Annotated in this window: 71 protein-coding genes, 4 tRNA genes and 1 riboswitch; of the genes, 44 read left to right on the forward strand and 31 right to left on the reverse strand. The window is 67.4% G+C overall.

Annotation, left to right across the window (positions count from 1 at the left end):
• Nucleotides 1-19: 19 nt before the first annotated feature.
• The 4 genes from ACE3P2_RS18200 to ACE3P2_RS18215 all read right to left on the reverse strand — a co-directional run bounded on the left by ACE3P2_RS18200 (nt 20) and on the right by ACE3P2_RS18215 (nt 3,151).
• On the reverse strand, nt 20-490 hold the full coding sequence (locus ACE3P2_RS18200) for an SCP2 domain-containing protein (protein WP_374267089.1): 471 nt from the start codon (nt 488-490) through the stop codon (nt 20-22).
• 15 nt (nt 491-505) lie between these two features.
• Entirely contained in the window at nt 506-1,411 is a 906-nt protein-coding gene (locus ACE3P2_RS18205; RefSeq protein WP_374267091.1) for a U32 family peptidase, read from the reverse strand.
• A gap of 46 nt (nt 1,412-1,457) precedes the next feature.
• Entirely contained in the window at nt 1,458-2,471 is a 1,014-nt protein-coding gene (locus ACE3P2_RS18210; RefSeq protein ID WP_374267093.1) for a peptidase U32 family protein, read from the reverse strand.
• Between the two features lie 101 nt (nt 2,472-2,572).
• Nucleotides 2,573-3,151, reverse strand: a complete 579-nt coding sequence (locus ACE3P2_RS18215; RefSeq protein WP_374267096.1) for a YajG family lipoprotein — start codon at nt 3,149-3,151, stop codon at nt 2,573-2,575.
• 171 nt (nt 3,152-3,322) lie between these two features.
• Between ACE3P2_RS18215 and ACE3P2_RS18220 the strand changes: the two genes are divergently transcribed.
• Together ACE3P2_RS18220 and ACE3P2_RS18225 are read left to right on the forward strand one after the other, a co-directional pair.
• Entirely contained in the window at nt 3,323-4,825 is a 1,503-nt protein-coding gene (locus ACE3P2_RS18220) for a sodium:solute symporter family protein (protein WP_374267098.1), read from the forward strand.
• A gap of 25 nt (nt 4,826-4,850) precedes the next feature.
• Nucleotides 4,851-5,459: an LON peptidase substrate-binding domain-containing protein gene (locus ACE3P2_RS18225; RefSeq protein WP_374267099.1), complete on the forward strand. Its 609-nt coding sequence runs from the start codon at nt 4,851-4,853 to the stop codon at nt 5,457-5,459.
• A gap of 8 nt (nt 5,460-5,467) precedes the next feature.
• Here ACE3P2_RS18225 and ACE3P2_RS18230 read toward each other — a convergent pair whose 3' ends face one another.
• A complete protein-coding gene (locus ACE3P2_RS18230; protein WP_374267101.1) occupies nt 5,468-6,361 on the reverse strand; it encodes a beta-1,6-N-acetylglucosaminyltransferase in 894 nt (297 codons plus the stop codon).
• Nucleotides 6,362-6,474: 113 nt separating this feature from the next.
• Between ACE3P2_RS18230 and ACE3P2_RS18235 the strand changes: the two genes are divergently transcribed.
• The 16 genes from ACE3P2_RS18235 to ACE3P2_RS18310 all read left to right on the forward strand — a co-directional run bounded on the left by ACE3P2_RS18235 (nt 6,475) and on the right by ACE3P2_RS18310 (nt 22,921).
• Nucleotides 6,475-7,569, forward strand: coding sequence for a VanZ family protein (locus ACE3P2_RS18235; protein WP_374267103.1), 1,095 nt, complete (start codon nt 6,475-6,477; stop codon nt 7,567-7,569).
• Between the two features lie 80 nt (nt 7,570-7,649).
• Nucleotides 7,650-7,958, forward strand: a complete 309-nt coding sequence (locus ACE3P2_RS18240; RefSeq protein ID WP_374267105.1) for a ferredoxin — start codon at nt 7,650-7,652, stop codon at nt 7,956-7,958.
• 2 nt (nt 7,959-7,960) lie between these two features.
• Entirely contained in the window at nt 7,961-8,599 is a 639-nt protein-coding gene (locus ACE3P2_RS18245) for an alpha/beta hydrolase (RefSeq protein WP_374267107.1), read from the forward strand.
• Between the two features lie 58 nt (nt 8,600-8,657).
• Nucleotides 8,658-9,266 carry a glutathione S-transferase gene (locus ACE3P2_RS18250; RefSeq protein WP_374267109.1) on the forward strand — a complete coding sequence of 203 codons (609 nt, stop codon included), beginning with the start codon at nt 8,658-8,660 and terminating at the stop codon, nt 9,264-9,266.
• On the forward strand, nt 9,266-10,198 hold the full coding sequence (locus ACE3P2_RS18255) for an ATP-binding cassette domain-containing protein (RefSeq protein WP_374267111.1): 933 nt from the start codon (nt 9,266-9,268) through the stop codon (nt 10,196-10,198). Before ACE3P2_RS18250 ends, ACE3P2_RS18255 begins: the two co-directional genes overlap by 1 nt.
• A 57-nt stretch (nt 10,199-10,255) precedes the next feature.
• Nucleotides 10,256-11,038 carry an ABC transporter permease gene (locus ACE3P2_RS18260; RefSeq protein ID WP_374267113.1) on the forward strand — a complete coding sequence of 261 codons (783 nt, stop codon included), beginning with the start codon at nt 10,256-10,258 and terminating at the stop codon, nt 11,036-11,038.
• A 349-nt stretch (nt 11,039-11,387) separates the two neighbouring features.
• The gene (gene cutA, locus ACE3P2_RS18265) at nt 11,388-11,717 is read left to right on the forward strand and encodes a divalent-cation tolerance protein CutA (protein WP_374267224.1); all 330 of its coding nucleotides are present in this window, start codon (nt 11,388-11,390) and stop codon (nt 11,715-11,717) included.
• 58 nt (nt 11,718-11,775) lie between these two features.
• The gene (locus ACE3P2_RS18270; protein WP_374267115.1) at nt 11,776-13,584 is read left to right on the forward strand and encodes a protein-disulfide reductase DsbD; all 1,809 of its coding nucleotides are present in this window, start codon (nt 11,776-11,778) and stop codon (nt 13,582-13,584) included.
• Between the two features lie 136 nt (nt 13,585-13,720).
• On the forward strand, nt 13,721-15,199 hold the full coding sequence (locus ACE3P2_RS18275) for a metallophosphoesterase (protein ID WP_374267116.1): 1,479 nt from the start codon (nt 13,721-13,723) through the stop codon (nt 15,197-15,199).
• Nucleotides 15,200-15,202: 3 nt separating this feature from the next.
• Nucleotides 15,203-17,212 (forward strand): CHAT domain-containing protein, encoded by a 2,010-nt coding sequence (locus ACE3P2_RS18280; protein WP_374267119.1) that lies wholly within the window; start codon nt 15,203-15,205, stop codon nt 17,210-17,212.
• A 30-nt stretch (nt 17,213-17,242) separates the two neighbouring features.
• Nucleotides 17,243-17,349: riboswitch (S-adenosyl-L-homocysteine riboswitch) on the forward strand.
• Between the two features lie 140 nt (nt 17,350-17,489).
• On the forward strand, nt 17,490-18,902 hold the full coding sequence (gene ahcY / locus ACE3P2_RS18285; RefSeq protein ID WP_374267120.1) for an adenosylhomocysteinase: 1,413 nt from the start codon (nt 17,490-17,492) through the stop codon (nt 18,900-18,902).
• A 105-nt stretch (nt 18,903-19,007) separates the two neighbouring features.
• A complete protein-coding gene (metF, locus tag ACE3P2_RS18290; RefSeq protein ID WP_374267122.1) occupies nt 19,008-19,853 on the forward strand; it encodes a methylenetetrahydrofolate reductase [NAD(P)H] in 846 nt (281 codons plus the stop codon).
• A 209-nt stretch (nt 19,854-20,062) separates the two neighbouring features.
• On the forward strand, nt 20,063-20,341 hold the full coding sequence (locus ACE3P2_RS18295) for a DnaJ domain-containing protein (protein ID WP_374244630.1): 279 nt from the start codon (nt 20,063-20,065) through the stop codon (nt 20,339-20,341).
• Nucleotides 20,338-20,850, forward strand: coding sequence for a hypothetical protein (locus ACE3P2_RS18300; protein WP_374267124.1), 513 nt, complete (start codon nt 20,338-20,340; stop codon nt 20,848-20,850). Before ACE3P2_RS18295 ends, ACE3P2_RS18300 begins: the two co-directional genes overlap by 4 nt.
• Nucleotides 20,851-20,869: 19 nt before the next feature.
• Nucleotides 20,870-21,637 (forward strand): hypothetical protein, encoded by a 768-nt coding sequence (locus tag ACE3P2_RS18305; protein WP_153161809.1) that lies wholly within the window; start codon nt 20,870-20,872, stop codon nt 21,635-21,637.
• Between the two features lie 57 nt (nt 21,638-21,694).
• Nucleotides 21,695-22,921 (forward strand): hypothetical protein, encoded by a 1,227-nt coding sequence (locus ACE3P2_RS18310; RefSeq protein ID WP_374267127.1) that lies wholly within the window; start codon nt 21,695-21,697, stop codon nt 22,919-22,921.
• A gap of 93 nt (nt 22,922-23,014) precedes the next feature.
• On the opposite strand, the gene ACE3P2_RS18315 is transcribed toward ACE3P2_RS18310, so the two are convergent.
• The 4 genes from ACE3P2_RS18315 to ACE3P2_RS18330 all read right to left on the reverse strand — a co-directional run bounded on the left by ACE3P2_RS18315 (nt 23,015) and on the right by ACE3P2_RS18330 (nt 28,980).
• On the reverse strand, nt 23,015-24,091 hold the full coding sequence (locus ACE3P2_RS18315; protein ID WP_374267129.1) for a hypothetical protein: 1,077 nt from the start codon (nt 24,089-24,091) through the stop codon (nt 23,015-23,017).
• 12 nt (nt 24,092-24,103) lie between these two features.
• On the reverse strand, nt 24,104-25,846 hold the full coding sequence (locus tag ACE3P2_RS18320) for a hypothetical protein (RefSeq protein WP_374267131.1): 1,743 nt from the start codon (nt 25,844-25,846) through the stop codon (nt 24,104-24,106).
• Nucleotides 25,843-27,066 carry an N-6 DNA methylase gene (locus ACE3P2_RS18325; RefSeq protein WP_374267133.1) on the reverse strand — a complete coding sequence of 408 codons (1,224 nt, stop codon included), beginning with the start codon at nt 27,064-27,066 and terminating at the stop codon, nt 25,843-25,845. Before ACE3P2_RS18325 ends, ACE3P2_RS18320 begins: the two co-directional genes overlap by 4 nt.
• A gap of 678 nt (nt 27,067-27,744) precedes the next feature.
• Entirely contained in the window at nt 27,745-28,980 is a 1,236-nt protein-coding gene (locus ACE3P2_RS18330) for a restriction endonuclease PLD domain-containing protein (RefSeq protein WP_374267135.1), read from the reverse strand.
• A 690-nt stretch (nt 28,981-29,670) separates the two neighbouring features.
• On the opposite strand from ACE3P2_RS18330, the gene ACE3P2_RS18335 reads away from it, so the two are divergent.
• The 5 genes from ACE3P2_RS18335 to ACE3P2_RS18355 all read left to right on the forward strand — a co-directional run bounded on the left by ACE3P2_RS18335 (nt 29,671) and on the right by ACE3P2_RS18355 (nt 30,668).
• On the forward strand, nt 29,671-30,042 hold the full coding sequence (locus tag ACE3P2_RS18335) for a hypothetical protein (RefSeq protein ID WP_374267137.1): 372 nt from the start codon (nt 29,671-29,673) through the stop codon (nt 30,040-30,042).
• A gap of 228 nt (nt 30,043-30,270) precedes the next feature.
• Nucleotides 30,271-30,355: transfer RNA gene (locus tag ACE3P2_RS18340), tRNA-Leu, on the forward strand.
• A 51-nt stretch (nt 30,356-30,406) separates the two neighbouring features.
• Nucleotides 30,407-30,483: transfer RNA gene (locus ACE3P2_RS18345), tRNA-Asp, on the forward strand.
• A 23-nt stretch (nt 30,484-30,506) separates the two neighbouring features.
• Nucleotides 30,507-30,582: transfer RNA gene (locus tag ACE3P2_RS18350), tRNA-Gly, on the forward strand.
• Between the two features lie 9 nt (nt 30,583-30,591).
• Nucleotides 30,592-30,668 (forward strand) — tRNA-Val (locus ACE3P2_RS18355).
• A 128-nt stretch (nt 30,669-30,796) separates the two neighbouring features.
• Here the strand turns inward: ACE3P2_RS18355 and ACE3P2_RS18360 are convergent.
• The gene (locus tag ACE3P2_RS18360; RefSeq protein ID WP_374267139.1) at nt 30,797-32,800 is read right to left on the reverse strand and encodes a UvrD-helicase domain-containing protein; all 2,004 of its coding nucleotides are present in this window, start codon (nt 32,798-32,800) and stop codon (nt 30,797-30,799) included.
• 73 nt (nt 32,801-32,873) lie between these two features.
• Nucleotides 32,874-33,968, reverse strand: a complete 1,095-nt coding sequence (locus ACE3P2_RS18365) for an FUSC family protein (RefSeq protein WP_374267141.1) — start codon at nt 33,966-33,968, stop codon at nt 32,874-32,876.
• Between the two features lie 138 nt (nt 33,969-34,106).
• On the opposite strand from ACE3P2_RS18365, the gene ACE3P2_RS18370 reads away from it, so the two are divergent.
• The 9 genes from ACE3P2_RS18370 (at nt 34,107) to ACE3P2_RS18410 (ending at nt 41,753) form a co-directional block, all read left to right on the forward strand.
• Entirely contained in the window at nt 34,107-35,054 is a 948-nt protein-coding gene (locus ACE3P2_RS18370; RefSeq protein WP_374267143.1) for a homoserine kinase, read from the forward strand.
• Between the two features lie 117 nt (nt 35,055-35,171).
• On the forward strand, nt 35,172-35,972 hold the full coding sequence (locus ACE3P2_RS18375) for a BPSS1780 family membrane protein (RefSeq protein WP_374267145.1): 801 nt from the start codon (nt 35,172-35,174) through the stop codon (nt 35,970-35,972).
• Between the two features lie 4 nt (nt 35,973-35,976).
• A complete protein-coding gene (locus tag ACE3P2_RS18380; protein ID WP_374267147.1) occupies nt 35,977-36,744 on the forward strand; it encodes a BPSS1780 family membrane protein in 768 nt (255 codons plus the stop codon).
• Nucleotides 36,734-37,393, forward strand: a complete 660-nt coding sequence (nadD, locus tag ACE3P2_RS18385) for a nicotinate-nucleotide adenylyltransferase (RefSeq protein WP_374267149.1) — start codon at nt 36,734-36,736, stop codon at nt 37,391-37,393. The genes ACE3P2_RS18380 and nadD overlap by 11 nt, the downstream gene beginning before the upstream one ends.
• 4 nt (nt 37,394-37,397) lie before the next feature.
• Entirely contained in the window at nt 37,398-37,757 is a 360-nt protein-coding gene (gene rsfS / locus ACE3P2_RS18390) for a ribosome silencing factor (protein ID WP_374267151.1), read from the forward strand.
• Between the two features lie 9 nt (nt 37,758-37,766).
• A complete protein-coding gene (gene rlmH, locus ACE3P2_RS18395; RefSeq protein WP_374267153.1) occupies nt 37,767-38,237 on the forward strand; it encodes a 23S rRNA (pseudouridine(1915)-N(3))-methyltransferase RlmH in 471 nt (156 codons plus the stop codon).
• Nucleotides 38,238-38,364: 127 nt separating this feature from the next.
• The gene (locus tag ACE3P2_RS18400; RefSeq protein ID WP_374267155.1) at nt 38,365-38,964 is read left to right on the forward strand and encodes a nucleoside triphosphate pyrophosphatase; all 600 of its coding nucleotides are present in this window, start codon (nt 38,365-38,367) and stop codon (nt 38,962-38,964) included.
• A gap of 169 nt (nt 38,965-39,133) precedes the next feature.
• Complete coding sequence (rng, locus tag ACE3P2_RS18405) at nt 39,134-40,588, forward strand: ribonuclease G (protein ID WP_374267157.1); 1,455 nt, start codon at nt 39,134-39,136, stop codon at nt 40,586-40,588.
• Between the two features lie 181 nt (nt 40,589-40,769).
• The gene (locus ACE3P2_RS18410; RefSeq protein WP_374267159.1) at nt 40,770-41,753 is read left to right on the forward strand and encodes a ComEA family DNA-binding protein; all 984 of its coding nucleotides are present in this window, start codon (nt 40,770-40,772) and stop codon (nt 41,751-41,753) included.
• A gap of 90 nt (nt 41,754-41,843) precedes the next feature.
• On the opposite strand, the gene ACE3P2_RS18415 is transcribed toward ACE3P2_RS18410, so the two are convergent.
• The 6 genes from ACE3P2_RS18415 to ACE3P2_RS18440 form a co-directional block, all read right to left on the reverse strand.
• Nucleotides 41,844-42,374, reverse strand: a complete 531-nt coding sequence (locus ACE3P2_RS18415; RefSeq protein WP_374267161.1) for a M48 family metallopeptidase — start codon at nt 42,372-42,374, stop codon at nt 41,844-41,846.
• 77 nt (nt 42,375-42,451) lie between these two features.
• Nucleotides 42,452-43,180: a PhnD/SsuA/transferrin family substrate-binding protein gene (locus ACE3P2_RS18420; protein ID WP_374267163.1), complete on the reverse strand. Its 729-nt coding sequence runs from the start codon at nt 43,178-43,180 to the stop codon at nt 42,452-42,454.
• Nucleotides 43,181-43,406: 226 nt separating this feature from the next.
• Nucleotides 43,407-44,405 carry a phospholipase A gene (locus ACE3P2_RS18425; protein WP_374267165.1) on the reverse strand — a complete coding sequence of 333 codons (999 nt, stop codon included), beginning with the start codon at nt 44,403-44,405 and terminating at the stop codon, nt 43,407-43,409.
• Nucleotides 44,406-44,437: 32 nt separating this feature from the next.
• Entirely contained in the window at nt 44,438-50,038 is a 5,601-nt protein-coding gene (gene uvrA / locus ACE3P2_RS18430) for an excinuclease ABC subunit UvrA (RefSeq protein WP_374267167.1), read from the reverse strand.
• A gap of 66 nt (nt 50,039-50,104) precedes the next feature.
• On the reverse strand, nt 50,105-52,108 hold the full coding sequence (locus ACE3P2_RS18435; protein ID WP_374267169.1) for a DUF1631 family protein: 2,004 nt from the start codon (nt 52,106-52,108) through the stop codon (nt 50,105-50,107).
• 55 nt (nt 52,109-52,163) lie between these two features.
• On the reverse strand, nt 52,164-52,676 hold the full coding sequence (locus tag ACE3P2_RS18440; RefSeq protein WP_374267171.1) for a hypothetical protein: 513 nt from the start codon (nt 52,674-52,676) through the stop codon (nt 52,164-52,166).
• A gap of 168 nt (nt 52,677-52,844) precedes the next feature.
• Here ACE3P2_RS18440 and ACE3P2_RS18445 point away from each other — a divergent pair, with 168 nt between their 5' ends.
• Nucleotides 52,845-53,711 (forward strand): HDOD domain-containing protein, encoded by an 867-nt coding sequence (locus ACE3P2_RS18445; RefSeq protein ID WP_374267173.1) that lies wholly within the window; start codon nt 52,845-52,847, stop codon nt 53,709-53,711.
• Nucleotides 53,712-53,784: 73 nt separating this feature from the next.
• Here ACE3P2_RS18445 and ACE3P2_RS18450 read toward each other — a convergent pair whose 3' ends face one another.
• The 4 genes from ACE3P2_RS18450 to ACE3P2_RS18465 form a co-directional block, all read right to left on the reverse strand.
• Complete coding sequence (locus ACE3P2_RS18450) at nt 53,785-56,307, reverse strand: DNA topoisomerase III (RefSeq protein ID WP_374267175.1); 2,523 nt, start codon at nt 56,305-56,307, stop codon at nt 53,785-53,787.
• Between the two features lie 82 nt (nt 56,308-56,389).
• Nucleotides 56,390-56,866 (reverse strand): DUF494 family protein, encoded by a 477-nt coding sequence (locus tag ACE3P2_RS18455; protein ID WP_374267177.1) that lies wholly within the window; start codon nt 56,864-56,866, stop codon nt 56,390-56,392.
• A 26-nt stretch (nt 56,867-56,892) separates the two neighbouring features.
• Complete coding sequence (gene dprA, locus ACE3P2_RS18460; RefSeq protein ID WP_374267179.1) at nt 56,893-57,981, reverse strand: DNA-processing protein DprA; 1,089 nt, start codon at nt 57,979-57,981, stop codon at nt 56,893-56,895.
• A gap of 140 nt (nt 57,982-58,121) precedes the next feature.
• Nucleotides 58,122-59,246: a LysM peptidoglycan-binding domain-containing protein gene (locus ACE3P2_RS18465; RefSeq protein WP_374267181.1), complete on the reverse strand. Its 1,125-nt coding sequence runs from the start codon at nt 59,244-59,246 to the stop codon at nt 58,122-58,124.
• Between the two features lie 169 nt (nt 59,247-59,415).
• Between ACE3P2_RS18465 and def the strand changes: the two genes are divergently transcribed.
• The 3 genes from def (at nt 59,416) to htpX (ending at nt 61,779) form a co-directional block, all read left to right on the forward strand.
• Nucleotides 59,416-59,919: a peptide deformylase gene (gene def, locus ACE3P2_RS18470; RefSeq protein WP_374267183.1), complete on the forward strand. Its 504-nt coding sequence runs from the start codon at nt 59,416-59,418 to the stop codon at nt 59,917-59,919.
• Nucleotides 59,919-60,839: a methionyl-tRNA formyltransferase gene (fmt, locus tag ACE3P2_RS18475; protein WP_374267185.1), complete on the forward strand. Its 921-nt coding sequence runs from the start codon at nt 59,919-59,921 to the stop codon at nt 60,837-60,839. The genes def and fmt overlap by 1 nt, the downstream gene beginning before the upstream one ends.
• 85 nt (nt 60,840-60,924) lie before the next feature.
• On the forward strand, nt 60,925-61,779 hold the full coding sequence (htpX, locus tag ACE3P2_RS18480) for a zinc metalloprotease HtpX (RefSeq protein ID WP_374267187.1): 855 nt from the start codon (nt 60,925-60,927) through the stop codon (nt 61,777-61,779).
• A gap of 62 nt (nt 61,780-61,841) precedes the next feature.
• Here htpX and ACE3P2_RS18485 read toward each other — a convergent pair whose 3' ends face one another.
• Together ACE3P2_RS18485 and ACE3P2_RS18490 are read right to left on the reverse strand one after the other, a co-directional pair.
• On the reverse strand, nt 61,842-63,248 hold the full coding sequence (locus tag ACE3P2_RS18485) for a bacteriohemerythrin (RefSeq protein WP_374267189.1): 1,407 nt from the start codon (nt 63,246-63,248) through the stop codon (nt 61,842-61,844).
• Entirely contained in the window at nt 63,245-67,528 is a 4,284-nt protein-coding gene (locus ACE3P2_RS18490; RefSeq protein WP_374267191.1) for a PAS domain S-box protein, read from the reverse strand. Before ACE3P2_RS18490 ends, ACE3P2_RS18485 begins: the two co-directional genes overlap by 4 nt.
• 259 nt (nt 67,529-67,787) lie before the next feature.
• On the opposite strand from ACE3P2_RS18490, the gene mnmG reads away from it, so the two are divergent.
• Genes mnmG through ACE3P2_RS18510 form a run of 4 tightly spaced genes read left to right on the forward strand, consistent with a single transcriptional unit; the run spans nt 67,788 to nt 71,967 of the window.
• Nucleotides 67,788-69,692 carry a tRNA uridine-5-carboxymethylaminomethyl(34) synthesis enzyme MnmG gene (gene mnmG, locus ACE3P2_RS18495; RefSeq protein WP_374267193.1) on the forward strand — a complete coding sequence of 635 codons (1,905 nt, stop codon included), beginning with the start codon at nt 67,788-67,790 and terminating at the stop codon, nt 69,690-69,692.
• Nucleotides 69,689-70,318 (forward strand): 16S rRNA (guanine(527)-N(7))-methyltransferase RsmG, encoded by a 630-nt coding sequence (rsmG, locus tag ACE3P2_RS18500; RefSeq protein WP_374267195.1) that lies wholly within the window; start codon nt 69,689-69,691, stop codon nt 70,316-70,318. Before mnmG ends, rsmG begins: the two co-directional genes overlap by 4 nt.
• 3 nt (nt 70,319-70,321) lie before the next feature.
• Nucleotides 70,322-71,092, forward strand: coding sequence for a ParA family protein (locus ACE3P2_RS18505; RefSeq protein WP_374267197.1), 771 nt, complete (start codon nt 70,322-70,324; stop codon nt 71,090-71,092).
• A gap of 8 nt (nt 71,093-71,100) precedes the next feature.
• Nucleotides 71,101-71,967: a ParB/RepB/Spo0J family partition protein gene (locus tag ACE3P2_RS18510; RefSeq protein WP_374267199.1), complete on the forward strand. Its 867-nt coding sequence runs from the start codon at nt 71,101-71,103 to the stop codon at nt 71,965-71,967.
• 213 nt (nt 71,968-72,180) lie between these two features.
• On the opposite strand, the gene ACE3P2_RS18515 is transcribed toward ACE3P2_RS18510, so the two are convergent.
• The 7 genes from ACE3P2_RS18515 to ACE3P2_RS18545 all read right to left on the reverse strand — a co-directional run bounded on the left by ACE3P2_RS18515 (nt 72,181) and on the right by ACE3P2_RS18545 (nt 79,214).
• Nucleotides 72,181-72,396 carry a hypothetical protein gene (locus tag ACE3P2_RS18515; RefSeq protein ID WP_374267201.1) on the reverse strand — a complete coding sequence of 72 codons (216 nt, stop codon included), beginning with the start codon at nt 72,394-72,396 and terminating at the stop codon, nt 72,181-72,183.
• 103 nt (nt 72,397-72,499) lie between these two features.
• The gene (locus ACE3P2_RS18520) at nt 72,500-73,531 is read right to left on the reverse strand and encodes a septal ring lytic transglycosylase RlpA family protein (RefSeq protein WP_374267203.1); all 1,032 of its coding nucleotides are present in this window, start codon (nt 73,529-73,531) and stop codon (nt 72,500-72,502) included.
• Nucleotides 73,532-73,565: 34 nt separating this feature from the next.
• Nucleotides 73,566-74,708 carry a rod shape-determining protein RodA gene (rodA, locus tag ACE3P2_RS18525; protein WP_374267205.1) on the reverse strand — a complete coding sequence of 381 codons (1,143 nt, stop codon included), beginning with the start codon at nt 74,706-74,708 and terminating at the stop codon, nt 73,566-73,568.
• Entirely contained in the window at nt 74,701-76,605 is a 1,905-nt protein-coding gene (gene mrdA / locus ACE3P2_RS18530; protein ID WP_374267207.1) for a penicillin-binding protein 2, read from the reverse strand. Before mrdA ends, rodA begins: the two co-directional genes overlap by 8 nt.
• 6 nt (nt 76,606-76,611) lie before the next feature.
• A complete protein-coding gene (gene mreD, locus ACE3P2_RS18535; protein ID WP_374267209.1) occupies nt 76,612-77,133 on the reverse strand; it encodes a rod shape-determining protein MreD in 522 nt (173 codons plus the stop codon).
• Nucleotides 77,134-77,136: 3 nt separating this feature from the next.
• Entirely contained in the window at nt 77,137-78,054 is a 918-nt protein-coding gene (gene mreC, locus ACE3P2_RS18540; RefSeq protein ID WP_374267211.1) for a rod shape-determining protein MreC, read from the reverse strand.
• A gap of 116 nt (nt 78,055-78,170) precedes the next feature.
• The gene (locus tag ACE3P2_RS18545; protein WP_141352592.1) at nt 78,171-79,214 is read right to left on the reverse strand and encodes a rod shape-determining protein; all 1,044 of its coding nucleotides are present in this window, start codon (nt 79,212-79,214) and stop codon (nt 78,171-78,173) included.
• 108 nt (nt 79,215-79,322) lie between these two features.
• On the opposite strand from ACE3P2_RS18545, the gene gatC reads away from it, so the two are divergent.
• Genes gatC through gatB form a run of 4 tightly spaced genes read left to right on the forward strand, consistent with a single transcriptional unit; the run spans nt 79,323 to nt 83,186 of the window.
• The gene (gatC, locus tag ACE3P2_RS18550) at nt 79,323-79,610 is read left to right on the forward strand and encodes an Asp-tRNA(Asn)/Glu-tRNA(Gln) amidotransferase subunit GatC (RefSeq protein ID WP_374267214.1); all 288 of its coding nucleotides are present in this window, start codon (nt 79,323-79,325) and stop codon (nt 79,608-79,610) included.
• A 60-nt stretch (nt 79,611-79,670) separates the two neighbouring features.
• The gene (gene gatA, locus ACE3P2_RS18555) at nt 79,671-81,122 is read left to right on the forward strand and encodes an Asp-tRNA(Asn)/Glu-tRNA(Gln) amidotransferase subunit GatA (protein WP_374267216.1); all 1,452 of its coding nucleotides are present in this window, start codon (nt 79,671-79,673) and stop codon (nt 81,120-81,122) included.
• Nucleotides 81,123-81,142: 20 nt separating this feature from the next.
• Entirely contained in the window at nt 81,143-81,631 is a 489-nt protein-coding gene (locus tag ACE3P2_RS18560) for a hypothetical protein (protein ID WP_374267218.1), read from the forward strand.
• A gap of 25 nt (nt 81,632-81,656) precedes the next feature.
• Nucleotides 81,657-83,186 carry an Asp-tRNA(Asn)/Glu-tRNA(Gln) amidotransferase subunit GatB gene (gene gatB, locus ACE3P2_RS18565; protein WP_374267220.1) on the forward strand — a complete coding sequence of 510 codons (1,530 nt, stop codon included), beginning with the start codon at nt 81,657-81,659 and terminating at the stop codon, nt 83,184-83,186.
• 72 nt (nt 83,187-83,258) lie between these two features.
• Here gatB and ACE3P2_RS18570 read toward each other — a convergent pair.
• The coding region (locus ACE3P2_RS18570) for a hypothetical protein (RefSeq protein ID WP_374267222.1) at nt 83,259-83,643 on the reverse strand (385 nt) is incomplete at its 5' end.

Here is an 83,643-nt window from a genome sequence, read left to right on the forward strand (position 1 = left end):
CGGGGCGGCGGCGTGCGACTCAGAGCCCGCGGGCGAACAGCGCCGACGCGCCTGGCAGCCGCAGGGCCGCCAGACGCGCCAGCAGCGCGTCCCAATCCACCGCGTCGAGGGTGTTCTTGACCAGCAGGCCCAGGTCGGTCTCGCCTTCCATCAGCAGGCGCCGGCTGAAGAACAGGGTGTCCGGATCCGCCTCGCGCAGCGCCAGCGCCAGGTAGTCGCGGGTGGTGGCGGAGATCGTCAGGTCTGGCGCCTGACCGTCGAACAGCGGCCGGAAGCCCCGCGGGCCGAAGGTGAAGCGCAGCGCCAGCCCCGCATCGGTGACCTTGAGCAGCAGGCGCTTGCCGGTGAGCGGCTCGAGGGCGTCGCGGGGCAGCAGGCGGTCGAGGGTCAGGTTGAGGCCGGTGACGAGGGCGAGCGTCGGCGGCAGCTGCGGCAGCCGGGCGCCGACGCGGGCGAAGGGCCCAGGCAGGGTGAAGGCGGGGATTTTCATGGTGAGCCTCGGGGTTCAGGCGGAGACGAATTGCTCGACGCCCGGACGGCCGTGCCAGAAGCCGTTGCACGGCGCCTCGGGTAGCAGCGGGAGCGCTTCGCGCAGGGCATCGAGGGCCGGTACGCGGCCATCGAGGGCATGGCGGAAAAGGCGCAGGACATCGCCGGTGTGCTCGCCCTGGGGGCTGATGCGCAGGATGTGAATGCCGTCGGCGACCACCGCCGGCAGGTCGCCGAGCAGGGTGTGGACCTGGGCCGACTGGGTCTGGATGCCGTTGAGGGTGAGGAAAGGCGCGCCTTCGCGGGTTTTCAGCGGGATGCCGTCGGCGAACTGCAGGCAGCGGAACTCGCAGGTGTCCTTCTGCAGGTTGAAGTGGCGGGCGGTGAAGCAGCGCGCCGAGTAGGCCAGCGGCAGGCGGCCGTGGGCGAAGATCTCGGTCTCCATGGCACGGCCGAGGCCGCGGCGCAGGTCGGCGATCTGCTGGCGGCCGATCTCGGGCGGGGCGACCCAGCGGGTGGCGCCCAGGTCGGCGAACATGCCGAGGGTGACGGGATTGAAGATGTTGAGCGTCGGCCCGGCGATCCAGTCGGCCACCGGAGCGTCGCCGCCGGTGAGCAGGTGCACCGCGCCCATGTCGTTGGCCTCGACGCGGAAGCGCCCGTTGGCGACGATGCGACGCAGGGTCTTCAGGTCGGATTCGGATTCGACCAGCACCTGGCTCGACAGCACGACTTCCTTGCCGGCGCCGGCCAGCGTCTCGGCGATCTCCAGCCAGTCGGACAGGCGCAGTTCGTGGCGGCGAGAGCAGACCGTCTCGCCGAGGTAGACGATGTCCACCGGCGCGTCGGCCATGTCGGCGTAAAACGCCAGGGTGGACTGGCGGGGCCAGTAGTAGAGCAGCGGGCCGAGGGCGAGTTTCATGGGCGGGTCTCGAGAGGGCGGAGGCCGTCGGGGGCGGGCCGGACGGTCACTTCCAGGGGCGGTAGTAGGCGCCGAGGGTGTGGCTCTGACCTTCGGACACCTTGTTGAGAGCATTCATCCAGCCGGGATCGACGCGAAAATCCGGCGTCTGAGCGAGCAGGCGGTCGATGGCGGCGCGCCACACCTGGGTGACTTGCGCCACGTAGGCGGGACTGCGTTGACGGCCTTCGATCTTGATGGCGCGCACCCCGACGCGGGCGAGCTCGGGCAGCAGCTCGAGGGTGTTGAGGCTGGTGGGCTCCTCGATGGCGTAATAGGTTTCGCCGTTGACGTCGAAACGCCCCTTGCACAGCGTCGGGTAGCCGGCGCGCTCGCCGTCGGCGAAGCGGTCGATCAGGATGCCGCCCAGGCGCGTCTCCATGCCCTTCGGGGTCTGCGCCCAGCGCACGTGGGCGCCCGGCGAGCAGGCGCCGTTGCAGTTGGGGGATTCGCCGGTGGCGTAAGCCGACAGGGCGCAGCGCCCCTCGACCATCACGCACAGGCCGCCGAAACCGAACACTTCGATCTCCACCGGCGTGTTCGCGATGACCTGCTCCACCTGCGCCAGCGACAGCACCCGCGGCAGCACCGCGCGGGCGATGCCGAAATGGCGGTGATAGAAGTTGATGGCATCGTAGCTGGTGGCCGAGCCCTGGACCGACAGGTGCAGGCGCAGCTCGGGATGCACGCGACGGGCGTAGTCCATCAGGCCGGGGTCGGCGAGGATCACCGCGTCGATGCCGAAGGCGGCGGCGCGATCCACCGCGGTGGTCCAACGCTGCCAGTTGTCGGTCTGCGGGTAGGTGTTCAGGGCCAGCAGCACCTTGCGGCCGCGGTCGTGGGCATAGCGCACGCCTTCGCCGAGGGCCTTGTCGTCGAAGTTGAGCCCGGTGAAGTTGCGGGCGTTGGTGGCGTCCTTGAAGCCGAGGTAGACGCAGTCGGCGCCGTGATCGACGGCGGTCTTGAGGGCGGGCAGGCTGCCGGCGGGGCAGACCAGTTCGATTTGGCGCGCGGAGGTCATGGGCGGTCGGGGGCAGGAATGACGCGGCCGGACTATAGGCGCGCGGCAGCCCTGCCACCTTGACCGCGGTCAACGGGGTTTCGGGTGGGCCGTCACGCCGCTCAGATGCGCAGGGCGGCGCGCAGCTCCGGGTCGTCGAGGGCCTTGTCGACCACCTCGCGCAGCACCCGCTCGAGGAGCAGGCGCAGATCCTCGGTGGAAGCGAAGACCCCCGTATCCAGGGCCAGCGCCGACCCTTCGACGCGATCGACGGCATAGGCGCGGGCGAAGACCTGCCGGCCGTCGGGTCCGCTCACGGCCAGGTCGACGACCACGTTGGCCTCGCGGCGCACAACCTGGTCGCAATACAACTTGCGCACGACGCCGCCGAGCTGCGCGCCGCCCCCCTCCGTCCGCACGCCGCGGGCGCGCAGTCCGTCGGCGAAGGCGGCCTGCACCAGCTCGACGGCCGGCCGCGTGGATTCGAGGGTCTTCAGGTGGTTGCCGAAACCGCCACGGATCACGCCGAGCCAGTTTGGTTTCTCGTCGCGGGCATCGACGAAGGTCGCCACGGCGACCGGTTGGGCGGTGGCGGCGGCGCGGCTGAGCTGGGCCGGCGGCGCGTAGCCGAGTCCGCCGGTGGTGGTGCCGCAGGCCGACAAGGCACCTGCCAGCATGAGCGCGATCAGGATGCGTTTCATCTTGGTTCTCCCTTTGAGACCCGCCGCGCCGGAGGGCGCCGCGGATGCACATGTAATTGTCCTCCCGTTTCGCGCCGGGCGCGCTCCCCGGACGGGCGCCCGCGACCTCCGCAGGGGCGGTGCCGCACCCTATAATCCGCGGATTCGCCAACGCTTTTTCCGCTTTAGCCCATGCTTTTCTGGTTCGTCATCGCCTACTGGCTGATCTCGGTGGCCATCGGCCTCGTCGCCGCCACGCGGGTCCACAACACCAAGGACTTTGCGGTGGCCGGACGGCACCTGCCGTTCTACATGGTCACGGCCACCGTGTTCGCCACCTGGTTCGGCTCCGAGACCGTGCTCGGTGTGCCGGCCACCTTCCTCAACGAAGGCCTGCACGGCGTGGTGGCCGACCCCTTCGGTTCGTCGATGTGCCTGATCCTGGTCGGCCTCTTCTTCGCCGCACCGCTGTACCGCATGAACCTGCTGACCATCGGCGATTTCTACAAGAAGCGCTACGGGCGCGGCGTCGAGGTGCTCACCACGATCGCCATCGTGATCTCCTACCTGGGCTGGGTGGGGGCGCAGATCTCGGCGCTGGGACTGGTGTTCAACGTGGTGTCGGGCGGCGAGATCAGCAAGACGATGGGCATGTGGATCGGCTCCGGCACCATCCTCATCTACACCCTGTTCGGCGGCATGTGGGCGGTGGCGGTCACCGACTTCCTGCAGATGATCATCATCGTGATCGGCATGCTGTGGATCGGCGGCGAGGTGAGCGGCATGGCCGGCGGCGTGGGCGCGGTGGTGGGCCACGCGATGGAGTCCGGCAAGTTCAACATGCTGCCGCCGCCGGATGCGAAGGAGGTGATCGCCTTCATCGCCGCGGCGATCACCATGATGCTCGGCTCCATCCCGCAGCAGGACGTCTTCCAGCGGGTGCAGTCGGCCAAGTCCGAGAAGATCGCGGTGTGGGGTTCGGTGCTGGGCGGCAGCCTGTATTTCCTGTTCGCCTTCGTGCCGATGTTCCTGGCCTACTCGGCGACGCTGATCGACCCGGCGATGGTCGCCCGCCTCATCAGCAGCGACTCGCAGATGATCCTGCCGGAGCTGGTGCTCACCCGCGCGCCGCTGTTCGCCCAGGTGATGTTCTTCGGCGCGCTGCTGTCGGCGATCAAGAGCTGCGCCTCGGCCACCCTGCTGGCGCCGTCGGTCACCTTCACCGAGAACATCCTCAAGCCCGCCCTGCCGCACCTCACCGACAAGAAGCTGCTGTTCTGGATGCGCGTCGTCACACTGATCTTCACCGTGCTGGTCACGCTGTACGCGATGTTCTCCAAGGCGACGATCTTCAAGATGGTCGAGAACGCCTATCAGATCACCCTCGTCGCCGCCTTCATCCCGCTGCTGTGCGGGCTGTACTGGCGGCGCGCCACCAATCAGGGCGCGCTGGCGGCGATCTTCTGCGGCATCGCGGTGTGGCTGGGCGTGCACCTGGCGGGCGGCGACGATCCCTTCGTACCGGCCCAGCTCGCCGGGCTGATCGCCAGCGCCGCGGGCATGATCGTCGGCTCCCTCGCCCGCCAGCTGCTGCCCCACGACATCCACGTCCACGACCGCCTGCGCCGCGGCCACCACGCCGCCGACGCCCACGGCGTGGCCCACGAGGGCATCGGCGCGATCCACCACCACTGACCCCGCCGCCCACCGAGGACACGCCATGACCGACGCCGCCCCCCGCCAGCCGGACGAGATTCCGCTGTTCCCGCTGGGCACCGTGCTGTTTCCCGACAGCGCCCTGCAGCTCAAGCTGTTCGAGGCGCGCTACCTCGACATGGCGGCGCGCTGCCTGCGCGGCGACACGCCTTTCGGGGTCTGCCTGATCCGCGACGGCGGCGAGGTCGGCGCGCCCGCCGTACCCCACGAAACCGGCACCCTGGCGCGGATCGTCGACTGGGACATGACGCAGCCCGGGCTGCTCTTCATCACCGCCCGCGGCGGCGCACGCTTTCGCATCGCCACCCGCACCGTCCAGTCCGACGGGCTGCAGACCGCCCGCGTCGAATGGCTCGCCGAACCGGCGCCGCAGCCGGTGCCGCCGGCGCTCGCCGGGCTGCTGCCGCTGCTGCGGGCGATCGTCGCCGACGCCGGCGAAGCGGTCTTTCCGCTACCGCACCGCTTCGACGACGCCACCTGGGTCGGCTACCGCCTCGCCGAAGTGCTGCCGATCCCGCCCGAGGCCCGCCTGCGCCTGCTGGCCCTCGACGACACCGTGTCGCGGCTCGAAATCCTCCACACCTACCTGCGCCAGCACAAGCTGCTGGATTGAACGATCGTTCAAATCGCGCCAACGAAGGCGTCGAGCCGATCGAGCACCGGGTCGTCGGGATCGAACTTGCGCGCGAAGTGGGCGCCCGAGCGGGTCATCGCATCGAAATCCGCCTCGCCGAGGGTGCGCGGATGGGGCGTCTGCTCGGGCCAGTCGATGTAACGCAGCGGATCGTCGGCCAGACGCAGGTCCGGCGCGTTGCCGAGGATGGTCTGGATGTACGACTCGTCGGGGCAGATCAGGCGGTAGCGCTCCTGGCGCCGGTAATGGGCCGCCAGCGCCGGGTTGTCGCGGTGGAAACACAGCAGATGGGCCGCCGCCCGCCGGTTGGCGGTGAACCACTGGCTGCCGAAATAACACCGGAAACGCGCCGAGAACGGCGTCAGGAGTTGCGTCAGGAGCGGATGCGAGAGCGTGAAAAAGCGCCCGGGCGCGCCGTTTCGCGCCATGCCCGGCAGGTGGAAGCGGAAGGTGCGGTAGCGCCGGAAATTGAGCCGCCCGGAGGCCAGCTTGCGCGCCGCGTAGCTCACCTCGCGACGCTCGATGTAGGCGTCGAAAGGGCTCGCCGCCAGCTCGGCGAGGATCGCCGCGGCGGGCTTGACCGGGTAGTCGGCGCCGCTCAGCAGCACGAACCAGTCGGGCGCGTCGGGCCGCGCGTAGAGCGCCTCGATGCCGCGCAGGGTGGCATCGACGATCGAAAAGCGCCCCCAGCCGGTCGTCTCGTGGGGGCGCACGACCGTAAAATTTGTGCCGAAGCCCTCGCCCGGCAGGTCACATTTCGAAAAATCGTGGTGACAGACGATGGGCGGCGCGTCGAACATGCGGTCGAGGGTGCCGACCAGGCGACGGATCTGCGGAACGTTGGCGTGGGTCAGCAGGACGAAACCAATGGGGGCGGACATGGACGAAGCAAGGCACGGTGGGCGAAAGGCCCCGTTAGGATACACCCCGACCCTCCGCCAGACCCCCGCCGACCCGCTAGAATCGATGCCCATTGCGCCCGCCCGACGGCCCCATGCCTGACTTCCAACGCCGCAGCTCCCCTCTCGCCGCCTGGTTCGCCGCCGCCATCGGCGTGCTGATCGTCTACGCCTGCCTGCACCCCTTCACCGGCTGGCGCGACACCGGCCTGCCCGTCTTCGACTACCTGCGCCAGCCCTGGCCGCGCTACTACACCCTCACCGACCTCACCGTGAACGTGCTCGGCATCGTGCCGTTCAGCTTCGCCCTGGTGGCGGCGATGCCGTCGCGGCTGTCGCGCGGCGGCGCGGTGCTGGCGGCGATCCTCACCACCCTGATGCTCAGCCTCAGCGTCGAGACGCTGCAGAACTTCCTGCCCAGCCGCGTGCCGTCCAACCTCGACGTGGGCTGCAACACCCTGGGCGGCATCCTCGGCGCGCTGGCCGGCGGACGCTGGAGCGGCCGCCTGTTCGACCCCCGCAGCGGCCTCACCCGCTGGCGCAAGCGGCGCATCGTGCCGGGCCACGTCGGCGAGATCGGGCTGGTGGTGCTGGGCCTGTGGCTGCTCACCCTGCTCACGCCCGAAAGCCTGCTGTTCGCCACCGGCGACCTGCGCCGCCTGTTCGATCTGCCGACGCCGCTGCAATTCAACCCGACCCGCTTCGTCAAGGTCGAAGCCGCCATCGCCGCCAGCCAGCTGGTGGCGGTGGGGCTCACCGCGCGCTGCATCATGCGCGACTTCACGCCCTGGCCGATCGTGCTGCTGGTGCTCCTCGGGCTGGGCGCCAAGACGCTCGCCTCGGCCACCTTCTTCGCCCCCGGCGACCCGCTCCACTGGGCCACCCCGGGCGGCCAGATCGGGCTCGGCGCCGGTGCCGCGCTGCTCGGCCTGTGCCTGCTGCTGCCCGCGCGCAGCCACGCCATGCTGGCCGGCATGGCGCTGCTGGTGGGCACCGCGCTGGTCAATCTCGCCCCCGAGAACCCCTTCCTGCCCAGCGACGCGGCCTTGATCCGGCAGGGCAACTTCCTCAACTTCCACGGACTCACCCAGCTCACCGCCAGCCTGTGGCCATTCATCGCCTTCGCCTACCTGGGCCTGCTCGGCGCCAGCAGCGCCCGCGAGCCCCACCCGCCGCTACGTGGCCGATGACGCATCACCCGCCCACGCGGCGGAACGATTGACCGATAATCGTGGTCATTTCCCGAACCGATCCCGGAGAAGCGCCCCCGATGAGTTACTTCCAGCACCACGTATTCTTCTGCTGCAACCAGCGCGCCGAGGGCGAAACCTGCTGCGCCAACCACGACAGCGTCGCCCTCCAGACCTATGCCAAGGAACGCATCGCCGCCCTCGGGCTCAACGGCAAGGGCCAGATCCGCGTGAACAAGGCCGGCTGCCTGGGCCGCTGCGACGACGGCCCGGTGCTGGTCGTCTACCCCGAGGAAACCTGGTACACCTTCGTCGACAAGGCCGACATCGACGAGATCATCAGCGAGCACCTGCAGCACGGCCGCGTCGTCGAGCGCCTGAAGGTCTGACCATGCCCGCCACCGAAACCGCCCTCATCAACGGCCCCGACGGTGCCATCGAGCTCATCATCGACACGCCCGACACGGTGCGCGGCATCGCCCTGGTGTGCCACCCGCACCCGCTGTTCCACGGCACCAACACCAACAAGGTCGCCCATACCCTGGCGCGGGTCTTCCGCGACCTGGGCTACGCGGCCTTGCGCCCCAACTTCCGCGGCGTCGGCAAGAGCGTCGGCAGCCACGACAACGGCGACGCCGAGACCGAGGACATGCTCGCCGTCATCAGCTGGGCGCAGAGCCGCTGGGGCGGCCTGCCGCTGGCCCTGGGCGGTTTCTCCTTCGGCGCCTTCGTGCAGACCCGCGTCGCCGCGCGGCTGGCCGACAGCGTCACGCCCGCCGGACGCATCGTGCTGGTCGGTACCGCCGCCGGCACCGTCACCGGCGCACGCAGCTACACCACCGAGCCGGTGCCCGACGACACCCTCGTCATCCACGGCGAGGTGGACGAGACCGTCGCGCTGGCCAACGTGATGGCATGGGCCGCGCCGCAGGAACTCCCGGTCGTCGTCGTGCCCGGCGCCGACCACTTCTTCCACGGCAAGCTGCACGTGATCCGCCGGATCATCGAACGCGCCTGGAAGCCGCTCTGAACCACCCCGCTCCCCAACCCCGGCCTGCCCGCCAGGCCGCCACGCCGAGGTCCCACCGATGAAGCTCGTCGCCTCACTCACCAGCCCCTACGCCCGCAAGATCCGCGTCGCCCTCGCCGAGAAGGGCCTGCCCTTCACCCTCGAGGTGGACATCCCGTGGCTGCCCGAAACCCAGGTGCCGGCCTACAACCCGCTGGGCAAGGTGCCCGCGCTGGTCGGCGACGACGGTGAGGTGTGGTACGACTCGCCGGTGATCGCGCTGTATCTCGAAACCCTCGGCGGCACCCCGTTGCTGCCGGCCGAGCGCGTCGCCAGCCTGCCGGTGCGCCAGACCGAAGCGCTCGCCGACGGCATTTCCGACGCCGCCATCGCCGCCTTCCTCGAAAGCCGGCGCCCCCCCGAGCAGCAGGACGCCGCCGGCATCGAACGCCAGCTCGCCAAGATCCACCGCGGCCTCGCCGCGCTGGAAGAACGCCTGGTGCAGCGCAAGGGCTTCGGCAACGCCGCCCTCAACATCGCCGACATCGCCGTCGGCTGCACCCTCGGCTACCTGGACTTCCGCTTCGGACACCTCCACTGGCGCAGCACCCACCCCAAGCTCGCCGCCTGGGCCGCCGAGCTGATGGCCCGGCCGTCCTTCGTCGACACCACCCCGCCGCCCGCCTGATGCCCCTCGAGATCGCCGGCCTCGTCAAGCGCTTCGGCAGCGGCGCCGACGCCCGCGAAGTGGTGCGCGGCATCGACCTGCGCCTGCGGCCGGGCGAATGCTTCGCCCTGCTCGGCCCCAACGGCGCCGGCAAGACCACCACCCTGCGCTGCGCGCTGGGCCTCACCGGAGCCAGCGGCGGGCGCATCACCCTATGCGGCGAGCCGGTGCCCGAGCGCGCCCGCGAGGCCCGCGCGCGGGTCGGCGTGGTGCCGCAGCTCGACAGCCTCGACCCCGACTTCACCTGCGCCGAGAACCTGCTCATCTTCGCCGGCTACTTCGGCATCCCGGAGCGCGAGATCCGCCCGCGCATCCCCGAGCTGCTCGCCTTCGCCGGCCTCGAGGGCAAGGACAACGCGCGCATCCAGTCGCTCTCCGGCGGCATGAAGCGGCGCCTCACCCTGGCCCGGGCGCTGGTGAACAAGCCCGAACTGCTGATCCTCGACGAGCCCACCACCGGCCTCGACCCGCAAGCCCGCCACCTCATCTGGGAGCGCCTGCGCCGGCTCACCGCCGAGGGCACGACGATCCTCCTCACCACCCACTTCATGGACGAGGCCGAACGCCTCGCCCACCGGCTGGCGATCCTCGACGCCGGGCGCATCCTCACCGAGGGCAGCCCGCGCGAGGTCATCGCCGGCCACATCGAGCCCCAGGTCGTCGAAGTGTTCGGCGACTGGGACGGGCGCGGCGCCGCCGCCTGGGCCACCGCCCATGCCGGCCCCCTGAGCAGACGCTGCGAGATCAGCGGCGAGACCGCCTTCTGCTACACCGACGACGCCGGCCCGCTGCTCGCCCATCTGGCCCAGCAGCCGGGCCTGCGCACCCTGCACCGCCCCGCCAACCTCGAGGACGTGTTCCTCAAGCTCACCGGGCGCGAACTGCGCGACTGATCCCCCTGATTCCCATGACCCCGTCCATCCCGCCGCTGCCCCCGGAGGCCTGACCCGATGGCCGCACTGTTCGCCCCGCCCCGCCTGTCGCCACGCCTGTTTGCCGTGTGGCGGCGCAACTTCCTGGTCTGGAAGAAGCTCGCCCTGCCCTCCATCGTCGGCAACCTGGCCGATCCGGTGATCTACATGCTCGGCCTCGGTTACGGCCTCGGCATGCTGGTGCCCGAGGTCGAGGGCGTCTCCTACATCGCCTTCCTGGCCGGCGGCACCCTGTGCTACTCCACGATGAACGCCGCCACCTTCGAAGCGCTGTACTCCGGCTTCTCGCGGATGCACGTGCAGAAAACCTGGGAAGCCATCATGAACGCCCCGGTGGCGCTGGACGACATCGTCGCCGCCGAGCTGGTGTGGGCCGCCAGCAAGGCCACCCTGGCCGGCACCGCGATCCTCGCGGTGATCGCCCTGTTCGGCTTCACCGCCTCGCCGCTGGCGCTGGCGGCGATCCCGGTGGTGTTCCTCACCGGGCTGTGCTTCGCCGCCCTCGGCCTCATCATGACCGCGCTGGCGCCCAGCTACGACTTCTTCATGTATTACTTCACCCTGTTCGTCACCCCCATGACGATGCTCTCCGGCGTGTTCTTCCCCCAGAGCCAGCTCCCCGACGCGGTGCGCGGCGTGGCCGACCAGTTACCCCTCGCCCACGCCGTGGCGGTGGTGCGGCCGCTGCTGCTCGGCCAGATGCCGGCCCAGCCCGGCCTGCACCTGGCGGTGCTGGCGCTCGTCACCCTTGCGGCCTTCTGGCTCGCCCTTGCCCTGACCCGCCGACGCCTGCTGAAGTAAGCCGATTCGCGCCAGCCGCCGCCCGCGCGGCGCCCGTCAAAGCGTGGGCGCAGATCGCCCAGCGAAAACTTGGACGTGTTCAAATCCGACTTGCGATTTTTCAAGTCAAACTTGCGCCCCTGCACCTTAAAGATGCATGAATCCAGCCCGGACTTGCGATGTTCCAGGTCCGACATGGAAAAAAACCAACCCAAACTTGCAAGGCCGCAAATCGGAGCTCGAAGCGCGCAAGTCAGACTTGGACGCACGCAAATCCCCCTTGAAAACGTCCAGATAAAACTTGCGACCGTCCAAGTTCCGGTTCGGTTGTACCCTCTCGCCCACGCACACCGTCGCCGCCCCCATCGCCATGCCCGACACCTTGCTCGTCCTCACCAACCTGCCCGACGCCGAGGCCGCCGGGCGCATCGCGCGGCTCCTGATCGAACGCCGCCTCGCCGCCTGCGTGAACATCCTCGCCCCCTGCACCTCGGTGTACCGCTGGAACGGCGCCGTCGAGACCGCCGCCGAGGTGCCGCTGCTCATCAAGACCTGCGCCGACCGCTACCCGGCGCTACAGGCCGCGCTGGCCGAAGCCCACCCCTACGAACTTCCCGAGATCGTCGCGGTCCCTCTGCACGACGGCCTGCCCGCGTATCGGGCGTGGGTCGCCGCCGAAACCCGCGAGGCTCAGCCCTGACCCCTCTTCTTGATCCAGGCGCTGGCGCATCCCGCGCCCGCCCGCCAAGCTCCCGGCCATGAACCGCATCTTCCGCACCCTGCTCTTCTTTCTCGCCAGCCTGCTCGTCAGCCTCGGCGCCCTCGCCGGCGACGAGCCGCTGCCCGTCGAACAAGCCTTCCGCGCCAGCGCCCGCGCGGTGGACGATCACACCGTCGAAGTCCGCTTCGAGATCGCCGACGGCTACTACCTCTATCGCCACCGCTTCAAGTTCGAGGCCGACGGCATCGCCTTTGGCGAGCCGTCGCTGCCCGCCGGCAAGCCCAAGAAGGACGACGCCTTCGGCGAGGTCGAGATCTACCGCAAGGCGCTGGTCTTCGCGCTGCCCGTCACGGCCGGCAAGCCGCCCTTCACGCTCAACTTGGTGAGCCAGGGCTGCGCCGACATCGGCATCTGCTACCCGCCCCAGACCCACACCCTGCCCATCGCCCTGACCAGCGGCACGGGTGGCGAAAGCCTGCTCGCCCGCGCCCTCGGCAAGGGCGACGCGCCGGCGGCCACGCCCGCTCCCGCCAGCAGCGCCGACGCGCAGGACGAGTCCGGCCGCATCGCCGGCCTGCTGGCCGGCGGCGGCCTGCTGGCAACCCTCGCCAGCTTCTTCGGTTTCGGCCTGCTGCTGGCCTTCACCCCCTGCGTGTTCCCGATGATCCCGATCCTCTCCGGCATCATCGTCGGCCACGGCCACGGCATCACCAAGGGCCGCGCCTTCAGCCTGTCGCTGCTCTACGTGCTGGGGATGGCGGTCACCTACGCCGCCGCCGGCGTCGCCGCGGGGCTGTCGGGCACGCTGCTGTCGGCCGCGCTGCAGAACCCCTGGGTGCTCGGCAGCTTCGCGCTGGTGTTCGTCGCCCTCGCCCTGTCGATGTTCGGCTTCTACGAGTTCCAGCTCCCCACCGCGCTGCAGAGCCGCCTCTCCGACACCGCCAACCACCAGAAGGGCGGCTCGCCCGGCGGCGTGATCGCCATGGGCGCCCTGTCGGCGCTGATCGTCGGCCCGTGCGTCGCCGCGCCGCTGGCCGGCGCGCTGCTCTACATCGCCAGGACCGGCGACGCCGCGCTCGGCGGCCTCGCGCTGTTCTTCATGGCGCTCGGGATGGGCGCGCCGCTGATCGTCGTCGGCGTGCTGGCGCGCAGCGCCCTGCCCAAGGCCGGCCCGTGGATGGAAAACGTCAAGCGCGCCTTCGGCGTGGTGCTGCTGGCGGTGGCCGTGTGGCTGGTGTCGCCGGTGCTGCCCGGCGTCGCGACGATGTTCGCGTGGGCGGCGATCCTCGTCGTGTCGGCGATCTACCTCCACGCCCTCGATCCACTGCCCGCCCACGCCAGCGGCTGGCAGCGCTTCTGGAAAGGCTGGGGCGTGCTCGCCCTGCTGGCCGGCGCGGCACTGTTCGTCGGCGCCCTCGCCGGCTCCCGCGATCCGCTGCAGCCCCTCGCGATCCTGCGCGCCCAGGCCGCCGGCGCCCCACTGGCCGAGACGAAATTCCAGCGCGTGCGCTCGGTGGCCGAACTCGACCAGGTGCTGAAGACCGCCAGCCGCCCGGTGATGCTCGATTTTTATGCCGACTGGTGCATCTCCTGCAAGGAGATGGAGCGCTTCACCTTCGCCGACCCGGCGGTGGCCCGTCGCCTGGCCGGCTTCCAGCTGATCCAGGCCGACGTCACCGCCAACGACGACGACGACAAGGCGCTGCTCAAGCGCTTCAAGCTGTTCGGCCCGCCGGGCATCATCTTCTTCGACGCCACGGGCAACGAACGCCCCCAGCTTCGCGTGGTCGGCTTCCAGGAAGCCGAGATCTTCGCCAAGGCCCTCGACGCCGCGCTCACCCCCTGAGCCCCCGCGGCGGCGTGTCCCCGCTGGCCTTCCCGCGATAGCGGGCCTATGCTTGAGCGATGAACACCGATTCGCCGCGCCGCGGGGCACATCGCCCCCGAGCGGCGCGCCGGTCACCGAGGGGACACGCCAAACCATGCCGAACCTGCCCGATTTCGACGACCTGTACGTCATTTCCGACCTGCACATGGGCGGCGAGCCGGATTTCCAGATCCTCCGCGAAACCGCCCGGCTGGCCGGCTTCATCCGCCGCCTCGCCACCCAGACGCCGGAGCGCCGCCTGGCCCTGGTCCTCAATGGCGACGTGATCGACACCCTGGCCGAGGACGACACGGTGAAAGGCTACGTGGCGATGCTCGACGCGCCGGAAGTCGTCGCCGGTATCATCAGGCGCCCGGCCTTCGCGCCGGTGTGGGACGCCCTCACCGAGTTCGTGAAGGGCAAAAAACGCACCCTCGTGATCGTCATCGGCAACCACGACGTGGAACTCTCGCTGCCCGCCGTTCAGCGGATGCTCGTCGAGCGCCTCACCGGCGGCAAGGCCGAGGCCCGCGCCCGCATCGAGTTTTCGACCACCGGCGCCGGCTATCCGTGCACCGTCGGCAACGAGCGGGTGTTCTGCACCCACGGCAACGAGGTCGACGTCTGGAACTACAACCTCTACGAGGATCTGGCCCGCCTCGGACGACGGCTCAACGTCGGCCAGCAGCTCAACGAATGGCACCCCAACCCGGGCACGCGGATGGTCAAGGACGTGATGAACGCGGTGAAACGCCGCTACGCCTGGATCGACCTGCTCAAGCCCGAAAAGCCCGCGGCGCTGGGCGGCATCCTGCTCACCCTCGACCCCGGCCAGGCCCGCAAGCTCACCCAGCTGGTCTCGGTGGTGCCCACGCCCCTCGACACCGCCGCCCGCGACAACCGGCTCGGCGCCGGCCCCGCGGCCAGCGCCGGCGGGACGCCCCTCGACCAGCTGCTCGGCCCCAACCTGCGCGAGATCTGCAGCCGTAACGCCGCCGCCCGCCGCTCGCCGCGGGCCGACGACATGCTGCTGGCCGCCGAATACGCGCTCGGCGACGGCCTCGGGGCCGGCAGCGCCGACGAAGCCACCCTGGGCGGCTGGCAGTACGCCTGGGATCGCCTGACCGGCTGGATCACCGGCGTGCCCAAGGAAGAAGCCCTGCGCCGGGCGCTGCTCGACTGGCTGCACGACGACAAGACCTTCGACACCGCCGTACACGACGACACCAGCCGCGACATCCTCAAGTCGGTCGGCGCCGACTTCCGCTTCGTCGTCACCGGCCACACCCACCTCGCCCGCAACATCGACCTGGGCGGTGGCCGCCGCTACCTCAACGCCGGCACCTGGATCCGCCTGATCCGGCTCACCCCGGCGCTGCTCGGCGACCCGGCCGCGTTCAAGCAGGTCTACGCGGTGTTCGAGAATGGCCGGATGAGCGCCCTCGACGCCGCCGAGATCGGCGGCAAGAAACTGGTCCTCGACCGCACCACCGCCGTGCGCATCGCCAGCGAAGACGGCACCACCCGCGGCACGCTCATCGACGTGAAGGGGAACGGCAGCGGCCCCGACCTCGAATTCCAGCCGGAGGCCTGAACCATGCGCACCACCCACGACATCCGCAACGTCAAGCTCGAGTTCCTGCGCCCCGGGCCGGCCCACAACCAGCTCCTGTCGCCGCTCACCCCCTACGTCGCGGTGTGCGGCGACGACGGCTCGGTGACGGTCAACATGCCCTTCGAGCACCGCGAACTGCTCGTCCGCCTGCGCCGCCTGCGCTACGAGAACGGCGTCGACCCGGCCCAGGACATCCAGCGCCAGGCCGAGGTGCGCAGCATGGGCGAGGAGATCGGCAAGATCATCGGCCAGGTGCCCTCGCTGCTGTCGGCCCTTTGCGGCGCCGGCAACGAGCTGGTGCACCTGCGCCTGGTGCTGTCGCCCTCCGAGCTGGGCATGGTGCCCTTCGAGATGGCGATCTCGCCCAACGCCTTTCCCGGCTCCGGCACCGCCCTGTTCCTGCAGCCCTGCGCGCCAATCACCGTCACCCGCGAGGTGCGCCGCAGCACCCCGCTCAAGGTCGAGTGGAACCGCCGGCCGCGCATCCTGTTCGCCTTCGCCTCGCCGCCGGGCTATGCCCCGGTACCGGCGCAGGATCACCTCAACGCCCTGCGCCGGGCCATCGAGCCCTGGGTGGACATCGTCGACCCCGATCAGCCCGAGCAGCGCCTCGACAAGGTGCGGGCCCACCTCACCGTGCTCCCCGACGCCACCCTCGAGGCCATCCGCCAGGCCTGCGCCGAGACCGACTACACCCACGTCCACATCCTCGCCCACGGCGACGCCTACCAGGACGCCGGCGACAACCGCTTCGGCGTCGCCCTCGCCGGCACCCTCGACCCCACCCGGGCCGACATCGTGGACGGCACCCGCCTCGCCATCGCCCTCACCGCCGCCCGCAGCAACGGCGCCACCCCGGCGGTGCCCACCTTCGTGTCGCTGGCCACCTGCGACTCCGGCAACATCGAGTCGGTGCTCACCCCCGGCGGCAGCATCGCGCACGCCCTGCACATGGCCGGCATCCCGTGGGTCGTCGCATCGCAGTTCCCGCTGTGGATGCGCGCCTCCACGATGGCCACCGAAATCCTCTACGGCGGCATCCTCACCGGCAACGATCCGCGCCGCGTGCTCTTCGACCTGCGCCAGCGCCTGCGCGCCAACGCGCCCAGCACCCACGACTGGGCGAGCATCGTCGCCTACGCCAGCGTGCCCTGGGGTTTCCAGGACGACGTGCAGCGCTTCCGCTACCAGCAGACCAAGCGCCGCGCCGAGGTCCAGTTCGCCCGCATCGACAGCTTCGTCAAGCGCCTCGACGAACGCAGCGTCGCCGGCCTCAGCGCCGACGTCGCCGCCGAGATCCGCCTGCGCGAAGCCAACATCCGCCAGATCATCGCCGGCTGGCAGAAGGAAGCCCTGACCTCCGACTGCGCCGCCACCGCCAGCGAACTGCTGGGCATGGGCGGCGCGCTGGAAAAACGCATCGCCCTCAACCGGCTGATCCTCTCCGGCGCCAACCGCTCCGGCGACGACCTCGTCGTGGTGCGCGAAGCCTTCGCCCGCTCCCGCGACGCCTATCGCACCGCCGTACGCCGCAATCCCAACAGCCACTGGGCGCTCACCCAGTACCTCAGCCTCGAGGCCATCCGCGACGACGACGCCGGCGAGGCCCGGACGCGCCGTCTCGCCGCGCTCGCCCCGTGGTGGACCGCCGCCATGCAGATCGCCGGCTGGCAGTACGACGCCACCGGCGACGGCCATCCGCAGGATCGCATCTGGGCGATCGGCACCCAGCTCGAACTGCTCGCCCTCGGCCGGCTGTTCGCGCCGCCCGCGCCCGACTGCGCGGCCGGCGTGGTCGAACAGGCCCGCGGCCTCGCCGCCGAACTGGTGCGCCTGGTGAGCGCCGGCACCGACAGCTTCCCCCTCGACTCGACGGTCCGCCAGTTCGGCCGCTACCGGCGCTTCTGGCGCAACGCCGTCTGGGACGACCTGATCGAGGCGATCCTCGAAGCCCTCGGCCAGCCGCCCGCCCCCGCACAGGCCGCTCAATAACCCGGCGCAAAAACCGATATAATCGCGACTCGCTTCGAGGAGCGCTGCAAGATCGCCCGGCGCAAGGCCGGGCCATCCCAGGCTCGATGTCAGTGGCGGCGGCCCGTCCGCACCACCTGCAACCGCGCTCACCCGTCCATGCTCTGTTTGCAAACCCGTGCCGGGCACGGGGAGACGCGGTGAGCCGTTGTCCACAGCCACCCGCAGTACCGCCGCCGCAGGATGCCGTCCTGCTCGGCGCGCTCTCCCTTCCCGGCCACACGTTCGAGGAAAACTCATGAACACTGTGGCTGAAAAGTTCACCGATTACGTCATCGCCGATCTCTCCCTGGCCGACTGGGGCCGCAAGGAGATCAAGATCGCCGAAACCGAGATGCCGGGTCTGATGGCGATCCGCGACGAGTTCGCCGCCGCCCAGCCCCTCAAGGGCGCGCGCATCACCGGCTCGCTGCACATGACCATCCAGACCGCCGTGCTGATCGAGACGCTCACCGCCCTCGGCGCTGAAGTGCGCTGGGCGTCGTGCAACATCTTCAGCACCCAGGATCACGCTGCCGCCGCCATCGCCGCCCAGGGCATCCCGGTGTTCGCCGTCAAGGGCGAGACGCTGGTGGATTACTGGGACTACACCCACCGCATCTTCGATTGGGCCGACGGTGGCTACTCCAACATGATCCTCGACGACGGCGGCGACGCGACCCTGCTGCTGCACCTGGGCGCCAAGGCCGAGAAGGATCTCTCGGTCATCGCCAAGCCCTCGTCCGAAGAAGAGACCATCCTCTTCGCCGCCATCAAGGCCAAGCTGGCCACCGACCCGACCTGGTATTCCACCCGCCTCGCCCAGATCAAGGGCGTGACCGAGGAGACCACCACCGGCGTGCATCGCCTCTACCAGATGCACCAGCGCGGCGACCTCAAGTTCCCGGCGATCAACGTCAATGACTCGGTCACCAAGTCCAAGTTCGACAACCTCTACGGCTGCCGCGAATCGCTGGTGGACGGCATCAAGCGCGCCACCGACGTGATGGTCGCCGGCAAGGTTGCCGTGGTGTGCGGCTACGGCGACGTGGGCAAGGGCTCGGCCCAGGCCCTGCGCGCGCTCTCCGCCCAGGTGTGGATCACCGAGATCGACCCGATCTGCGCCCTGCAGGCCGCGATGGAAGGCTACCGCGTGGTCACCATGGAATACGCCGCCGACAAGGCCGACATCTTCGTCACCACCACCGGCAACTTCCACGTCATCACCCACGACCACATGGCCGCCATGAAGGACCAGGCCATCGTCTGCAACATCGGCCACTTCGACAACGAGATCGACGTCGCCTCCATCGAGAAGTACCAGTGGGAAGAGATCAAGCCCCAGGTCGATCACGTGATCTTCCCGGACGGCAAGCGCATCATCCTGCTCGCCAAGGGCCGCCTGGTTAACCTCGGCTGCGGCACCGGCCATCCGTCCTACGTGATGTCCAGCTCCTTCGCCAACCAGACCATCGCCCAGATCGAGCTCTACACCCGCACCGCCGACTACCCGGTGGGCGTCTACACCCTGCCCAAGCACCTGGACGAGAAGGTCGCGCGCCTGCAGCTCAAGAAGCTCAACGCCCAGCTCACCGTGCTCACCGACGAGCAGGCCGCCTACATCGGCGTGTCGAAGGAAGGCCCGTACAAGGCCGAGCACTATCGCTACTAAGAAGCCGGGATGAGTCAGGAGGGAGGAGCAAGGAGCGCGCTCCGCTCCTCCCCCCGCACATCACGGAACCCGCGGCGCCCCGGGCGCCGCACGTACGGAGCAGTCATGACCACGCCTCACTCCTCCCAGCACCTCTCCATCGAATTTTTCCCCCCGCAAACGGCCGAAGGCGCCGACAAGCTGCGCACCGTGCGCCAGAAGCTTGCGGTGCTCAAGCCCGAGTTCTTCTCGGTCACCTTCGGTGCGGGCGGCACCACGCAGGATCGCACCTTCGAGGCCGTCTTCGAGATCCAGCAGGAAGGCCACCAGGCCGCGCCGCACCTGTCGTGCATCGGCTCGACCCGCGAGCACATCCGCGAGATCCTGCAGCGCTACCAGGCCGCCGGCATCCGCCGCATCGTGGCCCTGCGCGGCGACCTGCCCTCGGGCGTGGGCTTTGCCGGCGAACTCCGCTACGCCAACGAGCTGGTGGAATTCATCCGTGCCGAAACCGGCGACCACTTCCACATCGAAGTCGCCGCCTACCCCGAGTACCACCCCCAGGCCCGCACGCCCCAGGACGACATCCTCGCCTTCAAGCGCAAGGTCGAGGCCGGTGCCGATTCGGCGATCACCCAGTACTTCTACAACGTGGATGCCTACCTGCACTTCCGCGACGAATGTGCCGCGCTGGGCGTCAATGTGCCCATCGTGCCGGGCATCATGCCCATCGTGTCCTTCTCCAAGCTGGCCCGCTTCTCGGATGCCTGCGGCGCCGAGATCCCCCGCTGGATGCGCCGCAAGTTCGAAGCCTTCGGCGACGACAGCGACAGCATCAAGGCCTTCGGGCTGGATGTGGTGAGCGAGCTGTGCGAGAAGCTCCTCGCCGCCGGCGCGCCGGGGCTGCACTTCTACAGCATGAACCAGTCCGCCGCCACGCTGGCCATCTGCCAGCGCCTGGGCATTGCCTGAGATGAACGCCCCCCGATGCGCCTTCGGCGTGGAGGGCCGGCTTAGTACAGCCGACCCGTTCGGCAGGCATGGCGCAGTGCGCCATGAAATCCCTGCCTCACCCCCCCACTGGGGGGCGGGCCGGCAGCTTCGGAGCGGCCGTGCGCGGCCGGCCCCTGGGCCGTGCCTCGCCTTTCAAGTATCACAGTCCTGCGGAACGGAGAACTGACATGCGCGACCCCTACGAAGTCCTCGGCGTTGCACCCACCGCCCCCGACGAGGCCATCAAGACGGCCTACCGCAAGGCGGCGCGCCTGTACCACCCGGACCGCAACCCTGATCCCAACGCCGCGGCCCGCTTCCGCGACATCCAGTCCGCCTACGAACTCCTCGCCGATCCGGCAAAGCGGCGCGACTACGATCTGCTGCGCCAGCGCAACCTCATCGACGACCCCCAGCAGGAAGCCACCTTCCTCTGGAACGCCTACATTGAAAAGGTGATTGCTTGACCTCGTTTTACTTCGAAGACATTTTCGAGCGCTACGCCAGCGAAATCGACGACCTGCGCTCCGACTCGGAAGGGCGCGACGTCCTCAAGCGCCGCCTGCGCGACAAGCACAAGGAATTCCCCTTCCTGCTGTCGATGATCGACACCGCCCCCGAGATGGTCGCCCCGGCCTTCCACGGCGCCTTCAAGTTCCGCAGCCAATCCCTCGTCTATGGCGCCGCCCACAGCGAGCCCGGCGAAGACGACTTCCCGAGCTGGAGCGAACTCGCCCGCACCCTGGAGATCGCCGACTGGGCAAGGCCGCTCATCGACCAATGCCTCAAGCAGGATGGCGGCGACAGCTTCCTCGTCACCACCGCCGTGCTGGAGCACATGCTCGGCAGCGGCCTTGCCGTGCGCGCCGCGCCCGAATCCAGCCGCGACCATGACGAGGACGACGACGCCGAGGATCTCTCCGAAGCCGGCGACGAGTGGATGTCCGAACAAGGCTTCGACGCCGTCGAACGATAAGCACGCAGGAAAGCCCCGAATGAACGCCCTTGTCATCAAACAGACCCACGCCCTGATCCAGGCCGGCGAGATCGCCGAGGCCGAATCCGCCCTGGCCGTCATCGCCGAACAGGAAGGCGACCACGCCCTCGTCGAAGTGCTCGACGAGATGGCGCCCAAGGATGTCCTCGCGGTGATGCGCGAGTACGACACCAGCAAGGAATCCATCATCAACATGGTGGTGAGCCCCGAGCAGTTCGTCGCCGCCATCATGCTCGAGCGCCAGTACGGCGAGCCCCTCGAAAAGTACGTCCCGCGCCTGCGCAACACCATGAACGCGGTGATGCACCGCAGCAGCGGCAGTTGCGCCGAAGTGCTCGAATGCCTAGCCGAGCACGACGAAGGCGTGCGCCTGCTGGCCGACTACTTCACCGACCACTACGACTCGCTGCTCGCCCTCGCCTACCACGGCGTGTTCGAGGTCGAGGTGGATCTGGAGCGCGCCTTCACGCCCAAGTCCGCCATCGGCTTCGATTCCGAGCGCATCGACGAGCTCGACCAGGGCCTCGAGATCGGCGACGCCATCGAGATGGTCAAGGCCCGCGTCTCCCGCACCGAAGTGGCCGACGGCGACTGGATGGAGACCGCCTGGCTGCTGCGCCACGAGTTCTCCGACACCTTCGAGCTGCTCGTCATCGAGATCCAGGATCGCATCGCCCGCGCCAGCGAAGCCGCCCGCCTGCCGGTGGCCGACACCGAGCCCGGCGTGCCCAAGCTGGACGACGAGGACGAAGAATCCGCCATCTGATCCACCCAACCGCCTGACCCGCGCGTGGCCTGCCGGCCGCGCGCGCCCGAGCCCGCCATGTCCAACGCCCAAGCCCTCACGACCGTCGACAGCAGCCCCTACTTCGAGCGCGTGCTGCGCCACGCCCTGAAGGAAAACCTCATCGACGCCGCCCGCCTCGACGGCATCCGTCGCGAAGGCGCCAAGGGCATCGTGCAGCTCGCCAGCTTCTTCAGCACCGCCAACCTGCGCCCCGAGCTCGAAGCCGCCCGCGGCCGGCTCGTCACCCTGGTCGGCCTCGCCCTCGAAGCCGAATCCGGCGGCAAGCTCGACGCCGCCGCGCGGCTGCTGCGCGACAAGACCCTGCTCGCCCTCTCCAAGGCCGGCGCCGACCGCCTGCGCCGGCTCCACGCCCTGCCCACCGAGCGCCTGCTCGGCGCCCCCGAAATCCTGCGCGAGAGCGAAAAGGAATTCCTCGCCCGCAACACCTTCGAGCCCGGCATCACCTATTCCCGCTATCTCGCCGAACACGGCGCCCGCGAACGCAACCAGCAGTTCATCGACGCCGCCTACTGGCTCGCCGGCAAGTTTGGCGTCGCCCGCGACGACGCCCAGGAATGGCACGTGTTCTGCGAATCGGTCATCAACAGCGCCCTGCTCGTGCTGTTTGCCGAAAAGAAGCCCGGCGGCTTCTTCAGCGTGGACCGCTTCCTCAAGCTCGCCGAAGCCGCCACCAAAAAGCGCGGCACCACTTTTGGCGTGCTGGAAAGCTGGCTCGAAGACGCCACCCCCGCCATCCGCCGCGTCATCGAAAAGGAATGCACCCGCTTCACCGCCGAAGTGCTGCCCCTGCTACGCGAACACCCCGCCACCGAGATCTACCGCAACCAGGACCGCTTCTCCGGCCTGTTCTTCTTCGACAGCCACTCCATCGGCGAGATCACCCACCACGACAAAGCCCGCGCCGCCGAATGGCAACGCATCATGGGCACCCAGGGCGAACACCCCGACGTGCAATGCGGCGTGCTCCTGATGGTCGCCACCGGCCTCGAACCCACCCGCAGCCTGCGCAAGAAAGACGCCCTCGCCATCTGGGACAACTTCCGGGACACCGGCTTCAACCAGCCCGCCATCACCCGCTTCATCGACAACGTCGTCCCGTTTGAATACCAGTCCGACATCCGCCGCCTGTGGGATGAAGACCTGGGGCCGGAGGCCAGCCAGCAGCTGGATGGGGATGATGAGACGCGGGTGCTGGGGTATCTGCAGGAGACGTGCAGGACGGGGTGGAAGAAAAAGGGGTGAGGGGCGTCTGGGGGAAGGGCTGGTGATCGGCCTTGCTGCCATTGGGGTAGGTCGCCGCCAACGTCAGCAACGTGACGGTCAGCAGACTTGCTCTTAGACCCCAAAAAAGGCCCTCACCTTAGCGAGGAGTCCTGTCTTGGTTAAAGTCGGCGACGGACTCGGGTTAGGAGCAGGTGGAACACTAGGCGCTGCTGAAGCGCCAGCAGATTGTGCTGGCGCGACTCTCTGTTGGGCCCGTTGTTGAGCTGTCCTCTGCATCGCTTTCGCCCTTTCAGCCAGCGTATCCTGAATCCAAATCAGGAATGCGTCATAACTATCTCTTAGGCTCGGAGATGGCGGGTTCACCGCAGTCACGGCAAAAAGGGAGTGGTACCGAGCGAAACGCTCTTTATCCTGAGCGAAATCTAGTGCCCACTTTGCATCGTACTGATGCTCTGATTTATCCAGCGTGTTCAAACTGCTCCGGGAAAATGTGCGCTCCAGAACATCTCGATAAATGTATGCGTTCAGCGAAAGCACGAATTTTTGCAGAATGGAGCTAATGTCTTCCAGCATATCGATAGTGAGCGAAAGCGGCTTCTCAATCTGTGGGGAGCCCTTTGGAAGACCGAGCTTGTGAGCATTACTCGCTCCGAGTAACCCGAAGCGATGTACACAGCAGTGCCTCAGCTGGCAAATATCACTGTACTTATCAAAGACAGGCTTCAACTCCTTTGGAAAATTTCCATTTCCCATTCCCGTAATGCCGCAGAACTCTTTAAGGGTAAAAGACACCGTCGCGGCATTACTGAAAGAGATAGACTCTAGCAATGCTTCGGGAAGCAAGTCCCTTGCATGATGTGAAGCAGCGAAATATGAAAGCTCTTTGGGCGATGCAAGAAACTCGGTATGTTCGTCAACAAGCACGAGCCCCCGGACTACCCCACGGAGATAGCTTTCTACTGCCGATACATGCCCAAGTAAAAGTACGGCGCCGAGCTCTGGGTTGAATGCCTCCCTGAACGGGCTATTCGCGTAGATTACTGAAAGCCGGTTTGAATTTTCGATAAATCGGTCAATAGGCGAAATAGAAGTCGATATCGCCGTCGAGGGGAAAAGCAACGTAGCATCAAGTGATTCCGTCAGCGCCTCCGACGGTGTTATGTTGAAAACAAATGGTTCGAGTTTCAAGGCCATACGGGATTAAGAAAGAAATTCGTCGACGTATGCTTCAATGCTTTGATGTATTTGCGTAGCCCGCACCGGCCCCACTCGATAGATTCGCCTTAGCTCAGTACCGGGGTCTCTTAAAGACATAAAGTCTCCAACTGTTGATACGTCCGAGAACTCCTCGTGAAGCTTTCTACGTTGCCAACTAGTTAGAGTTGGAATAGACGAAAGCCGAATGTTCATACAGCTTTCGAAGGCGGATGCGTCCGTAAGCTTCGAACCACAATTATGGCAGTGTTTTGCCGACTCAGAAATACGCGCCGCTTGGCAGTTTTGACACGGTGGTAGGTCAAGCTTAAGATGGGAAATAACATCAGCACCCAGTAGAGTCGAAACCGACCTTCTCAAGGGATGCTTTGGACTTGGCAGGAGAATTCCCTCAACAATTTTTGATGGAGAGAAGCCTCGACTGCTATCTGAAAACGCTCGGTCTCTAATTAACGCCCCTAGATGAGGAATGAATCGCTCATAGGTGCGCGCCTTTCCGTGCGAGACCGGGGTGGCAAAGCCAAATAAAAGCCCTGCCTCCACTAAGAGCGAAAACATCCGCTCTACGTAGGCATTTCTCTCAGCACTCTCTTGGACACCAATGAGAAGTTGTTTTTCCCCGGCCTGAACGAGCTTGTTGTTTTCCTCAACCAGCTCAGCACACATCTTGTTGAACAAGACTTGGCCAGTAGTTATTAGGGTGCCGAGCTTAGGAGACTTTTGAATCAAGGAAACATACTCCGCCTCCTTATTTCTCATGAATTTTTCAATCGTCGCGTTGAATCGGCTTTGATTTGTTCCCTCATCAGCTGACTTTGCGAAATCACGGAGAAGGGTTAGATATGCGCGAGGTATCCCGAATGCGGCATATTTAAATACCTCACGAATATCGGGCGGAACCACCCCATATTCCTTCATCCGCTTAGTCCCAATCGACTCCATCAACTGAGCGTAATTAGGATGTTCGACTGAAATCCATGCTGAAACCTCATCAGCCTCGTGGGCAACATGGAAACGCGGCCCATATTCAGTAGTGCCTGGATAAACAGAGGCCTTTGGCGAAATTCTCGAAGATTTTATAGCCCGGAAGAAGTCAAAGAAGTTTGGCAGATATTCCGGAGCCAACGTCAGCGCAGCATCATCCAGCAGTACAACTGTACGCGACCTGTGCAGTGCAGTAGCTATCCGGTCAATTGCTTGTTTGAGTTGAACAAGGGATAAGGAATCAAAAATTTCCTGATGGTCGATTTGCAATGCTCCGCCACGCTCCAACCTTGCGACGATAGCTATCAAATCCTCTTTGAGGTATTCAACCCACAGGTCATCTACTTCTTTTGGCGTCTCGCGCTTCTGATGCTCCTCTATTGCCTCATATAGACCAAGATAGCAAAGCGCAAGTATCCAACCATGAAAGATATCTAAAGCGTTACTTTTCGTTCTCAGTAACGGCTCAAGATGCAAATACTTATTGAACGACAGATAAACAACCAGAGGCTGGGTAACATCATTGGCACTTTTTACCCAAGCAAACCGCATTAGGTGGGTCTTTCCACACCCTCTTGGTCCAACTATTAATTTGGCGGCATGAACCAATAATTCATTGACAATAGTGCGAGCGGGACCATCTATCGAGGTATTGGTCTCGATGACGTCTACGGGCAACTGGTCAGCGCGCACCTCAAGTGCAAGCGAGTCCTCATAAGCATCAAACTGGTCTGGTGTACTCATTTGGATTTAAAGAGAATGTTCCGAAGAGCATCTATCGTCAGGAATTTCGCCCCGACCCCATGACTGGAAAAACTTAAAGCCTCACGGCCTGGACTACTCTTCAAATACGCGAACACGGAATCTCGATGTTCTGGCGCTACTCTCAATATGAAGATGCAGTCCGATACGGCAACAGTGCCCGACTTGACTATACAGACTTTCTCTTCAAAGTTTCGCCCCACGCGACCTACCAGGATGTCGCCAGGCTTTGCAAGATTGAATTGACCTTGCTTTGCCAATGCAGAAGGCATGCAGAACTTTCGGCTTACTACATCTACGGCAGGACCCAAGTCCGTCGTATGAAGAACAGGAAAGTCACACTTCGTTCTCTGAGATGAGGAAAAGCTTCCACGAGACAAGGAGATAGTTACATCACCAATACGGGTCTGCTTTGTTCTTTTATTGCCCATGCCGCGTGCGAGGAACGAGTAATCGAGTCGCCCAGTTGCTTGCTCGCGCCGGATTTTCAACTCGGGAGATAACACCCCCGACTCATCTAAGCGTTGGACAAGAATTTCATCTGGACCCTCACCTGACTTACTCATCACAAGAATATGAGCCTTTGCCTCAGTCTTCCTAAAAATTCCTCTAGGAAGCTCAATGACGCGCTCAATACAATGCTCTGTTGCCAAGGCATTCCGCAGACCAGCGAATCGCTCACCGGCGATAACCCCGTCTGGAACTATCAAACCTAGACGGCCGTGTTTCCTGAGGAACCTCAAGTTCTGAGCGATGAATAGAATTTCTGCCGGCATGTCCGCCAGCTTAGGCAGCACATGACTCAACCCGGCATCTTCCAAGATGCTCGCAAAACCTTTTCGCCACTGGTGGCGAATATACGGAGGATTGCAAATCGCTAGGTCAGCACAGCCCAGATTAAGCCCAAGTTCCTTTTCGATGGCTGAACTAAGCGCATCACCCACATGATGTCTAAATGAACTCCCAAGCAGCTTAGGCAACGATGCGCTCCGAGCGTTTTCATCTATATCGACCGTGTAGTAAGTAGCATCCTGCCATATCTTGGCGGCAGCAGCTGTGAGCACGCCATCACCGGCGCCCAAATCGAGCACAGACTCTGGAGAGATAGCCCCCATTGAGCTCACCAGAATAGCGCCAACATAGCTATTGGTGTAATAGCGTCCCAAGATGTCAGACGTTATTGAGGAGCGCTGTACTTGCATTCAGTATATTCTATTAGGATATTCTTCGACACTTTAAAATTCTGATTCAATGCGTTGCCATCGCGCGGCAATTACAGCCTATTAATGTTTCAACACGGTCTCTTTCGAGAAAAATCCAATTTTTTCTTATTGATAATTGGCGCCTTTATTAGAAGGCGGTTCTTTTAACCTCTTACAGCTAAGACTTGTTAGTTGCCACGCGCCTTGCGAATAGCCTAGAAAAAACCCGCCTCGAACATCGTACGACCGCACTGGTTGATGATTTTGCCATGGCCACATTCCTTCAAATCACGCCCACCGAGTTGGTCCGTCGACACTGCCATCTGTAAGGCTACCCTTCTGGTTTTGAAGGCTAGCACAGTGCCATTATGCTTGGCCCACAAAGGAGCAAATGATAGCGAAGAACTACAGGCAGATGTGCGCTACGTAGTTGATATGGCGCAGGGAAAACCCATTGGCCGGTTTGGCCGAACAACGGTCCATAGTGAAAGACTTTGGTCGGAGGAATCGACGGTCACACTGATACGCTAGATTTGCGTCAGTCGGCCAGATGCAGTTTCAAAATGGGCAGCTTAGCGTGGATTGAGGGCGCATGACAGGCTCCAGGCGTGGAGAGTAGAACGAAGGCCCAGTGCCCTTCGCTGCCGAGGAAGGGCGGCAAAGGGCGACCCGACCGCATCAATCCCAGTAGGCGTAGTTAAATACTGCATCCACCTCCGAGAGGTCGCGCAGTCCGAGGCCAGCACGCACCGCTTCAGCACAATCACAGAACTCCTGATAGACCTGCGGAGTGACGGTTGCTTTCATGGGGCGAGACGGGAATTGGGTGTATCGGGCCATCAGGATGCCCGATACCGAGTTCTGGTTCATCACGGCAAAGCGGGAGCTGTCGTAACTATGCAGAATCTCGGACATGATGTTCGGGCCGACATGACTGGCCTTGGCGAAATGTAGGAGCAGCACACCATAGGCATCCGCCGCGCTAGCGCTAGATCCCAGCGTTCTGTGCAGGTCCATCAGAGCATTCTGAAAGGTGGCGTAACTCTGCGCCACTGTTACCCGCCGCCGGTGCAGACTTCCCGAATGCCAGGCGTGGCCCGGGTTGGACACCAACTCCTCGTATAGGTCGAGGAACGTGTTTGCCGTCAGTTTGGGGGTCGTGCGGATGGTATCAAGAATCCGGCGCGCGACAGGCAGTGAGGCGGCGCGCTTAGCCACCTGAACGTCGAAGTTGCTGTCAGTTTCGTCCGCCTTCATCAAGTCGAGGATGGCAGCGAGGTCGTCCAGGTAGGGTAGCGGCCCCGCTGGCGGGAGTTCGGCACAGGCGCGCTCCGCCCGCACTTGCGCCGCCCGGCGGTGAAGTGAATAGATGCGATGCTTCCGGGCGTACTCTGCCAGTGCTTCGTCCGTTGCCTTCTCGATTTCGCCGGATTCTAGCCAACTGAGAAATTCGTTGTCGAGATCTGAAACAAGCTTGCAGTTGGTGTGCTCGTAGAAGAGGGATGCTTCAATATTGTCGGCCAGCCCGCCCTGAGTCAGATTCGCGGAGCCCACAAATACGCGACAGATCTCGTCCGGGTATTGAAAGGCGTAAATTTTCGGATGGAAGGTGAGCTTGCTACCGCTCCCACTGATGTAAAGCTCAACGTGCCGAGGATTGTTCTCGGCCAGCTCTTTCAAAGCGTAGAGCGTGTCCGGTTCGGTGTGGAAGAAGTCGAGCCCCAGTACGAAGCGAGCAGTCAGCGTACCAGCTTCGACTGCCGCGACCATAGAGTCCCAGAAATAGCCGAGCCCGTTCCAGTTGGCGAAGGCTACGTAGCAGTCGAACCGTTTGGCTTCGTTAAACAGGTTATCCAGGCGAGTGGAATGGTTTGTGCGCTCTTGCAAGTTGCTGACAAGTTGGATAGCAAGCATTGCGTGGTACTCCAGAAGACGGGAAGTTGACAACCAGCAAGATTGAAAAGTATTACTTTGGAGAAGAATATCGCAATTATGACTTTTGGGTCTTATTTCTTAGGGTTGGCTCCTGGCGATTGGCTATCTAGAAAGCTGCCGCTTGAGCTTGAGTACGTCGAGCGATAGATGACTGTCCCAAAGCTGCCGCTCCTATCTAAGCGCGCAGACGGCAGCAAAGACCGATCACCGGCCCACGCTCATTCCCCTACCGCGCCAAGCCTTCCCGCGACTACCTGCACCGCTCCGCGTCCAACACACAAAACCGTCGAATCACTCTGCACCAATCCGACCAACTCACCTCTGGGCCAGCATCTCCCCGCCCCCATCGCCCTCACGATAGTCTCCACCCTTGATCTACGCCTACCCATCAAGGGTAAAGACTATCGGATAAGCCATCTACGCGCCTAGATCGTTCATCTATCGCCGTAGATCAGTCATCTAGCGGCGTAGATGACTCATGGGCGCGCTCCCATCGATCATCTAGCGTCGCCCATCGACGATCTATGCCGCTCCGTCATCGATCTAGCGCGCTCCGGCGCAGCGTAGACCACTCTATTCGGGTAAATTGTTGACATCATCATAGTCGTTCCACCATGATCTTCCCCGCTTTCATCCACCTTTCATCACAAGAACCGAGGAGACGAATTCATGGGATCCAACCGCAAGAACCGTATGCCGGCCGATCAGGTGCAGGCCAACATCGACGCCTATCTGGCGCTCAAGGCGATGCCCGGGTACAAGCCTTACAACCCCGCTTTCTCGCTGGAGGCGATCACCGCGGCCGTTGAACTGCTGCGTACCGCCGAGGTGAACGATCTGCACGCCGAGCACGCGCGGCTGGCGGCACGGGATGCCATCGTCGCGGCGCAGTGGGCGCTGCAGGACATTGTTGTCGGCGCCAAGGAGCAGGTCCGCGCGATCTACGGGCCCGATTCCGACGAGATGGTGCAGGTGGGCCTCAAGAAGAAGTCCGAGAAGAAGGCCCGCAGCCGTACCAGCAAGCCTGCCGCGGTCGCCTGACGATCCGGGCGGTCTTCATGGCCTTGCAACGGTCGCACCGGTCGTCCATGGGTTGTGGTTGAGGTGCTGGTGATCGTTTAGCGTGGGGATGGGCGACTGAAGTCGCCCCTGCACAGACCTTTGAATAAGCGCTGCGGAGGCGGGGGATCGCGGGTGCTCCACACTTTTTTTCAAGAGGGGCTAGCGCACCCGCCAATCCTTCGTTATTATTCGCGCCCTTCACCGCCTGCCCAGGTGGCGGAATTGGTAGACGCACTAGTTTCAGGTACTAGCGGGTAACTCCGTGGAGGTTCGAGTCCTCTCCTGGGCACCAAGGTCAGTGAAGATCATCCCGATGCCGGTTCCGGCGTCTGGAAGCGAATGCGGAGTGGTAGTTCAGTTGGTTAGAATACCGGCCTGTCACGCCGGGGGTCGCGGGTTCGAGTCCCGTCCACTCCGCCACGCATCACAAAGTTGTTCTTAGAGCGGCAGTAGCTCAGTTGGTAGAGCGATACCTTGCCAAGGTATAGGTCGAGAGTTCGAGACTCTTCTGCCGCTCCATTCCCTCCAGCGTCCTTAGCTCAGTTGGTTAGAGCGCCACGTTGACATCGTGGAGGTCGGCGGTTCGACTCCGTCAGGACGCACCAGGCGCTGCCTGCTCCCGTCGTTTTCCCCTGTTTGTTTCCGCCCCCAGGCCGTCTGGCGCCCGGGCGATGGCGCGCGTCCGGCGTTCGCGCTCGTCCGCCCCGCCGCGATGGTGCGCGCGGGTGGCGGTTCAGCCGATCGTTCCCGGCTTGTTGCCGAGCATGGCGCGCAGGTTGGCGATGCGGGCGCGGGCGTCTTCCTTGCTCACCGGTTCGGCGGACTTGCGGTCGCTGCGGCGGATGCCCTCTTCGCCCATTTCGTCGATGAAGCGCGAGGGGTCGCAGGTGCGCACGTCGCGGCCGGCCTTGCGGCGTTCGCAGTAGCTGATCGACAGGCTGCGCTGGGCGCGGGTGATGCCCACGTACATCAGACGGCGTTCTTCCTCGATCTTGTCTTCGTCGATGGCGCTTTGGTGGGGCAGCAGCCCTTCCTCGACGCCGACGAGAAAGACGTGCTTGAACTCCAGCCCCTTGGAGGCGTGCAGGGTGGCGAGCTGGACCTGGTCGAGTTCTTCGTCGTCCTTGTCGAGCATGGTGATGAGGCTGATGGTCTGGATCATGTCCATCAGCGTCTTGCCGTCGTCCTCGCCCTTGCGGGCGAGCCAGCCGGTGAAGTCGCCGACGTTGCTCCATTTGGTTTCGGCTTCGCGGGGTTCGCAGCTTTCGTACAGCCAGGCTTCGTAGCCGATGGCCTTGAGCAGGTCGTTGATGACCGGCCCGGCGGGTTCGCGGGGGGCGCGGTGGGCGATGCGGTTGATGAAGTGGCAGAACTCGCGCAGCCCGTCGAGCTGGCGCGCCGCCACGTGCTCGGCCACGCCTTCCTCGAAGACGGCGGTGAACAGGCTGATGTTGCGGTTGCTGGCGTAGCGGCCGAGGGCTTCGATGGTGGCGGGGCCGATGCCCCGGCGCGGCACGGTGATCGAGCGGATGAAGGCGAGGTCGTCGTCCTCGTTGGCGATCAGGCGCAGGTAGGAACAGAGGTCCTTGATCTCGGCGTTCTCGAAGAAGCTGCGTCCGCCGGAGATGGCGTAGGGAATCTTGTGGTTGCGTAGCTGCTGCTCGAAGAGGCGGGCCTGGTGGTTGCCCCGGTAGAGGATGGCGTAGTCCTTGAAGTGGGTGCGGTGCTCGAACTTGTGGGCGGAGAGCTTCATGACCACCGATTCGGCCTCGTGTTCGGGGGTCTGGCAGGCGACCACCGTCACCGGCTCGCCGGCGCCGTGTTCGGACCACAGCTTCTTGTCGAAGAGCTTTTCGTTGTTGGCGATCACCGTGTTGGCGGCGTGCAGGATGCGCGTGGTGGAGCGGTAGTTCTGCTCGAGCTTGATGACCTTGAGGTTGGGGTAATCCACCGGCAGCTGGCGCAGGTTCTCGATGTCGGCGCCGCGCCAGGCGTAGATGGCCTGGTCGTCGTCGCCCACCGCGGTGAAGGCGCCGCGCACGCCGGTGAGCAGCTTGAGCAGGCGGTACTGGGCGCGGTTGGTGTCCTGGTATTCGTCCACCAGCAGGTAGCGCAGCTTGTTCTGCCAGCGCTCGCGCACCTCGGGGTGTTCGTCGAAGAGTTTGACCGGCAGGCGGATCAGGTCGTCGAAATCGACGCCCTGGTAGGCGCGCAGGGTCTTGTCGTATTCCTGGTAGAGCAGCGCGGCGGCGGACGAGATTTCGTCGTTGGCGCGGTGGGCGGCTTCGTTGGGTTCGATCAGCGCGTTCTTCCAGCTGGAGATCTGCCACTGCAGGGCCTTGGCGCGGTTCTTGTCGGTGTTGCCGGTCATCTCGGCGATGATCTGCGTCGTGTCGCCCGCATCGAGGATCGAGAACTGCGGCTTGAGCCCCAGCACCTTGGCCTCCTGGCGCACGATGCGCACCCCCAGCGCGTGAAAGGTGCACACCGTCAGCCCCTTGGCGGCGCGGCCGCCCATCAGCTTGTCGATGCGCTCCAGCATCTCCTTGGCGGCCTTGTTGGTGAAGGTGATCGCGGCGATGTTGTGGGGGTTGAAGCCGCAGTCGTTCACCAGATAGGCGATCTTCTGGGTGATGACCCGGGTCTTGCCCGAGCCCGCGCCGGCCAGCACGAGGCAGGGGCCATCGAGGTAGTGGATGGCTTCGCGTTGGGGGGCGTTGAGCAGGAGGGCGGACATGGCGGTGCGTCGGGTGGAGCGGGGGCGACGAGTCTACTCCAAGCCGGCCCCCGCTTCGACCGCCGGGGGCCGCTCAGCGTCGCAGGCGGGGCGGGATCAGGCGCCGCAGCAGCGGCGTGAGGGCGGCCCGGAAGCGCGCGTCGTGCAGGCACACGCCGCCCGCCAGCCCCACCGCGCAGCCCAGCAGGGTGTCGATGAAGCGCGCCGCGATCAGCGCGCCGGGCGCGCCGCTGCCGAGCACCGCCGCCTCGGCCAGCAGGATGGTGAGCGGCGTGATGAAGACCACCGCGAAGCCGTAATGGCGCACCACCGCCGTCTCGATGACGAAGGCCAGCACCATCATCGTCACCGAGATGCTCCATTTGTCGAGCGGCAACAGCAGCAGCCCCCACGACACCAGCAGCCCCACCGCCGTGCCGAGCACCCGGTGCACCTGTTTGTTCCACACCGCGCGCAGCGAGGCGCCCTGGATCACCGCGAGACAGCTCACCGGCACCCAGTAGGGCCGTTCGAGCTGCAAGGCCTGGGCCAGCGCCAGGGCGATGCCGACGAAGACGCCGATCACCACCGCATCGAACACCACGAAATCGAAACTCGGCGCCGGCAGGGGCGCCACCGGCCCCGGCGCCACGCCGCGCAGGGCGTAGAGGCTGTAGAAGAAGGCGATCAGGAAGGCCAGCAGCGCCCCCAGGAAGATCAGCCCGACCACCAGCGGCACGTCGAGCAGCGCGGTGGGCGAGTACGCGCCGATCGCCGCCGCCATCACGAAGAACAGGCTGCCCGGCGGCCCCAGCGCGTAGAAACGGCACAACATCGTCACCAGCGCCGCCACCAGGCTCAGCCCCGGCAGGATCAGCGGCGGCACCAGATGGCCCATCGTGCCCAGGGCATAACAGGCGGTCATCGCGAAGGCGCTCGCCATCAGCAGGACCATGCGGTGATACAGCGGCGTGTTGGGCGTGTACAGGAACACCAGCCCGCCCAGCGACGAGGTGAGCCCATAGGCCAGGTGGTCGAACCACGCCCCCACCAGCAGCGGCAGGCCCGTCGCCAGCGCCGCCGCGAAGGGCATCTGCCATTGCCGGTCGCTGCGATTGACCGTGGTGAGATGCTGCCACTCGGTGCGCAGCGCGCCCCTGAGCGCCGTCCACCCCTTGCCCGAATTCATGCCGGTCTCCTCCGTGTGCTGCCCGGCGCCTCGCCCGGCGCCGCAACGGCCGACATCATAGCGACTGCCGCCCACCCTCGCGCCGCCGGTGCAACGATCTGGAGAGGCCGCGACGGATTGCGGTAAGCTGCCGGAATCATGTCCGTATTCACCCCCGTTACCGAATCCGACCTCGCCGCCTGGCTGCAGAACTACGCCATCGGCCGCCTGGACACCCTGCAGGGCATCTCCGCCGGCGTGCAGAACAGCAACTTCTTCGTCACCACCAGCCTCGGCCGCTACGTGCTGACGCTGTTCGAGACGATGCCCCGCGCCGAGCTGCCCTTCTACCTGCACCTGATGGCCCACCTGGCCCGCCACGGCCTGCCGGTGCCGGCGCCGGTCGCCAACCGCGACAACGAATACCTCGGCACCCTGTCGGGCAAGCCGGCGGTGCTGGTGGCGCGGCTCTCGGGCAAGTCGGAGATGGCGCCCGGCGTGGCCCACTGCCGGCGCATCGGCGCGATGATGGCCGGCCTCCATCTGGCCGGCGTCAACTTCGGGCGCAAGCAGGCCAATCCCCGCAACGCCGACTGGCGACGCGACTGCGCCGCCCGGGTCCGCCCGCAACTGTCCGCCGACGAGCGGGCCGAGCTCGACGCCGAACTCGCCTTCCAGGCCGGCTTCGACCTGAAGCAGCTGCCCCAGGGCGTGATCCACGCCGACCTGTTCCGCGACAACGTGCTGTGGGACGGCGAGTTCGTCGGCGGCGTGATCGACTTCTATTTTGCCGGCGTGGACGCCCTGCTCTTCGACGTGGCGGTGACCGCCAACGACTGGTGTGCCGATCCCGACGGCCGCCTCGATCCGGCCCGCACCGCGGCCTTCCTCGCGGGCTACGCCGAATCCCGCCCGTTCACCGCCGCCGAGCACGCCGCCTGGCCGGCCATGCTGCGCGCCGCCGCGCTGCGCTTCTGGCTGTCGCGCCTCGAGGATTTCCACCGCCCCCGCGCCGGCGAGATGGTGCGGGTCAAGGACCCGGACGAATACCGCCGCATCCTGCGCCAGCGCGCCACCGACACCGCGCTGCCGGCCCTGCCCGGGTGAAATCCGGTCGCAAAACCGACCGCCGGTTTGAACTCCACGACCGATTTGGGCTAGCATTTCACTGCAGCGCAACATGCTGATTTTTCATTCTGTCTTCCTGCTTCGCCCCATCCCGCCATGACCGAACCGGCCTCTCCGGCAGCCCACCCCTACAGCAACGCGCGCCATCCCCAGCCGCGCCACGTCTCCCCGGCCCACAGCGTCGAATGGCTGAAGGCCGGCTGGTCGCTGTTCCTCAAGAGCCCCGGCGTCTGGATGATCATCAGCGTGATCTTCTTCACCATGCTGGTGGTGCTCGAATTCATCCCCCTGCTCGGCCAGGCGGTCACCCTGATCGGCTTTCCGGTGATGGTCGCCGGCATGGTGCTCGGCTGCCACGCGCTCGCCGAAGGCAAGCCGCTGCGGGTCGACCACCTGTTCGGCGGCCTCAAGGTACACGCCGGCAACCTGGCCCTGGTCGGCGTGTTCTACATGCTCATCGCCGGCCTCGCGGCCTTCGTCTCCTTCGTGATCGTGGGTGGCGCGGCCCTCACCGGCTATCTGCTCGGCGCCCTCGCCGGCCTCGGCCTGGGCCTGGTCAGCGCCATGCTGTTCGGCTTCGTGCTGTTCTCGGTGATGTGGGTGCTGCTCATCACCGCCCTGTGGTTCGCGGCGCCGCTGGTGGTACTGCGCGACACCCCGCCCCTCGACGCGATGAAGATGTCGCTCAAGGCGTGCTTCGACAACTTCGGCGCCTTCCTCGTCCTCGGCGTGCTGATCTACGTGCTGATCTGGGTCGCGATGCTGCCCGCCGGCTTCGGCCTGCTGGTGCTGATCCCGGTGCTCGCCGGCACGCTCTACGCGTCCTACCTGGACGTCTTCGGCCCGCCCGCGACGCCGCCGGCCCTGCCGCCGGCCGCCGCGCCCGAGCCGGACTGAACCGATGCAGGCACGCACGCTTCCCTCCCAGCGCGGCTGGGCCTGGATCGCCGAGGGCTTCGCCCTGTGGCGGCGCAACCCGGCCCTCATCACCTTTCTCGTCTTCGGCTACTGGTTCTGCCTGCTGGTGGTGGCCGCCGTGCCGCTGCTGGGCCAGGTGCTAATGTCGCTGACCATGCCGGCCCTGTCGCTGGGCATCTACAACGGCTGCAAGGCGGTGGCCGAAAAACGCAAGGTCGGGCCCGAAGTGCTGATCTCGGGCTTCCGGCAGAACCTCCCCGAGCAGATCAAGATCGGCGGCATCTACCTCGCCGGCACCCTCGCGGTGCTGGGGCTCACCGCCCTGGTCGATGGCGGCATCCTCGCCGAGCTGATGCTCGGCAAGCGCAAGCTCGACGAAGCCACCGCCGACGATCCGCTGCTGACGGCCTCGCTGCTGGTGGGCACCCTCGGCTCCACCCCGCTGATGATGGCCTACTGGTTCGCGCCGCTGCTGGCCGGCTGGGGCCGGCTGCCCGCCGTCAAGGCGATGTTCTTCAGCTTCGTCGCCTGCCTGCGCAACTGGCGCGCGTTCTTCGCCTACGGTATCGGGCTGCTGCTGGCGGTGCTGGTGCCCGGAATGCTGATCGGCCTGCTCGGCACCCTCTCGCCGATCCTCAGCACCCTGCCGGCCATCGCGCTGCCGCTGGTGTTCATCCCGGTGGTGTTCGCCAGCTTCTACGTGAACGCCACCGACGTGTTCGGCCAGATCACGCCCGCCGATGAAGCCTGAGCGCGGCCCCGGCCCGCTCGGTCTCTTCGGCGGCACCTTCGACCCGATCCACCTGGGCCACCTGCGCCTGGCCGAAACCGCCCGCGAAGCCCTCGGCCTCGAACGGGTGCGCTTCATCCCCGCCGGCCAGCCCCCCCACCGGGCCACCCCGGGCGCCAGCGGCGCGGACCGCCTCGCGATGGCCCGCCTCGCCACCGCCGACAACCCCGGCTTCGAGGTGGACGCCGCCGAGGTGGACGCCGCCCAGGCCAGCTTCACGATCCTGACCCTCGAGCGCCTGCGCGCCGAGCTGGGCCCCGCGCGCCCGCTGGTGCTGCTGCTGGGCGTGGACGCCTTCCTGGGCCTGCCCACCTGGCGGCGCTGGACCGAGCTGTTCGACTTCGCCCACCTGGCCGTCGCCAGCCGCCCCGGCTACACCCTCGACGAGGCCCGCCTGGCGCCCGCGCTGGCCGCCCTGACCGAGACCCGCCGCGCCACGCCCGACGTGCTCGCCACCGCGCCCGCGGGCTGCCTCGTCCCGTTCGACATGACCCCGCTGGCGATCTCTGCCACCGACATCCGTGCCCGCCGCGGCGCCGGCCTCAGCCTGCGCTATTTGCTCCCTCCGGCGGTTGTTGACTATATTTCCCGGCATCAACTCTACCTCTGACTCAATGGACACCCCCCAACTCGAACAACTCGTCGTATCCGCCCTCGAAGACATCAAGGGCAAGGACATCCAGGTCATCGACACCGCCCGCCTCAGCGCCCTCTTCGAACGCGTCGTGATCGCCTGCGGCGACTCCAACCGCCAGACCCGCGCCCTCGCCCGCAACGTTGCCGACAAGGCCCGCGAAGCCGGCGTCGAGGTGATCGGCGTCGAGGGCGAAGACAGCGGCGAATGGGTGCTGGTGGATCTCGGCAGCATCGTGGTCCACATCATGCAGCCGGCCGTGCGCAGCTACTACAATCTCGAAGAACTGTGGGCCGCCACCCCGGCCCGTCCGACGCGCCCCGCCGCCCGCGCGGCCTGACGCCCCGCGATGAAGCTGCTGCTGGTCGCCGTCGGCACGCGGATGCCGGCGTGGGTCGACACCGCCTTCGACGATTTCGCCAAGCGCATGCCGCGCGAGATGCCGCTGCAGCTCGTCGAGGTGAAGGCCGAACCGCGCACCACCGGCAAGACGGTCGAGGCGATGATGGCCGCCGAGGCAGCCCGCATCGAGGCGGCGCTGCCGCCGCGCTGCCGGCGCCTGATCCTCGACGAACGCGGCGAGGACCTCACCACCAAAGCCCTCGCCCGGCGCCTCGAACGCTGGCAGGACGGGGGCGACGACGTCGCGCTGATCATCGGCGGCCCCGACGGCCTCGACCCCGCCCTGAAGGCCACCGCCCACGAGACGATGCGCCTGTCCAGCCTCACTCTGCCCCACGCCCTCGTGCGGGTCATGCTGGCCGAGGCGCTGTACCGCGCCTGGAGCCTGTCCAGGAACCACCCGTACCACCGGGAGTGACCGCCGGGCGCGCGGGCCCCATCGGCGGCCCGCAGACGGTTAAAATCCGTTTGTCCTGCACTCGCCGAGCCGACGGGCGACGCCACCCGCGACCGCCCTCCCGACCGGCCCACACTGCCCGTCCGCCATGATCTACCTTGCCTCCAACAGCCCTCGCCGGCGCGAGCTGCTCCAGCAGATCCACGTCCACTTCGAGCCCCTGCTGTTCCGTGGTCCCGGCCGCCACGACCACGACATCTCCGAACACGAACTGCCCGACGAAGACGCGGTGAGCTACGTGCAGCGCGTCGCCCTCGCCAAGGCCACCGGCGGCGTGCAGCGGATGCGCTGGCGCAACCTGCCCGAGCGCCTGCTGCTGGCCGCCGACACCACCCTCGAAGTGGATGGCGAGATCGTCGGCAAGCCCGACGACGGCGAGCACGCGGTGGCGATCCTGCAGCGCCTGTCGGGGCGCGCCCACCGGGTGCTCACCGCGGTGGTGGTGAGCGACGGGGCGCGCTACGCCAGCAGCCTGTCGATCAGCGAAGTGCGCTTCCGCCCGCTCTCCGAGGACGAGGTGCGCAACTACGTCGCCACCGGCGAAGCCTCCGACAAGGCCGGCGCCTACGGCATCCAGGGCCGCGCGGCCCTGTTCGTCGAGGAAATCCGCGGCAGCTACAGCGGCATCATGGGGCTTCCGCTGTTCGAGACCGGCGCCCTGCTGCGCGAATTCGGCTATCCTCTGTGACCGGCCGCCGGCGCCCATCGCGCCCGGCCGACACGAGGAGGGAAGACCCACACCAAGAAAGGCGCGGCCACGATCCGCGCCGCCGATGCCGGACGAGCGGCGATCGGTGATGGTCCGCAGCCGCGCGGGTCATCACCCATCACCGCTATTGCAGATTGCCTCCCGCATCATGTCCGACGAATACCTCATCAATTTCACCCCCCAGGAAACCCGCGTCGCCCTGATGCAGCAGGGCGTCGTCCAGGAAGTGCATGTCGAGCGCACCGCCAGTCGCGGCATCGTCGGCAACATCTACCTGGGCCGCGTCGTGCGCGTGCTGCCGGGCATGCAGTCGGCCTTCATGGACGTGGGCCTCGAACGCACCGCCTTCCTGCACGTCGCCGACATCTGGACCGACCGCCACGCCGGCGACGCGCCGCGCCCCATCGAACGCATCCTCGCCGAAGGCCAGAACCTGATGGTCCAGGTGCTCAAGGACCCGATCGGCACCAAGGGCGCGCGCCTGTCCACGCAGATCTCCATCGCCGGGCGGATGCTGGTCTACCTGCCCCAGGACAAGCACATCGGCATTTCCCAGCGGATCGGCGACGAGGCCGGCCGCGAGGCGCTGCGCGAGCGCGTCAGCCGCCTGCTGCCGAAGGACGAAAGCGGCGGCTACATCGTCCGCACGATGGCCGAAAACGCCACCGACGAGGAACTCGCCGCCGACATCGCCTACCTCAAGAAACTCTGGGCCGAGATTCGCAACCGGGCTGTCGGCGCCTTCCCGCCCACCGTGCTGTACCAGGATCTGAACCTCGCCCAACGGGTGATGCGCGACTTCGTCACCGACGCCACCGCGCGCATCGTCGCCGACTCCCGGGAGAACTTCCAGAAGCTGATGGCCTTCGCCAGCGAGTACATGCCGCAGGTCGCGCCGCTGCTCGACCATTACACCGGCGAACGCCCGCTGTTCGACCTGCACGGCGTCGAGGCAGAGATCGAGAAGGCGCTGGCGCGGCGCGTCGACCTCAAATCCGGCGGCTACCTCATCATCGACCAGACCGAGGCGATGACCACCGTCGACGTGAACACCGGCGGCTTCGTCGGCGCCCGCAACTTCGACGACACCATCTTCAAGACCAACCTCGAGGCCGCCCAGGCCATCGCCCGCCAGCTGCGCCTGCGCAACCTCGGCGGCATCATCATCGTCGACTTCATCGACATGGAAAGCAGCGAGCACCGCAGCGCCGTGCTCGACGAATTCCGCAAGGCGCTCGCCCGCGACCACACCAAGATGACGGTCAATGGCTTCACCACCCTCGGCCTCGTCGAAATGACCCGGAAGCGCACCCGCGAATCCCTTGCCCACCTGCTGTGCGAGCCGTGCCCCACCTGCGCGGGCCGTGGCGAGGTGAAGACCGCCCGTACCGTGGCCTACGAAATCCTCCGCGAGCTGCTACGGGAGGCACGCCAGTTCAACGCCCGGGAGTTCCGCGTGCTGGCCGCACCCAACGTCATCGACCTCTTCCTCGAGGAAGAATCCCAGTCGCTGGCGATGCTGTCGGACTTCATCGACAAGACCATCTCGCTCCATCCGGAAGCCAGCTACGGGCAGGAACAGTTCGACATCGTACTCCTCTGAGCCCCCGGAAAATCCCATCCAAATAAACGCACCAATACCGTGCAATCCCAGTATTGGTGCGCTTTTCCGGGCTTTTCCGCCCCCTGTCGGTGCATCCAAAAATTCAATCGCCGGGCAATTGACGCTTGCATCCGGACGCCCGCAGAATCCGCCGCCTAGACCCCTTTCCAGGTAGCGCACGATGCAGACGCGGAACATCCTCCAGGCCCCCGCTGGCCACCCCACCGGCCCCTTCCGGCTCGGTCCCGACCACGGTTACGCCTTCGACGGCGACCGGGTCCGCCTCGACGCCGAACTCGTCCCCAGCGGTACCGACGACGCCACCGGCAACGCCTGGGCACTCCAGCTGTGGGCCTGCGACGCGCCCTTCGACGGCCGTCCGGTGCGCGGCAACAAGATCGCCGAAGTGCCGGTCTGCGCCGACGACACCCGCATCAGCGTCGTTGCCGACGCCTTCCCCCCCGCCGGCCACGGCAACCACGCGATGGTGCTGGTGCTCGCCACCGGCGACGACGGGCAAGTTTGCGACTACGCCAACTTCACCCACCTGGAATCCTTCGCCCAGCCGCGCCTGCAGGGCTGCACCGGCTTCGCCTTCGGCGACGCGGCGGTGAGCCTGCGCATCGAGGGCATCGACAACCCCCGCGCCGCCGACAACCTGAGCGGCACCCTCGCCGCCGAGCTGTGGGCGCTCCCCGCCCCCTTCGGCACCGACGGCACCGCCGGCGGCGTGTTCCTGGCCGGCGCCAACCTCGGCCGCCTGGCCGGCCAGCACGCGTGGCACGATCTGCGCGTCACCCTGCCCGTGGGCACGCCCCCCGCCGGCGACTGGCACCTCGCCCTGCTGCTGCGCGAATGGACCGCCGCAGGCTACGTGACCCGCGATTTCAGCGATTTCTCCACTCCGGTGAGCTGGGCCGACACCCCGGCGGCGGCACCGGCCGAGGCACCGAAAGCCACATCCAAGGGCACCGCCAAGGCCGCCACGGGGGTGTCGATCAACACCGCCAGCGCCACCGAACTCGCGGCCGTCAAGGGGCTGTCGAAGACCGTCGCGGCCGCCATCGTCGCCGCGCGCCCGTTTGCACACCTCGACGAGCTGCTGAAAGTGAAAGGCATCGGCGCCAAGCTGCTCGGCCGGCTCAAGAGTCGCCTGACCCTCTGAAGCGACGCGCGACACCCCACGCCCCCGGCCGCGGCACCTCGCCGCCGCCGGGGGCGATGACGTGAACGATCCGACAGGCGCCGATGCGGCTCAGGGTGTGGATGGCGCCCACAGCGCCGCGCCGGTGGCCTCGACCAGACACAGCCAGGTGCGCACGTCGAACTCCAGCTGGTGGTAGTCCGGCTCCATGCGACAGCACAGCTGATAGAAGGCCTTGTCGTGCTCGGCCTCCTTCAGGTGGGCCAGCTCATGCACCACGATCATGCGCAGGAACTCCGGCGGCGCCTCGCGGAACAGGTTGGCGATGCGGATCTCCCGGCGGGTGCGCAGCTGGCCGCCCTGCACCCGCGCCACGCGGGCATGAATGCCCAGCGCGTTGTGGACGCGCTGCAGCTTGCCGTCCCACACCACCTTGCTGAGCGGCGCCGCGTTGCGCAGGTGGCGGGCCTTCAGCTCGCCCACGTAGGCGTACAGTGCGCCGTCGTTGCGCACCGCGTGGGGTAGCGGGTACTTGCGGCGCAGACGCTCGCCGAGGCTGCCGTCCGCCAGGCAGTCGCTCACCTGGGCGACGAGATGCGCCGGATAGCCGGCGAGGTAGCGCAGAGGGGGCGCAAGCGACATGGCGGGCAGGAAGACTCCAGGGTGGGGACGGCATTCTATCCCGCCCGGCGCCCACGATGCCCGCCGCCCCCCGAGGCTCAGCAGCCCAGCAAGGTCGCCAGCGGCGCCAGGGCCGCCTCGTCGATGGGTTCGAAGCGCTGGAACTTGAGATCCTCGAGCACCCGTTGCCCCGCCGCGTCGAGGTGCATCCCGCACTGGATCGACTGGATCGCCTCGCGCTTGTCGGCCCACTCGCGGGCCACCATGAAGCAGTGGAAGGCGGTGCCGTCGCGGCTCTCGCCGATCACCTGGAGCTCGCCGCGGGTCGCGGCGCTCATGCCCGCCCAGGTCTCGTTGAAGACGAAGCCCAAGTCGGCCTCGCCTTGCAGCACGGCCTTGGCGGCGTTGAGGTGATTGCCGACGAACTTGAAGCTGGCGCCATCGGGGCTCATGCCCTCGCGACGCATCACCTGCAGGCCCAGGTCGTGAATCACCAGTTTGTCGGTGGCACTGGCGATGCGCGGCGTGTCGGGCACGGCGACGCCGGCGCGGGCCACCACCAGCGTCTCGTCCTGCACGCCGGCCGGCCGCGCGACCGGCACGAAGCCCTTCTCGCGGGCAAAACGCAGGGCACTGAAAGGGTTGGCGTAGACGACGTGGAAACTGTCGTCGAGCACCGCCTGGCGCTCGACGAGGAAGTTGTCCTGGGGCTCGAAATGGATGCCGATCCCCAGGTTGCGCTGCAGGTAGGTGTTGAGGGTGAACCAGCCGAGGAGATTCTTGGCCGTATCGTGGGGGCAGACGCTGAGTTTGAACTGACTGGCCATCGCGCTTACCCACCGAACCTGCAGGACAATGGGCGATGTGCCGGCCGCGGGGCCGGAGAGCTTTGGTGGGACATGACTGGACCTCTGACGGGTGGGTTGTTGTTATCCGACACCCCACCCCGCACCGACAGGCTGCAGGGCAGGACGCCGGCCAGTCATGATGTTAGCAAACTCTGTTTTCAATTCATTACAAATTAAATCACGCCCCTGGCATTATTCATGCAATTTATAACCAGTCCACCAGCGACACCCCCAGCCCGAAGACGGTCTGGCGGTGGTTGTAGTCGATCAGCGTCTCGCCGTAGCCGCTGAACAGCTGCATGTAGCCCTTGAGGTTGCGGTGGATCGGCGCGGTCCAGTCGAACTGCACGGCACCGCGGGATTCCGAGCCGGTCAGCAGCGTGCTGCGCACGGTGAGCCCGAAGCCGTGCTCGCCGACCCGCCACATGGCCTGGATGTCGCCGTGGCCCATGTACTGGGTGATGTCGGGGTTGTCGTCCTTCGAGGCCTTCTCGGCGAAGCGCAGCCACGGGCGGATCACCAGCGCGAAATCGCCACGCTCGATGCCCACCTGGCCGACCAGCCGGTTCCAGCTGCGCGAATAGGGCTGGCTGCGGCCGTTGGACTGGTGGTTGAGCCCGATCGACATCATGCTCACCTTGAAGCCCGCGCCAGCATCGAGGTTGGTGCGGAACACCGCCATCAGCTCGGGCTCGTAGTCGGTCTCGCGGAACGGCGACGAGAAGCGCTTGTTGTACATCTGCCAGTTGGACTGCTGGGTGTAACCCATCCACAGGTCGCCGTGGCGGCCGAACAGGCCTTCCCACAGCTTTGTCTTGAAGCTGATCTGGTACTTGGCCTCGGCCGAATCGATGTTGTTCTCGGTGCTCACGGTGTTGAGCGGATTCGGCGAGCTGGGCTGGCGGTTGGGCGAATCGCTCCAGCGGGCCAGCAGGATGTAGGTGGGCTTGTAGGGGCGGATCAGGAAGGTGCCCTTCTTGTCCTCGGCGTCGAGCTCCCAACGGCTGGAAAACGCGCTGGATTCGGTATGGGCCACCGGCGCCGGCGCCTCCTGGTGCGGGCGCCCGACGGCCGTGTCGTAGCAGGCGAGGCGCTCGGTGTTGTCGGCGATGGCGGCGCAGGGGGCCGGGTCGGCCGCCACCACGCCCCCGGCGGCGGTGAGCAGCGCCGTCGCGAAGGCGGCGCGAGTGTGGTTTGCGTTCAAGGAACGATCTCCATGGCTTGCGTGATTCGGTATCAGGGGGCCCGGCGCGCGGCCAGGAACTCGCCCAGAATGCGTCCGGTATGCGACCGCTCGACACCGACGATGGTTTCCGGCGGCCCCTCGGCGACGATCTCGCCGCCGCCTTCGCCGCCTTCCGGGCCGAGATCGACGATCCAGTCGGCCTCGGACATCAAGTCGAGGTCGTGTTCGATGACCAGCACCGTGTGGCCGGCGTCGGCGAGGCGATGGAGCACGTGGATCAGCTTCTCCACGTCGGCCATGTGCAGGCCCACGGTGGGCTCGTCGAGCACGTACAGCGTGTGCTTTTCGGGCGGCAGCGGGCGGCCCGGGCCGGTGGCGGATTCACCCGCCCGGCCGCGTACCTTGGCGAGCTCCGACACCAGCTTGATGCGCTGGGCCTCGCCGCCCGATAGCGTCGGGCTGGGCTGGCCGAGGGTCAGGTAACCCAGGCCCACGTCCTGCAGCAGCCGGAGCGGATGGGCGATGGACGGATGGGCGGCGAAGAACTCCACCGCGTCTTCCACCGCCATGTTCAGCACCTCTGCCACGCTCCTGCCCTTCCACTGCACGGTGAGCGTCTCGGGGTTGAAGCGGGCGCCGCCGCAGGCCTCGCAGGGCAGCTTCACGTCGGGCAGGAAGTTCATCTCGATGGTGATGCGGCCCTGGCCCTCGCACACCGGGCAACGCCCGGCGCCGGTGTTGAACGAGAAGCGCGAGGCCGTCCAGCCGCGCATCTTGGCTTCCGTCGTCTCGGCGAAGAGCTTGCGGATGGCGTCCCAGAAGCCGATGTAGGTGGCCGGGCAGGAGCGCGGCGTCTTGCCGATGGGGGTCTGGTCGACTTCGAGCACGCGGCCGATCTGCGCCATTCCCTCGACGCTCGCACAGCCCACCGGGCCTTGCGCCACCAGGCTGGCGTGGAGCACGTCGCGGGCGAAGGTGGATTTGCCCGAGCCGGACACACCGGTGACCACCGTCAGCCGCGCCAGCGGCACGCGGGCCAAGACGTTCTTGAGGTTATGCAGCGTGGCGCCTTCGACGACCAGCGCCGGGTGGTCGTCGGCGACGCCCCGGCGCGGCGCGAGCGGATGCACCAGCGGATTGGCAAAGCAGCGCCCGGTGGCGGATTCCGGCGCGGCGATCAGCTCGGGCAGCCGGCCTTCGGCGACGATGCGGCCGCCACGCACGCCGGCGCCTGGGCCCAGGTCGATCACGTGGTCGGCGCGGCGGATGGTGTCTTCGTCGTGCTCGACCACCAGCAGGGTGTTGCCGCGGCCGCGGAGTTTTTCGAGGGTGTCGAGCAGCAGCCGGTTGTCGCGCGGGTGCAGGCCGATGGTCGGCTCGTCGAGGATGTAGCACACGCCGGTGAGGTTGGAGCCGAGCTGGGCCGCCAACCGGATGCGCTGGGCCTCGCCGCCCGAGAGCGTCGGCGCGGCCCGGTCCAGCGCCAGGTAGCCGAGGCCCACCTGCTGCAGAAAGTCCAGCCGGCCGCGGATCTCGGCGATCAGGTCGCGGCCGATCTCGGCCTCGCGGCGCTCAAGCGTCAGCGTCTCGAAGAAGCCCGACACCTTGCCCACCGCCAGCGACGACAGCTCGTGCAGGCCCAGATCGCGGAAGCGCACCGCCCGCGCCACCGGGTTGAGCCGCGCGCCGTGGCAGCTGGGGCAGGCTTCATCGGTTTCGTGCTCCAGCTCACCCAGGTCCAGGTCGTCCGGGTTCTCGACCTTGCCGGAAATCTTCACGCCGGTGCCGTAGCAGTCCGGGCACCAGCCGTGCTTGGCGTTGTAGGAGAACAGGCGCGGATCGGGCTCGGGGAAGCTGGTGCCGCAATCCGGGCAGGCCCGCAGCGTGGACAGCGTGGTGAGCGCGCCGCCCGGCTCGCCCAGCGGCAGCACCTTCAGCACGCCCTTGCCGTGGTCGAGCGCCGCCTGCACGTAGTCGCGCAGCAGGCTTTCGGTGTCGGCGCCCACCTTCACCCTGCCCACCGGCAGCTCAATGTTGTGCTCCTTGTAGCGGTCGAGGCGCGGCCACTTCTTGGTGGGCAGGTAGTCGCCATCGACGCGCAGCTGCTCGAAGCCCTTGCCGCGGGCCCACTTGGCGAGGTCGGTGTAGAGGCCTTTGCGGTTGATGACGAGCGGCGCCAGCAGCTCCACCGATTCGCCGGCGTGGTCGCGCTGGATCTGGGCGACGATGGATTCGAAGCGCTGGGGCGTCACCGGCACGTCGCAGTCGGGGCAGTACTGGGTGCCCAGCTTCACGTACATCAGGCGCAGGAAGGGCTGGATCTCGGTGAGGATGCCCACCGTGCTCTTGCGCCCGCCGCGACTCACCCGCTGCTCGATGGCGACGGTGGGCGGGATGCCGAAGATCGCATCCACGTCCGGCCGCGCCGAGGGCTGGGCAAACTGCCGCGCGTAGGCGTTGAGGGATTCCAAATAGCGCCGCTGGCCTTCGCCGAACACGATGTCGAAGGCCAGCGTCGACTTGCCCGAGCCGGACAGCCCGGTGATGACGGTGAACTGGTCGCGCGGAATGTCGAGGCTGACGTTCTTGAGGTTGTGGTGGCGGGCGTGGCGGATGGTGATGGCCTTGTCCGCCACGGGGCGGTAGCGGGCCGGCGGCTCGGCCACCACCGGCGCGGCCTGCAGGCGGGCGAGCTGGTCGGCGTAGTCGGCCAGCGCCCGGCCGGTGTGGGACGCGGGGGTGGCGATCACCTGGGCCGGCGTGCCTTCGGCGACGATCAGGCCACCGCCGGCGCCGCCTTCGGGGCCGAGATCCACCAGCCAGTCGGCGGCGGCGATCACGTCGAGGTTGTGCTCGATGACCACCAGCGAGTGGCCGGCGTCGAGCAGCTTTTCAAACGCCGACAGCAGCCGCGCCACGTCCTCGAAGTGCAGGCCGGTGGTGGGCTCGTCGAACAGGAACAGCAGGCCCGGCTCGTCGCCGGCGGCGGCCTTCTTCGACTTCTTGCCGGCCAGTTGCGCAGCCTCGGCCAGATAGCCGGCGAGCTTGAGGCGCTGAGCCTCGCCGCCGGATAGCGTGGGCACCGGCTGGCCGAGGCGCAGGTATTCGAGGCCCACGTCGGCCAGCGGCGCGAGGGCGGCGAGTACGGCTTTCTGGTCGGCGAAGAAGCCGAGCGCTTCGGAGACGGTCATCTCCAACACGTCGGCCACACTCTTGCCGCGCCATTCGAGGGCCAGGATCTCGGGCCGGTAGCGCTTGCCGTCGCAATCGGGGCAGCGCAGATACACGTCGGACAAAAACTGCATCTCCACGTGCTCGAAGCCCGAGCCGGTACACGTCGGGCAGCGCCCGGTACCGGAGTTGAAGCTGAAGGTGCCCGGCGTGTAGCCGCGGTCCTTGGCCTCTGGCAGGTTGGCGAAGAGCTTGCGGATGGCGTCCCAGGCGCCCACGTAGCTCACCGGGTTGGAACGGGCGCTCTTGCCGATGGGCGACTGGTCCACCATCACCACGCCCTTGATCGCGTCGGCGCCGACCAAGCCATCAAAGGCGCCGGGCGGCTCCGACGGCTGGCCGAGGTGCTTGGCCAGCGCCGGGAACAGCACGTCCTGGATCAAGGTGGACTTGCCCGAACCGGACACGCCGGTGATACCGACCAGCCGCTGCAGCGGGATCGCCAGATCGACGCCGCGCAGGTTGTGCTGGCGCGCGCCCCGCAGCACGAGGCGCGGCGCCTCGGCCGCGACCGGGCGCGGCTGGCGGCGGGTGTCCACGCGCTTGCGGCCGGCAAGGTAGGCGCCGGTGAGGGAGGCCGGGTCGTTGGCGATGGCAGTGGGCGCGCCGTAGGCGACGATCTCGCCGCCGCGCTCGCCGGGGCCGGGGCCGATGTCGAGCAGGCGATCGGCAGCGAGCATCAGCTGCGGGTCGTGCTCCACGACGACCAGCGAGTTGCCGGCGTCGCGCAGGCGCTCCATCACGCCGAGGATGCGCCCGATGTCGCGCGGGTGCAGGCCGATGGAGGGCTCGTCGAGCACGAAGAGCGTATTGACCAGCGAGGTGCCCAGCGCGGTGGTGAGGTTGATCCGCTGCACCTCGCCGCCCGACAGGGTGCGCGACTGGCGGTCGAGCGTGAGGTAGCCGAGGCCCACGTCCTGCAGGTAGCGCAGGCGGCCCTTGATCTCGCCCACCAGCAGCTCGGTGGCTTCGTCCAGCGGCGCGGGGAGATCCAGCGCGGCGACGAAGGTGCTCACATCATCGATGGGCAGGGCAAGAAGCTCGCTGATTGCGAGCTTCGTGAGGAGGCCATGCTCAGCGCGAGTGCGCTGGCGATCGGAGGGAAGCTCCTCACTCCTTACTCCTCTCTCCTCACTCCTCGGCCCCTCCTCCTCACGGCGCCAGAGGCGCCACAGCAACGCCTCCGGCTTGAGCCGCGCGCCGTGGCAGGCGGGGCATTCGGTGTAGCTGCGGTAGCGCGACAGCAGCACCCGGATGTGCATCTTGTAAGCCTTGGTTTCCAGCCAGTCGAAGAAGTGGCGCACGCCGTACCAGTAGCGTGGCCAGCTGGAATCCCAGTTCTTCCACTTCTCGTCGCCTTCGAGCACCCAGCGGCGATGTTCTTCCGGCAGGTCGCGGAAGGGGATGTCCATCGCCACGCCGTATTTCTTCGCCATCTTCGCCAGGTCGTCCTGGCATTCCTTGAAGCTGGGGCTCTGCCAGGGCTTCACGGCGCCTTCGGCGAGGGTCTTGGATTCGTCCGGGATCACCAGCCCGAAATCCACGCCGATCACCCGCCCGAAGCCGCGGCAGGTGTCGCAGGCGCCGATGGGCGAGTTGAACGAGAACAGGCTGGGCGTCGGGTCCGGGTAGGCGATGTCGCATTCGGCGCAGTGCAGGCCGCTGCTGAACTTCCAGCGGGTCTCCGCGTCGCCCTCGACGGCATGCACCGTGAGCTTGCCGTGACCGGCGGCGAGGCCGATCTCCAGCGCCTCCATCACCCGCGCGTGCTCGGCGTTGCCGAGGCGGAAGCGGTCCTGCACCACGTGGAGCACCTCGCCGTCGCGGGCGTGGATGCGGGTGTAGCCCTGGCGGGCCAGCAGTTCGGCCACTTCGTCCTCGCCGAAGTTGGCGGGCACGGTGACCGGGAAGCTCACCACCAGCCGCGGATCGCCCGCCGCAGCGGCGCGGGCCGAGAGGTCGGCAAAGATCGTCGCCGGGGTGTCGCGCGTCACCGGTTTGCCGCAGCCGCGGCAGTGCAGGCGCGCCGCGCGGGCGTAGAGCAGCTTGAAGTGGTCGGCCAGCTCGGTCATCGTCCCGACCGTCGAGCGGGAGGTGCGCACCGGGTTGGTCTGGTCGATGGCGATGGCCGGCGGCACGCCCTCGATACGATCCACCTGGGGCTTGTCCATGCGGTCGAGGAACTGCCGGGCGTAGGGCGAGAAGGTCTCGACGTAGCGGCGCTGGCCTTCGGCGTAGAGGGTGTCGAACACCAGCGAGCTCTTGCCCGAGCCGGACACGCCGGTCACCACCACGAGTTCGTGGTGGGGGATGTCCAGCGACAGGTTCTTGAGGTTGTTCTGACGCGCGCCGCGGATGCGGATGGCGTTATCGGTGGCGGGCGCGGCGTGGTCGCCGGCGCAGGCGGGATCGAGGCACATGGCGGAGCGGTCGGTTCAAACGGGCGAACGCGATTGTAGCGCCCGCCGCGTGTCCGGCCATGCCGCTCAGGGATTCAGGAGCTTGTCGGTGGCGGCGGCGTCCACCAGCGATTCGTCGCGGAACAGCCGCGTCTCGGGTCGCGCGCATTGCTGGGCCAGGGCGCGGGCGGTGATCGCCAGCACCGCGTCGTGGTCGCCGTCGGAGATCAGCACCACCTGGCCGGCCGGCGCGAGGTGGGCGACGTAGCCGTACATCACCCGGCCGTTGGGCAGCCCGACCGCGACGCTGTCGCCGATCGTCAGCCCGGCCCATTCGGGCGTCAGCGACAGCTCGCCGGCCACGTATTGCTTGTGTTTGAGGGTCAGCAGGCCCGGGCTTTCGTCCGGCGCGCCGAGGGTCGGCGGCGAGGTGGTGCGGCGCAGCGTCGGCACCGGCGGCTTGCGCCCGGCCATCAGGCTGGTGTGCATCGCCTGGCACGACGAGAGCGCCGAGCCGGCCTGCTTGGCCGGCAGCGCGATCCAGGTGAGGCCGTCGTCCAGATCGTAGATCAGCGACGGAAATTCGCTCTTCATGCGCTGGCGGGCGGCTTCGTCGGCGGGCGGCACGGCGGCGGCCAGCAGCCGGTTGGCCACCAGCAGCCGACTGGCCCACTGGGGGCTTTCCGGCCCGTAGCGGTACGCCACCTTGGCCAGCACGTGCACCCAGTAGCGTTCGAGGAAGTTGCGCGCCACGCTGGCCGGCTCCTGGCCGACGAGCAGGTACACCGCGCGGCTGGCCTGGTGCAGCGCCACCTCCCGCCGCTCGAGGCGCAGGGCGATTTCGATGTGCCGCGCGGCGCGGCTGAGCGCGCTCTTCTGGCGGGTGACGAGCAGGGATTCGAGCACCCCGAGGGCCATCTCGAAATCGCGCCGACCGGGGCGCGACAGGCGCGCGAGGGCGCGGACCATCGACGCCAGCCCGCGGCACACCGGCAAACCTGGCGTGCAATCGGACGGCAGGGTGCGACCGACGTTGGCAATCCGGTCGACGAGGCGCAGGGCCGGATGGCGGTCGAGCGCCAGCAGATTCTCGCTGCGCAGCGCCAGGCGCAGCAGCGGCACCCGCAGGCCCGAGAACAAGGTGCGGATCGTCGCCGGCAGGTCGGCGTCGCTCTCGGCGCGGCCGCAGACGGTTTCGATCACTTCGACGGCGGCGGCCTGGACCGGACTGAGCAGCGCCCCCATCTCGCTGGCACCGAGGGACACCGGCACGCCGGCGCCGTACTTCTGGCGCTCGACCAGCCAGGCCTTGATGCGCTCGATGATCGCCGACGCCAGGTCCGGGTCGAGGCTGGCGCTGGGCGTCTGACGCATCTCGCGCTGGGTGAGCACGGCCAGGCGCAGGGCGTCCACCGGGTCGATGGGCAGGCTGGCGCGGGCCGCCGGGGTGTCGGTCCAGTCGGTCTCGTGCGCGTCGGCAGCGCTTGCCGGAGACGGGGCCGGCGCGGGGGGCTCGACCTGCTTGCGGATGTCCACACCGCGATGGGCGAGGCCTTCGTCGGCCAGCTGATGCTCGAGCGCCCGGTAGAAGTGCGAGAGCTGCCGTGCGAGGGGCGCCTCGAGCTGGCGCAGCAGTTGCAGGGCTTCGGCGGGGCGCAGCTTCTCGGCTTCCTTCAGGGCGCGCAGGGCGCGGCACACCGTGGCGGTGCCCAGCGGCGATTCCTCGCGCACCTCGATGCCCTCGTCGGCCAGCATCAGGCGCATCCGCAGGTGCAGGGCGGACAGCTCGCGACCGCAGAAGGTCTGCAGGCGGCGGTCGAGGTTGATCAGGGCAATCGAGTAATCGGCTTCGTCGGAACGCACCAGGCCGATCGAACTCGGCCCTTCCTCCGGCTTGCGCTCACGGAACGGCCCGACCAGCGCGTCGAAGCACGCCCCCGCGGTGCGCGACAGCACGTCGAGCCACTCGGGATGGCGGATGACCTCCCCCGCTCCGTCTCGCAAGGCCTGCAGGAAACCCGCCCGGCAGCGCGCAAGCAGATCCGAGGCCGGGGCGGCCGACGAACCTCGGTAACGGGATCGATGGGGCATGAACGGGGACGCACGAAAATGTCGTCACAGATTTATACACAGCCCGCGTCCGCTTTCACTGTGACAGACGCCCGTTCCGGGCAGATATTTGCAGCACGCGCCGTGCCATCGTGACGGCGAACAGCACGGCCAGCCCCCACTTGATCGACGAACACAGCGCCGACAACGGAATCAGCGCGCTCGGCGCGCCGAAGGGGCCGGCGAGCAGCCGGAGCTGGCACAGATTCTCGGCCTGGTCGAACAGCCCCGCCACCGGCAGCATCCACGCCGCCCGGGTCATCGCGCGCCGCTCGCCCGCCGCGAAGAGCCCGGCACGACACGCCAGCACCCAGCCGAACAGCGCATAGACGAAGGGGTGGAGCAGATCGTACGGAAAATGCGCGCGGTAACGGGCCACGCCCGCATCGCCCCAGGCCCGCAGGATCGCCCAATAGGCGTCGGCATCAAAAGTGGACTGCAGAACGAGAATATTCGGCCGTAATTGGTGGAGTAAGTAGCCGAGGTTGGCTTGCGACACCACGAAGGCGAGGGTCGCAAGGCAGACCGCAAGACGCGACGACGAAAGCATGACCAAGCTCCTCCGGAAGCCGGTGAAGGTCCGACAGCCCCGACAGCGCCACCACGCTGGTGAGGCGCTGCCGCGCGCGGGTGTCCAACCCCGGACGACGAACAAAAGAACGATAAAAAATGAATCTTTTTATCAAATTTACTGCATCCCGAGCAGGCTGACTCCGCCATGAATACCGCCACGACCACCCGCAAACTCGATCACGACGAACTCACCGCGACACTCGAGGCCGTCCGCATCCCCGCCTGCCCGAGCATCGTCGCCGATGTGATGCGCGAAGCGCAACGGGACGAGCCTTCGATCAAGGTCCTGACCCGCATCCTGGCTTCGGACGTGAGCATGTCCGCCGCCGCGGTCAAGCTGGCCAACTCGCCCATGTTCGGCGCCGGCGCCAAGGTGCGCAGCGTGCAGCAGGCAGCGACGCGGCTCGGCATCAAGAACATCCTCAACGTGGTGATCGCCGTCGCCCTGCGCGACTTTCCCACCGATCTGCCGGCCGAGCTGCTGCAGAGTTTCTGGTCGCGCGCCGCGACGCTGGCCCTGGCGGCCGGAGTGCTGGCCCGCAACCACGTGGGCATCTCGCCCGACAGCGCCTACACCTACGCCCTGTTCCAGGATGCCGCGGTCCCGGTGATGATGAGCAGCTTCCCCGAGTACAAGGCGCTCTACGCCAACGCGCCCGACCGTGGCTACCCGTTGATCCTCGAGGAACAGGCCCATTTCCGCTGCGACCATGCCGTGGCCGGCTGGCTGCTGGCGCGCAACTGGGGTCTGCCGGCCAAGATCGCAACCGCGATCCGCTACCACCACGACCCCGAGGTCTACATCCTTCCCGAGAAGGAGCTCCCCTCCGACGCCCTCGCCCTGATCGCCGTGACCATCCTCGCCGAGCACGTCATCGCCGACTTCACCGAGAACGCCCACCCCGTCGGCGGCCGCCCCTTCGAGGACGCGAAGACCTTCCTGGGCACCTCGGACGCCGATCTGGACGAGTTCCACGACATCATCGCCGCCGCGCTCAACGCCCACCCCTGAATCCTGCCGCGGCCAACAAAAAGCCCGCCGATCGGCGGGCTTTTTTGCTGCTGCGCAAGCCGGTACGACGGCCTCACTCGCTGGCGGCGGCCTTCTTGCGGGCGGGCGGCTTCTTCGCCGCCGGCGCCTTGGGTTCCTTCTTCTCGAACTCGAAGCCGACCTTGCCGTCGTCGCCACGCACCAGGAACGCCGAAAACTTGCGCTTGGTGCGGCTGGAGACGAAACCCTTGAGCAGCTCGGTGCGGCCGGTATCGAGCAGCTTGCTCATCTGCTCGCGCTCGATGGGCTGCTGCAGGATGACCTTGCCGGAGCGGAAATCGCAGGATTTCTCCGGCCCCACCGACTTGCTGCAGACGTAGGACAGCCCGTGCTCGTACACCTGCGCGCCGCACTTGGGGCACAGGCCGAGGGAATCCTGGCCCGAGAAATCCACCGGCTCGGCGGCCTCGTCATCCTTGGGCTGGCCGAAGTCGAACTCGGGCTGCTTGTCGTCGTTGAGGCGGATCTCGGCGTTGAAGAGCCGCCCCATCTTGTTGCGGAAACCCAGCAGCGGACCGACCCGGCCGGTGGAAAGCAGGGTCTCGATCTCGGCGATCTCGAACTGCCGGCCGGCGACGATCTTCCAGGCGCTCCAGTCGCAGCGCTGGCAGGCGAACTTCTTGTAGTTCTCCTTCACCTGGCCGCCGCACTTCGGACAGGGCGTCGCCAGCGTCGCGAAGTCGCCGGGCACGGTGTCGGACTCGTAACGCTTGGCGCGCTCGACGATGTCGCGGGTCATGGCCTGGATGTGGTCCATGAACTCGGCGCGCGAGAGGGCGCCACGCTCCATCTGCGCCAGCTTGTGCTCCCATTCGCCGGTGAGTTCGGGCGAGGTCAGCTCGTTGGTGCCGAGGCCGCGCAGCAGGGTGATCAGCGAAAACGCCTTGGCGGTCGGGATCAGCTCCTTGCCGTCGCGCAGGATGTAGGTTTCGCCGATCAGGTTTTCGATGATCTGGGCGCGGGTCGCCGGGGTGCCGAGGCCGCGACCTGCCATCGCGGCGCGCAGCTCCTCGTCGTCCACCATCTTGCCGGCGCCTTCCATGGCCGACAGCAGCGTGGCTTCGTTGAAGCGGGCGGGCGGCTTGGTGACCAGCGCCTTGACGACGATCTCGTCGGTGGAAACCTGCTCGCCGGGCGCCACCGCCACCAGCTGCGGCGCACCGCCGTCAGCCTCGCTCACCGCGGCGGCCTTGCCATAAACGGCCAGCCAGCCCGGATTGACGAGGATCTTGCCCTCGGTCTTGAAGGCCTCGCCCTCGACACGGGTGACCCGGGTGGTGACGCGGTATTCGGCCGCCGGATAGAACACCGACAGGAAGCGCCGGGTGACCAGATCGTAGATCTTCGCCTCGGCCTCGGACAGGCTCTTGGGTGCCGTGCCGGTAGGGATGATCGCAAAGTGGTCGGAGATCTTGGCGTTGTTGAAGATGCGCTTGTTCGGCCGCGCCCAGCCCTGCTTGACGATCTCGTTGGCGAAGGGCGCGTACTCGTCCGGCAGCCCGCCGAGGATGCCCTTGACCTGGCCCACGTAGTCTTCCGGCAGCGCGCGGGCGTCGGTACGCGGGTAGGTCAGCACCTTGTGCTTCTCGTACAGGGCCTGGGCCAACTGCAGGGTGGTACGGGCCGAGAAGCCGAAGCGGCCGTTGGCTTCGCGCTGCAGCGAGGTGAGGTCGAACAGCAGCGGCGAGAGCTGGGTGGACGGCTTGGATTCTTCCTCGACCGTCCCCGGCTTGCCTTCGCACTTGGCCTTGATGGCCTCGGCGCGGGATTTGTCCCACAGGCGGAAGGCGGTGGCGTGTTCCGCCAGCGGCGCGCCTTCCTCGGGCTTCTTGAAACCCTCGTCGAACCAGCGCCCCGCGTAAGCGCCGGCCTGGCAGCCGAAGCTGGCCTCGAGTTCCCAGTAGTCGGTGGGCTTGAAGGCGCGAATCTTTTCTTCGCGCTCGACGACGATGGCGAGCGTCGGAGTCTGCACGCGACCGACGGTGGTGAGGTGAAAACCGCCGGTCTTGGAGTTGAAGGCGGTCATCGCCCGGGTGCCGTTGATGCCGATCAGCCAGTCGCTCTCGGCGCGGCATACCGCGGCCTGGCGCAGGCCCTCGACATCGGCGGCGGCGCGCAGTTGCTCGAAGCCGTCGCGGATCGCGCCGGCGGTCATCGACTGCAGCCACAGGCGCTGCACCGGCTTGCTGGTGCCGCTGTGCTGGACGATGAAGCTGAAGATCAGCTCGCCCTCGCGCCCCGCGTCACAGGCATTGATGAGGCCGGTGACGTCCTTGCGCTTGATGAGGCGGGTGAGCAGCTTGAGCCGGTCCTCGGTCTTCTCGATGGGGTTGAGCGCGAAGTGCGGCGGAATCACCGGCAGATGGGCGAACGACCACTTACCGCGCTTGACCTCGAACTCGGCCGGCACGGTGAGTTCGAGAAGATGGCCCACCGCCGAGGAGAGCACGTAGTGCTCGGACTCGAAGTAGTCCTTTTCCTTGGTGAAGCCGCCGAGGGCGCGGGCGATGTCCGCCGCAACCGAGGGTTTTTCCGCAATGATCAGCTGCTTGCTCATGCCTGTGGTGCGCCCGACTCAGGTTGTTGGGGGAGCGGCGCATCATACGGAAGCCTGCGCCGGGCTTGCAAGCGGCCCCGGGTCAGTGCAGGGCGTATGACACGGGCTCGTCGTCCTCGTCGGACTCGTTGAGCAGCTCTTCGAGGATCAGGCCGTTGATCGGGCGATCCTGCTGCCAGAGCACCATCAGCACGATGACCTTGAGGTTTTCGAGCTCGATTTCCGGCTCGCCCAGGGCCAGGGCACGCTCGACGATCATCTCGCGACATTCGGCGTCGAGGATCCCGGCGTTCTCGAGGAACAGCAGGAAACCGCGGCACTCCACATCCAGGCGGACCAGCTCGTCGTCGGCGTAGATGCGCAGCGAGCCGGGCCGCGCGCAGTGCGCCGGTCGCTCGCCGTCGGAGAGCTGGCGCAAGCCGGAAAGCCAGTCGAGGGCTTCGGAGATTTCCTCTTCCTCGAAGCCGGCGGCCGTCAGCTTGCGGGCCAGTTGCGCGGGTTCGGGGCACGCGTCGGCGTGAACATAGTTCTCGAAGAGATACACGAGGATGTCGAACATGGCGCGGGGCCTGGGGCCGGTCGTTTTTAGAGACGCTGGAGGCGCCCTCCGGGCAGGCGTGACACGCGCCCGTCGAGTTCCAGCGTCAGCAGAATGGCGTAGAGCGCTTCCGGCGTCAAGCTGGTGCGGTGCACCAGTGTGTCCAGGTCCACGGGATCGTGCCCCAGGGCACACAGCACGCGAGCGGTCTCGTCGTCCTCGGTCGGCGGGACGGGCGTGTCCGGCGCGGGCGTCGGCGGCGGCGCGAGACGCAGCTCTTCGAGGATGTCGGCGGCCGATTCGACGAGCTTGGCGCCGTCGCGGATCAGCTGGTGGCAACCCCGCGCAACCGGCGAATGGATCGAGCCGGGAATCGCGAAGACTTCGCGACCACAGTCGGTGGCCAGTCGGGCGGTGATCAGCGAACCGCTCTTGAGCGCCGCCTCGACCACCAGCACGCCCGTCGCCAGGCCGGCGATGATGCGGTTGCGGCGCGGAAAGTTGTAGGCCAGCGGCGCCGTGCCGAGGGGGTATTCGCTCACGATGGCGCCCGCTTCGGCGATGCGTCGCGCCAGCGCGGCGTTGCGCGCCGGGTAGATGCGGTCGGCACCGGTGCCGATCACCGCCACCGTGCTGCCTGGGCCGGCGAGGCCGCCGCGGTGGGCCGCGCCGTCGATGCCCAGCGCCAGGCCGCTGACGATGGTCAGACCGGCTTCGGACAAGGCGGTCGAAAACGCTTCGGCGTTGGCCTCGCCCTGGGGCGTGGCGCTGCGCGCGCCGACCACGGCGACCGATGGCCGCGCCAGCAGCGCCGGATCGCCCTTGACGTAGAGCAGCACCGGCGGATCGGGAATCTCGAGGAGCGTCGCGGGATAGGCGGCGTCGCCCAGGGTGACGACCGCATTGCCGGGCAGGGCCGCCCACTCGATGGCCGCGTCGACAGCGGCACTGGCAGTGTATTCGAGGAGCGTACGCGCTACCGGCGCGCCGACCACGGCGGCAATCGCCGAATGACCGGCTGCGAATATGCCCTCAGGCAAGCCGAAGGCCGCCAGCAACTGACGCTGATTCGCCGCGCTGACGCCCGGCGTGAGCGTCAGCCGCAGCCAGGCAGCGAGCGGATGAGGGTTCGACACGATGGAATCAGCGGAAGTGGGATTGCGTGAACAAATCGTAGCGAGCGGCCCGAGGTTGCGACGAGGAACGCAGCTGTACTTTCAGTACAGCGAGTACCGGAATCGCAAGATCGGGGCGCGCAGTAGATTTATTCGCGCAATCAGGGTTTGCGGACGCTGTCGGCGACGGTCACCGGCCCGTCGTTCTCCATCACCAGCGCGTAGGCGATGCGGTCGAAGACGCGGAACACGAAGACCAGGCCATAGCGCTGCTCGGGCAGCTGGAAGCGCTGCGGGCGGCCGACGTTGTCCTCACGGTAGGCGGTTTCGCCGCGGTTGCGGTGCAGCGACAGGACATGCCCGATCTCGAGACCGTCGCGCTTGCCGAGGCTCACCGACACGACGTTGTAGCGGCCCGCTTCGGCGACGCCGTTGTAGATCGACACGACGCGCCCGCGCAGGTCGGCCTCGGGGGCATGGGGCACGTAGCTGAGCAGCTCGGGCCGGCCGGCCGGCAGCAGGCGGTCGCCCTTGCCGATCTCCTGCTTGGCGGCAGTGATCATCAGGCTCGCCGGGACCGGCAGGCGGGCCTCGGCGCTGCCACTGTCGCCTTCCACGTCGGGCGTCAGCACGCCGGCTTCGGACTGGACCCGGGCACGCCCGAGGTAAACCGCCTCGTAGCCGAGCACCTCACCGGTGACCGGCTCGCGCATCGGCTTGGCCTTGCGATAGACGTTCCACTCGGGTATGCCCGGAACGATGCGGGTGGCGAAGATCGTGTCGCCGGAACCGGTGAACACACGACCTTCCTGGGTGGCGACGATGATCCCTGCGCGCTCGTCCTCCTGGTCGCCCACCACCAGCGGCTCGGACAGGAAGGGCTGGATCGCGCGCACCGGGATGCTCTGGATCGCGCCGGCGGAAGGCGACGAATACACCTGCGGGAAGCGCTTCTCGTAGAGCGGGCGACGGTCGCCGCCGCCCTGGCCGATGCGCTTGCCGAACTTGAGCGTCGGCACCGCGCCGCTGCGGTCGAGGACGATGATCTGGCCGGGGTAGATCAGGTGCGGGTTGCGGATCTGCTCGCGATTGAGGCGCCAGACCTCGGGCCAGCGCCACGGCTCCTTCAGGAACTTGCCGGAAATGCTCCAGAGGGTGTCACCGGGCACCACGGTGTGGCTGTCGGGGGCGTCGTCGGCCAGGCGGACCGGATCGGTCGCGCCGGCACCGGCGGGGACCAGGGCAGCGACGCCGATCAGGAGGGCGGATATAATGCTGCGAATCATTCGTTTTCCACTCGCTTTCGGCGGATAGCTTTGCCGCGCAATGGTCAGCCGTTCGGACGGCAGCCCAGGGCGGTCGATTTGGCGGGGCCGGATGCGTGCCGCGTCAAGACGCGAGCATCGCAGATTTGGCTCAAAATTCTGCACGTAAAGTGTTCATCCGGCAACATTTATGGCCCTTCTACCGATTCTCCGCTACCCCGACCCCCGCCTGCACACGCGCGCTGCGCCGGTGCGCGAGGTGGACGACGCCATCCGCAAACTCGTCGCCGACATGGCCGAAACCATGTACGAGGCACCGGGCATCGGCCTTGCCGCCACCCAGGTGGATGTGCACCAGCGCGTCGTCGTGATCGACGTGTCGGAAGACAAGTCGGCGCTGCTGGCGCTCATCAACCCCGAGATCATCGCGCGCTCCGGCGAGCAGGTCTGTGAGGAAGGGTGTCTTTCGGTGCCCGGCATCTACGACAAGGTCACCCGTGCCGAGCACGTCACGGTGCGCGCCCTTGACCAGCAGGGCAAGCCTTTCGAACTGGACGCCGAGGGCCTGCTCGCGGTGTGCATCCAGCACGAACTCGATCACCTCGACGGCAAGGTCTTCGTCGAATACCTGTCGCAGCTCAAGCAGACCCGGATCAAGGGCAAGCTCGCCAAGAAAGCACGGATCACCGCCTGATGAAAGTCGCCTTCGCCGGAACCCCCGAATTCGCCGCCGCGGCGCTGGAGGCGATCCTCGCCGCCGGCTTCGAGGTGCCCCTCGTCCTCACCCAGCCGGACCGCCCCGCCGGCCGCGGTATGCAGTTGCAGCCGAGCCCGGTCAAGCAGGTGGCCCTGGCCGCCGGCATCCCGGTGCATCAACCCGAGAAGCTGCGCACGCCCGAGCAGCAGGCCCCCCTCGCCGCCGCCTGCTGCGACGTGCTGGTGGTGGCCGCCTACGGGATCATCCTGCCCCAGGCGGTGCTCGACCTGCCCGGCCACGGCTGCCTCAACATCCACGCCTCGCTGCTGCCCCGCTGGCGCGGCGCGGCGCCGATCCACCGCGCCATCGAGGCCGGCGACGCCGAGACGGGCATCACCATCATGCAGATGGACGCCGGGCTCGATACCGGTCCGATGCTGATGAAGCGCGTCGTCCCGATCGATGCCGACGACACCACCGGCAGCCTCCACGACCGCCTCGCGCAGGCCGGCGCCGCGCTCATCGTCGACGCCCTGCGGGCGCTGCCCGGCGGGCTTTCCGCCACGCCCCAGCCGGCCGAGGGCGTCACCTACGCCGCCAAGATCGGCAAGGCCGAGGCCGCCATCAACTGGACCCGCCCCGCCTCCGAGATCGCGCGGGCGGTGCGCGCCTTCAACCCCTTCCCCGGCGCGCTGGCGACGCTCGACGGCACGCCGATCAAGCTGTGGCGCGCCCGCGCCATCGACGCCAGCGGCACGCCGGGCGAGGTGCTGTTGGCCGAGGGCGCCGGCGTGATCGTCGCCTGCGGCGAAGGCGCCCTGTGCGTCACCGAACTGCAGAAGCCCGGCGGCAAGCGCCTGCCGGCCGCGGATTTCCTGCGCGGCCTGCCGATCGCCACCGGCGCCCGCTTCGCCTGACCGCCAGGCGATTGAATTTTTTGCCTTTTGCCCCATCTAACCAGCCGCTGACCGCATCACATTTCTGAAAGGACGGATACCCGCAATGCTCGGCAACTGGCTCAAGACCTCGATCCTCATGGCCGCGATCGTCGCCCTGTTCGGGGTGATCGGCGCCATGCTCGGCGGCAAGTCGGGGATGCTCATGGCGCTCGTCTTCGGCGGCGCGATGAACCTGTTCTCGTACTGGTTCTCCGACAAGATGGTGCTGCGCATGTACAACGCGCAGGAAGTGGACGAAACCAGCTCGCCCTACCTCTACAACATGGTGCGCGAACTGGCCGGCCGCGCCCAGCTGCCGATGCCCAAGGTCTACATCATTCACGAGGACCAGCCCAACGCCTTCGCCACCGGCCGCAACCCGGACAACGCCGCGGTGGCCGCCACCACCGGCATCCTGCAGATGCTATCCGAGCGCGAGCTGCGCGGCGTGATGGCCCATGAGCTGGCCCACGTGAAGCACCGGGACATCCTGATCTCCACCATCTCGGCGACCATGGCCGGCGCCATCTCGGCCCTCGCCAACTTCGCGATGATGTTCGGCGGGCGCGACGAGAACGGCCGCCCGGCCAATCCGATCGCCGGCATCGCGGTCGCCCTGCTCGCCCCGCTGGCGGCCAGCCTGATCCAGATGGCGATTTCCCGCGCCCGCGAATTCGAGGCCGACCGCGGCGGCGCCGAGATCGCCGGCGACCCGAACGCCCTGGCCGACGCGCTGATGAAGATCGACGCCTTCGCCCGCGGCATTCCGATGCCCACCGCCGAGGCGCACCCGGAAACAGGCCAGATGATGATCATGAACCCGCTCTCCGGCGGCGGTCTGCGTGGCCTGTTCAGCACCCACCCGGCCACCGAGGAACGTGTCGCGCGTCTGCGGGCGATGGGAGGCGGACGACGCTGAGCCCGATCGCAGCACCACAAAAACCCGGCCACGGCCGGGTTTTTTTATGGCGGCACGCCGCCTCAGGTCGCCAGCGGCAGCACCACCCGGAAGCGACTGCCCTTGCCCGGCGCGCTGTCCACCTCCAGATGGCCACCATGCTGGCTGACGATGCGGTAGGCCGACGACAGACCGAGCCCCCGGCCCTGACCGACCGCGCGGGTGGTGAAGAACGGCTCGAAAATGCGCGCCCGGGTGGCTTCGTCCATGCCGCAGCCGGTGTCGAGCACATCCACCCGAATCCACTCGCCGGCCACCTCGGCGCGCACCGTGATCGTGCCGGGCGCGCCGCCGAGGGCCTGGCCGGCGTTCTCGATGAGCGCCTTGAAGGCCTCGCCGAGCAAGGTCGGATTGGCCGCCAGTTTGGGCAGACCGGCATAGCTGCGGCGCACCTGCTGACCCGGACGACGCCCGGCGGCGGTGGCCTCGATGGCCGAATCGAGCAGTCGCTCGATGGACGTGGGCAGGGTTTCCATCGGCCCCGGCTCGGCGAAGCCCTGCAGGGCGTGCACGATGTCGCTGACCCGCCCGAGGCCGCGGGTCGACTCTTCGACCAGCACCGGCAGATCGTCGCGGATGTAATCCACGTCGGCGCCGGCGCGGGCCGCCTGCCAGGCGTCGGAGCCGGCGGCCAGGCGATCGGCGGTGTTGACCAGTGCCAGCAGGCGGTCGGCGTACTCGCGCAGGGCGCCCAGATTGGCGGCGACGTAGCCCAGCGGCGTGTTGATCTCGTGGGCGACACCGGCGGCCAGCTGGCCCACCGCGGCGAGCTTGTCCGCCTCGAGCAGGCGCTGCTGGGTGGCGCGCAGGTCGCGATTGACGGTGGTGAGCTCGGCCGTGCGCTCCGCCACCCGCTGTTCGAGACTGGCATTGATGCGCCCCAGCTCGCTGTTGCGCTCGGCCACCAGGCCGAGCAGGCAACGCACCGCGCCGATCAACGCAACATTGCCCGGATCGCTGCCCTGGACGGCTTCCGCCTCGAAGGCCGCGGCCGGCGTCATGCCGCCCTCGATAGCACGCATCTGGCGCGCCATGCTCTGATCGGTGTCGAGGATGTGGAAGGTGAGCCAGCTGGTGACGAAGTTGTAGAGGGCGGGCACCACGCGGCCGGGATCGGAATGGGTGCGCATCGCCTCGACCTGGGTGACGAAGTCGGCGTGGGCGCGGCGATGGCCGTCGAGGTGGCGCGGGTCGAGCCCGGCCTCGACCATCAGCGCCTCTTCGGTGGCGAAGTGATGCAGGGCGTAGCGCCCCAGCCCGTCGAGGACATGGGCGAGCTCGGAGGGCTGGATCACCGCGCCGCTCGCCGCCCGCTGGGCAAGGGCGTTGACGAGGTCCACCAGCTTGCGGTGCTGGTTGTCCACTTCCTCGCAACCGGTCTCGAAATAGCTCGCCCAGTGAAAGGGCGCAAAACGGGGGGGTTTGCTCATCGGCCGTCTCCGTCGGCGGGCAGTCGCTGGCGCAGCGTGACCAGCAGGGGTTGCAGCGCCCGCACCAGGCTGGCGAAGGGACGTGCCAGGGCGTCGGCGTCCTGACCGTCGCGGATGGCGTTGCAGATCGCGGCGGCCTGGTCGAACACGCGCAGCGCGCCGACGTTGCCGGCCGAGCCCTTGAGGGAATGCGCCAGGCGTTCGACCTCGGCCAACTGGCCGGCGGCCAGGGCGGCCTGCAGGTGCTCGACCACGTCGGCATGGGCCTCGACGAAGATGCGCAGGATGCGCAGATAGGTGGGCCACTTGCCGCGCACCATGCGCAGGCCACGCTCGGTGTCCAGGCCGTCGACGGTGCCGAGCACGCTTTCCCAGTCCGGCGCCGCGTCGGGGGGCGGCGCCTTCAGCGGGCCGCGCCCCTCGCCGCCGAGCCACTTGAACAGCATCCGGTGCAGCGCCTCGGGCTCGACCGGCTTGGCGATGAAATCGTTCATGCCAGCGGCGAAGCAGGCCTCCTGGTCTTCCTCGAAGGCGTTGGCGGTCATCGCGAGAATCGGCGTCTTGCCCCGGCCGGGCAGGTGGCGGATGCGGCGGGTGGCCTCGAGACCGTCCATCACCGGCATCTGCATGTCCATGAGGATCAGGTCGTAGTCGGCGACGCCGGCCAGGTCGACGGCTTCCTGGCCGTTGGCGGCGTGGTCGATGACGAGCCCCAGGTTGGCCAGCATGTCGAGGGCGACTTCCTGGTTGAGCAGATTGTCTTCGACCAGCAGCACGTGCGCCCCCCGCAGCCGGCGGGGATCGACCTGCAGCGCCTCCGCCGCCGGGTCCGGCGCGAGCGCCGGCAGCACCAGACCGGGACGCTTGCGCAGGCGGGCGGTGAACCAGAAGGTGCTGCCCCGGCCCGGCTCGCTGTGGACGCCGACCTCGCCGCCCATCAGGCTGGCCAGGTGGCCGGTGAGGGCCAGGCCGAGGCCGGTGCCGCCGTACTTGCGGGTGGTCGACGCGTCGGCCTGCTCGAAAGAGCGGAACAGCCGCGGCAGTTGCTCGGGGGCGATGCCGATGCCGGTGTCGCTGACCGAGAAACGCACCAGCACGCTGTCCTCGTCCTCGCTGACCAGCGCGGCGCGCAGGCTGACGCCGCCACGCTCGGTGAATTTCACTGCGTTGCTGAGGTAGTTGAGGATCGCCTGGCGCAGGCGCGTGACGTCGCCGCGGAGCACCGGCGGCAGTCCGTCGGTGTCGGCCTCGAAGCTCAGGTTGCGCGCCAGCAGGCGGTCGTGGATGAGCGAGTGGGCCTGGTTGAAGAGCGCGTCCGGCGAGAAGTCCACCGACTCCAGGTGCAGCTTGCCGGCCTCGATCTTCGACAGGTCGAGGATGTCGTTGATGAGTGCCAGCAGGTGCGCGCCAGCGTGGCGGATGCGCGCCAGGCGGTCTTCCTGCTCGTGGCTCAGGGCGCTGCGTTCGAGCAGCCGGGCCTGCCCCAGGATGGCGTTCATCGGGGTCCGGATCTCGTGGCTCATGTTGGCCAGGAACGCGCTCTTGGCGCGGCTGGCGGCCTCGGCTCGCTCGCTGACCTCGGCGAGCTGCGCGGTGCGCTCGGCCACCAGGTCTTCGAGGTGGTGCCGGTAGTGTTCGAGCTGGGCGTCGAGACGGCGCATCTCGGTGATGTCGAAGAAGGTGACGAGGAAGCTCTCGCCCACCGGCGCGCCCGACACCATCATGAAACGCTGGGAGCCGTCCTTGCAGGTGATGCGCTGCTCGATCGGCTCGGCGGCGCGCGCCCCGCTGTGGGGCGGACGCAGGGTGACCCGCCGGGCGAGCATGGCCTCGCGCTCGACTGGATCGGGGAAGGCCCGTTCGGCCCAGGCCGTCACCGTCGGGATGTCGTCGCGGGTGTAGCCGAAGGTGTCCACGAAGCAGCGGTTGAGCGCACCGACGCTGCCGTCCGGATCGACGAAGCCGAGGGGCAGCGGCGCCACCTCGAAGAGCTGGCGAAAACGCGCCTCGCTCTCGCGCAGGGCGGTTTCCTCCCGGTGGCGCGAGATCGCCACCGCCGCCAGATCGGTCGCCATCGCCACCTGCTCGAGGGCCAGCGCGTCCGGCCGGGACGGTTTCGAGGCGTACAGCGCAAACGTACCCAGCACGCGCCCGTCGCGGCTGAGGATCGGCGACGACCAGCAGGCCGCCAGGTCGTAGGGCGCAACCAGCCCGGTGTAGGGCGCCCACAGCGGATCGGTGGCGATATCGGCCACGATTACCGGCGCGCCCCGCCACGCGGACGTGCCGCACGACCCGACCCCTTCGCCGATGGCGATGCCGTCCACCGCCCGCACGTAGCCGTCCGGCAGGCTCGGCGCGGCGCCGTGGCGCAGGTGGACGCCGTCCGGGTCGAGCAGCAGCACCGAGGTGCGGATGTCCGGCAGCAGCCGCTCGACGCCCCGCGCGAGGGTTTCCAGGGTGTCGGCCAGCGGCGCACCCGAAGCCACCATCTCGAGCACGCGGCGCTGGTTTTCGAGGGATTGCTCGATGTGCTTGCGGGCGGTGATGTCGGTCAGCACCCCGACGATCGCCTGCTCGCCGCCCGCGTGGACCGGCCCCAGGCGCATCTCGTCGCGCAGCCAGACGTAGCGCCCGGCGCCATGGGTGAAGCGGTATTCCTGAACGAGCTGTCCCTGCGCCTGCACCTGCGCGACGGCGGCCTGCACCACCGGCAAATCGTCGGGATGGACATGCGCGTCCCGCCAGTCGGGCTGCAGGGCCTGCGCCGGGGTGTAGCCGAGGATGCGCTCCACGTTGTCGCTCACCGTCACCGGCACGCCCTTGCCATCGACGCTGCGCAGCGCGTAGAGGATGGTCGGGCTGGCCTCGACCAGATTGCGCAGTTGCTGCGCGGTGTCCTGCTGCTGCTGGCGCGCCTCGTCGCGCTCGGCGCGGTCGCGCAGCGCGCGCAGGCCGAACACCAGATCGCCGGCCAGCTCGGCCAGCAGGCGCACCTCCTCGTCGTCGAAGGCGTCGACGCCCGCCGAGCAGATGTTGAGGATGCCGCAACACCGGCCGTCGCTGGCCATCAGGGGCAGCACGCACAGCGCCGCCCCGCCGGGCAACGTCGCCACCTCTCGCCAGGGCACGAAACGCGGGTCGGCCTGGATGTCGCGGACGATGGCCGGCTGCGCGCACTGCAGCACCGCGGCGGCGGGGCCACCGCCGCCATGAACCGCTGCCCAGGCCGACGCGCTGGCCCGCAGCGCCTCGGCCGCGGGACCGGCGACGGCGACCGGGCGCACCCGCTCGACGGCCTGCTCGTCCACGAAACCGACCCAGGCCGCCAGATAACCGCCGAAGCTCACCATCAGACGGCAGACGTCGTCCAGCAGCGCCCCTTCGTCCGAAGCCCGGGCCACGGCCTGGTTGCATTCGCTGATCGTCAGCAGCGCCGCGTTGGCGCGCTTCAGGCGCACCTCGGCGCGCCGGCCGTCGGTGAGATCGCTCCAGATCGCCGCGAGGTAGCGCCCTTCGCCCTTGAGGCGAATGCCCCGGCCACGCACCCGCGCGTCGCGCACCTCGCCGTTGCGGCAGCGCAGCCGGGTCAGCACCGAGCAGCCTTCCGGCTCGGCCATCCGGGTCAGGGTATCGGCCAGCTCGTCCGGGCTCAGGGCGCAGTCGATGTCGGCCACGCGCAGCCGCGCGAACTCCTCCCGGCTGTAGCCCAGGTTGCGATGGGCGGCATCGTTGAACTCGACGAAACGGCCGCTGTGCAGATCGACCACGCCGATCGAATCCTCCGCCTGGCTCACCACGCTGGCGAACAGTGCCTCGCGCTCGCGCAGCGCCTCCTGCGCCCGCCGCACCTCGGTGACGTCGCGGCCCACGTTGAGCACGCCGATCAGGTGGCCGTCGCTGTCGAACATCGGCGATTTCATGATCTCGAGCAGCACCGGCTCGCCATGGGCGACGCTCACCGCCTGCTCGCAGCGCATCACCGCGCCGGCGTGGATCACCGCCAGATCGTCGCGGCGAAAGGCGTCGGCCTGATCCCACGGCACGAAGTCGTAGGCGGTCTTGCCGATGATGTCCGCCTCCCGCGCGCCCACCAGACGCTCGAAACTCGGGTTGCAGGCCAGGTAGCAGCCGTCCGGATCCTTCAGCCAGACCATGTCGGGCAACGTACGCACCAGCGTCTTCAGGAAGTTGCGCTCCCGCTCGATGTCCAGCGCCGACGACGCCTCGAGGAGGGGCGACAGACGATTCGTCTCGGACTTCGGCGAGATGAAGGACATGCTTCGATTACCTGCCAGATAGGTTGAAAAACACGCGACAACGGCCATCGACTCCGACGCCGTTCGGCCTTCGTCCTTTTAACGGCCGCTCGCCCCCACAATTGAGGCGCCGCCTCACCCCGCGCAGCGCATCCCGAAAAATGGGATAAGCCGTTGTAACAGCGCAATTTTTCCCTAACGGAGCGACGCACGGCGCTGTATTTTTGCAGCGCGACACCGTATCATTCTGCTCCCCCGATTCACCTTCCCCCGGTTTCCCATGCTTCATCCCACCCGATTCGACGTGATCGTTGTCGGCGGCGGCCATGCCGGCACCGAAGCTGCGCTGGCGGCCGCGCGGGCCGGGTGCGCCACCCTGCTGCTCACCCACAACATCGAAACCCTCGGCCAGATGAGCTGCAACCCGTCCATTGGCGGGATCGGCAAGGGGCATCTGGTCAAGGAGGTTGACGCACTTGGCGGCGCGATGGCGGCGGCCACCGACGAAGGCGGCATCCAGTTCCGCATCCTCAACGCCAGCAAGGGCCCGGCCGTGCGCGCCACCCGCGCCCAGGCAGACCGGGTGCTCTACAAGGCCGCGATCCGCAAGCGCCTCGAGAACCAGCCCAACCTGTGGCTGTTTCAGCAGGCCGTGGACGACCTCACCGTGGTGGGCGACCGGGTCACCGGCGTCGTCACCCAGATCGGGCTGCGCTTCGAGGCCCCCGCGGTGGTGCTCACCGCCGGCACTTTCCTCAACGGCCTGATCCACGTCGGGATGCAAAACTATTCCGCCGGCCGCGCGGGCGACCCGCCGGCGATCAGCCTCGGCCAGCGCCTGAAGGAGCTCGCCCTGCCCCAGGGCCGGCTTAAAACCGGCACCCCGCCGCGCCTCGACGCCCGCAGCATCGACTTCTCGGTGATGGAAGCGCAGCCCGGCGACGACCCGGTGCCGGTGTTCAGCTTCCTCGGCAAGGCCAGCCAGCACCCGCGCCAGCTGCCGTGCTGGATCACCAACACCAACAGCCGCACCCACGACATCATCCGCGCCAACCTGGATCGCTCGCCGATGTATTCGGGCGTGATCGAAGGGGTGGGGCCGCGCTACTGCCCGAGCATCGAAGACAAGATCCACCGCTTCGCCGACAAGGATAGCCACCACGTCTTCCTCGAGCCCGAAGGCCTCGACACCCACGAGATCTACCCCAACGGGATCTCCACCAGCCTGCCCTTCGACGTGCAGCTGGACATCGTGCGCTCCATCAAGGGCCTCGAGAACTGCCACATCCTGCGCCCGGGCTACGCCATCGAATACGACTACTTCGACCCGCGCAACCTCAAGTCCAGCCTCGAGACCAAATCCATCGGCGGGCTGTTCTTCGCCGGCCAGATCAACGGCACCACCGGCTACGAAGAAGCCGCCGCCCAGGGCCTGCTGGCCGGCATCAACGCCGCGCTGCAGGTGAAGGGGCAGGAGCCCTGGTGCCCGCGCCGCGACGAAGCCTACCTGGGCGTGCTGGTGGACGACCTCATCACCCGCGGCGTCTCCGAGCCTTACCGCATGTTCACCTCCCGCGCCGAGTACCGCCTCAGCCTGCGCGAGGACAACGCCGACCTGCGCCTCACCGAGACCGGCCGCCGGCTTGGCCTGGTGGACGACGAACGCTGGGCCGCCTTCTGCACCAAGCGCGAAGCCATCGAACGCGAGACCGCGCGCCTGCGCGCAAGCTGGGCGACGCCGGCCAAGGTGTCGTCTGAAGCCGCCGAGGCCGTGCTCGGCAAATCCATCGAGCGCGAATACAGCTTCTTCGACCTGCTGCGCCGCCCGGGCGTGAGCTACGCCGCGCTGATGACCCTGCCCGGCGCCCCCGACGCGCCCGAGACCGACCCGCAGGTGGTCGAGCAGCTCGAGATCGCCGCCAAATACCAGGGCTACATCGATCGCCAGCAGGACGAAGTCGCCCGCCAGGCGGACGCCGAAGCCACCCGCCTGCCGCCGGATCTCGACTACACCACCGTGCGCGGCCTGTCGAAGGAAGTCCAGCTGCGCCTCAACCAGCACAAGCCCGAAACCATCGGCCAGGCCAGCCGCATCCAGGGCATCACGCCCGCCGCCATCAGCCTGCTGCTGGTCTGGCTCAAGCGCAGCGAACTGGCCCGTGGCCGGGAGCCGAAAGCCCCATGAGCGCCCTCCTCGAAAAAGGCATCGCCACCCTCGGCCTCGATCTGCCCGCCGACGCGCCGGAAAAGCTCCTCGCCTTCGGCCGCCTGCTCATCAAGTGGAACAAGGTCTACAACCTCACCGCGATCCGTGACGAGGCCCAGGTCGTCACCCACCACCTGCTCGATTCGCTCTCCGTGCTCCCGCACGTCAAAGGCATCGACCGGCTGGTGGACGTGGGCTCCGGCGGCGGCCTGCCGGGCGTGGTACTGGCCATCTGCCGGCCCGACCTGCAGGTGGATTCCGTCGAGACGGTGCAGAAGAAGGCCACCTTCCAGAACCAGGCCAAGATCGAGCTCAAGCTGCCCAACTTCCGCGCCCACCACGCGCGCATCGAGGCCTGGCAGCCGCCCTACGCGCCGGATGCGCCCGCCGGCATCATCTCGCGCGCCTTTGCCGACCTGGCCGATTTCGTGAATCTCAGCGCCCACCTCGCCGGGCCCGAGACGCGCATCCTTGCCATGAAAGGCGTTTACCCTGCCGACGAGATCGCCCGCATCCCGGCCGGTTTCGCCCTCGAACGCAGCACCGCCCTGACGGTTCCCGGCCTCGACGCCGAGCGTCACCTGATCACCGTGAAACGAAGCTGAGCCATGGCCCGCATTTTCTGCATCGCCAACCAGAAAGGGGGCGTCGGCAAGACGACCACCTGCGTCAACCTCGCCGCCGGGCTCGCCACCGCCGGCCAGCGCGTCCTGCTGATCGACCTCGATCCGCAGGGCAACGCCACGATGGGCTGTGGCATCGACAAGCGCACCCTGGGCAAGTCGGTCTATCACCTGCTGGTGGGCCTGTGCACCGTTGCCGAGTCCCGCGTGCGCTCCGAATCGGGCGGCTTCGACGTGATCCCCGCCAACCGCGATCTGGCCGGCGCCGAGGTCGAGCTGGTCGGGCTCGCCCGCCGCGAGAACCGCCTGCGCGACGCCCTCGCCCTGCACGCCGGCGAATACGACTTCATCCTGATCGATTGCCCGCCCTCGCTCTCGCTGCTCACCCTGAACGGCCTGTGCATCGCCCACGGCGTCATCATCCCGATGCAGTGCGAGTACTACGCCCTCGAAGGCCTGTCCGACCTGGTCAACTCGATCAAGAAGGTTCACGCCAACCTCAACCGCGACCTGTCGATCATCGGCCTGCTTCGCGTCATGTTCGACCCGCGCGTAACGCTCCAGCAACAGGTTTCCGCCCAGCTCGAAGCCCACTTCGGTGACAAGGTCTTCAAGACCATCGTGCCGCGCAACGTGCGCCTCGCCGAAGCCCCCAGCCACGGCATCCCCGGCGTGGTGTTCGACCGCAGCGCCAAGGGCGCCCAGGCCTACCTCGCCTTCGCCAAAGAAATGATCGAGCGGATCAAGACCTCCTGACCCCCACCATGGCACCTCCCAAACTCAAAGGCCTCGGCCGCGGCCTCGACGCCCTGCTCGCCGCCAATACCGACGACGACGCGACCGACGACAGCGAACTGCAGACGCTGCCGGCGAGCGAACTGACTCCGGGCAAATATCAGCCGCGCACCCGCATGGACCCGGGCTCCCTCGAGGAGCTCGCCGCCTCGATCAAGTCCCAGGGCGTCATGCAGCCGATCCTCGTGCGGCCCATCGGCGACGTCTTCGACGCCAAACGCTACGAGATCATCGCCGGTGAACGCCGCTGGCGTGCCGCCCAGCTCGCTGGCCTGACGCAGGTTCCGTGCCTGGTACGGACGATTCCCGACGAGGCCACGCTGGCCATGTCGCTCATCGAGAACATCCAGCGCGAAGACCTCAACCCGCTCGAAGAAGCCGCCGGCATCCAGCGCCTGATCGACGAGTTCGGCATGACCCACCAGCAGGCCGCCGACGCTGTCGGCCGCTCCCGCCCCGCCGCGTCGAACCTGCTGCGTCTGCTGCAATTGGCACTGCCGGTGCAGGAACTGCTGATGGCGGGCGACATCGACATGGGCCACGCCCGCGCCCTGCTGCCCCTCGAGGGTGCCGCCCAGGTCGGCCTCGCCAACCTGATCGCCGCCCGCGGGCTGTCGGTGCGAGAGGCGGAGCGCCTCGTCCAGCAGGAACTGAACCCCAAGGCAAAGCTGCCCGCCCCGCCACCGGACCGGGATCTGCTGCGTCTGGAAGAAGAAATCGCCGACCGCCTTGGCGCAACGGTCAAGATCAAGGCCAACAAGAAAGGCGCCGGCGCCGTCACCATCCAGTTCGGCGACCTGGACCAACTCGACGGCCTGCTCGAAAAGCTGCGCTGAAGGCGCCCTTCAGCCTGCGCCGCTCTTGACGCGCCGCCCCTGCCGGGGCCCGGCACCTGACACCGCAGCCTGAGGCGGCTCGGTCTTGCGCAACGAGGCCGGAGCCCCCAGCAAATGACGCGACACCTGCTGCGCCCGCCCCGCCACGCCCCCTTGGTCGGGACCGCGAAAGACCAGCTTCTGGCGGGTTCCGAGCGTGCGGTTGGCCATCACTCAGGCAACGGCGCGGTGAGCCGCGTCGGCCGCCGCCAGCTGCGCCAGCGACGCCGCCTCGGTCACGCCCGACAACTCGGCAAAACATCCCTCCAGCGGGCAGTTACGACCGGGCGGACAGGCGTGCTCGGCGGCACATTGACGTTGGGTTTGATCCGTCAGGACCATCTCGCGAACCGCTTCACAACGGCCGATGGGCGAATCGATGAAGCTCATGATGTCCTCCTCTTGGCTGATTTCAGTATAGCCAAGCGGAGGAAAATTTCCTTGATGGGAGCAGGGTTTTATGCACTGCGCGGGCTCACGCCCCGCCGCAATGTCAGCGCTGCACGACCGCGGGCTTGAGCTTGAGTGTGCCGGCAATCCGCTCGGCGATCGAGCGAGCCTCGAGGGCAGACGGGAAAGGCCCCACGCGCAGGCGGTACTTGCCTTCGGAGGCGAGCACCGAGACCGACTCCTTGAGCCACTTCAGCTCGTATTCGACGAAGCTCTTGAAATGCTCCGCCGTGCCGGCAGTGCCGAACGAGCCGAGTTGCAGGAAAACCTCGCCGTGAGACTTGTCGGCAGCGCGCGCAGCCACGACGGACTGCGGCGCCGGCACCGCGGATGACGCGTCGGACACAGCCGGGCGCGCCGCCTCCACGGCCGCGACCACCGGCGCAGCAACCGGACGGGCCGCCACGGCGACGGGCGCCGGCGCCTTTGCACGGCGAATCGGCGGCACCGGGCGCGCGGCCGGCACCATGGCGACCTCTTCGGGCAGCACCAGGGCAATCTCGACGTTGGCGTGCCCCTGGTCCACGTAGCCCAGCTTGTAAGCGGCCGCGTAGGACAGGTCGATCACGCGCCCCGGGTGGAAGGGGCCGCGGTCATTCACCCGCACCACCGCCGACCGGCCGTTGGCAAGATTGGTCACGCGGACGTAGCTGGGAATCGGCAGGCTCGGATGCGCGGCGGTCATCGCGTACATGTCGTACGCGTCGCCGCTGGAAGTCTTGCGGCCGTGGAACATCTTGCCGTACCAGCTCGCAACGCCCCGCTCGAGGGTGAGGCCGCCACCGGCGGGCATCGCACCGCTCAGGGAGTAATCGTTCTTGCGGACGGCCGGCGCCTCGACGGGCTCGTCGGCAGGGGTCTCGGCGTCCGTCTGGCCGTCGTTCTTGAAGACGCCATCGGCGAAATGGAAACGCGCGGCCGGCTTCAGCCCCGCGGAAAACGCGGTATCGGCGGTCGCATCGGTGGACGTGACAGGGGTGGCGAGCGCCTGGCTCGCCAGCGCGAGCGCGCTACAGAAGAGCGCCGGCAGCCAGCCGGCGCGACGAAACATCGCTACAGGGAACATGACGCTCATTCCTGTTCGGGCGCGCGCGGTTGCGCGCGCGGGTTCAGGTACCAACCCGGCGCCGGTGACGCTGGATGCTCATGAGCATGCCAACACCGAGACACAGGGTGACGAGTGCAGTGCCACCGTAACTGACGAAGGGCAGCGGAACCCCGACGACGGGGAGAATTCCGCTCACCATGCCCATGTTCACAAACGCGTAGGTGAAGAAGATCAGCGTGAGGGCGCCGGCAAGAAGGCGCGAGAACAGGGTCGGGGCACCAGCGGCAATAAAAAGGCCGCGAAAAATCAACAGGATATAGAGTACCGCAAGAAACAAGGCGCCGGCAAGCCCGAATTCCTCGGTCAGGACCGCAAAAATAAAATCTGTGTGACGTTCGGGCAGGAAGTCCAGATGCGTCTGGGTGCCGTTTCCCCACCCCTTGCCGAGCACGCCGCCGGAGCCGATGGCGATGGTGGACTGGATGATGTGAAAGCCCTTGCCGAGGGGGTCGGAGGTGGGATCGAGCAGGGTGCACACCCGGTGCTTCTGGTATTCGCGCATACCCGGCCACTCGACGCCGGGTTGGCAGATCGAGTCGCCCATCGCGACGATGGCCGCGATGCCGGCAATGCCCACCACCGCCACCGGCAGGATCAGGCGCCAGGTGAGGCCGGCGAAGAACAGCACGTAGAAGCCGGCCGCCGCCACCAGCACCGCGGTGCCGAGATCGGGCTGCTTGGCGATCAACCCGACCGGCACGAGCAGCAGGGCACCGGCAATGAAGAAGTCGCGCACCCGCAACATGCCTTCGCGGCACTGGAAGTACCAGGCAAGCATCAGCGGCATCGAGATCTTCATCAGCTCGGACGGCTGGATGCGCGCCACGCCGATGTTGAGCCAGCGCCGCGCGCCCTTCGAGACGTCCCCGAACAAAGCCACGCCGATGAGCAGCAGCACGCCGAGCACGTACAGCGGCAACGCGATGCTCATCATGCGCTGGGGTGGAATGCGCGCGGCGACCCACATCACGACGAACGCCACCCCGGCGTTGAGCGCCAGCGTGCCGAGGCGCTCCGGCGAGGCGCTGACCATCACCACCGCGGCAAAACCGAGCAGACACATGACGATCAGCAGCAGCGGGCCGTCGAGGGGCGCGAGGAGATAGGCGAGCCACTTGCGCGGATCGAGGCGGGAATCAATCACCGGCGCTGTCTCCACTGCCCGTCTCGGCGCCCGGATCTTCCGGCGCGACCCCCGCCGGCAGCTTGCCGAGCAGGTAGTAATCGAGCACCTGACGCACGATCGGGGCGGCCGACTCGGCCCCGAAACCGCCGTTCTCGACCAGCACCGCCAGGGCGATGGTCGGCTTGTCGGCCGGGGCGAAGGCGATGTAGAGCGCGTGGTCGCGCAGCCGCTCGGCGATCCGCGACGAATACTTGGCGCCCTTGAGGGAGAAGACTTGCGCGGTGCCGGTCTTGCCTGCCACCTGGTAGGGGGTGCCGGCGAAGGCGCGGGCGCCGGTGCCCTCGCGGTTCACGCCGACCATCGCCCGGCGGATGGTGTCGAAATGGTCCGGGCGGATCGGGATCTGCTTGATCGGCTGGGGTTCGATGAGCCGCCGGGTCCCGTCGCGGGCGTTTTCGATGTACTTGACGAGGTGTGGCTTGTACATCACCCCGCCGGCCGCCAGGGTGGCCGTGGCGTGGGCGAGTTGGAGCATGGTGTAGGCGTTGTAGCCCTGGCCGATGCCGATCGAGATGGTCTCGCCACCGAACCACTTCTGCTGCTCGGGGCGCTTGAAGCGACGCTTCTTCCACTCGGGCGACGGCAGCACACCGGAGCTTTCGCCTTCGATGTCGATGCCAGTCCGGCTGCCGAAGCCGAACTGACCGAGCTGCGAGGCGATCAGGTCGATCCCCATGTCGTTGGCCAGCTTGTAGTAGTAGGTGTCGCAGGAGTGGACGATCGAGCGGTACATGTCCACCACACCGTGGCCGCCGGCCTTGTCGTCGCGGAAATGGTGGCCACCGAAATCGAAGTAGCCCGGATCGACGATCGCCTGACTGGCAGTACGCTTGCCGCTCATCAACGCCGCCAGCGCCATGAAGGGCTTGAAGGTGGAGCCCGGCGGATAGGCGCCGTTGAGGGCGCGGTTCACCATCGGGTGGTCGGGCGAGTTGTTGAGCTCGTCCCAGTCCTGGGGCGCGATGCCGTCCACGAACAGGTTGGGATCGAAGGTCGGCACCGACACCAGCGCCAGCACCCCGCCACTGCCCGGCTCGATCGCCACCAGCGCGCCGCGACGCTTGCCGAAGGCTTTCTCGACGACTTCCTGCAGCTTCAGGTCGACGGTGAGCACCAGATTGTTGCCGGGCGTGGCCGGGGTACGCCGCAGGGCTCGCACGGCGCGGCCGCCGGAATCGACCTCGACCTCCTCGAAGCCGGTCTGGCCGTGGAGCTCCCGCTCGTAGCTCTTCTCGAGGCCTGCCTTGCCGATGTGATCGGTGCCGCGGTAGTTGGCGGAATCGTCGTTGTCCTCGATGCGTTCCAGGTCGCGGTCGTTGATCCGCCCGATGTAGCCGATGATGTGGGCGCCGAAGGCCCCCATCGGGTAATCGCGGAACAGCCGCGCCTTGAGTTCGACGCCCGGGAAACGGTAGCGCTGGGCGATGAAGCGGGCCACCTCCTCGTCGGAGAGCCGGTTGCGGATCGGCAGCGACTCGAAGCTCTTGGACTCGTCCATCAGCTTCTTGAGGCGCTTGCGGTCCTTGGGCTGGATGTCGACGAGCTTGGAGAGCGCCTCGATGGTCTGCTCCAGGTCGGCCACTCGCGACGGGGTGATCTCCAGCGTGTAGGCCGAGTAGTTGCGAGCCAGCACGGTGCCGTTGCGGTCCATGATAAGGCCGCGGTTGGGCACGATGGGCACCAGCGAGATGCGGTTATCCTCGGCGCGGGTCGAGTAGTAGTCGTAGCGAACGACCTGCAGGTAGAAGAAACGTGCCGCCAGCAGGCCGAAACACACCAGCGCCACCGTGCCCGCCACCGCCAGGCGGGTGCGGAAACGGGCGAGTTCCTGTTCGGGTGTGCGGATGACCGTCATGGTGCGTCAGATCGGGCGATTCTCGTCCCGTTCGACGGGCTGGTACTGGGGTAGCAACAAAACGTAGTGCAGCGGGATCCACAGCAGGGCCCCGACGAAGCAGCCGAAGAACATCCACCAGCCCGGAAATTCGGCGCCGGCCATCAGGCGCACCACGACCATCACCACCTGCGACAGGAACAACAGCGGCAGCACGTGGAGCGCCTGCTCCACCGGGGTGAACCACAGCACCCGGCGCGACAGCTCGTTGGCCGCGTAGGCCAGCAGCACGTACGAGAAGGCGTGCTGCCCCATCGCCGCGCCAACACCGATGTCGGTCATCAAGCCGAACACGAACCCGGTACCGATGCCGATCTTGAGCGGCTCGCGCACGCACCAGAAGGCCAGCACCAGGGCAACGAAATCGGGCACCGCGGGCAGATGCCCGGTGGGGATGTAATTGAGGAACAGCGCGATGAAGAGGGTCAGGTAGACGAACCACATCTTCACCGGGAGCAGGATGCGGCTCGAGCGGTTGGTCGGTTGCATGGCTTACTCCTTGCCGGCCCTGGCCTTGCGGCCCTTGCCGACCTTGCCCTTGTTGATTACCTCGGGCTCGGGCGGACGCGGCGGCAGCGCCTCGCGATGGCCCAGCACCAGCACATGGCTGAACTGCTCGACCCCCGCCGCCGGCAGGCACGGGATGCGCGCGAAGGTCTGGGCCTGATCGCGCTCGACCTTGGCGACGGTAGCCACCGGCAGGCCGGCGAGGAAAACCCCGTCGAGCCCGGAAGTGACGACCTTGTCACCGGGCTGCACGTCGGCGTTGGTGGCGAGATAGCGCAGCTCCATCAGGCCGTTGCCGGAACCGAACAGCACCGCGCGCAGACCGCTGCGCACGATGGTGACCGGAATCGCCTGATCCTTGTCGGTGAGCAGGGTGAGCTCGGACTGCATCGGAAACACCCGGGTGATCTGGCCGATCACGCCGGCGTCGTCCACCACCGCCTGACCGGCCTCGATGCCGGCCTGGGCGCCCTTGTCGAGGATCACCTTGCGCGAGAACGGATCCTTGGCGGTGTACATGATCTCGGCGACCACCGACTTGACCGGCTGGCGCTCGCGGGCATCGAGCAGGGTGCGCAGATGGCGGTTCTCCTGCTCGAGCTGATCGAGCCGCAGCATCCGCTCGGCGCCCTGGAGCTGCCTGCTCTTGAGCTCCTTGTTCTCGATCTGCAGACGCACCAGCGAGGCGAAGTAGTTGGAGGCGTTGCGCACGAAATCCGCCGGCGTCGCCGCCGCCATCTGCAGCGGGTAGGCCAGCACCGACAAGCCCTGACGGAAGGCGTCGAGGTAGCGCAGGTTGAGGTCGGAGACGAGCATCGCCAGCGAGACGATGACGAAGAACACGAGCTTGGCCAGCGGCGCAGGCCCGCGCTTGAAGAAGGGAGGAGGCGAATGGCCGACCATCGGGCGGGGAGTTCAGGTTGCGCCGCAAACGAGCGCGCCCGGGACAAGCCCGGGTCGCCGGCACACGCGGGAGAACGAGGTGCTCACCGCGGGCGCCCTGTCGCAGCCGACGCGTCTTATTCGCTGGTGAAGATGGAGCCGAGCTGGTCCATCTTTTCGAGGGCCATTCCCGAGCCGCGGACCACGCAAGTCAGCGGATCATCGGCGACGATCACCGGCAGGCCGGTTTCTTCCATCAGCAGGCGGTCGAGGTCGCGCAGCAGCGCACCGCCGCCGGTGAGCACCATGCCGCGCTCGGCGATGTCGGCACCGAGTTCGGGCGGGGTTTGTTCCAGCGCGATCTTGACCGCCGAAACGATCTGGTTGAGCGGCTCGGTGAGCGCCTCGAGGATCTCGTTGGACGAGATGGTGAAGGCGCGCGGAATGCCTTCGGCCAGGTTGCGGCCCTTGACTTCCATCTCCTGCACCTCGGAACCGGGGAAGGCCGAGCCGATGCCCTTCTTGATGGATTCGGCGGTGGTCTCGCCGATCAACATGCCGTAGTTGCGGCGGATGTAATTGACGATCGCCTCGTCGAACTTGTCGCCGCCGACGCGGATCGAGCCGGCATACACCATGCCGCCCAGGGAGATCACGCCCACCTCGGTGGTGCCGCCGCCGATATCGACGACCATCGAGCCGGTCGCGTCGGCCACCGGCATGCCGGCGCCGATCGCCGCGGCCATCGGCTCTTCGATCAGGTAAACGTTGCTCGCGCCGGCGCCGAGGGCGGATTCGCGGATCGCCCGGCGCTCCACCTGGGTCGAGCCGCAGGGCACGCAGATGATGATGCGCGGGCTGGGCGAGAACAGGCGCGTGTCGTGCACCTTCTTGATGAACTGCTTGAGCATCTGCTCGGTGACGGTGAAGTCGGCGATCACGCCGTCCTTCATCGGGCGGATGGCGGTGATGTTGCCCGGGGTCTTGCCGAGCATCTGCTTGGCGGACATCCCCACGGCGAGGATGGTTTTCTTGGCGTTCGGGCCGCCTTCGGTGCGAATCGCCACCACGGACGGTTCATCGAGAACGATGCCCTTGCCGCGCACGTAGATCAGGGTGTTGGCGGTGCCGAGGTCGATGGCGAGATCGTTCGAAAAATAGGAGCGCAGAGAACCAAACATCGGAGAAAAATCCCGGAAGAAGCCGTTGGAGGGGTTGGGAATTAGGGCAACAGAATCGCTTATGATAACCTACAAACCTTTGTCGTTTAAGCAACTTTGTAAATTGCCATGACACTTTCCGTCGACGAAGTCCGCCATATCGCCAAGCTTGCCCGCCTCGAACTCGCCGATGGCGAACTCGCTGCCACTCAGGCCAAACTCAACGGCATCTTCGGTCTGATCGAGGAGATGCAGGCGGTGAACACCGACGGTGTCGAACCGATGAGCCACCCCCAGGAACTCGCCCAGCGCCTGCGTGACGACACGGTCAGCGAGACCGACCGGCGCGCCGCCTACCAGGCCGTCGCCCCGCAGACCGAGGACGGTCTGTACCTGGTGCCCAAGGTCATTGAGTAAGCCGCCCCCAAATCGTTCCGCGGCTGCTTCGGCAGCCGCCTTCACTTCGCACCGCGCACCATGATCGATTCCAGCCTCAAAGACATCGCCGCCGCGCTCCGCGCCGGGCGCGTCTCCGCCGTCGAACTCGCCACCGACAGCCTCGCCCGCATCGAGGCCGGCAACGGCCGCATCAACGCCTTCGTCACCACCTGCCGGGACAGCGCCCTGCAGGCCGCTGCCGAAGCCGACGCGCGCATCGCCGCCGGCACCGCCGGCCCGCTCACCGGCATCCCGCTGGCCCACAAGGATGTGTTCTGCACCGAAGGCGTGCTCACCACCTGCGGCTCGAAGATGCTCACCAACTTCGTCTCGCCCTACGACGCCCACGTGGTCACCCTGCTCAAGCAGGCTGGCGCGGTGATGGTCGGCAAGACCAACATGGACGAGTTCGCGATGGGCTCCTCCAACGAGAACTCCCACTTCGGCCCCACCCGCAACCCGTGGAACCCCGACTGCGTGCCGGGTGGCTCGTCCGGCGGCTCGGCGGCGGCGGTGGCGGCGCGCATGGTGCCCATCGCCACCGGCACCGACACCGGCGGCTCGGTGCGCCAGCCGGCCTCGTTCTGCGGCGTCACCGGCATCAAGCCCACCTACGGCACCGTGTCGCGCTACGGCATGATCGCCTACGCCTCGTCGCTGGATCAGGGCGGCGCCTTCGCCCGCTCGGCCGAGGATTGCGCGCTGCTGCTGTCCGCCATGGCCGGCCACGATCCGCGGGATTCCACCAGCCTCGAACGCGAGGCCGAGAACTACGGCCGCGATCTCTCCAAGCCCCTCGCCGGCCTGCGCATCGGCCTGCCCAAGGAGTTCTTCGCCGACGGCATGGCCGACGACGTGCGCGCCGCGGTGGATGCAGCCCTCGCCGAATACCGCAGGCTCGGCGCCACCACCGTCGAGGTGAGCCTGCCCAACGCCCGCCTGGCGATCCCCGCCTACTACGTGATCGCCCCGGCCGAGGCCAGTTCCAACCTCAGCCGCTTCGACGGCGTGCGCTACGGCCACCGCGCCGCCGCGTACACCGACCTCAACGACATGTACTGCAAGAGCCGCGCCCAGGGCTTCGGCGCCGAGGTGCAGCGGCGCATCCTGGTGGGCACCTACGTGCTCTCCCACGGCTACTACGACGCCTACTACATCAAGGCGCAAAAGCTCCGCCGCCTGATCGCCAACGACTTCGCCGCCGCCTTCCAGCAGTGCGACGTGATCGCCGGCCCCACCGCGCCGACCACCGCCTACGCGCTGGGCGCCAAGACCGACGATCCGGTGCAGATGTACCTCGGCGACATCTACACCGTGGCGGTCAACCTCGCCGGCTTGCCCGGCCTGTCGCACCCGGCCGGTTTCGGCGCGGGCGGGCTTCCGGTCGGCCTGCAGCTGATCGGCAACTACTTCGACGAAGCGCGCCTGCTGGGCGTCGCCCACCAGTTCCAGCAGGCCACCGACTGGCACGCCCGGGCGCCCCGCACCTGAACCGACGCGAGAGCACGCCGATGAAGCGCCTCCTCCTTCTCGCCGCGACCACCGCCACCCTCGCCGGTTGCTCGACGCTCGAGCTGCCGGCCCTCGGCAAGTCCGAAGGCGGCATCGTCGAACGCCCCGCCAGCCGCGCCGAGGGCAAGCTCAAGCCGATGCCGCTGCGCACCTTCAGCGTCAGTACCGAGTGCCGCTTCAAGGACGAAACCGGCAACTTCGGCAGCGCCACGATCGACGTGGTCAATTCCAAGGTCAACGCCTTCAAGGCCGAGATCACCATGCCCAAGCGCGGCACCTGCCGCTACGACCTCAGCCAGTTCCGCCAGACCCAGGCCCTGCCCTCCGTCGAACTCACCGGCGCACGGGACTGCCGGGTGCATATGTGGGAACAGGGCGAACAGGTCACCGTGGCCTTCGCCAACTGCCACCAGCTGTGCAGCCCCGCCAGCGCCCAGGACTACGTCTGGCCGCTGCTGATCGACAAGGCCAGCGGCCGCTGTGACTGAACGACATCAAATTTAGAGAGCCACCATGAGCAGAACCGACTGGGAAGTCGTCATCGGGCTGGAAGTTCACTCCCAGCTCAACACGCAATCCAAGATCTTCTCCGGCGCCAGCATCGCCTTCGGCGCCGAACCCAACGTGCAGGCCTGCGCGGTGGATATCGCCCTGCCCGGCGTGCTGCCGGTGCTCAACAAGGGCGCCGTCGAGCGGGCCATCCGCTTCGGCCTCGCGGTGGGCGCCACCGTCTCGCCCAAGAGCATCTTCGCCCGCAAGAACTACTTCTACCCCGATCTCCCCAAGGGCTACCAGATCAGCCAGTACGAGCTGCCGGTGGTGCAGGGCGGCCACCTCGACCTGCTGGTGCCCGACGGCAAGGGCGGCCACTACGAGAAGCGCGTCAATCTCACCCGCGCCCACCTCGAAGAAGACGCCGGCAAGAGCCTCCACGAAGATTTCCACGGCATGACCGGCATCGACCTCAACCGCGCCGGCACGCCGCTGCTCGAGATCGTCTCCGAGCCCGACATGCGTTCGTCGGCCGAGGCCGTGGCCTACGCCAAGGCGCTCCACGCCCTGGTGCGCTGGATCGACATCTGCGACGGCAACATGCAGGAAGGCTCCTTCCGCTGCGACGCCAACGTGTCGGTGCGCCCCCGCGGCCAGGCCGAGTTCGGCACCCGCCGCGAGATCAAGAACCTCAACAGCTTCCGCTTCCTGCAGCAGGCCATCGACTACGAGATCCAGTGGCAGATCGAACTGATCGAGGACGGCGGCAAGGTCCAGCAGGCCACCGTGCTGTTTGACCCGGACACCGGCGAAACCCGCGCCATGCGCAGCAAGGAAGACGCCCACGACTACCGCTACTTCCCCGACCCCGACCTGCTGCCACTGGTCATCGGCGCCGACTGGATCGACCGCGTGAAGGGCGAGATGCCCGAACTGCCCGCCGCCCTGTCGGCCCGCTTCCAGGGCGAATACGGCCTCTCCGCCTACGACGCCACCACCCTCACCGCCAGCCGCGAGACGGCCCAGTTCTACGTGGATGCCGTCGCTGCCGCCGGCGCCGCCAACGCCAAGACCTGCGCCAACTGGGTGATGGGCGAGCTCGCCGCACGCCTCAACAAGGCCGAACTGGACATCACTGCAAGCCCGGTGAGCGCTGTGCAACTGGCAGGCATTATTTTGAAAATCGCCGATGGTACGATCAACAACTCTGGAGCTAAGACGTTGTTTGCGCAAATGTGGGATAACATGGCCCAGAGAGGCTCCTTCTCATATATAGCTGCCACCATTGGCGGAATTGGCGCCGTCGGAGGTAACACAGGGGCAGGCGTAGACGGACTGATCGAAAGCTTGGGCCTCAAGCAGGTGACCGACAGCGGCGCCATCGAGGCGATCATCGACGAGGTGCTGGCCGCCAACCAGAAATCCGTCGAGGAGTTCCGCGCCGGCAAGGAAAAGGCCTTCAACGCGCTGGTCGGCCAGTGCATGAAGGCCAGCAAGGGCAAGGCCAACCCGGCCCAGGTGAACGCGCTGCTCAAGAAGAAGCTCGGCTGACCCCCACCCGCCCCACGCACGACGGGCCGCTCCTCACCGGGCGGCCCGTTTGCCGTTCACCGCGCCGGCCGGCTACAGCGGGCGGCTGAAGTACGGCAGCAGCGCCTTGGCGGCGTCGAGACGATGCTCGGCGCGGGCCGTCGGGTCGTTCATCACCGCCAGCAGGAAGCTGCGCGGATCGGCGAAGCCGCTCCCCACGCCGAGGCCGTCCGGGCGTGGCGGCGACATGCCCACGTCGCCCCCCGCCCGCGCCGGAAGGTCGACGGGCCGACTCGCCATCGGCGCCGGCAGTGCGGGCACCACCGCGGTGCCGTCGGGTGCCGGCGCGGCGGCGAGGCAGGCCAGCGCCCGCGTGAAATCCGCCGGCGCGATGCTGCGCACCCCCGCCAGCAGCTCGGCCTGCTGCGCCAGACCCGGGGCCATGTCCAGCCACGGCTCGTCGGCGAACATGCCGCCC

Origin of the sequence: Zoogloea sp. (assembly GCF_041911615.1) — a bacterium.
Lineage (GTDB): Bacteria > Pseudomonadota > Gammaproteobacteria > Burkholderiales > Rhodocyclaceae > Zoogloea.

Bases quoted from the DNA above. Each gene is read 5' to 3' on its own strand.
- mreD (WP_374267209.1), bottom strand. From the start codon at position 77,133: ATGCAACCGACCAACCGCTCGAGCCGCATCCTGCTCCCGGTGAAGATG.
- ACE3P2_RS18505 (WP_374267197.1), top strand. From the start codon at position 70,322: ATGGCCCGCATTTTCTGCATCGCCAACCAGAAAGGGGGCGTCGGCAAG.
- ACE3P2_RS18400 (WP_374267155.1), top strand. From the start codon at position 38,365: ATGATCTACCTTGCCTCCAACAGCCCTCGCCGGCGCGAGCTGCTCCAG.
- gatC (WP_374267214.1), top strand. From the start codon at position 79,323: ATGACACTTTCCGTCGACGAAGTCCGCCATATCGCCAAGCTTGCCCGC.
- ACE3P2_RS18520 (WP_374267203.1), bottom strand. From the start codon at position 73,531: ATGAGCGTCATGTTCCCTGTAGCGATGTTTCGTCGCGCCGGCTGGCTG.
- ACE3P2_RS18365 (WP_374267141.1), bottom strand. From the start codon at position 33,968: ATGAATTCGGGCAAGGGGTGGACGGCGCTCAGGGGCGCGCTGCGCACC.
- ACE3P2_RS18455 (WP_374267177.1), bottom strand. From the start codon at position 56,866: ATGTTCGACATCCTCGTGTATCTCTTCGAGAACTATGTTCACGCCGAC.
- ACE3P2_RS18440 (WP_374267171.1), bottom strand. From the start codon at position 52,676: ATGCTTTCGTCGTCGCGTCTTGCGGTCTGCCTTGCGACCCTCGCCTTC.
- ACE3P2_RS18225 (WP_374267099.1), top strand. From the start codon at position 4,851: ATGACCGACGCCGCCCCCCGCCAGCCGGACGAGATTCCGCTGTTCCCG.
- ACE3P2_RS18510 (WP_374267199.1), top strand. From the start codon at position 71,101: ATGGCACCTCCCAAACTCAAAGGCCTCGGCCGCGGCCTCGACGCCCTG.
- def (WP_374267183.1), top strand. From the start codon at position 59,416: ATGGCCCTTCTACCGATTCTCCGCTACCCCGACCCCCGCCTGCACACG.
- ACE3P2_RS18320 (WP_374267131.1), bottom strand. From the start codon at position 25,846: ATGAGTACACCAGACCAGTTTGATGCTTATGAGGACTCGCTTGCACTT.
- ACE3P2_RS18515 (WP_374267201.1), bottom strand. From the start codon at position 72,396: ATGAGCTTCATCGATTCGCCCATCGGCCGTTGTGAAGCGGTTCGCGAG.
- ACE3P2_RS18305 (WP_153161809.1), top strand. From the start codon at position 20,870: ATGAACGCCCTTGTCATCAAACAGACCCACGCCCTGATCCAGGCCGGC.
- ACE3P2_RS18415 (WP_374267161.1), bottom strand. From the start codon at position 42,374: ATGTCGCTTGCGCCCCCTCTGCGCTACCTCGCCGGCTATCCGGCGCAT.
- htpX (WP_374267187.1), top strand. From the start codon at position 60,925: ATGCTCGGCAACTGGCTCAAGACCTCGATCCTCATGGCCGCGATCGTC.
- ACE3P2_RS18245 (WP_374267107.1), top strand. From the start codon at position 7,961: ATGCCCGCCACCGAAACCGCCCTCATCAACGGCCCCGACGGTGCCATC.
- rsmG (WP_374267195.1), top strand. From the start codon at position 69,689: ATGAGCGCCCTCCTCGAAAAAGGCATCGCCACCCTCGGCCTCGATCTG.
- ACE3P2_RS18420 (WP_374267163.1), bottom strand. From the start codon at position 43,180: ATGGCCAGTCAGTTCAAACTCAGCGTCTGCCCCCACGATACGGCCAAG.
- ACE3P2_RS18280 (WP_374267119.1), top strand. From the start codon at position 15,203: ATGCGCACCACCCACGACATCCGCAACGTCAAGCTCGAGTTCCTGCGC.
- ACE3P2_RS18275 (WP_374267116.1), top strand. From the start codon at position 13,721: ATGCCGAACCTGCCCGATTTCGACGACCTGTACGTCATTTCCGACCTG.
- ACE3P2_RS18330 (WP_374267135.1), bottom strand. From the start codon at position 28,980: ATGCTTGCTATCCAACTTGTCAGCAACTTGCAAGAGCGCACAAACCAT.
- ACE3P2_RS18255 (WP_374267111.1), top strand. From the start codon at position 9,266: ATGCCCCTCGAGATCGCCGGCCTCGTCAAGCGCTTCGGCAGCGGCGCC.
- rng (WP_374267157.1), top strand. From the start codon at position 39,134: ATGTCCGACGAATACCTCATCAATTTCACCCCCCAGGAAACCCGCGTC.
- ACE3P2_RS18545 (WP_141352592.1), bottom strand. From the start codon at position 79,214: ATGTTTGGTTCTCTGCGCTCCTATTTTTCGAACGATCTCGCCATCGAC.
- gatB (WP_374267220.1), top strand. From the start codon at position 81,657: ATGAGCAGAACCGACTGGGAAGTCGTCATCGGGCTGGAAGTTCACTCC.
- ACE3P2_RS18205 (WP_374267091.1), bottom strand. From the start codon at position 1,411: ATGAAACTCGCCCTCGGCCCGCTGCTCTACTACTGGCCCCGCCAGTCC.
- ACE3P2_RS18270 (WP_374267115.1), top strand. From the start codon at position 11,776: ATGAACCGCATCTTCCGCACCCTGCTCTTCTTTCTCGCCAGCCTGCTC.
- rlmH (WP_374267153.1), top strand. From the start codon at position 37,767: ATGAAGCTGCTGCTGGTCGCCGTCGGCACGCGGATGCCGGCGTGGGTC.
- mreC (WP_374267211.1), bottom strand. From the start codon at position 78,054: ATGGTCGGCCATTCGCCTCCTCCCTTCTTCAAGCGCGGGCCTGCGCCG.
- mnmG (WP_374267193.1), top strand. From the start codon at position 67,788: ATGCTTCATCCCACCCGATTCGACGTGATCGTTGTCGGCGGCGGCCAT.
- ACE3P2_RS18490 (WP_374267191.1), bottom strand. From the start codon at position 67,528: ATGTCCTTCATCTCGCCGAAGTCCGAGACGAATCGTCTGTCGCCCCTC.
- ACE3P2_RS18370 (WP_374267143.1), top strand. From the start codon at position 34,107: ATGTCCGTATTCACCCCCGTTACCGAATCCGACCTCGCCGCCTGGCTG.
- ACE3P2_RS18235 (WP_374267103.1), top strand. From the start codon at position 6,475: ATGCCTGACTTCCAACGCCGCAGCTCCCCTCTCGCCGCCTGGTTCGCC.
- uvrA (WP_374267167.1), bottom strand. From the start codon at position 50,038: ATGTGCCTCGATCCCGCCTGCGCCGGCGACCACGCCGCGCCCGCCACC.
- ACE3P2_RS18250 (WP_374267109.1), top strand. From the start codon at position 8,658: ATGAAGCTCGTCGCCTCACTCACCAGCCCCTACGCCCGCAAGATCCGC.
- ACE3P2_RS18485 (WP_374267189.1), bottom strand. From the start codon at position 63,248: ATGAGCAAACCCCCCCGTTTTGCGCCCTTTCACTGGGCGAGCTATTTC.
- ACE3P2_RS18210 (WP_374267093.1), bottom strand. From the start codon at position 2,471: ATGACCTCCGCGCGCCAAATCGAACTGGTCTGCCCCGCCGGCAGCCTG.
- gatA (WP_374267216.1), top strand. From the start codon at position 79,671: ATGATCGATTCCAGCCTCAAAGACATCGCCGCCGCGCTCCGCGCCGGG.
- ACE3P2_RS18360 (WP_374267139.1), bottom strand. From the start codon at position 32,800: ATGTCCGCCCTCCTGCTCAACGCCCCCCAACGCGAAGCCATCCACTAC.
- ACE3P2_RS18215 (WP_374267096.1), bottom strand. From the start codon at position 3,151: ATGAAACGCATCCTGATCGCGCTCATGCTGGCAGGTGCCTTGTCGGCC.
- cutA (WP_374267224.1), top strand. From the start codon at position 11,388: ATGCCCGACACCTTGCTCGTCCTCACCAACCTGCCCGACGCCGAGGCC.
- ACE3P2_RS18450 (WP_374267175.1), bottom strand. From the start codon at position 56,307: ATGAGCAAGCAGCTGATCATTGCGGAAAAACCCTCGGTTGCGGCGGAC.
- mrdA (WP_374267207.1), bottom strand. From the start codon at position 76,605: ATGACGGTCATCCGCACACCCGAACAGGAACTCGCCCGTTTCCGCACC.
- ACE3P2_RS18200 (WP_374267089.1), bottom strand. From the start codon at position 490: ATGAAAATCCCCGCCTTCACCCTGCCTGGGCCCTTCGCCCGCGTCGGC.
- ACE3P2_RS18230 (WP_374267101.1), bottom strand. From the start codon at position 6,361: ATGTCCGCCCCCATTGGTTTCGTCCTGCTGACCCACGCCAACGTTCCG.
- ACE3P2_RS18310 (WP_374267127.1), top strand. From the start codon at position 21,695: ATGTCCAACGCCCAAGCCCTCACGACCGTCGACAGCAGCCCCTACTTC.
- ACE3P2_RS18325 (WP_374267133.1), bottom strand. From the start codon at position 27,066: ATGCAAGTACAGCGCTCCTCAATAACGTCTGACATCTTGGGACGCTAT.
- ACE3P2_RS18560 (WP_374267218.1), top strand. From the start codon at position 81,143: ATGAAGCGCCTCCTCCTTCTCGCCGCGACCACCGCCACCCTCGCCGGT.
- metF (WP_374267122.1), top strand. From the start codon at position 19,008: ATGACCACGCCTCACTCCTCCCAGCACCTCTCCATCGAATTTTTCCCC.
- ACE3P2_RS18335 (WP_374267137.1), top strand. From the start codon at position 29,671: ATGGGATCCAACCGCAAGAACCGTATGCCGGCCGATCAGGTGCAGGCC.
- rsfS (WP_374267151.1), top strand. From the start codon at position 37,398: ATGGACACCCCCCAACTCGAACAACTCGTCGTATCCGCCCTCGAAGAC.
- ACE3P2_RS18375 (WP_374267145.1), top strand. From the start codon at position 35,172: ATGACCGAACCGGCCTCTCCGGCAGCCCACCCCTACAGCAACGCGCGC.
- ACE3P2_RS18435 (WP_374267169.1), bottom strand. From the start codon at position 52,108: ATGCCCCATCGATCCCGTTACCGAGGTTCGTCGGCCGCCCCGGCCTCG.
- ACE3P2_RS18380 (WP_374267147.1), top strand. From the start codon at position 35,977: ATGCAGGCACGCACGCTTCCCTCCCAGCGCGGCTGGGCCTGGATCGCC.
- ACE3P2_RS18295 (WP_374244630.1), top strand. From the start codon at position 20,063: ATGCGCGACCCCTACGAAGTCCTCGGCGTTGCACCCACCGCCCCCGAC.
- nadD (WP_374267149.1), top strand. From the start codon at position 36,734: ATGAAGCCTGAGCGCGGCCCCGGCCCGCTCGGTCTCTTCGGCGGCACC.
- ACE3P2_RS18410 (WP_374267159.1), top strand. From the start codon at position 40,770: ATGCAGACGCGGAACATCCTCCAGGCCCCCGCTGGCCACCCCACCGGC.
- fmt (WP_374267185.1), top strand. From the start codon at position 59,919: ATGAAAGTCGCCTTCGCCGGAACCCCCGAATTCGCCGCCGCGGCGCTG.
- ACE3P2_RS18240 (WP_374267105.1), top strand. From the start codon at position 7,650: ATGAGTTACTTCCAGCACCACGTATTCTTCTGCTGCAACCAGCGCGCC.
- ahcY (WP_374267120.1), top strand. From the start codon at position 17,490: ATGAACACTGTGGCTGAAAAGTTCACCGATTACGTCATCGCCGATCTC.
- ACE3P2_RS18465 (WP_374267181.1), bottom strand. From the start codon at position 59,246: ATGATTCGCAGCATTATATCCGCCCTCCTGATCGGCGTCGCTGCCCTG.
- ACE3P2_RS18445 (WP_374267173.1), top strand. From the start codon at position 52,845: ATGAATACCGCCACGACCACCCGCAAACTCGATCACGACGAACTCACC.
- ACE3P2_RS18260 (WP_374267113.1), top strand. From the start codon at position 10,256: ATGGCCGCACTGTTCGCCCCGCCCCGCCTGTCGCCACGCCTGTTTGCC.
- ACE3P2_RS18220 (WP_374267098.1), top strand. From the start codon at position 3,323: ATGCTTTTCTGGTTCGTCATCGCCTACTGGCTGATCTCGGTGGCCATC.